This window comes from Niallia sp. FSL W8-0954, from assembly GCF_038005605.1.
GTDB lineage: Bacteria > Bacillota > Bacilli > Bacillales > Cytobacillaceae > Niallia > Niallia circulans_A.
The window spans coordinates 340,109-455,451 of the sequence record NZ_JBBOTN010000001.1; the positions used below are offsets into that span (position 1 = coordinate 340,109).

The 115,343-nt window shown below is 36.8% G+C and carries 103 protein-coding genes, 12 tRNA genes, 3 rRNA genes, 2 pseudogenes and 2 riboswitches (2 of these 122 running past the window's edge); of the genes and pseudogenes, 104 read left to right on the forward strand and 16 right to left on the reverse strand.

Annotated features, from left to right (window positions below):
- Positions 1 to 365, reverse strand: partial view of an Rrf2 family transcriptional regulator gene (locus tag NX902_RS01805; protein WP_095331131.1) — the 5' portion only. 58 nt of this gene lie to the left of the window's left edge; 365 of the gene's 423 nt are visible here — the first part of the coding sequence; the start codon lies at positions 363 to 365; the stop codon falls past the left edge of the window.
- A gap of 296 nt (positions 366 to 661) precedes the next feature.
- Between NX902_RS01805 and NX902_RS01810 the strand changes: the two genes are divergently transcribed.
- The 15 genes from NX902_RS01810 (at position 662) to murB (ending at position 17,111) form a co-directional block, all read left to right on the forward strand.
- Positions 662 to 2,050: a protoporphyrinogen oxidase gene (locus tag NX902_RS01810; protein ID WP_123258766.1), complete on the forward strand. Its 1,389-nt coding sequence runs from the start codon at positions 662 to 664 to the stop codon at positions 2,048 to 2,050.
- Between the two features lie 219 nt (positions 2,051 to 2,269).
- Entirely contained in the window at positions 2,270 to 3,850 is a 1,581-nt protein-coding gene (locus tag NX902_RS01815; RefSeq protein WP_163185706.1) for a histidine kinase N-terminal 7TM domain-containing diguanylate cyclase, read from the forward strand.
- Positions 3,851 to 4,151: 301 nt separating this feature from the next.
- Positions 4,152 to 4,475 carry a DUF3870 domain-containing protein gene (locus NX902_RS01820; RefSeq protein WP_095331125.1) on the forward strand — a complete coding sequence of 108 codons (324 nt, stop codon included), beginning with the start codon at positions 4,152 to 4,154 and terminating at the stop codon, positions 4,473 to 4,475.
- 120 nt (positions 4,476 to 4,595) lie between these two features.
- On the forward strand, positions 4,596 to 5,423 hold the full coding sequence (locus NX902_RS01825) for a M55 family metallopeptidase (protein ID WP_095331123.1): 828 nt from the start codon (positions 4,596 to 4,598) through the stop codon (positions 5,421 to 5,423).
- 12 nt (positions 5,424 to 5,435) lie between these two features.
- On the forward strand, positions 5,436 to 6,365 hold the full coding sequence (locus tag NX902_RS01830) for an ABC transporter permease (protein ID WP_095331121.1): 930 nt from the start codon (positions 5,436 to 5,438) through the stop codon (positions 6,363 to 6,365).
- Positions 6,366 to 6,367: 2 nt separating this feature from the next.
- Positions 6,368 to 7,330 carry an ABC transporter permease gene (locus NX902_RS01835; RefSeq protein WP_163185700.1) on the forward strand — a complete coding sequence of 321 codons (963 nt, stop codon included), beginning with the start codon at positions 6,368 to 6,370 and terminating at the stop codon, positions 7,328 to 7,330.
- Positions 7,330 to 8,322: an ABC transporter ATP-binding protein gene (locus tag NX902_RS01840; RefSeq protein WP_095331119.1), complete on the forward strand. Its 993-nt coding sequence runs from the start codon at positions 7,330 to 7,332 to the stop codon at positions 8,320 to 8,322. Before NX902_RS01835 ends, NX902_RS01840 begins: the two co-directional genes overlap by 1 nt.
- Before the next feature lie 100 nt (positions 8,323 to 8,422).
- Positions 8,423 to 10,036, forward strand: a complete 1,614-nt coding sequence (locus NX902_RS01845; protein ID WP_095331117.1) for a peptide ABC transporter substrate-binding protein — start codon at positions 8,423 to 8,425, stop codon at positions 10,034 to 10,036.
- Between the two features lie 84 nt (positions 10,037 to 10,120).
- Positions 10,121 to 11,041: a S66 peptidase family protein gene (locus NX902_RS01850; protein WP_095331115.1), complete on the forward strand. Its 921-nt coding sequence runs from the start codon at positions 10,121 to 10,123 to the stop codon at positions 11,039 to 11,041.
- 84 nt (positions 11,042 to 11,125) lie between these two features.
- On the forward strand, positions 11,126 to 12,226 hold the full coding sequence (locus tag NX902_RS01855) for a dipeptide epimerase (RefSeq protein ID WP_095331113.1): 1,101 nt from the start codon (positions 11,126 to 11,128) through the stop codon (positions 12,224 to 12,226).
- Complete coding sequence (locus tag NX902_RS01860; RefSeq protein WP_095331111.1) at positions 12,223 to 13,140, forward strand: C40 family peptidase; 918 nt, start codon at positions 12,223 to 12,225, stop codon at positions 13,138 to 13,140. The genes NX902_RS01855 and NX902_RS01860 overlap by 4 nt, the downstream gene beginning before the upstream one ends.
- A 12-nt stretch (positions 13,141 to 13,152) precedes the next feature.
- On the forward strand, positions 13,153 to 14,112 hold the full coding sequence (locus NX902_RS01865; protein WP_095331110.1) for an ABC transporter ATP-binding protein: 960 nt from the start codon (positions 13,153 to 13,155) through the stop codon (positions 14,110 to 14,112).
- Between the two features lie 11 nt (positions 14,113 to 14,123).
- Positions 14,124 to 14,906 (forward strand): serine hydrolase, encoded by a 783-nt coding sequence (locus tag NX902_RS01870; RefSeq protein WP_095331108.1) that lies wholly within the window; start codon positions 14,124 to 14,126, stop codon positions 14,904 to 14,906.
- Positions 14,907 to 15,185: 279 nt separating this feature from the next.
- Positions 15,186 to 16,004 carry an ABC transporter ATP-binding protein gene (locus NX902_RS01875; protein WP_095331107.1) on the forward strand — a complete coding sequence of 273 codons (819 nt, stop codon included), beginning with the start codon at positions 15,186 to 15,188 and terminating at the stop codon, positions 16,002 to 16,004.
- 195 nt (positions 16,005 to 16,199) lie between these two features.
- The gene (gene murB, locus NX902_RS01880) at positions 16,200 to 17,111 is read left to right on the forward strand and encodes a UDP-N-acetylmuramate dehydrogenase (RefSeq protein WP_095331105.1); all 912 of its coding nucleotides are present in this window, start codon (positions 16,200 to 16,202) and stop codon (positions 17,109 to 17,111) included.
- Positions 17,112 to 17,191: 80 nt separating this feature from the next.
- Here murB and NX902_RS01885 read toward each other — a convergent pair whose 3' ends face one another.
- Positions 17,192 to 17,821 (reverse strand): VanZ family protein, encoded by a 630-nt coding sequence (locus tag NX902_RS01885; RefSeq protein WP_095331103.1) that lies wholly within the window; start codon positions 17,819 to 17,821, stop codon positions 17,192 to 17,194.
- A gap of 174 nt (positions 17,822 to 17,995) precedes the next feature.
- Between NX902_RS01885 and NX902_RS01890 the strand changes: the two genes are divergently transcribed.
- Complete coding sequence (locus NX902_RS01890) at positions 17,996 to 18,895, forward strand: aldo/keto reductase (RefSeq protein WP_235973216.1); 900 nt, start codon at positions 17,996 to 17,998, stop codon at positions 18,893 to 18,895.
- 411 nt (positions 18,896 to 19,306) lie between these two features.
- The gene (gene ilvD, locus NX902_RS01895; RefSeq protein WP_095331102.1) at positions 19,307 to 20,983 is read left to right on the forward strand and encodes a dihydroxy-acid dehydratase; all 1,677 of its coding nucleotides are present in this window, start codon (positions 19,307 to 19,309) and stop codon (positions 20,981 to 20,983) included.
- A 77-nt stretch (positions 20,984 to 21,060) separates the two neighbouring features.
- On the opposite strand, the gene NX902_RS01900 is transcribed toward ilvD, so the two are convergent.
- On the reverse strand, positions 21,061 to 22,092 hold the full coding sequence (locus NX902_RS01900; RefSeq protein WP_095331100.1) for an AI-2E family transporter: 1,032 nt from the start codon (positions 22,090 to 22,092) through the stop codon (positions 21,061 to 21,063).
- A gap of 202 nt (positions 22,093 to 22,294) precedes the next feature.
- Between NX902_RS01900 and NX902_RS01905 the strand changes: the two are divergent.
- From NX902_RS01905 to ltrA, 12 genes and pseudogenes are all read left to right on the forward strand, one after another.
- Positions 22,295 to 22,447 (forward strand): annotated as a pseudogene (locus NX902_RS01905) (MerR family DNA-binding transcriptional regulator); the annotation flags it as partial.
- A gap of 402 nt (positions 22,448 to 22,849) precedes the next feature.
- A complete protein-coding gene (locus NX902_RS01910) occupies positions 22,850 to 24,154 on the forward strand; it encodes a hemolysin family protein (RefSeq protein ID WP_095331098.1) in 1,305 nt (434 codons plus the stop codon).
- Positions 24,155 to 24,397: 243 nt separating this feature from the next.
- A complete protein-coding gene (locus tag NX902_RS01915; protein ID WP_095331097.1) occupies positions 24,398 to 25,834 on the forward strand; it encodes a PTS mannitol transporter subunit IICB in 1,437 nt (478 codons plus the stop codon).
- Between the two features lie 257 nt (positions 25,835 to 26,091).
- Positions 26,092 to 28,170, forward strand: coding sequence for a BglG family transcription antiterminator (locus NX902_RS01920; protein WP_095331096.1), 2,079 nt, complete (start codon positions 26,092 to 26,094; stop codon positions 28,168 to 28,170).
- A 15-nt stretch (positions 28,171 to 28,185) separates the two neighbouring features.
- Positions 28,186 to 28,617 carry a PTS sugar transporter subunit IIA gene (locus NX902_RS01925; protein WP_047944240.1) on the forward strand — a complete coding sequence of 144 codons (432 nt, stop codon included), beginning with the start codon at positions 28,186 to 28,188 and terminating at the stop codon, positions 28,615 to 28,617.
- Between the two features lie 4 nt (positions 28,618 to 28,621).
- Entirely contained in the window at positions 28,622 to 29,773 is a 1,152-nt protein-coding gene (locus NX902_RS01930; RefSeq protein ID WP_095331094.1) for a mannitol-1-phosphate 5-dehydrogenase, read from the forward strand.
- Positions 29,774 to 30,201: 428 nt separating this feature from the next.
- Positions 30,202 to 32,301, forward strand: coding sequence for a transglycosylase domain-containing protein (locus tag NX902_RS01935; protein WP_095331093.1), 2,100 nt, complete (start codon positions 30,202 to 30,204; stop codon positions 32,299 to 32,301).
- A 614-nt stretch (positions 32,302 to 32,915) separates the two neighbouring features.
- On the forward strand, positions 32,916 to 33,845 hold the full coding sequence (qoxA, locus tag NX902_RS01940) for a cytochrome aa3 quinol oxidase subunit II (RefSeq protein WP_095331091.1): 930 nt from the start codon (positions 32,916 to 32,918) through the stop codon (positions 33,843 to 33,845).
- Positions 33,835 to 35,787: a cytochrome aa3 quinol oxidase subunit I gene (qoxB, locus tag NX902_RS01945; protein WP_095331089.1), complete on the forward strand. Its 1,953-nt coding sequence runs from the start codon at positions 33,835 to 33,837 to the stop codon at positions 35,785 to 35,787. The genes qoxA and qoxB overlap by 11 nt, the downstream gene beginning before the upstream one ends.
- On the forward strand, positions 35,787 to 36,389 hold the full coding sequence (qoxC, locus tag NX902_RS01950; protein WP_095322681.1) for a cytochrome aa3 quinol oxidase subunit III: 603 nt from the start codon (positions 35,787 to 35,789) through the stop codon (positions 36,387 to 36,389). Before qoxB ends, qoxC begins: the two co-directional genes overlap by 1 nt.
- A 6-nt stretch (positions 36,390 to 36,395) precedes the next feature.
- On the forward strand, positions 36,396 to 36,701 hold the full coding sequence (gene qoxD / locus NX902_RS01955; RefSeq protein WP_047944233.1) for a cytochrome aa3 quinol oxidase subunit IV: 306 nt from the start codon (positions 36,396 to 36,398) through the stop codon (positions 36,699 to 36,701).
- A 591-nt stretch (positions 36,702 to 37,292) separates the two neighbouring features.
- Positions 37,293 to 38,369, forward strand: coding sequence for a group II intron reverse transcriptase/maturase (gene ltrA / locus NX902_RS01960; RefSeq protein ID WP_341160519.1), 1,077 nt, complete (start codon positions 37,293 to 37,295; stop codon positions 38,367 to 38,369).
- Positions 38,370 to 38,417: 48 nt separating this feature from the next.
- On the opposite strand, the gene istB is transcribed toward ltrA, so the two are convergent.
- Together istB and istA are read right to left on the reverse strand one after the other, a co-directional pair.
- Positions 38,418 to 39,176 carry an IS21-like element helper ATPase IstB gene (istB, locus tag NX902_RS01965; protein WP_061801337.1) on the reverse strand — a complete coding sequence of 253 codons (759 nt, stop codon included), beginning with the start codon at positions 39,174 to 39,176 and terminating at the stop codon, positions 38,418 to 38,420.
- Positions 39,176 to 40,465, reverse strand: coding sequence for an IS21 family transposase (gene istA / locus NX902_RS01970; protein ID WP_061801336.1), 1,290 nt, complete (start codon positions 40,463 to 40,465; stop codon positions 39,176 to 39,178). Before istA ends, istB begins: the two co-directional genes overlap by 1 nt.
- Positions 40,466 to 40,557: 92 nt before the next feature.
- Here istA and NX902_RS25785 point away from each other — a divergent pair.
- The 10 genes and pseudogenes from NX902_RS25785 to NX902_RS02015 all read left to right on the forward strand — a co-directional run.
- Positions 40,558 to 40,755 (forward strand): annotated as a pseudogene (locus NX902_RS25785) (group II intron reverse transcriptase/maturase); the annotation flags it as partial.
- 268 nt (positions 40,756 to 41,023) lie between these two features.
- Positions 41,024 to 41,980 carry an ABC transporter permease gene (locus NX902_RS01975; protein ID WP_047944228.1) on the forward strand — a complete coding sequence of 319 codons (957 nt, stop codon included), beginning with the start codon at positions 41,024 to 41,026 and terminating at the stop codon, positions 41,978 to 41,980.
- Positions 41,970 to 42,923, forward strand: a complete 954-nt coding sequence (locus tag NX902_RS01980; RefSeq protein WP_123259195.1) for an iron chelate uptake ABC transporter family permease subunit — start codon at positions 41,970 to 41,972, stop codon at positions 42,921 to 42,923. Before NX902_RS01975 ends, NX902_RS01980 begins: the two co-directional genes overlap by 11 nt.
- Positions 42,917 to 43,675: an iron ABC transporter ATP-binding protein gene (locus NX902_RS01985; protein WP_095331086.1), complete on the forward strand. Its 759-nt coding sequence runs from the start codon at positions 42,917 to 42,919 to the stop codon at positions 43,673 to 43,675. Before NX902_RS01980 ends, NX902_RS01985 begins: the two co-directional genes overlap by 7 nt.
- Before the next feature lie 286 nt (positions 43,676 to 43,961).
- Complete coding sequence (locus NX902_RS01990; RefSeq protein ID WP_341160520.1) at positions 43,962 to 44,912, forward strand: siderophore ABC transporter substrate-binding protein; 951 nt, start codon at positions 43,962 to 43,964, stop codon at positions 44,910 to 44,912.
- Positions 44,913 to 45,080: 168 nt separating this feature from the next.
- Positions 45,081 to 46,073 (forward strand): Gfo/Idh/MocA family protein, encoded by a 993-nt coding sequence (locus NX902_RS01995; protein ID WP_095331083.1) that lies wholly within the window; start codon positions 45,081 to 45,083, stop codon positions 46,071 to 46,073.
- 33 nt (positions 46,074 to 46,106) lie between these two features.
- On the forward strand, positions 46,107 to 46,988 hold the full coding sequence (locus NX902_RS02000; RefSeq protein WP_123258773.1) for an ROK family protein: 882 nt from the start codon (positions 46,107 to 46,109) through the stop codon (positions 46,986 to 46,988).
- A 233-nt stretch (positions 46,989 to 47,221) separates the two neighbouring features.
- The gene (locus NX902_RS02005; protein ID WP_249879373.1) at positions 47,222 to 48,643 is read left to right on the forward strand and encodes a sensor histidine kinase; all 1,422 of its coding nucleotides are present in this window, start codon (positions 47,222 to 47,224) and stop codon (positions 48,641 to 48,643) included.
- A 181-nt stretch (positions 48,644 to 48,824) separates the two neighbouring features.
- Positions 48,825 to 50,234 carry a S1C family serine protease gene (locus NX902_RS02010; RefSeq protein ID WP_217279751.1) on the forward strand — a complete coding sequence of 470 codons (1,410 nt, stop codon included), beginning with the start codon at positions 48,825 to 48,827 and terminating at the stop codon, positions 50,232 to 50,234.
- A gap of 186 nt (positions 50,235 to 50,420) precedes the next feature.
- Positions 50,421 to 51,323 carry a peptidylprolyl isomerase gene (locus NX902_RS02015; RefSeq protein WP_095331078.1) on the forward strand — a complete coding sequence of 301 codons (903 nt, stop codon included), beginning with the start codon at positions 50,421 to 50,423 and terminating at the stop codon, positions 51,321 to 51,323.
- 63 nt (positions 51,324 to 51,386) lie between these two features.
- Here the strand turns inward: NX902_RS02015 and def are convergent, their stop codons facing one another.
- On the reverse strand, positions 51,387 to 51,968 hold the full coding sequence (gene def / locus NX902_RS02020; RefSeq protein WP_095331077.1) for a peptide deformylase: 582 nt from the start codon (positions 51,966 to 51,968) through the stop codon (positions 51,387 to 51,389).
- A 251-nt stretch (positions 51,969 to 52,219) separates the two neighbouring features.
- Here def and NX902_RS02025 point away from each other — a divergent pair, with 251 nt between their 5' ends.
- The 8 genes from NX902_RS02025 to NX902_RS02060 all read left to right on the forward strand — a co-directional run bounded on the left by NX902_RS02025 (position 52,220) and on the right by NX902_RS02060 (position 59,092).
- The gene (locus NX902_RS02025) at positions 52,220 to 52,909 is read left to right on the forward strand and encodes a hypothetical protein (RefSeq protein WP_341160521.1); all 690 of its coding nucleotides are present in this window, start codon (positions 52,220 to 52,222) and stop codon (positions 52,907 to 52,909) included.
- A gap of 417 nt (positions 52,910 to 53,326) precedes the next feature.
- Positions 53,327 to 53,578 (forward strand): hypothetical protein, encoded by a 252-nt coding sequence (locus tag NX902_RS02030; RefSeq protein WP_095331073.1) that lies wholly within the window; start codon positions 53,327 to 53,329, stop codon positions 53,576 to 53,578.
- A 276-nt stretch (positions 53,579 to 53,854) separates the two neighbouring features.
- Positions 53,855 to 54,397 carry a helix-turn-helix domain-containing protein gene (locus NX902_RS02035; protein WP_095331071.1) on the forward strand — a complete coding sequence of 181 codons (543 nt, stop codon included), beginning with the start codon at positions 53,855 to 53,857 and terminating at the stop codon, positions 54,395 to 54,397.
- A gap of 45 nt (positions 54,398 to 54,442) precedes the next feature.
- Positions 54,443 to 55,549 (forward strand): ABC transporter ATP-binding protein, encoded by a 1,107-nt coding sequence (locus NX902_RS02040; RefSeq protein ID WP_047944214.1) that lies wholly within the window; start codon positions 54,443 to 54,445, stop codon positions 55,547 to 55,549.
- A complete protein-coding gene (locus NX902_RS02045) occupies positions 55,539 to 56,336 on the forward strand; it encodes an ABC transporter permease (RefSeq protein ID WP_095331069.1) in 798 nt (265 codons plus the stop codon). The genes NX902_RS02040 and NX902_RS02045 overlap by 11 nt, the downstream gene beginning before the upstream one ends.
- A 1-nt stretch (position 56,337) precedes the next feature.
- Positions 56,338 to 57,141, forward strand: coding sequence for an ABC transporter permease (locus NX902_RS02050; protein WP_095331067.1), 804 nt, complete (start codon positions 56,338 to 56,340; stop codon positions 57,139 to 57,141).
- Positions 57,138 to 58,211 (forward strand): ABC transporter substrate-binding protein, encoded by a 1,074-nt coding sequence (locus tag NX902_RS02055; RefSeq protein WP_095331066.1) that lies wholly within the window; start codon positions 57,138 to 57,140, stop codon positions 58,209 to 58,211. The genes NX902_RS02050 and NX902_RS02055 overlap by 4 nt, the downstream gene beginning before the upstream one ends.
- Positions 58,212 to 58,306: 95 nt before the next feature.
- Positions 58,307 to 59,092, forward strand: a complete 786-nt coding sequence (locus NX902_RS02060; protein ID WP_095331064.1) for a divergent polysaccharide deacetylase family protein — start codon at positions 58,307 to 58,309, stop codon at positions 59,090 to 59,092.
- A gap of 199 nt (positions 59,093 to 59,291) precedes the next feature.
- On the opposite strand, the gene NX902_RS02065 is transcribed toward NX902_RS02060, so the two are convergent.
- The 5 genes from NX902_RS02065 to mgtE all read right to left on the reverse strand — a co-directional run bounded on the left by NX902_RS02065 (position 59,292) and on the right by mgtE (position 65,334).
- Entirely contained in the window at positions 59,292 to 60,797 is a 1,506-nt protein-coding gene (locus tag NX902_RS02065; protein WP_095331063.1) for a mechanosensitive ion channel, read from the reverse strand.
- Between the two features lie 295 nt (positions 60,798 to 61,092).
- Positions 61,093 to 61,752 carry a potassium channel family protein gene (locus NX902_RS02070; protein WP_095331062.1) on the reverse strand — a complete coding sequence of 220 codons (660 nt, stop codon included), beginning with the start codon at positions 61,750 to 61,752 and terminating at the stop codon, positions 61,093 to 61,095.
- 177 nt (positions 61,753 to 61,929) lie between these two features.
- Positions 61,930 to 62,382, reverse strand: a complete 453-nt coding sequence (locus NX902_RS02075) for a Dps family protein (RefSeq protein ID WP_047944207.1) — start codon at positions 62,380 to 62,382, stop codon at positions 61,930 to 61,932.
- Between the two features lie 277 nt (positions 62,383 to 62,659).
- Positions 62,660 to 63,820 carry an FtsW/RodA/SpoVE family cell cycle protein gene (locus NX902_RS02080; protein ID WP_171509240.1) on the reverse strand — a complete coding sequence of 387 codons (1,161 nt, stop codon included), beginning with the start codon at positions 63,818 to 63,820 and terminating at the stop codon, positions 62,660 to 62,662.
- Positions 63,821 to 63,975: 155 nt separating this feature from the next.
- Entirely contained in the window at positions 63,976 to 65,334 is a 1,359-nt protein-coding gene (gene mgtE / locus NX902_RS02085; RefSeq protein WP_095257993.1) for a magnesium transporter, read from the reverse strand.
- Positions 65,335 to 65,561: 227 nt separating this feature from the next.
- Positions 65,562 to 65,660: riboswitch (purine riboswitch) on the forward strand.
- Between the two features lie 63 nt (positions 65,661 to 65,723).
- Here mgtE and NX902_RS02090 point away from each other — a divergent pair.
- The 22 genes from NX902_RS02090 to NX902_RS02195 all read left to right on the forward strand — a co-directional run bounded on the left by NX902_RS02090 (position 65,724) and on the right by NX902_RS02195 (position 88,633).
- Entirely contained in the window at positions 65,724 to 67,058 is a 1,335-nt protein-coding gene (locus tag NX902_RS02090) for a 5'-deoxyadenosine deaminase (RefSeq protein WP_123258781.1), read from the forward strand.
- A 560-nt stretch (positions 67,059 to 67,618) separates the two neighbouring features.
- Positions 67,619 to 68,395 carry a hypothetical protein gene (locus NX902_RS02095; RefSeq protein ID WP_172859522.1) on the forward strand — a complete coding sequence of 259 codons (777 nt, stop codon included), beginning with the start codon at positions 67,619 to 67,621 and terminating at the stop codon, positions 68,393 to 68,395.
- A 12-nt stretch (positions 68,396 to 68,407) separates the two neighbouring features.
- On the forward strand, positions 68,408 to 69,139 hold the full coding sequence (gene sfsA, locus NX902_RS02100) for a DNA/RNA nuclease SfsA (protein ID WP_095331054.1): 732 nt from the start codon (positions 68,408 to 68,410) through the stop codon (positions 69,137 to 69,139).
- 81 nt (positions 69,140 to 69,220) lie between these two features.
- Positions 69,221 to 69,420, forward strand: a riboswitch (cobalamin riboswitch).
- A gap of 125 nt (positions 69,421 to 69,545) precedes the next feature.
- The gene (locus tag NX902_RS02105) at positions 69,546 to 70,508 is read left to right on the forward strand and encodes an ABC transporter substrate-binding protein (protein WP_172859523.1); all 963 of its coding nucleotides are present in this window, start codon (positions 69,546 to 69,548) and stop codon (positions 70,506 to 70,508) included.
- Complete coding sequence (locus NX902_RS02110) at positions 70,495 to 71,532, forward strand: FecCD family ABC transporter permease (RefSeq protein ID WP_172859525.1); 1,038 nt, start codon at positions 70,495 to 70,497, stop codon at positions 71,530 to 71,532. Before NX902_RS02105 ends, NX902_RS02110 begins: the two co-directional genes overlap by 14 nt.
- Positions 71,532 to 72,998 (forward strand): heme ABC transporter ATP-binding protein, encoded by a 1,467-nt coding sequence (locus NX902_RS02115; protein WP_123260065.1) that lies wholly within the window; start codon positions 71,532 to 71,534, stop codon positions 72,996 to 72,998. The genes NX902_RS02110 and NX902_RS02115 overlap by 1 nt, the downstream gene beginning before the upstream one ends.
- On the forward strand, positions 72,995 to 73,957 hold the full coding sequence (cbiB, locus tag NX902_RS02120; protein WP_341123595.1) for an adenosylcobinamide-phosphate synthase CbiB: 963 nt from the start codon (positions 72,995 to 72,997) through the stop codon (positions 73,955 to 73,957). Before NX902_RS02115 ends, cbiB begins: the two co-directional genes overlap by 4 nt.
- Positions 73,932 to 75,023 (forward strand): pyridoxal phosphate-dependent aminotransferase, encoded by a 1,092-nt coding sequence (locus NX902_RS02125; protein ID WP_123260063.1) that lies wholly within the window; start codon positions 73,932 to 73,934, stop codon positions 75,021 to 75,023. The genes cbiB and NX902_RS02125 overlap by 26 nt, the downstream gene beginning before the upstream one ends.
- Positions 74,993 to 75,550: a bifunctional adenosylcobinamide kinase/adenosylcobinamide-phosphate guanylyltransferase gene (locus NX902_RS02130; RefSeq protein ID WP_341123596.1), complete on the forward strand. Its 558-nt coding sequence runs from the start codon at positions 74,993 to 74,995 to the stop codon at positions 75,548 to 75,550. The genes NX902_RS02125 and NX902_RS02130 overlap by 31 nt, the downstream gene beginning before the upstream one ends.
- A complete protein-coding gene (locus tag NX902_RS02135; RefSeq protein ID WP_095331041.1) occupies positions 75,547 to 77,049 on the forward strand; it encodes a cobyric acid synthase in 1,503 nt (500 codons plus the stop codon). The genes NX902_RS02130 and NX902_RS02135 overlap by 4 nt, the downstream gene beginning before the upstream one ends.
- On the forward strand, positions 77,049 to 77,843 hold the full coding sequence (cobS, locus tag NX902_RS02140; RefSeq protein WP_095331039.1) for an adenosylcobinamide-GDP ribazoletransferase: 795 nt from the start codon (positions 77,049 to 77,051) through the stop codon (positions 77,841 to 77,843). Before NX902_RS02135 ends, cobS begins: the two co-directional genes overlap by 1 nt.
- Positions 77,813 to 78,427 (forward strand): histidine phosphatase family protein, encoded by a 615-nt coding sequence (locus tag NX902_RS02145; protein ID WP_341160522.1) that lies wholly within the window; start codon positions 77,813 to 77,815, stop codon positions 78,425 to 78,427. The genes cobS and NX902_RS02145 overlap by 31 nt, the downstream gene beginning before the upstream one ends.
- A complete protein-coding gene (locus NX902_RS02150) occupies positions 78,376 to 78,813 on the forward strand; it encodes a bifunctional adenosylcobinamide kinase/adenosylcobinamide-phosphate guanylyltransferase (RefSeq protein WP_095331035.1) in 438 nt (145 codons plus the stop codon). The genes NX902_RS02145 and NX902_RS02150 overlap by 52 nt, the downstream gene beginning before the upstream one ends.
- 75 nt (positions 78,814 to 78,888) lie before the next feature.
- The gene (locus NX902_RS02155; protein ID WP_341160523.1) at positions 78,889 to 79,488 is read left to right on the forward strand and encodes a cob(I)yrinic acid a,c-diamide adenosyltransferase; all 600 of its coding nucleotides are present in this window, start codon (positions 78,889 to 78,891) and stop codon (positions 79,486 to 79,488) included.
- A complete protein-coding gene (locus NX902_RS02160; protein ID WP_341160524.1) occupies positions 79,469 to 79,882 on the forward strand; it encodes an ECF transporter S component in 414 nt (137 codons plus the stop codon). Before NX902_RS02155 ends, NX902_RS02160 begins: the two co-directional genes overlap by 20 nt.
- Positions 79,879 to 80,592 (forward strand): ATP-binding protein, encoded by a 714-nt coding sequence (locus NX902_RS02165; protein ID WP_341160525.1) that lies wholly within the window; start codon positions 79,879 to 79,881, stop codon positions 80,590 to 80,592. Before NX902_RS02160 ends, NX902_RS02165 begins: the two co-directional genes overlap by 4 nt.
- A gap of 236 nt (positions 80,593 to 80,828) precedes the next feature.
- A complete protein-coding gene (locus tag NX902_RS02170; protein ID WP_095331027.1) occupies positions 80,829 to 81,902 on the forward strand; it encodes a D-alanine--D-alanine ligase in 1,074 nt (357 codons plus the stop codon).
- A 116-nt stretch (positions 81,903 to 82,018) separates the two neighbouring features.
- Positions 82,019 to 83,380 carry a UDP-N-acetylmuramoyl-tripeptide--D-alanyl-D-alanine ligase gene (locus NX902_RS02175; RefSeq protein ID WP_275068626.1) on the forward strand — a complete coding sequence of 454 codons (1,362 nt, stop codon included), beginning with the start codon at positions 82,019 to 82,021 and terminating at the stop codon, positions 83,378 to 83,380.
- A gap of 141 nt (positions 83,381 to 83,521) precedes the next feature.
- On the forward strand, positions 83,522 to 84,214 hold the full coding sequence (locus NX902_RS02180; protein WP_341160526.1) for an alpha/beta hydrolase: 693 nt from the start codon (positions 83,522 to 83,524) through the stop codon (positions 84,212 to 84,214).
- A gap of 899 nt (positions 84,215 to 85,113) precedes the next feature.
- Positions 85,114 to 86,580: a DEAD/DEAH box helicase gene (locus NX902_RS02185; RefSeq protein ID WP_095331023.1), complete on the forward strand. Its 1,467-nt coding sequence runs from the start codon at positions 85,114 to 85,116 to the stop codon at positions 86,578 to 86,580.
- Between the two features lie 153 nt (positions 86,581 to 86,733).
- Entirely contained in the window at positions 86,734 to 87,213 is a 480-nt protein-coding gene (locus tag NX902_RS02190) for a PH domain-containing protein (protein WP_095331021.1), read from the forward strand.
- A complete protein-coding gene (locus NX902_RS02195) occupies positions 87,206 to 88,633 on the forward strand; it encodes a PH domain-containing protein (protein WP_163185662.1) in 1,428 nt (475 codons plus the stop codon). Before NX902_RS02190 ends, NX902_RS02195 begins: the two co-directional genes overlap by 8 nt.
- A 547-nt stretch (positions 88,634 to 89,180) precedes the next feature.
- Here the strand turns inward: NX902_RS02195 and NX902_RS02200 are convergent.
- Positions 89,181 to 89,906, reverse strand: coding sequence for a rhomboid family intramembrane serine protease (locus NX902_RS02200; RefSeq protein ID WP_163185660.1), 726 nt, complete (start codon positions 89,904 to 89,906; stop codon positions 89,181 to 89,183).
- Between the two features lie 109 nt (positions 89,907 to 90,015).
- Here NX902_RS02200 and acpS point away from each other — a divergent pair, with 109 nt between their 5' ends.
- From acpS to NX902_RS02265, 13 genes are all read left to right on the forward strand, one after another.
- Entirely contained in the window at positions 90,016 to 90,366 is a 351-nt protein-coding gene (gene acpS / locus NX902_RS02205; RefSeq protein ID WP_163185659.1) for a holo-ACP synthase, read from the forward strand.
- Between the two features lie 318 nt (positions 90,367 to 90,684).
- Complete coding sequence (locus tag NX902_RS02210; RefSeq protein ID WP_095331013.1) at positions 90,685 to 91,695, forward strand: LolA family protein; 1,011 nt, start codon at positions 90,685 to 90,687, stop codon at positions 91,693 to 91,695.
- A gap of 151 nt (positions 91,696 to 91,846) precedes the next feature.
- Positions 91,847 to 93,004, forward strand: a complete 1,158-nt coding sequence (gene alr / locus NX902_RS02215) for an alanine racemase (protein WP_163185657.1) — start codon at positions 91,847 to 91,849, stop codon at positions 93,002 to 93,004.
- A 336-nt stretch (positions 93,005 to 93,340) separates the two neighbouring features.
- The gene (locus NX902_RS02220) at positions 93,341 to 93,622 is read left to right on the forward strand and encodes a CopG family ribbon-helix-helix protein (protein WP_047944180.1); all 282 of its coding nucleotides are present in this window, start codon (positions 93,341 to 93,343) and stop codon (positions 93,620 to 93,622) included.
- Positions 93,623 to 93,626: 4 nt separating this feature from the next.
- Complete coding sequence (gene ndoA / locus NX902_RS02225) at positions 93,627 to 93,977, forward strand: type II toxin-antitoxin system endoribonuclease NdoA (protein ID WP_016201246.1); 351 nt, start codon at positions 93,627 to 93,629, stop codon at positions 93,975 to 93,977.
- 531 nt (positions 93,978 to 94,508) lie between these two features.
- Positions 94,509 to 94,874, forward strand: a complete 366-nt coding sequence (locus NX902_RS02230) for an STAS domain-containing protein (RefSeq protein ID WP_047944178.1) — start codon at positions 94,509 to 94,511, stop codon at positions 94,872 to 94,874.
- A 3-nt stretch (positions 94,875 to 94,877) separates the two neighbouring features.
- Positions 94,878 to 95,279, forward strand: coding sequence for an anti-sigma regulatory factor (locus NX902_RS02235; RefSeq protein WP_047944177.1), 402 nt, complete (start codon positions 94,878 to 94,880; stop codon positions 95,277 to 95,279).
- An 11-nt stretch (positions 95,280 to 95,290) separates the two neighbouring features.
- Complete coding sequence (locus NX902_RS02240) at positions 95,291 to 96,301, forward strand: PP2C family protein-serine/threonine phosphatase (RefSeq protein WP_047944176.1); 1,011 nt, start codon at positions 95,291 to 95,293, stop codon at positions 96,299 to 96,301.
- Positions 96,302 to 96,356: 55 nt separating this feature from the next.
- Positions 96,357 to 96,689 (forward strand): anti-sigma factor antagonist, encoded by a 333-nt coding sequence (locus NX902_RS02245; protein ID WP_095331009.1) that lies wholly within the window; start codon positions 96,357 to 96,359, stop codon positions 96,687 to 96,689.
- On the forward strand, positions 96,686 to 97,156 hold the full coding sequence (gene rsbW, locus NX902_RS02250) for an anti-sigma B factor RsbW (RefSeq protein WP_047944173.1): 471 nt from the start codon (positions 96,686 to 96,688) through the stop codon (positions 97,154 to 97,156). Before NX902_RS02245 ends, rsbW begins: the two co-directional genes overlap by 4 nt.
- Positions 97,134 to 97,931, forward strand: a complete 798-nt coding sequence (gene sigB, locus NX902_RS02255) for an RNA polymerase sigma factor SigB (RefSeq protein ID WP_047944172.1) — start codon at positions 97,134 to 97,136, stop codon at positions 97,929 to 97,931. The genes rsbW and sigB overlap by 23 nt, the downstream gene beginning before the upstream one ends.
- On the forward strand, positions 97,928 to 98,524 hold the full coding sequence (locus NX902_RS02260; RefSeq protein ID WP_095331007.1) for a PP2C family serine/threonine-protein phosphatase: 597 nt from the start codon (positions 97,928 to 97,930) through the stop codon (positions 98,522 to 98,524). The genes sigB and NX902_RS02260 overlap by 4 nt, the downstream gene beginning before the upstream one ends.
- Positions 98,525 to 98,782: 258 nt before the next feature.
- On the forward strand, positions 98,783 to 100,972 hold the full coding sequence (locus NX902_RS02265; protein WP_341160527.1) for a Tex family protein: 2,190 nt from the start codon (positions 98,783 to 98,785) through the stop codon (positions 100,970 to 100,972).
- 88 nt (positions 100,973 to 101,060) lie between these two features.
- Here NX902_RS02265 and cmpA read toward each other — a convergent pair whose 3' ends face one another.
- Positions 101,061 to 101,177: a cortex morphogenetic protein CmpA gene (gene cmpA, locus NX902_RS02270; protein ID WP_095331003.1), complete on the reverse strand. Its 117-nt coding sequence runs from the start codon at positions 101,175 to 101,177 to the stop codon at positions 101,061 to 101,063.
- 220 nt (positions 101,178 to 101,397) lie between these two features.
- On the opposite strand from cmpA, the gene NX902_RS02275 reads away from it, so the two are divergent.
- From NX902_RS02275 to tsaD, 20 genes are all read left to right on the forward strand, one after another.
- Positions 101,398 to 101,874 carry a SprT family protein gene (locus NX902_RS02275; protein ID WP_341161069.1) on the forward strand — a complete coding sequence of 159 codons (477 nt, stop codon included), beginning with the start codon at positions 101,398 to 101,400 and terminating at the stop codon, positions 101,872 to 101,874.
- Between the two features lie 156 nt (positions 101,875 to 102,030).
- A tRNA-Asn gene (locus tag NX902_RS02280) sits at positions 102,031 to 102,105 on the forward strand.
- A gap of 7 nt (positions 102,106 to 102,112) precedes the next feature.
- A tRNA-Ser gene (locus NX902_RS02285) sits at positions 102,113 to 102,203 on the forward strand.
- Between the two features lie 19 nt (positions 102,204 to 102,222).
- A tRNA-Glu gene (locus NX902_RS02290) sits at positions 102,223 to 102,294 on the forward strand.
- A gap of 22 nt (positions 102,295 to 102,316) precedes the next feature.
- Positions 102,317 to 102,393: transfer RNA gene (locus tag NX902_RS02295), tRNA-Asp, on the forward strand.
- 14 nt (positions 102,394 to 102,407) lie between these two features.
- Positions 102,408 to 102,482 (forward strand) — tRNA-Gln (locus tag NX902_RS02300).
- Between the two features lies 1 nt (position 102,483).
- Positions 102,484 to 102,559, forward strand: a tRNA-Lys gene (locus tag NX902_RS02305).
- Between the two features lie 16 nt (positions 102,560 to 102,575).
- A tRNA-Leu gene (locus NX902_RS02310) sits at positions 102,576 to 102,660 on the forward strand.
- Positions 102,661 to 102,715: 55 nt separating this feature from the next.
- Positions 102,716 to 102,799: transfer RNA gene (locus NX902_RS02315), tRNA-Leu, on the forward strand.
- A 64-nt stretch (positions 102,800 to 102,863) separates the two neighbouring features.
- Positions 102,864 to 102,940, forward strand: a tRNA-Arg gene (locus NX902_RS02320).
- A gap of 4 nt (positions 102,941 to 102,944) precedes the next feature.
- Positions 102,945 to 103,021, forward strand: a tRNA-Pro gene (locus NX902_RS02325).
- A 41-nt stretch (positions 103,022 to 103,062) separates the two neighbouring features.
- Positions 103,063 to 103,136: transfer RNA gene (locus NX902_RS02330), tRNA-Gly, on the forward strand.
- A gap of 122 nt (positions 103,137 to 103,258) precedes the next feature.
- Positions 103,259 to 104,806 (forward strand): 16S ribosomal RNA (locus NX902_RS02335).
- 356 nt (positions 104,807 to 105,162) lie between these two features.
- Positions 105,163 to 108,098: ribosomal RNA gene (locus tag NX902_RS02340) — 23S ribosomal RNA — on the forward strand.
- 90 nt (positions 108,099 to 108,188) lie between these two features.
- Positions 108,189 to 108,305: ribosomal RNA gene (gene rrf / locus NX902_RS02345) — 5S ribosomal RNA — on the forward strand.
- Together the 16S, 23S and 5S rRNA genes with 12 tRNA genes alongside form the textbook arrangement of a ribosomal RNA operon.
- Before the next feature lie 19 nt (positions 108,306 to 108,324).
- Positions 108,325 to 108,398 (forward strand) — tRNA-Met (locus NX902_RS02350).
- Between the two features lie 214 nt (positions 108,399 to 108,612).
- The gene (gene tsaE, locus NX902_RS02355; protein ID WP_123260058.1) at positions 108,613 to 109,068 is read left to right on the forward strand and encodes a tRNA (adenosine(37)-N6)-threonylcarbamoyltransferase complex ATPase subunit type 1 TsaE; all 456 of its coding nucleotides are present in this window, start codon (positions 108,613 to 108,615) and stop codon (positions 109,066 to 109,068) included.
- Entirely contained in the window at positions 109,065 to 109,781 is a 717-nt protein-coding gene (gene tsaB / locus NX902_RS02360) for a tRNA (adenosine(37)-N6)-threonylcarbamoyltransferase complex dimerization subunit type 1 TsaB (RefSeq protein WP_047943322.1), read from the forward strand. Before tsaE ends, tsaB begins: the two co-directional genes overlap by 4 nt.
- Positions 109,781 to 110,227, forward strand: a complete 447-nt coding sequence (rimI, locus tag NX902_RS02365; protein WP_095332926.1) for a ribosomal protein S18-alanine N-acetyltransferase — start codon at positions 109,781 to 109,783, stop codon at positions 110,225 to 110,227. Before tsaB ends, rimI begins: the two co-directional genes overlap by 1 nt.
- Complete coding sequence (tsaD, locus tag NX902_RS02370) at positions 110,224 to 111,252, forward strand: tRNA (adenosine(37)-N6)-threonylcarbamoyltransferase complex transferase subunit TsaD (protein ID WP_341123601.1); 1,029 nt, start codon at positions 110,224 to 110,226, stop codon at positions 111,250 to 111,252. The genes rimI and tsaD overlap by 4 nt, the downstream gene beginning before the upstream one ends.
- A 206-nt stretch (positions 111,253 to 111,458) precedes the next feature.
- On the opposite strand, the gene NX902_RS02375 is transcribed toward tsaD, so the two are convergent.
- Complete coding sequence (locus NX902_RS02375) at positions 111,459 to 113,387, reverse strand: ABC-F family ATP-binding cassette domain-containing protein (RefSeq protein ID WP_341160528.1); 1,929 nt, start codon at positions 113,385 to 113,387, stop codon at positions 111,459 to 111,461.
- 139 nt (positions 113,388 to 113,526) lie between these two features.
- Between NX902_RS02375 and moaC the strand changes: the two genes are divergently transcribed.
- Positions 113,527 to 114,012 (forward strand): cyclic pyranopterin monophosphate synthase MoaC, encoded by a 486-nt coding sequence (gene moaC / locus NX902_RS02380; protein ID WP_095332932.1) that lies wholly within the window; start codon positions 113,527 to 113,529, stop codon positions 114,010 to 114,012.
- Positions 114,013 to 114,051: 39 nt separating this feature from the next.
- Positions 114,052 to 114,732: a redox-sensing transcriptional repressor Rex gene (locus NX902_RS02385; protein WP_123260057.1), complete on the forward strand. Its 681-nt coding sequence runs from the start codon at positions 114,052 to 114,054 to the stop codon at positions 114,730 to 114,732.
- A gap of 168 nt (positions 114,733 to 114,900) precedes the next feature.
- On the opposite strand, the gene NX902_RS02390 is transcribed toward NX902_RS02385, so the two are convergent.
- Positions 114,901 to 115,122, reverse strand: a complete 222-nt coding sequence (locus NX902_RS02390; protein ID WP_095332936.1) for a YdiK family protein — start codon at positions 115,120 to 115,122, stop codon at positions 114,901 to 114,903.
- Position 115,123: 1 nt separating this feature from the next.
- On the reverse strand, positions 115,124 to 115,343 hold the 3' portion of the coding sequence (locus NX902_RS02395; protein ID WP_095332938.1) for a CPBP family intramembrane glutamic endopeptidase. It continues 515 nt past the right edge of the window; 220 of the gene's 735 nt are visible here — the last part of the coding sequence; its start codon lies beyond the right edge, outside the window; its stop codon occupies positions 115,124 to 115,126.

The window sequence follows — 115,343 nt, forward strand, 5'->3', positions numbered from 1 at the left end:
AATTCCTTTTCCATTGTTAGTTGGATGGTAGAAAAAGTCCTGTTTAAGGTTGGATGAATTTTGCTTCCTATCGGGCAACGGTGATTTGGATGATCATGTATTGCGAACCATTCACTTTTTGGTTGAACGGCTAAATAAATGTCTAAAAGAGTAATATCAGCAGGAGATTTTAATAAGGATGCCCCAGAAATGCCTGCTCTGCTCGTTAGCATTCCTCCTCTTTTTAAAAGTCCGCACATTCTTCTTATCACTACAGGATTTGTATTCACACTTTCTGCAATAGAATCAGAGGTTATTTGTTCGTATGGTTTCGAGGCAATTAAAGATAGGATATGAATAGCAACAGATAGCCGGCTGTTAGCCATAATAGATAGACACCACCAATCAAATTTTTTGTCATTCATTAGGAATACGTTATAATTGTTGCGTTGATAAAATTGATAGCGAATCCGAAGAGAAGCGCTTACATTACGTGGCTACTATTATTATACAATGGAATATAAGGGCATAATCAGCTAATTTGCAATTAAATTGTGAACAAATAGACACAAAAAAAGCGATGATGATGAGAAAGAAAGTGGTCATGATGCTTTATAATAAAAAAAGCTATTAATAAGAAGGTATTTAGAAGAGGGAATTTTGCTAAAAGAGGTGGAAGAAAGTGAAAACGGTTTTAGTTGTAGGTGGTGGGATAACAGGATTATCTGCCATGTATTATTTGCAAAAGGAAAATAGAGAAAGACAATTAGGACTTCGACTAGTTTTAGTGGAGGCAAATGACTACCTAGGCGGGAAAATCCATACGGTTACAAAAGATGATCTGCTTATGGAAACAGGAGCAGATTCCATTGTTGCCCGCAATAAAAATGTTCTTCCCTTTGTTAAGGAACTTAATTTAGAAGAAGAAATTGTTTATAACGCAACAGGGACATCTTATATTCATACACAAAACAAATTATTAGAAATTCCCAAGGATTCTATTTTCGGTATTCCGATGACATTAGAAGCTCTTTTTACAAGTGAACTCCTTTCCACTCGAGGAAAGCTAGAGGCTTTAAAGGATCTTTTTCGTACTAAGTCAAGCTTTACGAGAGAATCCTCCATTGGTGAATTTTTAGAGTATTATCTGGGAAAGGAAATCGTAGAAAAGCAGATTGCACCAGTTCTTGCGGGCGTTTACTCTGGAAATATTTATTCGTTAACAATGGGTTCCACCCTACCTTATCTGCTCGAATATAAGGAGCAGTATGGAAGCATCATCCGTGGGTTAGGGAAGAATAAAGAATCGTTTCAATCTGCTGCGAATAAGAAATTTATTTCTTTTAAAGATGGGTTATCTACAATTATAGATCGACTGGAGAAGGTATTAGAAGATGTATCCATTAGAAAGGGAATAGCTGTTACACGAATAAATAAGGAAGCAGACCAATATAAAGTTCAATTATCCAATGGGGAAGAAGAAATGGCAGACATGGTTGTCTTATCTACTCCCCACAATGTAACACAGCATATTTTAAGGAAGGATGAATTAAATCCTGTCTTTAGCAAGTTGAAAAATTCGTCCAATATCACCTTATATTTGTCCTATGATATTTCCGATGATGAACTGCCTAAAGATGGAACAGGCTTTATAGTCGCAGGGGATAGTGATATTGTTTGTAATGCTTGTACGTGGACAAGTAGAAAGTGGAAGCATACATCGAAGAATAATCAGCTATTATTGCGTCTATTCTATAAAAAAACAAATCCAGCCTATGAACGGCTAAATAGCCTTACAGAAGAGGAACTAATCCAAGAGGCTAGAAAGGATATAGAGAGAAGTCTTGGAATTACTTCAAAACCTAAAAGTTATGAAGTGACAAAATGGACTAATGCGATGCCTGTTTACTCATTAGAACATAAGCAAGCAGTAGAACAACTTAGCCAAGACTTAGCTCTTTTATACCCTAATGTGCATCTAGCTGGTTGTTCCTACTATGGAGTAGGAATTGCAGCATGTATAGCGAATGGGGAAGAAACAGCTAAGAAAATTTTGCATTCCATAGAATAAGAAAAGTGCAGAGCCATAGTAGGAAGGCTCTGTTTTTTTGTGAAATGATTTGATAGATGGAGCAATCGCTTGCTATTTATTTTGTAAAATAGCCGATTTTTAATTTCTTAATCTAGTAACGGGTTTTCACAAGATTTATAATAGGTGGAAGAACATAAAGAAAAGAGGAACTAACTAAATGAACAAAAGCCAGATGATGAGGATACAGGAGCAAAAGTAATGGATCATACTGTCATGGTATTTATTGTTTTAATCACGATGTCGGGTGCATTGCATGTGATATTAGCCATTATTGCGTATATGAATAGACAGGCATTTGAGGGAATGCGGACATTTTTGTGGTTTTCCTGCTTTAATGCTATTTATGCATTTGGGTATGCATTAGGACTTGCCAGTACAACGATAGAAGGAATGAAATTTTGGACAGCTGTTCAGTATTTAGGTATGCCGTTTTCGGCACCAGCTACATTAATTCTTGTTTTGCAATATATCGGCTACGATAGGCATTTAAATAAAAAAATGTATTTTTTCTATTATTTAATCCCAGCCCTTTCCTTTTTACTCGTTGCGACAAATGATTATCATCATTTATTCTATCAATCTGTATATTTAGAATATCGAAACGCAACTCCTCTCATGCAAATTACGATGGGACAATGGTATTTGCTACACGGTGCTTACTCGTTCGGAGCGTCTGCCGTTGCCTTTGTATTACTATCGATTTATTGGTTTAAAGAGAAATCTAGGCAAACAAAACAAGTAGCCATACTATTGACAGGAATTCTTGTCCCTGTTGGCGCGTCTTTTTCTTATTTGATAGGACTTACTCCAAACGGCTTAGATCCTGTTCCAATTGCGATGCTATTTTCTAGTTCACTTTATTTATATGCTATCATATCTACGAAGTTTTTGTTGGTCCCGCCAATAGAAAAGGATTATATATTTGAAAGTATGGGAGAGGCAGTACTAGTTTTAGATCAGACATATCATCTAAAAGATTTTAATAAGGCAGCTTCTAGATTATTTATTGATGTGAAAAGAGGAAAACATATAGCAGCTGTATTAGGGCTGGATGATCCAATTCTTGGACTGTTAAAAAACATCGATACGGATTCTGTCATATCGGAAGTGGAAAGGACTAATAAATCAGCAACGGAATATTATCAAGTTAAGATTTCTCCGATTAAAAAAGGAGAGTCAGCCATTGTCGGTACTTCCATTATGTTTGCAAATATTACGGAACAAAAGAAGGAACAGCTCAGCTTAACAAAATTGGCATACACAGATAGTCTGACACAAATATATAACCGTGCTTATGTTACAGCCCTTGCTGAAGAGATGCTTGTCAAGCATAGAAAGATAGCCGTTATCCTGTTTGATATTGATCATTTCAAGAAAATAAATGATACATATGGACATTTTGGGGGAGACGAAGCATTAAAGCATATTGCATCTCTAAGTAAAGCTCTGGTGCCAGGGAATGGAGTTTTTGGCAGATACGGTGGAGAGGAATTTATTCTTTTTCTATTTGGAAAAGAAGCAGAATCAGCCATTGACCTTTCTAGGAAATTAAGAAGATTAATCGCAGAATCCCCTTTCTATTATAAGGAAATAGTAATTAATATTACTGCGAGCTTTGGCGTGGCTATAAAGGAAAACTGTCTAGCTCTTATCCCGTTGATTAGCGAGGCGGATGAAGCGCTATATGCATCCAAAAGAGAGGGAAGAAATACCGTTTGTGTCGCAGAAAATGGAGAATACATCAAATTAGAATCTTCTCCATTAGTAGGGAAATATTGATAAGAGTAAGGGAGTTTTCTCGTGTGTCTGCAAATGTTATTTTTTCTCACACTATTTGTTAAAATATTTAGAAAATACTCAAAAATGTATTGCGTAAAAAAGAGTGGTGTATTACAATTTTTTATATAATCTAAATCTATCTTTTTTCGTCAAAATCAAAATGATAGAGAGAAAAGTTTGTTAGTTTTGCTGTTATTCAAGACAGAGCCCTTTTCTTACGACATATGCATTGCTTCGAATGTTTATGATGATCTCATAAATATCTCGTGCAATATCCAGATGTTTATAGGAGGAGTATCACATGTATCATGCAAATACTATATATATTATTGGAGAAAGTAAAACATCCTCTAATAATGCCATTATGCAGCAATACAATGGTTTTTTTATTGCGTTAGTGGTGGATAGAGTCTCTCACACAATTATTGATGCAGAATGTTCTTCCACTATCAATATAACCTCTTCCTTCATTAAGTCTATTGTAGTCGGGAAATCGATGTTAGATTTAGACACCGTTTTAAAGGAAGTAGAAAATCGTTATTTTGGATCTTCTCAAAAAGCAGTTATGGTTGCTTTTAAGAATGCCCATATTAAATATAAACAACTATTAAAAGAATTGGTGTAAACTGCTTTTTCTGTTATACGCAGAGAAAATCCAGTTGATAGAGATTTTACTTCTCTGTTAGCTGGATTTTTTTATTTTGTACGAATAAGTTAGACCAAAAAATGTGGGAGGTTTTTTCTAATGGGCAAAATTTATATGTCAGTTGATATGGAAGGAATAACAGGGTTAATTGATCACACACAGGTTGATTCCGATAAGCTAAATTATGAAAGAAGCCGCATCCTGATGACAGATGAAGCAAACTACGTTGTTACAAGTCTATTTGATCAAGGCATAGAAGAAGTGGTTGTAAATGACAGCCATAGTAAAATGAATAATTTATTAATAGAAAGATTTCATCCCAAAACAAAGTTAATAACAGGGGATGTGAAACCATATTCAATGGTGCAAGGGCTTGATGCTAGTTATGACGGGGCAATCTTTGTCGGGTATCATGCGCGAGCTTCTGTTCCTGGTGTTATGACCCATAGCATGATTTTTGGAGTCCGTAATATGTACATAGATGACGTTGTTGTTGGAGAATTAGGATTTAATGCTTATGTTGCTGGATATTTTGGTGTTCCAATAATTCTTGTAGCAGGGGACGATCAAGCAGCACAAGAAGCAGAACAGCTTATTCCTAATGTAACAACAGCGATTGTGAAAAATAGTATTTCAAGATCAGCAGCGATGAGTTTAACTCCTGCCCAAGCTGGAGAATTGCTGAAAGAAAAGACAAGGGAAGCGTTAGAAAAAAAGCATTTAATAAAACCTTTAGTACCACCAGCCAGTCCATTACTCCGCATCGAATTTGCGAACTATGGACAAGCAGAATGGGCTCATTTAATGCCGGGCACTGAGATAGAGCCTGGTACTACAATTGTGCGTTTTCAAGCAAAAAACATCTTAGAAGCATATCAAGCTATGCTGGTTATGACTGAACTTGCGATGAGAACAACATTTTGTTAGGTGGTGTGACCGATGAAATCTTATTATGTTAAGCGCTTTTTCTCGATGGTCGTAACGTTATGGGTCATTATTACGATTACTTTCTTTTTAATGCATTTTACACCAGGTTCGCCATTTAATGATGAAAGAACGACGAATGATGCGATTCAGAAGAATTTAGAGGAGCAATATCATTTAGATAAACCGCTCATTGTTCAATATGGTATGTATTTAAAACAAATAGCAACCTTTGACTTTGGCATATCGATAAAAAAATCATCGCAAACAGTAAATGAAATGATTGGAAGAGGATTTCCTGTTTCCTTTGAGCTTGGTATGGTTTCCTTAATAGTTGCGGTTATTTCAGGGATAACGCTTGGCGTGATTGCTTCCCTTAAACACAATGGGGTCATTGATTATATAGCGATGACAATAGCGGTAATAGGAATTTCTATTCCTAACTTTGTTTTAGCAACCATGTTGATTCAACAGTTTGCGGTTCATTGGAAGATACTCCCGACAGCGACATGGTCGAGCTGGAAGCATATGATTCTCCCAACGATAGCACTTGCGACAGGTCCAACCGCCATTATTGCTCGGTTAACAAGAACGAGTATGCTAGAAGTATTAACACAAGATTATATAAAAACAGCTAGGGCAAAGGGACTTTCTCCATTCAAAATAATTGTCAAACACGCACTGCGCAATGCTCTTTTGCCAGTTGTAACTTTATTAGGTGCTTTGGCAGCCAGTATTTTGACTGGTACCTTCGTGATTGAAAAAATATTTGCGATTCCTGGTATGGGGAAATACTTTGTAGATAGTATTAATAATCGTGATTATCCTGTTATTATGGGGACGACTATTTTTTACAGTACCATTTTAATTATCATGCTATTCCTCGTTGATTTAGCATATGGCATATTGGATCCGCGAATAAAACTTCAGAAGAAGGAGGGCTAGCAATGGGCTTACGTCAAGAAACAATGTATGAAAAAAAGGACGATATTGCTCTTGATGAATGGTTTGTACCAATAGAGAGACAGCTTGGGGAGGCTGAAGCCGTTGTTCGTCCAAGCCTATCCTATTGGCAAGAAGCATGGAGAAATCTTTGGAAGAATAAATTAGCGATGGGAGCATTTTTTTTCTTAATTTTATTAATTATTATGTCTATCATTGGACCGATAATTTCTCCCCATTCGATTTCGGAGCAAAAGCTTATTAATCAAAATCAGCCGCCTTCTTCTGAATATTGGTTTGGGACAGATAGTCTTGGCAGAGACGTCTTTTCAAGAACCTGGTACGGGGCCAGAATATCGTTGTTTGTTGGGATTGCTGCTGCCGTCATTGATTTTTTGATAGGAGTTGCTTACGGTGGGCTATCGGGATACAAGGGTGGCAAGATGGATCACGTCATGATGAGAATAGTAGAAGTACTATATGGACTCCCATATTTATTAATCGTTATTTTAATGTCTGTTGTGATGGGGCCGGGGCTAGGATCTATTATTATTGCCTTGTCTATTACAGGATGGGTTGGAATGGCCCGCATAGTTAGAGGACAAGTTCTGCAAATAAAAAACTATGAATTTATTTTAGCATCGAAAACTTTTGGAGCTAAAACTTACAGAATAATTAGAAAAAACCTTCTTCCAAATACAATGGGCCCGATAATTGTTCAAATGACTTTAACAGTTCCCTCTGCAATATTTGCAGAAGCGTTTTTAAGCTTTTTAGGGCTTGGCATCCAAGCACCTTTAACAAGCTGGGGAGTTATGGCAGATGAAGGATTATCTGCTATTTTAACAGGTCATTGGTGGAGGCTGTTTTTTCCAACCTTATTTATATCGCTTACGATGTTTGCTTTCAATGTATTAGGGGATGGACTCCAGGATGCTCTTGATCCAAAGCTGAGGGGTGGAAAATAATGACGGCAATACTAGAAATCCGTAATCTACATGTTTCTTTTGCGTCTTATGGAGGAGAGGTAAAAGCGGTAAGAGGAGTAAATTTTTCGTTGCAAAAGGGGGAAACTTTAGCCATTGTTGGAGAATCTGGCTGTGGAAAAAGTGTTACATCGCAAACGATTATGCGATTAATTCCGAGTCCGCCAGGAAGAATTACAGATGGCTCTATTTTATATAAAGGGATGGATCTCACCAAGCTGAAAGATGAAGACATGAGAAAAATTCGCGGTGCCGATATCTCTATGATTTTCCAAGACCCAATGACAGCTTTAAATCCTACGCTGACGATTGGAGATCAGATTATGGAAGGGATTAAACAGCACAAGCAGATTTCCAAAGCAGAAGCAAAAGATAAGGCGATTGAAATGCTTACATTAGTTGGCATCCCTAATCCCGAAATGCGATTGAAACAATATCCTCACCAATTTAGCGGAGGGATGAGACAGCGAATAGTGATCGCGATGGCATTGATTTGTGAACCAGAGATTTTAATTGCAGATGAGCCTACAACAGCTTTAGATGTAACAATCCAAGCGCAGATTTTGGATTTATTCCGAGAGATTCAACAAAAAAGAGAAGTATCCATTATTCTAATCACACATGATTTAGGGGTAGTTGCTCAAGTAGCTGATCGTGTAGCGGTTATGTACGCAGGAAAAATAGTGGAGATGGGCAATAGAAGAGATATTTTCTATTCTCCCCAGCATCCATATACAAAGGGTCTGCTAAATTCTGTCCCGAGATTGGATCAGGAAGGTGAGCTGGTGCCAATAGACGGAACTCCTCCAGATTTATTTTCTCCGCCAAAAGGCTGCTCTTTTACGGCAAGGTGCCCGTATGCAATGGAGGTGTGCAAAAGAGTATACCCGTCAAAAAGTAATTTGAGTGCTCAACATCAAGTCAATTGCTGGCTGCAGGATGAGCGGGCAAGACGGGTATTGCACACGATTTAAAGATTGGAAGTCTTCGGAATATAGTTTTTAGCTATTTTTTGACTTTAAAGGAAAAGTCATTTTATAGATTACGAGATGAAAACGAAGTGGGGGGAATATGATGAAAAAGATAGCAATCAGTTTTTTGGCTATGATTATAATTTTTTCACTTGCTGCTTGTACAGCCAATAGTGATGCAGGAAAGGAAAAGGCGGCAGGGGAAACGAAAGAAAAGGTATTAAATTTAAACAATGGACAAGAGCCTAGTTCTTTCGATCCGCCAATTGGTTTTGATAGTGTTTCATGGACAGCTTTAAACAATTTAATGGAGGGCTTAACGCGATTGGATAACAATCATGAGCCTCAAGCGGCTATAGCTGAAAAATGGGATGTGTCAGAAGACGGAAAAGTATATACGTTCCATTTAAGAGAGAATGCAAATTGGTCTAATGGAGATCCAGTTACTGCAGGTGATTTTGTCTTTGCTTGGAAACGATTGTTAAATCCAGATACGAAATCGCCAGCTGCTTTCCTTGGTTATTTTATTGAGGGGGGAGAAGCATATGCAAACGGAGAAGGTTCAGCAGAGGATGTAAAACTTAAAGCAGTTGATGAAAAGACGCTTGAAGTTACCTTAACAGCCCCACAAGCTTATTTTCTAAATGTTATCACTAATCCTGCATTTTTTCCGATTAATGAAAAGGTAGCGACAGAAAATCCAAAATGGTTTTCAGAGGCAGACTCATTTGTAGGAAATGGTCCATTTAAATTAACTAAATGGGAGCATGACAGCTATTTTGAAATGGAGAAAAACGAAAAATATTGGGATGCTGATACGGTTAAGTTAGATAAAATACACTGGGCAATGGTGGATGATTCCAATACAGAATATCAAATGTTCCAAAATGGGGAATTGGATGTTTCTGATGTTCCAGCAGAATTAAGTGAGCAGTTATTTAGTGAAGGAAAGGTTAAAGTAGAAGACCAGGCAGGAACGTATTTTTATCGATTTAATGTGACAAAAGAGCCGTTCACAAATAAAAATATTCGTAAGGCTTTTGCTTTAGCTGTTGATCAACAGCAAATCGTCGATTATGTAACAAAAAATCAAGAGAAGCCTGCCTATGGCTTTGTTTCATATGGATACTTGGACAATGATGGGAATGATTTCCGTAAAACGAATGGAGATTTAATAAAGACAGATGTGGAAGCAGCAAAGAAATTGCTTGAACAAGGAATGAAGGAAGAAGGATATACAACTTTGCCAGAAGTGACGCTTACTTATAGTACAAGTGATACACATAAAGCAATAGCGGAAGCCTTACAAGCAATGTTTAAGGATAATCTTGGCATAGACGTCAAGCTTGCCAATATGGAAGCAAGCGTCTTTACGCAAGAACAAACAGCTTTAAAGCTGCAATTATCCAGAAGCTCTTTCCTTGCAGACTATGGAGATCCGATTAACTTTCTTGAAAACTTCCAATCTGGTTTGGCAATGAATAGAACAGGTTGGTCAAATGCGGAATATGATCAATTAATTAAAGAGGCTAAAAATGAATCGGATGAAGCAAAACGCTTTGAATTAATGTATAAAGCAGAAAAATTACTGTTGGATGAGGCACCAATTTTCCCAATTCATTTCTATAACTATGTGTATTTACAAAACGATAGTGTGACGGGAATTGTTCGTCATCCGGTTGGATACCTTGAATTAAAATGGGCAGATAAAAAATAAGAAGAGAGCAGAAGGGATGAACAAAAGGCATCCCTTCTTTCCTTAAAACATTAAAAAAATGAAAAAAGAAAGGGATAATAAAAAGTGATAAAGCCGGAACGTTTAAAAAAAGGAGATACCATTGCCGTTATTGCTCCAGCTAGTCCGCCATCGTCCGACACTTTACAGAAAGGTATCCATTATTTAGAAGAGGAATTAGGGTTAAAAGTAAAGGTTGGACAACATGTTTACGATCAATACGGTTATTTAGCAGGAGAAGATGAAGCTAGATTAGTAGATTTAGAAAATGCGTTTTTAGATCAAGAAGTAAAGGGGATTTTCTGTGCCTGTGGAGGATATGGAACCGCTAGATTAGCAGGTCAAATTAACTATTCCATCATTGCTCAAAATCCGAAGATATTTTGGGGCTACAGTGATATAACGTTTCTGCATACTGCAATCTTTAATAGAACAGGATTGGTTACTTTTCATGGTCCGATGCTTTCATCGGATATTGGAATGGAAGACTGTCATCCTTTATCGAAAGCTCTATTAAAACAATTATTTCAACCGCAGGAAATGATGTATACAGAAGAATACTCGAACTTGGATATTTTAGTAGAAGGAAAGGCCGCAGGACAGATAACAGGAGGAAACCTTTCTCTTATCACAAGTTCAATCGGTACTTCTTTTGAAATAGATACTAAAGCAAAAATTCTACTGATAGAAGATATAAATGAAGAGCCGCGATCAATAGACCGAATGCTTAATCAATTACAGCAAGCTGGAAAGCTGACAGATGCTGCCGGAATTATTATTGGTGATTTTCATCAATGTCTTCCCAAAAGAGACAAGTCGCTTGTGTTAGACGAAGTGATTGACCACTATATTCAAAAAGCGGGGAAACCAACCATGAAGGGATTTAAAATAGGACATTGTTCGCCACATATATCAATTCCGCTAGGGGTTAATGCGGAAATAAATACGAATGAAAAAGTACTAATGATTGATAGCGGCGTGGAATAAATTAGAAGAAGTAAAAGCTGGAGAGTAAGTTAATTGGTATAACACCACCAGAAAACAAGATTTTAAAAATAAGGATGATACATAGTGAAAATAACTAAAATCGAAACATTCCGTGTCGCAGTTCCATTAATTAAACCTTTTAAGACAGCATTACGAACCGTAACGATTGCAGAGTCTGTATATGTAAAGATTATATGCGAAAACGGAATTGTTGGTTGGGGAGAAGCACCGCCGACTTTAGTAATAACAGGAGACAGTCTAAAAAGCATCGAAGCATCCATTCATGAAGTGTTCAAACCTTATTTATTGAGCAAAAGCATTTTGCAGCTCGAATTATTGCTTCAAGGAATCCAGCAAATACTGGTTGGAAATGTGAGTGCAAAAGCAGCGATTGATATGGCTCTATATGACTGTTTTTCCCAATACTGTAAGCTGCCGCTTTATCAATTATTGGGTGGATATAATAATACATTGGAAACAGATTATACAGTTAGTGTTAATGACCCGGTAGAAATGGGAGAAGACGCAATGAGCTATGTTAAACAAGGGTTTAATGTATTAAAGATTAAAGTGGGAAAAGATGAAATACAAACAGATATTAATAGAATAATAGAGATTAGAAGAAGAGTAGGAAGTGAAATTAAATTAAGACTGGACGCTAACCAAGGCTGGAGTCCGAAAGAGGCAGTTGTAGCTATAAGAAAAATGGAGGATTTAGGACTTAACGTCGAATTAGTGGAACAGCCAGTTAAAGCGGATGATATACAAGGTTTAAAGAAGGTAACTGATTCAGTAGATACATTAATTATGGCTGATGAGGCTGTATTTACTCCCCAGCAAGCCTTTGAGGTGCTGAAAACACGCAGTGCAGATTTAATTAATATTAAATTAATGAAATCAGGGGGTATCTACCGTGCCCAGGTTATTAATCATTTAGCTGAAGTTTCAGGAATGGAATGTATGGTCGGAAGTATGATTGAAACTAAATTAGGGATAACTGCTGCGGCCCATTTTGCAGCAAGTAAAAAGAATATAACTCGTTATGATTTTGATGCACCGCTGATGCTGGCCCGAGACATAGTAGATGGCGGTGTTCAATATGACGGAAGAAACATCATTTTATCTAAGCAATTTGGTTTGGGGATAAATCATATTCTTGTACACGAAAAGGAGAATGTGGGATGACGAAATATGATGTGAGAATAGTGGATGTTCCTGTTGCTACCCTCTGGACAACTGAATATTCAGCCAGAGAAATAGACGCAGGGGCAATTGATAATCCGTGTGACATAAAGAGCTGGATTGCGAGTCTTGATTATGAAAAAGGACTAGAGCTTTGTACAGAGAACTTAGTACAATCTCAAGCATTGTATGGGCAAGAGGTATATGTATTGGATGAAAAAGGCGACTGGGCATATGTAGCATTGCCCAATCAAGCAACTCGGAAAAATCAGCTTGGCTACCCGGGATGGATACCTAAAAAACAATTGGTGAAAAAGGAAGGTTATTCTTTACAAAGTGGACCGATTGCAGTGGTTGAAGCATTTGCAGCAGAGTTATGCAATCGCAATAAAGATGTGATATTGCCATTATCCTTTCAAACGAGACTCCCGCTAAAAAAACAAGAAGGAGAATGGGTTCAAGTGTCGACACCTTCTGGGGAAGGGTGGATTAGAGCAGCGGATGTAGTCGTTTATCCCTCTTTTCAAGATGTCCGCAAAGGAACAGGGAAAGATATAGTAAACCAAGGGGAGCGATTTTTGAAACTAGACTATTTATGGGGCGGCATGAGTTCGTTCGGTTATGATTGCTCTGGTTTCAGTTACAGTATGTGCTTAGCAAATGGGTATTTGATACCGAGAGATGCCAGTGAGCAAGCAGAGGCAGGGAAAAAAATCCCTTTAGAGGAAATTGAGCCAGGAGATTTATTGTTTTTTGCTTACGAGGAAGGGCAAGGGTATATCCACCATGTAGGTATTTATTATGGAGAAAATAAATTGCTTCATTCCCCAAAAACAGGAAAGACAATCGAAATTATTCCTTTAGAAAATACAATCTATGAAAAAGAATTATGTGTAGCAAGAAGATATTGGGAATAAGGAGAGAGTGGTATGACACAGCAGGTCCTATTGAAAGTAGAAAATGTATCGAAGCATTTTGAATTAGAGAAGAATACGACATTACAAGCTGTATCCAATGTATCCTTTTCTATCAAGAAAGGAGAAACATTTGGTATTGTCGGTGAATCGGGCTGTGGAAAATCGACATTAGGCAGAACGATTATGGGATTATATAAGGCATCGAATGGGCAAGTTTTATACAATGATATCAATATGGGAAGTATGTCTGAAAAGGATAATTTTTCATTTCGACGAAAAATGCAAATGATTTTTCAGGATCCCTATGCTTCGTTAAATCCTCGTTCCACGGTTCGCGAGATTCTAGCAGAGCCTTTAGAAATTCATGGAGTCTATCGAACAAAGGAAGAAAAAAATGCTCGTATAGATGAGTTATTAGAAAGTGTAGGGCTGAATAGAGAACATGCCAATCGTTTTCCCCATGAATTTAGCGGGGGACAAAGACAAAGAATTGGCATTGCGAGAGCATTAGCCTTAGAGCCGGAATTTATCATTGCAGATGAGCCGATCTCCGCACTAGATGTTTCTGTGCAAGCACAAGTAGTAAATCTATTAAAAAGGCTGCAAAGAGAAAAACAATTAACCTATCTATTTATAGCCCATGATTTATCGATGGTAAAGCAGATCAGTGATCGAATTGGTGTCATGTACTTAGGGAATTTAGTAGAGTTAACAGACAGTAAGGCATTGTATTCCAATCCCCTACATCCATATACACAGGCGCTTCTTTCTGCTATTCCTATTCCAGATCCAGATATAGAAGACAAAAGAGAAAGAATTATCTTAAAAGGAGAATTACCAAGTCCAGTTGACCCGCCAAGTGGTTGTGTTTTTCGAACCCGCTGTCCCCATGCGATGGATATTTGTGCCAATGAAAAGCCAGCTTGGCAAGAGCGAGAAAATGGCCATTTTGTAGCCTGTCACCTTTATTAGGAAATAACACGATGAATATGGAGAAATTAAGCAAGCGCATAGATAAAATTGTGCAGGAATATGAGGGAGAAGGTCATTTAGGGATAGCGATTGAATGGAAGGAGCAGAGTTTTCTTCTAAATGAAAACGACATTTTTCCAAGTGCTAGTCTCATTAAATTACCAGTTTTGATTGAAGGCTTTATGCAGAGCTCAAGTGGAATATTAGATTTGGAGGATTTAGTAAAGGTTAATAGCCTCCAAAAAACAGGGGGAGCGGGTATTGTTCAATACATGTCTCCGCAAAGTCGTTTATCGATTCGCGATTTACTTACTTTAATGATAATTGTTTCGGATAATATGGCAACCAATTATTTGATTGAGCGACTTGGTATGGACAATGTGAATAGAAGGTGTCAACAGATTGGGATGTCATCAACCATTCTGCAGCGAAAAATGATGGATCGAGAAGCGCGAGAAAGAAAAATCGAAAACTATACCTCTCCTCAAGATATTCTCCGATGTTTAAAGTCGATTTATAACGATAAAAATCAGAGTGGGAAGACAATCTTAGATCATCAACAACTTCTTGATAAACTGCCGTATTACCACAGAGAGAATAGTGGTATTAGAATTGCTAATAAAACGGGAGAATTGGATAAGGTGGAACACGATTGTGCCATCATAGAGTACGAGGATGAAACGATCTTTATTGCGGTTTTAACAGATCAGCTTACAGCTAATCAGAAGGGGAAAGAAATAATCCAATTAATTGGAGCCAGTATTTTTGAATGTCTATATGATAAAAAAGTCTGAACGGATGGTGCAGCACCATAAGGCAGACTTTTTTTGCGTGAATCAAATCAGAAAGGTGCACGAAATAAATTCTTGTAAATATGTGAAACAGTCTTGAATGAAATCCTAGTACAAATTATAATAAATAATGAAAATCATTATCAATTATGTAATTTGTAAAGAAATAGATATATCTTTGATCTTCGAATAAAGAAGGAAATAACCGCGGAAAATAGCAAAAGAAAATGACTCTGAATTTATAATAAAACTTCTAGAAAGTAAGTGAGGGAGGGGAGAAGAATGGACATACTGTCTACAGATCAACTCAAAATTGGATATGAAGATAAAATTATTGTTGATGATTTGAATTTACGTGTAAAGGAAGGGGAAATCACAACCATTATCGGGCCCAATGGCTGTGGGAAGTCCACGATATTAAAGACTCTTGCTCGAATCCATAAAGCAAAGGCAGGGTTTATATATCTAGACGGAGAAATGATACACAAAATTCCTACCAAAAAAATTGCCCAAAGAATGGCAGTGCTTCCTCAATCACCGGACGCACCGAATGGATTAACGATTTATGATTTAGTTTCCTATGGTCGTTCCCCTCATCAAAGAGGATTTGGGCGATTAGGAGAGAAAGATAAAGAAGTGATAAATTGGGCATTAGAAGTAACGGGTTTAACAGAGCTGAAGGATCAAGAAGTTGATACATTATCAGGTGGTCAGCGTCAAAGAGCGTGGATTGCGATGGCGATTGCGCAGGAAACAAATCTTCTGTTATTAGATGAACCGACAACGTATTTGGATATGGCTCATCAATTGGAAGTACTGAAATTGTTAAAGAAATTGAATGAAGAAGAAAATCGAACAATTGTGATGGTTATTCATGATCTGAACCATGCAGCAAGATTTTCTGATCATATGATCGCAATGAGAAATGGTAAATTGATGAAAGAGGGAACAGCGGAAGAGGTAATGACAGAAGAGGTTCTAAAAGAAGTTTTCCAAATAGATGCTGTTGTCGTAAAGGACCCTAGAACGAATAAGCCTGCTTGCCTCTCTTACGACTTATTACACCAAAAGGAAAGAGAATTAGTAGCATTTGCTAAGTAATAGATAAAAGATTACTTAGCTTTTTTTATGGAAACTTGTCTTATCCTTATTTTTAGCATGAAGAGAAGTGTTTTCTCATATAATGGGATTGAGTAACATTTCACATAAATTTGCTTATTATCGTCGTACCTATTTATAATTTTGGTATACTATTAGAATAGTGTAGTCAGAAATATGTATAGAAGGTTGAGATTAATGAATAAAAATATATTATTAAAAAAATTTCTTGAAATATTGCCTAAAGAAAGTGTAAAAATGGATGAGGCGTTAAATAAATATACGTACACTAAAATTGGTGGAAAGGCTGATTTTTTACTTTTTCCGCTAACATATGAACAATTACAGTCAGCGTATAAATTAGCCCTTACTCAAAATGTGCCAATCACGATATTAGGAAATGGTTCTAATGTGTTGATTAGAGATGGCGGAATTCGTGGAGTTGTATTTAATTTAACTAAACTTGAGGGAATTTCTCTTGCAGGAAATAAAGTGATTGCCCAAAGTGGTGCGGCGATTATCGAAACCTCTAGATTTGCATTAGAGCATTCCTTAACTGGATTGGAATTTGCTTGTGGAATTCCAGGTTCTGTCGGTGGAGCGTTATATATGAATGCGGGAGCTTACGGTGGTGAGGTTGCTGATGTATTGGAATCAGCAAAAGTATTAACGAAAACAGGTGAAATTCAAACTGTAACAAAAGAGGAATTAGAACTTGGCTATCGTACTAGTAGTATTGAAAAAAATGGCTGGGTAGCGTTAGAAGGAACTTTTTCTCTGCAAACAGGAGAGTATGCAGAAATTAAGGCGAAAATGGATGAACTTACTTTCTTGCGTGAATCAAAACAACCGTTAGAATATCCATCATGCGGGAGTGTCTTTAAAAGACCACCTAACCACTTTGCAGGGAAACTAATTCAAGATAGCGGTCTTCAAGGAACGAAAATAGGTGGTGCACAAGTTTCGACGAAACACGCAGGGTTCATTGTGAACGTAGAAGATGCTACAGCTAATGACTATCTATCCTTAATAAAACATGTCCAAAAAACAGTAAAAGAAAACTTTAACGTCGAGCTTGAGACAGAAGTTAGAATTATTGGTGAGGAATAATAGTTTGTTCTGCTTTATTAATAAGACGAAAGGGACATCGGAAGAAGAGTTAATCTTTTTCTGATGCCCCTTTTTGGTGATTATTTTAAATCTATTTTCCGCAAAAATAACCACATTAATAGATAGAGAAGATATCCTATTATCGCACCAAAGACATTAAGAATGAAATCATCTATATCTGCAGTTCGATCAACAGTAAAGAAAAATTGGATTAGTTCAATGGAAAGAGAGCAGAGGATAGCAAGTCCTATTGTGATCAATGCTTGAAAATGTTTTTTATATAACATAGGCAGTATAAAACCAAAGGGAATAAACAAGATGATGTTGCCTAAAGTGTATAACATCCAAAAGAAAGGCGGCTTATATTTATATTGATACAAAATTTGAACATATGGTGTAATATTCATTTTTCCTTCCGTTATGGTTGGTGGAGTGAAGTGAAAAGGAGCTAAAGTCACATAAGCAACAGTCAGCAAATAAAAGAAAAATAGATTGGGCAGAATCTCTTTAGAAAAAATGACTGAATTTCTTTCGTTCTTTCGTTGAAGTCGGAAATAGACCCATAACGGCACGGCCAGAATAAGAATAAAAGGAAAATTTAGTCGCAATTGAACTCCACTTATCGACCATAATGTAATAAATAGAAAGAGAAAAATGATAACAAAGATTCCACTTTTTAATACATGCACAGATAATCGAAGTCCTTTCATTAATGTTTGTTCTCCTAAAAGTATATGAAGCTTGTTTGAAAATAGAATACAAAGCGAATTGCTTTACTCTTATTAAAGAAAAAAGCATACTAGGAGTGAAAGAAAACAGTTGTCTATATACTAATGAAGGAGATGAATCTTTTGAGTAGTAAAGTTCAAATCGGTCAAACGGCTATGCATGTTACGAAGCTAGGATATGGTGCAAACTCTGTCGGTGGTCATAATTTATTTCCAAATTTAAATGATGAAACAGGAAAAAATGTCGTAAGAAATGCGTTGGATGCTGGGATTGATTTTCTTGATACAGCTTATGTATACGGATTAGGGAGATCAGAGGAATTAATTGGAGAGGTGCTGAAGGAAAGAGGCAACCGCCAAGATATCGTTCTGGCAAGCAAAGCTGCTCATAAATTAGTAGATGGCAAAATTGAACTTGATAATAGCAGAGAATTTTTACGTAAAGCGGTAGAAGATAGTTTAAAGCGTCTGCAAACAGATTATATTGATTTATTTTATGTTCACTTTCCAGATGGAGTTACTCCTATGGCTGAGGTAGCAGGAACATTAAAAGAATTAAAGGATGAAGGAAAGATTCTTGCAGTTGGTGCTTCGAATTTAGATGCTGAACAAATAAAAGAATTTAACCAAGATGGTTATTTAGAGGTATTCCAAGCAGAGTATTCTTTATTTAAAAGACAAGCAGAGGAAATATATTTACCATATTGTGTAGAAAACAATATTAGCTTTATTCCGTATTTTCCATTAGCTTCTGGATTATTAACCGGGAAGTATTCGAAGGATTCGATCATCAGCGGCGGAAAAGAAAATAATCCACTTTTCCAAGGGGAAGTATTTGTTCGCAATGTAGAAAAGGTGGATCAATTAAAGCAAATGGCTGAATCTAAAGGCTTTGATGCAACACATTTTGCACTAGCGTGGCTGTTAGAGCAGCCTGCGGTTGATGTAATCATTCCAGGGGCGAAATCAACTGAACAGCTTAAGAATAATCTTCGAACATTGGACGTATCATTAACAGAAGAAGAAGTGAAGAAAATTAGTGAGATATTTGCATAAGAGATTATATCTCTAAGGTGTGGATAAACTGGAGAAAATAATGTTATCAATAAAAAAGCGATGAAGGGATATAAAACTTCATCGCTTTTTTATCGGGATTTTTACAACAGTTGAAAATAGGATAAGAAAGATGATGTTATTTTAATATAGCTTTATATTGAATTTGTATCAAGAAAAGGGAAAGAAACCTAAAGAATAGAAAGAATTTCTTGTTAATTTTTCTGACATGAAGTGTTAGATGGATGTTGATATAACGATGTTTTTCCTTTTTCTAGCAAAAACTAAACGAAGTTATTTTATCTGAATAATCGAAAGAATAAGTTATACCAATTTTGTTATCATAGTGTTACAATAAGTAAAAGTTTAAATATACAGATTTTTCGATTTAGTCGGATAATTGGAGGGGTAGAAGTGACACAATTGAGAAGTAATATGATTAAGAAAGGATTCGACCGGGCTCCACATAGAAGCTTACTACGTGCAGCTGGTGTAAAAGAGGAGGATTTTGACAAACCGTTTATTGCAGTAGTCAATTCATATATTGATATCGTTCCAGGGCATGTCCATTTACAGGAATTTGGAAAAATTGTAAAAGATGCAATAAGAGAAGCAGGTGGAGTTCCCTTTGAAATGAATACAATTGGGGTAGATGATGGAATTGCAATGGGACATATCGGCATGCGTTATTCATTGCCAAGCCGTGAAATTATTGCGGATTCTATTGAAACAGTAGTTGCAGCACACTGGTTTGACGGGATGGTTTGTATTCCTAACTGTGATAAGATCACACCTGGAATGATGATGGCTTCTTTACGATTAAATATTCCTACTATTTTTGTAAGTGGAGGACCGATGAAAGCGGGAGTCACTAGTGATGGCAGAAAGATCTCCTTATCATCCGTTTTTGAAGGTGTAGGGGCTTTTCAGTCAGGTAAAATTGATGAAGGTGGACTAAGAGAATTAGAACAATTTGGCTGTCCGACATGTGGATCTTGTTCTGGCATGTTCACAGCGAATTCCATGAACTGTTTAGCAGAAGCTCTAGGTCTTGCTTTACCTGGAAATGGGACAATTCTTGCTGTAGCACCAGAGAGAAAGGAATTTGTAAAGAAATCTGCGAAACAGTTGATGAATCTAATAAAAGAAGATATCAAACCGAGAGATATTGTTACAGAAAAGGCAATAGATAATGCGTTTGCACTAGACATGGCACTAGGTGGATCCACTAATACAGTACTTCATACATTAGCATTGGCCCATGAAGCAGGTGTAGAGTATCCTCTTGAAAGAATCAATGAGGTAGCATCTAGAGTACCTCATTTATCAAAGCTTGCGCCTTCGTCTGATGTACATATTGAAGATCTGCACGAAGCAGGCGGTGTGTCAGCAGCGCTATACGAATTATCGAAAAAGGAAGGAGCTCTCCATTTAGATACGTTAACTGTCACAGGAAAAACACTTGGAGAAAATATCGCTGGGTGTAAAGTGAAAGATTATCAAGTCATTCGACCAATTGATGATCCTCATACTCAAACAGGTGGATTGGCAGTCCTATTTGGGAATTTAGCTCCTCAAGGTGCTATTATTAAAACAGGTGGAGTCCAAAATGGCATTCAACGACATGAGGGGCCAGCTATTGTGTTTAATTCACAAGATGAAGTGCTGGAAGGATTAGTAAAAGGAAAAGTGAAGGAAGGACATGTTGTCATCATTCGCTATGAGGGACCAAAAGGAGGACCTGGTATGCCGGAAATGCTGGCACCAACTTCCCAAATTGTTGGAATGGGTCTTGGTCCAAAAGTAGCGCTGGTAACAGATGGGCGTTTTTCTGGGGCTTCTCGAGGTATTTCTATTGGTCATGCTTCTCCTGAGGCAGCCGAAGGAGGACCATTGGCATTTGTAAAAGATGGCGATCATATTGTCATTGATATTGAAAATCGTACAATGGATGTTGTTGTTCCAGAGGAAGAATGGGAACAAAGAAAAGCAGAATGGAAAGGTTTTGAGTCGAAAGTAAAAAGCGGCTACTTAGCACGTTATTCGAAGCTTGTGACATCTGCGAATACGGGAGCAGTATTAAAGTATTAATTTGAACTGTTCATTATAGAATAAAAGCAGGCTGGATTCGTGTCCAGCCTGCTTTTATGAATTGAAATGAAGCCGAGCTATTCTTTTACTAAGTCTGTTTTCCTTTTGGGATCCATGCTTTGTACTTGGAGGATATCTAAAAGAAATACAAACACAGGTATACCAATGATTAATCCCCATACTCCAAAGAAATGCTCTGAGAAGATAAGGACGATAAAAGTGAAAAATACAGGTAAATTTGTTTTCGAAGACATTAGCTTCGGGTTAAGTATATAAGCTTCGATCGCATGAATGATACAAACAAAAATAATCAAAATAATGATATAGGGGTATCCACCAATGGTATATCCAATCGTTAATAAGGGAATGAGGGAAATAATAACCCCAGCCACTGGAATAAGACCAAGAACAAATACCATAAGAGATAATCCTAGTAATTGAGGAAAACTAAGTATCCATAATCCGATTGTCGTTAAAATGCAATTTACTAAAGCGATGATAACCTGTGCTTCTAATACTTTTCCGAAAGTTAACACAAATTTTTTACCGAAAAATTCCATTTCGTTATAAAAAGGAGCTATTTTACTTGTGCGGAAGTTTTCTTTATATTTAATCAAACGGGGCTTCTCTAACAGGAAGAAGAAGCTTAAGATAATAGCTAGTATGAATTGTAAACTTAGGGAACTAATACTGGAAAAATATTTGACGATAATGCCCAGCCCTTGTTCCAAATAGCTGTTTATTTGTCTTTCTTGAATAATGGAAACAATATAATTTAAGACAGCATTATCATGTGGACGAGAGTAAAAATCCATTAGTTGTCTAACTAATGCCGTTATTTCTTCCACCAACATTGGCAAATATTTAATAAAGCTATAAGAAAGTAATCCGATCGTTATGAGATAGAGGATGCTAACTATAACGTTTCGTTTTACGTGAATTCGCTTAGAAATAATTTTTTCCATACGATCCATTAAAAATGAAAGAATAAAGGTAAAAAGCATTAAATTAATCATACTTCTAAGTGCATAGATACCCAGAATCATGAAAGCAAAGATGAAAAACCTTTTTACACTTTTACTTGTAAGAAAATTGATAATTGTTTCCACTCCATTTCCCCTTTTTGATATATTTTCTCTTTTCCGTCTATCTTCCTATATTTTAACCTAAATTGAATTTTAATCATATAAAAAAGCCGACATTTTTGAAAATTTAGCAAGATAAAAAGCGTGTGCAAAATATATTGGAAGTATTTTGCTTGAAACTTTTCTCCTTAGACTTATATAATTAATTAAGTATAACTAAAACGTTATGGTTAGGAGGAGAAGCGATGGGGCTGTGAAATTAAGAATTGGTGATTTAGCAAAAGCTACTGGTGTGGCAAAAAGAACCATTGATTATTATACAAACCTTGGCCTTCTTCAAGCAGAGCGTTCCCAAACTAATTATCGTTACTATAGTGAAGAACAAAATTGAACAAATAAAGTAAGAATACAAAAAGAGTAAGCTTACGCTGGAGGAAATGAAGGAACAATTAAATAATCAGCAAGTGCATTCCATAGGTATTAGGAACTGAGAGCAAATAGGAAGAGTCTAAGTGATAAAATTCATTAGACATTAGATGCTTCCCTATAGAGACGTACAGGCTCAACATAAAAATAGATAAGTAAGAAATACTATTATCCATGAAAGCATTTCTTTAATACAAGCACTGCTTCTTTTGCTAAATTAACTGTTTTGCATTTATTTATATATTCGGAAGAAGGAATGAATTTTAACTAGTAGCAGTGTCTTTCCTTTTGTAATGGGAGAAAGGCATGCGGCTTTTATTAATCAGGAGGTGTAAGCCCCTTTACGGGCTACTTATTGGAAATTTTTAATTTGATTTTATTTGTGATATTAATTGCATTTACTGCTTTTTTCGTGGCAACAGAGTTTGCGATCGTAAAAGTCAGGAGTTCAAGAATTGATCAGTTAGTTGCTGAAGGGAAAAAAGGAGCATTAGCAGCAAAAAAAGTTACGACACATTTAGATGAATACTTATCAGCCTGCCAATTAGGGATAACTGTGACAGCATTAGGTCTTGGTTGGATTGGAGAATCTACTTTCGCAGAAATTCTCGAGCCTCTATTTGTTCATTTATCGATCGGAACGGCGCTATCGCACTTAATTGCCTTCGTTATTTCTTTTTTACTTGTAACTTTTTTGCATGTCGTTGTTGGGGAATTAGCTCCAAAAACGGTAGCTATTCAAAAAGCAGAATTAATAACATTAGCCTTTGCAACACCAATTATTTGGTTTTATCGCCTATTATATCCGTTTATTTGGTTGTTGAATGGCTCTGCAAGACTTTTGACAAGTATCTTTGGATTAAAGCCAGCGTCAGAACATGAACTTGCTCACTCGGAAGAAGAGTTAAGAATTTTAATGTCAGAAAGCTATAAAAGCGGTGAAATCAATAAAAACGAATTAGCATATGTAAATAATATTTTTGAGTTTGATGAACGAATTGCCAAAGAAATTATGGTCCCTAGAACAGAAATGGTGACTATCAGTGTGGACAATACGTTTGATGAAATAATGGCTATCTTAGAGGAAGAAAATTATACTCGCTACCCTTTAGTAAATGGGGATAAGGATAATGTAATCGGCTTAATTAATATTCGCGAATTTCTAACGGCAACCATTCAAAACAGAGAAGAAATTCAATTAGAGGAATATATGAAACCGATTATTCGTGTAATTGAAACTGTTCCTATCCGCGAATTGCTGATTAAAATGCAAAAGGAACGTACACATATGGCTATTTTGCTTGATGAGTACGGTGGTACTTCAGGAATTGTAACAGCAGAAGACATTCTTGAGGAAATTGTTGGAGACATTAGAGATGAATTTGATGAGGATGAAATCTCTGACATTCGCAAAATAAAGGATAATCATTATATTCTTAATGGAAAAGTATTGATTAGCGAAGTAAATGATCTTTTAGGCACTCACTTATCAGAAGATGAAGTAGATACAATAGGCGGATGGTTTTTGACCAATAATTTTGAAGCGGTTGAAGGAGATATATTGGAAGAGGAAGGATATATCTTCAAAATTAAAAATATTGAAGAACATCATATACATTTCATTGAAGTAACCAAAGATACAAGTGTAGTCGAAGCTTGATGAAAGACTTTTTAGAGAAGGGGAAACCCTTCTCTTTTTTTATGTGTAGATCCGTATAAATAGGATGGTTGGTGGCATTTTAAAAAAAGGAGATTAAAACGAATGCTGATTTTATTGAATTTTACCAATTAAATTAATTTAATTGTGTCAACATTGTGTCTGTCAAAAATGTATTTACTTTGAATTGAGAATAATCTGTAACCGCTTTATAATCAAACTGAAATATTAAGGGGGTTAAACAAAATGTCAGACGAAAATAAAAATGGTTTTCGTGTCAAAATACAGCGTTTTGGTAGTCATTTAAGTGGCATGATTATGCCTAATATAGGAGCATTTATCGCATGGGGGCTAATTACAGCTTTATTCATCCCAACAGGGTGGAGACCTAATGCTGAATTAGCTCAACTTGTAGATCCGATGATTAAATACTTATTGCCATTATTAATTGGTTATACAGGCGGTAAGATGGTTTATGCAGAGCGCGGTGGCGTGGTTGGTGCAATCGCATCGATGGGTGTAATCGTTGGTGCAGATATTCCGATGTTCCTTGGAGCAATGGTAATGGGTCCGCTTGGTGGTTTCTTAATCAAAAAAGTGGATGATTTATTTAGAGGGAAAATTAAAGCCGGATTTGAAATGTTAGTAAATAACTTCTCAGCTGGTATCTTAGGTGCAATTATTGCCATTATTGGTTTTAAATATGTTGGTCCAGTTGTAGAAGGGTTAAGCACTTTCTTATCAAGCGGAGTAGAGTTAATTGTTGATGCAAAGCTCTTACCATTAGCAAGTATCTTTATTGAGCCTGCTAAAGTATTGTTCTTAAATAATGCCATCAACCAAGGTATTTTAGGTCCGATTGGGGTAGAACAAGCGAAAGAGGTAGGGAAATCTATTCTATTCTTACTAGAATCAAACCCTGGTCCTGGGTTTGGGGTATTATTAGCTTATTGTATATTTGGAAGAGGTACATCAAGACAGACAGCACCTGGGGCAGCGATTATTCACTTCTTGGGTGGTATTCATGAAATTTACTTCCCGTACATCTTGATGAAACCTATGATGTTATTAGCAGTTATTGCTGGTGGAATGGGTGGAGTATTCACCTTTACATTATTTGATGCAGGATTAGTTGCCACTCCGTCTCCTGGTAGCATCATTGCATTAATGGCGATGGCACCAAAAGGACAGCATTTAGGCGTAATTGCTGGTGTTGTGGTTGCAACGATTATTTCTTTCGTGATTGCAGCTATTATTTTGAAAACAAGTAAAGATAAAGAAGAAGATATTAATGCAGCAACAGAAAAAATGGAAGCTTTAAAAGGGAAGAAAAGCTCAGTTGCAAGTGCAATTACTGAGACTGCAGAAACTCCTGATGAAACAAGTGCTACAGAATTTGATTACAAATCAGTGAAGAAAGTAATCTTCGCTTGTGATGCTGGTATGGGATCTAGTGCGATGGGTGCGTCTATTATGCGTAATAAAGTGAAAAAGGCAGGAATAGAAGGAGTAGATGTAACAAATACTTCTATTGCAAACCTTCCAAGTGATGCAGATCTTGTTATTACCCATAAAGATTTAACAGATAGAGCAGTAGAAAAATTACCGAATGCACATCATGTTTCTGTTGAGAATTTCATGAACAGCCCTAAATATGATGAGATCATTGAAAAATTAAAATAAGTCTTAGCAGAAATACCGGCCAACTTTGTATAAATTGGCCGGTATTTTTGTGTTTAACGCGGTATATGTCCAGAATAAAACCATTTAAGCTTTTTGATGAAAAAGTAGTTAATTTTCAGTATTTATAGATAAAAATAGGGAACCATAAATTAGAATTGGCAACAATGAAATTGAAAAAAATATGTTTAATACTGTTTGAATAAGTGTATATAACAGTCTTATAATTAAATTATGTCAGGTGATTAAGGAGATAAGCTATGATTATTTCCGCTCGAGAAAGAATTATTTTACAGATACTATTAGAAAATATAGAGGAAGAAATGACGATTAAGGGAATTGCTGAACATGTAAATGTCAGTGAACGAACAATACATCGTGATTTAAAAAACGTCGAAGCTATACTAAAAGATTTTCATCTTAAAATGAATAAAAAAGCTGGAGTCGGTGTGAAAATTGAAGGACATCCTAATGATATTTATCAACTAAGAGTATCTATCTTAAAACAGGATTATATAGAATACACACCCGATGAACGGATAATTGTTGCTTTATGTACCTTACTGGATCATCAAGAACCGATTAAATTATTTTCTTTAGCAAAAGAATTAGGAGTAACAACTGCCACGGTGAGCAATGATTTGGATAAGCTGGAACCGATTATAGCAAAGTATGATTTGCAATTAATGAGAAAAAGAGGTTATGGTATTGAATTGGTTGGAACGGAGGAAGATAAGAGAAAAGCGATTCGCAGTCTTATATCCGACCGATTTGATGTTCCAGAGTTTCTTAAAATGGTGAAGGAAAATATTCAGAAAAAATCTAGCAATAAAATCGACTCGATTTCCGAACGGCTTTTAGGATTGGTTCAAAAAGAAAAATTGCTGCGTATTGAAAATATTATTGAAGATATCAACGAGCAATTACCTTATCCACTGGCGGATAGTTCTTATGTTGGATTGGTCGTTCACATTGCTCTTGCTATGGAGAGGATCCAGCGTGGAGAAAATATTTCTTTTAAAGAAGATTATCTAGGGGAGTTGTCGCAGACAAAAGAATTTGATTTTGCGCGCCAAATTGTTTCAAGACTAGAACGTACTTTTGATATTTCGATCCCTATAGAGGAAGTCGGTTATATTACGATGCATTTAAGGGGAGCAAAGGTACGTTATGACAATAAAGTCGGAATTGAAGATGAAAATGTTGAGGTAGCTATGCTAGTTAGGACGTTAATTGCCAATGTCGAAAAACTACTGCATACAACATTGGCAGATGATTCTTTATTTCAAGGCTTATTAGCTCACCTTCAGCCTACATTATATCGTTTAGATCAGAAAATGAGTATTTCTAATCCCTTATTAGAAGATATTAAAGAGGATTATGCTGAGTTGTTTGAAGTGGTTCAACAAGCTGTGGAAAAAACACTTGTGGACAGAGATGTACCAGAAGAAGAAATCGGCTATTTAGTCCTTCATTTTGGTTCTGCGTTAAATGATAGAAAAATAACAAAAAATATAAAGTTATTGATCATTTGTTCAAGCGGAATTGGGACATCTAAAATGCTTGCAGCAAAAATTGTTAATCAAATTCCAAGCCTATCAGAAGTGAAAACAGCATCTGTATTCGAATTAAAGAATATTTCCATCGAGGATTATGATGCCATTCTTTCGACTATTCCATTAGAGGACATCTCGAGAGATTATTTATTAGTAAATCCGATTTTAAATGATAAGGATTTGGAAGAAGTAAAAACTTATCTTCAAAAGAATATTGGTCATGTAATAAGGGAAGAGAAGGGAATAGAAGTTCCTAAACAAAAATGTATCGATTTCCAGTCTTTTCTCCTTTTTTCAGAGCAAGCCCAGCTTTTATCCTCCATTTTAAATGAGCTGGATATTTGGGATGAGAGAGCAAGTTTAAGTGCAAGCTTAAACAAGGGATTAAGGATATTGAAACAACAAGGTTCTATTTCAAGCGTGGAAGAAGTATTTGCTGCTTTAGAAGCACGGGCTGAAATAGGGGGACTGGCTATTCCGGAAACCAATTTAGCTCTTTATCACACAAGTAATAATCAAATTGAAAAACCGTCTTTCAATATCATAGACTTGCCCGAGATGGTGAGTTTGAGGGCAATGAATGGTGCTAATGAAATGGTGAAGCGGGTATTACTTTTGCTTGCGCCGTTAGATGCAAATCCAAATGTAATGGAAGTATTAAGTTTTTTAAGTGCCTCTATTATTGAATCGGAAAGAAGTATTCATGTATTCAGTAACGGCAAGAAAGAAGAACTATTAAATTTTATTAGCAGCAGGTTTTTAAAACATCATTTGAGAAATTAATAGGAGGAATAAACAATGAGTATTTTAAAAAAAGAGAACATTATTTTAAACAGCAGCCTAGCAAGTAAAGAGGAAGCAATCAAAAAAGCAGGTCAAATTCTAGTGGAACAAGGCTATGTTTCAGAGGATTATGTTCCAGCTATGCTGCAAAGAGAAGAAATTTCATCAACTTATATGGGTAACTTCTTAGCTATTCCCCATGGTACAGATGAAGCAAAAACAGCAGTATTAAACTCTGGGTTATCTGTTATTCAAGCACCGAACGGAGTAGATTTTGGAGATGGCAATATTGTTAAATTAATCATTGGAATTGCTGGGAAGGATGGCGAACATTTAGAGTTGTTATCACAAATTGCTATTGTATGTTCTGAAATGGAAAATGTCGAAAAATTAGTTGCTGCGAAATCAGAAGAGGAAATAATCCAAATTTTAAGCGAGGTAGAATAATACGATGAATGCTATTCATTTTGGAGCTGGAAATATAGGTAGAGGATTTATTGGTCTATTACTACATCAGTCAAATTATGCTATTACCTTTGTGGATGTAAACGAACAAATTATCGATGAAATTAATCGTGTTGGTCAATATCATGTTTTATTGGCAAATGAAGCGAAAGATCAATTCACAGTTAAAAATATTAAAGGAATTAATAGTAAAGTAAATCCAGAACAAGTGGTGGAACAATTTATCCATGCAGACATTGTGACTACAGCTATCGGACCTAATATTCTAAAGTTTATCGCGCCATTAATTGCTGACGGAATTAAAGCACGAATGAAAAGTAATCAAACACCAGTTAATGTGATTGCTTGTGAAAATATGATTGGTGGTAGTAGTGCCCTTAAACAGTTTGTGTTAGAGCATTTAAATGAAGAGGAAGCAGCATGGACAGAGGAATACGTTGGTTTCCCTGACTCAGCTGTGGATAGAATTGTGCCAAACCAGAAGAATGAAAACTTATTAGATGTTCTAGTAGAACCTTTCCATGAGTGGGTTGTAGATGAAACGGCAATTAAAGGACCAAAACCTGAAATTGCAGAGGCACATTTCGTAAGTAATTTACAGGCATATATCGAAAGAAAGTTATTTACTGTAAATACTGGCCATGCAGCAACAGCCTATTTAGGCAATAGAAAGAACTATGAAACCATTTCTGAAACAATTCAACATGAAGATGTGAAAGAAAAGGTGCTTCATGTTTTACAAGAAACAGGAAAAGTATTAGTAGCAAAATATGGTTTTAATGCAGCAGATCATCAAAAATATATCGACAAAATTTTAGGCCGCTTTGCGAATGTTTATATTGTAGACGATGTAAAACGAGTTGGTAGATCACCGCTTCGAAAATTGGGCGGGAATGATCGATTAGTTGCTCCAGCACTAGCATACTATAATGAGTTTAAAGAAATTCCGTCTTATTTAGTAGAAGTAATGGCATCGGCTCTTCACTTTTATACAGCAGAAGATCAAGAGTCTGTGGAATTAAAGAACTTCATAGATGCAAAAGGAGTTCAAGCTGCTTTTAGTGAAGTTTCTGGTTTAAGTGAAGATCATGCTTTAGTGAAAGAAGTAGTGCTTACTTATAACAAAATAAATGCATAAATAAAAAATCCAATGAGGTCTCAAAGCCCATTGGATTTTTTATTTCAAGAGTAATTAGAAACTCTTAGAGCGTGTTGCTAATGCTGAGGTTGCCTTTGACTGTTTGCGCTTGTCCCACATTTTTTTGGCGAAGGGATAAATGATAGGTCCCCACGTAATGATTCGTCTGAACATTTTTTTCATTATCTCTCACATCCTTTTAGCCTTTACTTATTCTTTTCCCAAGAAATCAAATGGATAAACAATAACCCCTCTTCTAGTTAAATTTGGTAATATTAGATAGAGATCCCTTCTTGTAATTTAGAAAGAAAGAGAATATAGTTTTCATAGATAGTTGCAACATATAAGAGAAAATAACCGTCTAATGATTAGATAGAAAAAAAGAAGAAGCATTTATTCTATGAGTAAAAGTAAAGGATAGGTAATAGATGGATCGATTAAAACCATATTGGGAAGGGTTTCGACGTTTCTGGAAAAAGAGACACCTTACCCAAATTATACTGTTGGCTTTGTTATTATTTGTTTTATTAGCGATATTATATTTTACGTACCTAGCAACACAAGCAAATGTTAGTTCATTAAAGGCTGGTTTAAGTCAGGCGACCATTATTTATGATAAAGATGGAGATGAAGCAACTCGAATAAGAACGGAAAGAACAGAAGGCATTGAATTAAAGGATGTCCCGAAATATGTTCCAGACGCAGTTGTTTCTATTGAAGATGAACGTTTCTATCAACATAATGGGTTTGATATTAAAGGGATCAGCCGTGCGTTTTTTAAGAACATTTTTGCAGGGAGAATTACTGGTGGAGGAAGTACGATTACCCAGCAATTAACAAAAAATGCTTTGTTAACTTCCGAACAGACCTATAAGCGAAAAGCAGAGGAACTATTTCTTGCTGTAGAAATAGAAAAGCATTATAAAAAAGATGAAATTCTACAAATGTATTTGAATCACGTTTATTTTGGTAGTGGTGCCTGGGGTATCAGCCAAGCATCCTTGAAATATTTTAATAAAGATATTAAGGATGTATCTATTAGTGAGGCTGCATTGCTAGCAGGAATAGTGCAAGCTCCATCTGCATTAGATCCTTATAACAATTATGATGGTGCTATAAATCGCCGCAACCTTGTTCTAAAGAAAATGGTAGAATTAAAAAAAATTACAGAAGAGCAGTACCAGCAAGCAGTAAACGAAAAAATTGTATTAGAAAATGGGGGAGGATCTTTTATTGAAAGAGATTATCCTTACTTTGTGGACGCGGTGATTGATGAAGCAATCAGCAAGTATGGACTTACACAAGAAGAAATTTTAAAAAGAGGATATAAGATTTATACAGAGATGGATCAAAATCTTCAATCTACCTTAGAAAAAACTTTTGCAAGAGATTCCCTGTTTCCTAGAAGTTCTGATGGTACATTAGTGCAAGGCGGAGCGGTTTTACTTGATCCGGAAACTGGGGGAGTGAGAGGATTAGTAGGAGGAAGAGGAGAGCAAGTTTTCAGAGGATTTAACCGAGCTACTCAAATTAAAGTACAGCCAGGATCCACGATGAAGCCACTTGCTGTTTATACACCTGCTTTAGAAAAAGGATATAAAATTGACTCTATGCTTGAAGATAAGCCTTTCAAAAAGGGTGATTATGAACCGAAAAACTTCACTAAGTCTTATAAAGGCGAAGTTCCGATGTATGAAGCATTAGAAGACTCTTTAAATGTGCCAGCAGTCTGGCTGCTAGATAAAATTGGTTTGGAAAATGGTCTTAAATCCCTTGATCGCTTCGGCATTCCATATGAAAAAGAGGATGAATATCTTGGGATAGCTTTAGGCGGGATGTACAGTGGTGTTTCACCATTGCAAATGGCGAGCGCTTATTCTACATTTCCTAATGAGGGAGTCCGAATGGAAAGTCATTTGATTACAAAAATTGTCGGACCGACAGGCAACGTTGTGGCTGAATATGAGCCAAAGTCGACAAGAGTTACTTCCAAATCGGTGACAAATGACATGACCTCCATGTTATTGGATGTTATTAAATCAGGAACAGGCCAAGGAGCAAAAATAACAGGATTTCAACTTGCCGGAAAAACAGGCTCCACTCAATTAGAGGATTCGAGTATTTCTGGCACAAAGGATCAATGGTTTGTAGGGTATACGCCTAATCTAGTTGGGTCGATGTGGCTAGGATATGATAAAACAGATAAGATGCATTATCTGCCAAGTAAAAGTTCAGGTGATGTCATACCAATTTTTAAAACAATTATGGATCAAGCCGTACAATATGTCGAGCCAGAGAATTTTCAGGTCCAATCCGTCAGTGATAGACTTGCAAATAAGGATAATAAAAATGTAAATAAAAAAGTAGAAAAAACAAAAAAGGTAATTAAAGAGAAAGCGGAGGAATTAGAAACGACTATAAAAGAAAATTCTTCCAAATGGAGCAAAGTAGTAGACGAGATTAAAGAAGATGCAAAAAAGGTAAATGAAAAGGTAAAAGGAAAATTACAAGAAATACTAGGAAATTAATCGTTTCAAAAGATAGAAGTAGGTACCGATACTAGTGGCAGCTGCTATTAGTATCAGTATAAATTTCTATCTTTTTTTTATAGCAGTAAGAAGAGAAGAGTTGTTTCTGATATTTTGTATAACTGGAGATAAATAATGGTTAGAATTAGGAAAGAGAATGAGGTTTAATTATATATAGTCTGTGATAAATATAACAGACTATATAAAAGGAGGAATGTCTATTTATAGAAGGAAAACACGAACAAAATGATGGAAAAAGCAACCAGTATAAATTATAATTGATGTAAGCGTTTTTAAAAGAGAGTATGCAGAAATAATCTAATTTGTAAAAAAGTTTGTGACATAATTATGGACGTGGATTTTAAAAATGGTATCTGCTATAATAAAAAGGTTGATAAAATCTTGAATATAGGAAAATCTAGGGATAGAAAATGTGATAATTGGTAAAATTATACTTACGTTTTTTGTCACATATAATAGGTTCAAGATATGATATCATCATACAGGTAGTAATAATTCCTATTTTACCTCTGTAATATGAATGTTCTGTGTCTAAAAATCGAACATTCTGTGAATAATTTAACATTTTAACTTATATGGAAGGAGCTGTACAAATGAAAAAGGGAGTTTTAGTTTCGCTTTTAGCAATTGTACCATTATTCATTTTAAGTGGCTGTGAATCCATGGTAGTATTTGACCCCCAAGGTCCTGTTGCTAGAAGTATTACGGACTTGATTAACTGGTCAATTGTATTAATGGCTTTTGTTTGTCTAGTAGTTTTTGCACTATTTGGCTACATAGTTTGGAAATATCGTGCAACAAAAGAAAATGCGGATTATGAGCCAGAAGAACATGGAAGCACAAAGCTTGAAATTGTTTGGACTGTAATACCGTTCTTAATAATCATTGCATTAACGGTTCCAACTGTAAAAACAATCTTTGCTTTAGAAGATGTGCCAAAAGATTATAAAGATCGTGATCCAGTAGTGATTAACGTTACTTCTGCAGATTGGAAATGGATTTTTAGTTATCCAGAAGAGGGGATTGAAACAGTTAATTATGTAAATATCCCTGCAGGTGTACCTGTTGAGTTTAAATTAACTTCTGCTGGTACGATGCAATCATTTTGGATCCCTGCTTTAGCTGGTCAAAAGTATACGATGTATGGTGCTGAAACAGATCTCTATGTGGTAGCAGATAACCCAGGTAACTATGAAGGACAAAATACAAGCTTTAACGGTAAAGGTTATGCGGAGATGAAGTTTGATGTCGAAGCAAAATCTGTAGAGGATTATGATAAATGGGTAGATGAAGTAAAAGAAACTGCCCCTAAGTTAACAGAGGAGAAATACAGAGAAATTATCAAGCCTACACATTTAGGCCGTATGACTTTCTCTAATACACATTTAGAGTGGATTGACCACGGTAAAGGTGGAGACTCAAACTATTATTTAAACCCTGAGTTATATCGAGTTCATGGATATCCAGGTAGAACTTTTGAAAAGAATCAAGAGTCTGACGGAGGTGAAAAGGATGCACATTAAGTGGGATGACATTGTTATTACTGGTGATCCCCTAATATTGTCTGCTCAAATAGGTATTATTCTAACAATGCTTGCTATAGTAGTAGGTGTTACTTATTTTAAGAAGTGGCAATATTTATGGGATGAATGGATAACAACGGTTGATCACAAAAAAATCGGTATCATGTATATTATTGTTGCCGTATTAATGTTCTTCCGTGGTGGAGTAGACGGTTTGATGATGAAATATCAAACAGCAGCTCCTGAAATGAAATTTTTAGATCCACAGCATTATAATGAAGTATTTACAACGCATGGTGTTATCATGATTCTTTTTATGGCGATGCCAGCATTGATTGGATTAATGAACGTAGTTATTCCATTGCAAATTGGTGCACGTGATGTTGCGTTCCCACAATTGAATGCATTAAGCTTCTGGTTAACATTCAGTGGAGCAATGCTATTCAATATCTCTTTCGTAATTGGTGGTTCTCCTGATGCAGGATGGACATCCTATTTCCCTCTAGCGGGGAAAGAATTCACACCAGGAGTTGGAAACAACTTCTATGCAATTGGACTGCAAATCGCAGGTATTGGTACGTTAATGACAGGTATTAACTTTATTGTGACAATCCTGAAAATGCGTGCTAAAGGGATGACTTTAATGAAAATGCCAATGTTTACTTGGACTTCATTAATTACAAACGTAATTATTGTGTTTGCATTCCCTATTTTAACTGTTGCATTAGCATTAATGACATTTGACCGTTTATTCGGAACTCATTTCTTCACGATTTCTGGTGGAGGAAATGCGATGTTATGGAATAACCTATTCTGGTTATGGGGACATCCAGAGGTATATATTGTTATCTTGCCTGCATTTGGAATGTTCTCTGAAGTTATTGCTACATTCTCGAAAAAACGCCTATATGGTTATAATTCAATGATTATTTCTATTGTCGGTATTGCGTTATTGAGTTTCCTTGTTTGGGTTCACCATTTCTATACAATGGGATCTGGACCAGTTGTAAACTCTGTATTCTCAATCACAACTATGTTAATCGCAGTTCCAACTGGGGTTAAGATTTTCAACTGGTTGTTTACTATGAGAAAAGGACGTATCCAATTTACAACGGCAATGCTATGGGCGCTTGCATTTATTCCGACTTTTACAATTGGTGGGGTAACGGGAGTTATGCTTGCAATGGCTGCAGCAGACTATCAATATCATAATACTTTATTCTTAGTAGCTCATTTCCACTATGTATTAATACCAGGTGTTGTATATGCAGTATTTGCTGGTTTCTATTACTGGTGGCCAAAAATGTTTGGTTATGCATTAAACGAACGTTTAGGAAAATGGCATTTCTGGTTGTTTAATATTGGTTTTAATGTAACCTTTATGCCTATGTTCTTCTTAGGCTTAAAAGGAGCAGTAAGACGTTCTTATACTTTCTCAGCGGAATCTGGATTTGCACCATTGTTCATGTTATCAGCAATCGGATCTCTTATTCTTGCTGCTGGATTTGCCGTGCTAGTTTATAACATCTACTATAGTACTCGTTATGCAGATAGAAAGATTTCTACAGATCCATGGGATGCAAGAACGCTAGAATGGCATACAGCTTCACCAGTTCAGCCATATAACTTTGCAATTACTCCAGAAGTAAAAGCATTAGATGCGTTCTGGTATATGAAGAAAAATAATGAAGGCTTAGTATTAAAAGAAGAAGAACTAGAAGAAATACACATGCCAAGCAACTCTGGACTTCCATTCTATATGTGTGTTGTATTTGGTATTGTCGGCTTCTTCCTAATATTTGAATGGTTTATTCCAGCTGCAATTTGTAGCTTAGGTATTTTTGTAGGCTTAATTATTCGTTCCTTTGATTATAACGAAGGTTACCATATTAAACTGGATGTTATTAAGAAAACGGAACGTGCATGGAGAGGTGAGAAATAATGGCAAAAGTCGATAAGTCCTTACCACTAGAATATCAAACAGAGCAAAGTCGTTTAAATATTCTAGGCTTCTGGATTTTCCTTGGTGCGGAGGTTGTATTATTCGCTACCTTATTTGCAGCCTATGGATCTTTAAAGGATAACTTTGCAGGCGGACCTACTCCAGCTGAATTATTTAAATTAAAAGATGTAATGATTGAAACACTTTTACTATTAACAAGTAGTTTCACTTGTGGGATCGCTATCTGGTATATGCGCCGCCAAAATTTAAAAGGATTATTAACATGGTTAATTATCACTTTAGCATTGGGTGCAGGCTTCGTCTTTGTGGAAGTAAATGAATTTATTCATTATGTACATGAAGGAGCGACAATGCAGACAAGTGCCTTCCTTTCTTCCTTCTTTGTATTGCTAGGAACACACGGATTGCACGTATCCTTAGGTATAGGTTGGGCGATATTGATTATTATTCAATTGCTTAAACATGGCTTAACACCAACAACTGCTCGTAAGACATTTATTATAAGTTTATACTGGCATTTCTTAGACGTTGTGTGGATTTTCATCTTCACATTCGTTTATCTTGCTAGAATGGGAGGGTAATAAAAGATGGCAAAAAATCATGAAAATGAAAAATTTCCAATTAGTCATATTGCAGGTTTTATTGTTTCTTTATTACTTACCTTCGCAGCTGTAGGGGCTAAGTTATATACAGATCTTCCAATGGTTACTGTAATGTGGATTATCGGAGCATTAGCTGTTATTCAAGCAATTCTTCAACTGTTTATGTTTATGCATCTTACAGAAGGAGAAGGGCAAGTACAGACTATTAATATCATTTATGCTTTCTTCTGCGCAATTGTCGTTGCCGGAGGAACAATTTGGGTAATGACATCAGGACACGTACATTACTAATAAAGTGAGAAAAAAGCCTCCATTTGGAGGCTTTTTCTTTTGGTGTGCCCGGCATGGGTGCAATCTTTAGGGTGAAAGTCCCGAACTGCGAAGGCAGAAGTAGTAGTTAGCCTAACGCAAGGGTGTCCGTGGTGACGCGGAATCTGAAGGAAGCGGGCGGCAAACTTCCGGTCTGAGGGACACGAACTTCATAGAAGGCTAGGTATCATTGGATGAGTTTGCCAAACAAAACAAAGTCCTTTCTGCCGAAGGTGATACAAAGTAAATGAAGCAGATAGATGGAAGGAAAGATTGCACTCTTACCCGGGGAGGTCTGATGGATACGGGAAGTACTCTTCCTAACCTACTTAGCGATAAGTAGCTGAACCATCAGAAGTCAGCCGATGTCATAGTACAAATCGGTCTAGAACGATTTGGAAGGACGGAACAATTAGGAGAGAATAGCCCTTGGCTTTCAGTAGGTCATGAGGAACACAGAAAACATAGTACCTCACTTGAGGAAGGAAACGGTGAATTCCGTGGGGGATCTCTTGGAGGGTGGAGTGACCACTGGCATAAGAAGATAAGCTATTCACGGAAGGAAGAATAACGATGCTTTTAAATCAAATCCTGTCACGGGAAAATATGCTTCAAGCATTAAAACGAGTAGAACAGAATAAAGGAAGTCATGGAGTAGATAGGATGCCCGTACAAATCCTACGACAGCACCTAGTCGAAAACTGGCATTCTATCAGAGAGGCTATTTTCAAGGGTACTTATGAGCCAATGCCTGTCCGAAGAGTCGAAATCCCGAAAACTGGTGGAGGTTTTCGGCTACTAGGTATTCCAACCGTGAGAGATCGTTTGATTCAACAAGCCATTGCCCAAGTATTATCGAAGATATATGACCCGATGTTCTCCGAACATAGCTATGGCTTTCGACCAAACCGAAGCGCCCATGATGCGGTAAGGGAAGCAAAGGGATATATCAAAGAAGGATATAGATGGGTTGTAGATATGGATTTAGAGAAGTTCTTTGATAAGGTCAACCATGATAGACTCATGAGTACACTTGCGAAAAGAATCAAGGACAAACCACTATTAAAGCTAATCCGCAAATATTTACAGGCGGGCGTTATGATGGATGGAGTTATTTCAAGTACAGAAGAAGGAACGCCACAAGGCGGACCATTAAGTCCATTACTCTCTAACATAGTTCTGGATGAACTAGATAAAGAGCTAGAAAGTCGAGGGCATAAATTCGTTCGTTACGCAGATGACTGTAATGTTTACGTAAAATCGAAGCGGGCAGGAGAACGAACAAGGGCAAGCATTCAACGATTTATCGAAAAGAAACTTCGATTAAAAGTGAATGAGAAGAAGTCAGCAGTAGACCGACCATGGAAACGGAAGTTTCTAGGTTTTAGCTTCACGTCTTCTAAAGAACCAAAGATTCGTATCGCAAAAGAAAGCTTAAAACGAATGAAGAAGAAAATACGAGAAATCACTTCGAGAAAGATGCCCTATTCTATGAGATATCGGATGGAGAAATTAAACCAATATCTAATGGGTTGGTGTGGATATTTTGCATTAGCGGATACTAAATCACTGTTTATAAAATTAGATGGTTGGATACGAAGAAGACTTCGCATGTGCCAATGGAAAGACTGGAAGAAACCAAAGATATAAATGTCAACACAAATATGTACATTTTCGCTCGTTTAAGGATGTACAAAATCACTCGTTTTCTTGCACTAAATGATCCTTTAAACGATAGGAATTTCCCACCATTGTCACAACCTTCGCATGGTGTAAGATGCGATCTAAGATGGCATTTGCCAGCTTAGGCTCCTGAAATACTTCATCCCATGCCTTAAAGTTTACGTTCGTTGTTAAGATCGTACTGCGCTTTTCATATCGCATGTCAATCAGTTGGAAAAATAATTTCGCATCTTCTTGATCAATTGGCAAATAACCAATCTCATCAATGATTAATAGTTTATATTTTGTATAATGTTTTAGACGAGTTTCTAAGCGGTTCTCCAATCGTGCTCGTCTTAAATTCTGAATTAAATCATGGCATTTAATGAAATAGGTACTTGTTCTTTTCTTTGCTGCCGCAATCCCTATGGCGGTGGCCAAGTGTGTTTTGCCAACACCACTTGGTCCTAAGAAAACAATATTCTCGTTCTCTTCAATAAAGCGAAAGGTTAGAAAATCTTGAATCTGTTGCTGATTGACTGAGGTTTGGAAAGTGAAATCAAAATCTTTTATTTCTTTCATATGTGGAAATGCAGCCACCTTTACCATCGACTGCGTCATATTTTGTTCTCGCACATCAATTTCATAGTTGGTTAACTTGATTAACGTATCAATAAATGACAGCTGGTTCTGGACTCCGAAATCAATTACTTCATTTAAATGTAGAGTCATTTGCTTCAGCTTTAGATACTCTAGGTTTCTTAATAATTGTTGATAATTAGTGGATAGATTCATTATTTATACACTTCTCCAATCGTTGCTAGATTTTTCTTTGCCAAATCATCGATTTCCGGATAGTTATAGTAAGGGGCTGAAACAGCCAAACCTGCTTTATAATGTGCTTCCTGATAATTTAGCTTCGCTTTGCTGATTGGATGCTGTGCAATAAGTTTCATGTTATAATAAATCCATAAGTTGTTATCATACACTTGTAAACCTACTTTCTTTCCTTGATATTCTGGTGGTACGGAATACTGGTTTGATTTGTAGGAGATCATGTTGGATGCATTGACTTTTACTTGTGTGTGCTTAATGCGATAGGAATCTCTTACTTTATCAGTTGGTAGCTGGAGTAAGTGGTTCCTTTCTTTTTTATATTCAATCATTGGTATTCTTCCTGTCCCTTGGTGAATCTGGTGATTCACTCTGTTGGCTAACTCTTGTATAAATTGATGCAGTTCCTCTAAAGAGAATTGTCCTTGATAGGCATGAATTTCGTCTAACAATTTCATTGTCGTTTCGACTTTTCCCTTTGTCCTTGGTCTGCCAGCGATACAGGCTTTCACTTTAAAGCCAAAGTCTTTTGCGAATTGCTCAAACTTTGCATTCACTTTACCCGGATAATGTTCCGTTCTTGCTTCATCCATCACTGTTTTCATATTATCCGTAAGGAGTTCCTCAGGAACACCGCCAAACGTTTCAAAAGCTTCTGTTAGAAAGGAAAACAGCGTACTTTGTGACTTGGAAATACTCAAGTGGAATACTCGCAATCTTGAAGTAGATAGAATAAGCGCAGCTACATTGATCTCGACCTGCTCGCCATCTTTTGTTTCATATTGAATATTTTCCTTCCAATCTAATTGAGCTTGTTTACCTGGCGGAGTTTCATAGCGAACCGTCCCCTTCGGAGAAGCAATACGTTTGTCCTCCACAAAGTAAGCATTAAATTCAGGTATTCGAGCGATATAGGCTCGAAAGGTCGAAGCACCACAGTCTAAACCGTGATTATCCTTTAAGTACTGCCAAAGCACCCGCCGATAATAAAACACCTGTTTAGAATCCTCAGATAAAAGAGCAGCGATCACTTCATAATATTCATCAATTTTTGAGGACTTTTTTCTTGTCCTCTTGGGGACAAAACCATTTAGATATTTCTCAACTGTTCGTCGATCTACTCCAAGTTCTTCAGCCAATTTACTCTTATTAATTTTCATTTTCATATGCTCCATTATTTGTTTGAATTTTGGTAAGTCTGAAAGACTATTAATCTCAAAATTAACATCGACATTTAATGATATATACATGACTAGTCACCTCAAGACTAGTATGTAAAATGAAAGCAAATTTGTACATATTTATCCAAGCATTATTGTACATATTTAAAATAGCATTTCTACCAAAGACAAGGATTCGCAACCTTATACATTTAGGTGTCCCAAAAGGGAAGGCTTATGAATGGGGAAATAGCCGAAAGGGCTATTGGCGCGTCTCGAACAGTCCTATATTAGATAAAACCCTCGATATTTCCTATTGGAATAATCAAGGGTTTAAAAGTCTACAAACTCGTTATAAATTCTTGCGTCATTTATCTTAATTGAACCGCCGTATACGGAACCGTACGTACGGTGGTGTGAGAGGTCGGGAGTTAATCACTCCCTCCTACTCGATTATATAAAAGACTAAATCACTAGGTAATAGGGATTATTATTTTTGAAATGTTGTGATAATTACATTTGGTCTTTTAAAAAGCATTGACGGGCTAGAAAAAGATGATAAAATAAAGAAAGAATCTAAATGATAATGAAAATCATTTGCGATGAAGTTGGGAGTGAGGGGAACGAGTAATATTACTCATTGGCACTATGAAAATTAGACACTTAACTATAATGTTAATAGTTTTATCTATCATCTCCCTATTTGTAGGAGTAATTGATATTCATCCACAAAATATTTTTCATTTAACTGCAGATCAGAGAGAAATTCTCTTGATTAGCAGATTTCCTCGCTTAGTCAGTATTATTATAGCTGGTGTTAGTCTAAGTATTTGTGGACTTATCATGCAGCAGATATCGAGGAATAAATTTGTTTCTCCTACAACTGCTGGAACAATGGACTGGGCGAGACTTGGGATATTAGTAGCTTTAATGCTTTTTACAGGCGAGAGCCCGATTATTAAAATGTTAATCGCTTTTGTATTCGCACTCGGAGGAACCTTTTTGTTTATGCGAATACTTAATATGATTAAATTTAAAGATGCTATCTTTATTCCATTAATTGGTTTAATGCTAGGGAATATTGTTAGCTCGATTACCACTTTTTTTGCAATGAAATATGATTTGATTCAAAATATGTCTTCATGGTTACAAGGTGATTTTTCTTTAATCATGGAAGGGCGTTATGAACTTCTTTACATAAGTATTCCGATGGTTATTGTTGCATACTTATATGCAAATAAATTTACAATTGCTGGATTGGGTGAGGATTTTTCTACTAATCTTGGTCTCAATCACAAAAGAGTAGTGAATATAGGGTTAATTATCGTAGCGTTAGTTTCTTCTGTTGTATTGCTGACAGTAGGAATGATTCCTTTTCTAGGTCTAATCATTCCCAATATCGTTTCGTTATACAGAGGAGATAATTTGAAAAATAGCTTGACCCATACAGCATTATTAGGAGCAGTCTTTGTATTATTCTGTGATATTCTTGGAAGAGTGATTATTTATCCGTATGAGATATCGATCGGTGTGATGGTGGGAGTCATCGGAAGTGGAGTATTCTTGTATTTACTAGTAAGGAGAAAGTCTTATGATGCAACCTAGAGTAAAACTTATAATACTAGCTATACTGGCAGTATTATTAATTTCTATATTTATGTTAATAAAGGTCAGTAGTAATAACTGGGAATATGTGATTCCACGTAGAGCCATAAAAATCATCGCGATTCTTCTAACAGGTGGCTGTATTGCCTTTACTTCGATGGTATTTCAGACGATCACTAATAATCGTATTTTAACACCAAGTATTTTAGGACTAGATTCCCTTTATTTATTCATTCAAACTGTTGTGGTTTTCGTTTTTGGTTCAAGTACAATGACTGTGATGAATAGCAATATTAATTTTTTGTTATCTGTCGCTTTAATGGTTTTTTTCTCAAGTATTCTTTATAAGCTATTCTTTAGGAGAGAAGATCAAAACATCTTATTATTGCTGCTGATTGGAATTGTATTAGGAAGCTTTTTCTCTAGTCTCTCTTCCTTTATGCAGGTGTTAATTGATCCCAATGAGTTCCTTATTATCCAGGATAAAATGTTTGCAAGTTTTAATAATGTAAACACAAATATTTTAATAATCAGTATTATTATCGTTGCTATAGTATCTATATATGTTACGAGATATAGTAAATTCTTTGATGTCATGTCATTAGGAAGAGACCAAGCCATTAATTTAGGAATTGATTATGAAAAAGTAGTGCGCAGCATGCTAATTGTGGTGTCGATCCTAGTGTCTGTTTCCACTGCCTTAGTGGGACCCATTACCTTTCTTGGATTATTGGTTGTCAATTTAGCTCGTGAATTTCTAAAAACATATAAACACCGAACTTTAATTACTGGATCTATTTTGTTGAGCATTATTTCTTTAGTTGGTGGGTTGCTGATTGTAGAACGTGTCTTTACTTTTTCAACGACAATCAGTGTGATAATTAACTTTGTAGGTGGAGTGTACTTTATCTATCTATTACTAAAGGAGAGAAAAGCATGGTAGAAGTAAAGAATATTACTAAACAATATGGGAGCAAAAAAGTGCTTGATAATGTTTCTCTTTCAGTAGAGAAAGGGAAAATTACTTCCTTTATTGGACCAAATGGAGCAGGGAAAAGTACACTGCTTTCAGTAATAAGTCGCTTAACGAAAGCAGACAGTGGAGATGTCTTTATTGATGGACAGCATATTGATAAATCGAAGAGCAATGATCTCGCCAAGAAAATTGCTATTTTAAAACAGGCGAACCATATAAACCTCCGCTTAACTGTAAGAGAACTTGTCAGCTTTGGCCGGTTTCCGTATTCACAAGGGAAATTAAATGACCTTGATGAGAAAATGGTAGACGAAGCTATTAAATATATGGAATTAGAAGATATGCAGCATAAATACATAGATCAACTAAGTGGAGGACAAAAGCAAAGAGCTTATATTGCGATGGTAATTGCTCAAGATACAGAATATATCCTCTTGGATGAGCCGTTAAATAATTTAGATATGAAGCATTCTGTGCAAATAATGAAGGTTTTAAGAAGATTAGTAGAAGAGCTGGGGAAAACAGTAGTAATCGTAATCCATGATATCAATTTTGCCTCTGTTTATTCCGATAATATCGTAGCATTAAAGAATGGAAAAATCATAAATGATGGACCAGCAAAAGAAATCATTAATCAAAAAGTATTGAAAGACATTTATGAAATGGATATGCAAATTGAAGAAATAAACAATCAAAGAATATGTGTTTATTTCGCATGAAAAATGAAAGCTAATTATGGATAAATAATTGATTCATTGTAGAAAGAAGCTAATGGTGGAAGAAAAATAGAAAGGGGGCAGTGTAATTATGGCTGACTTAAAAATAAGTCCCTTCGCCAGAAGAAAACCATAATAACACTACCATTAGATATTAGCAAAATCCTTCCTCATTCTAGGAAAATGAGGAAGGAAAACGGCTAATAATACCTTATCATAGGGTATTCTGTCTTTAAATGCAATGTATTCAATTTAATTTATATATATTAAATTTAGAGGTGTTTAGAAGATGAAGAAAAAGCTTTCCCTATTATTATTAACATGCATTCTTGCAGTGTTAGCTGCATGTGGAAATACAGAAAAATCGAATGCCGATACAAATAAAGGTAGCGAGAAATCAGCAAAAATTATAGTAACACACGAATTAGGAGAAGATACAGTTAAAGTAAACCCTAAAACAGTTGTTGCTTTTGATTTTGGTGTTTTAGATACATTAGACAAATTAGGAATAGAAGTAGCTGGGGTTCCACAGGCTAATATTCCACCATATCTTTCTAAATATGAAGATTCAAAATATACAAATGTAGGTAGTTTAAAAGAGCCAGATTTCGAAGCAATTAGCGAATTAGAACCTGATGTAATCTTTATTTCTGGAAGACAGTCAGCTGCGTATGAAGAATTGAAAAAAATTGCCCCAACTGTATATCTTGGTGTTGACACAACAGACTATATGAATTCCTTTAAGCATAATATGAATATTATTGGAGAGATTTTTGAGAAGAAACAAGAGGTTAGCAAAGAATTAGCAAAAATAGATGAAGACATTGCTGCACTTAACGAAAAGGCAAAAGCAGTAGATGGCAAATCTTTAATCTTATTGGTGAATGATGGAAGCATAAGTGCATATGGGAAAAATTCTCGTTTTGGCATTATTCATGATGTATTTGGGTTAGCACCGGCAGATGAAAATATTGAAGCTTCCACACATGGACAAAAGGTTACTTTTGAATATGTAGCAGAAAAAAATCCGGCCTATTTATTTGTTGTAGATAGAGGAGCAGTTGTTGGTGGGGAGTCTTCTGCTGAGAAGGTCCTTGATAACAAACTTGTAAAGGGAATTGCTGCAGCTAAAAATGATCATATTGTTTATTTAGACCCTAGCTACTGGTATCTATCAGGAGGCGGTCTTCTGTCAACAAGTGAAATGGTCAAAGAAATTTCAGAAGCCATTTCCAAATAATGCTTCGTATAGAATCCAATGAGTAGAAACTACTTGTTGGATTTTTTTGTGAAAAAAAATAGACACTTTTTAAAAGATAAAAATTCTAGTAGATAGTTGCTTTTTTTAGGACTTCCCTCCAAAATAAAAGGGAAGCAGGGAATATTCATCGAATGAGGAGGACTTTGGATGACGATTAAATTTGGAGTTATCGGAACCAATTGGATTACAGAATCTTTTATAAAGGCAGCTGGTGAAATAGAAGATTTTCAATTAAATGCCGTGTACTCAAGAACAGCGGACAAAGCGAAAGCGTTTGCTGATAAATTTAATGTGGAACATACTTTTACTAATTTAGAAGAAATGGCAAAGAGCGATAAAATCGATGCTGTATATATTGCAAGCCCTAATGCTTATCATGCGCAACAGGCAATCCTATTTTTGAAAAATAAAAAGCATGTTTTAACAGAAAAAGCGATGGCTTCTAATACAGCAGAAGTGAAAGAAATGATTACTGCTGCCAAGGAAAATGAAGTTCTTTTAATGGAGGCACTCAAATCAACATTTCTTCCTAATTTTAAAGTTGTTCAAGAAAATTTACATAAACTTGGAAAAATCAGACGTGCATTTGTAAGCTATTGTCAGTATTCTTCGCGGTATGATGCTTATAAGCAAGGAACGGTATTAAATGCATTCAAGCCGGAGCTGTCAAATGGAGCATTAATGGATATTGGTGTTTATTGTCTTTACCCTATGGTACTTCTTTTTGGAAAACCGGAGAAAGTTAAGGCTAATAGTTTCTTATTGGAATCAGGTGTTGACGGCGAGGGAAGCATTATTCTAGCGTATCCAGATATGGATGTCATTCTCATATATTCGAAAATAACCAACTCTCATATTCCGTCTGAAATCCAAGGAGAAGATGGCAATCTAATAATCAATCAAATGAACACTCCTACAAAAGTAGAGTTTATTCCAAGGAATGGAGAAGGGGAGAATCTTACTCTTCCTCAAAAGGAAGCCTCGATGTTTTATGAGGCGCAGGAATTTATAGAATTGATTAAGGCAGGAAAAACCGAATCCTCTATTAACTCTTTTGATATTTCTTTAGCGGTAATGGAAGTAATGGATGAGGTAAGAAGACAAACGGGAATAGTTTTTCCGGCTGACACAAAACAGTAAGTATACAAAACCATTTATAAGGAGAGAGAAACCATGTCACTATACGGCGCTATTGAAGCTGGTGGAACAAAATTTGTCTGTGCAGTAGGGGATGCAAAAGGAAATATCCAAGAAAGAATATCTATTCCAACAACAACACCGGAAGAAACGATGCCAGAGGTTATTGCTTTCTTTAAAAAGTTTTCCGTTGACGCAATTGGAATCGGCTCGTTTGGTCCTATTGATGTTGATAAAAACAATGCTACATATGGAAATATAACAACGACGCCAAAGCTTGCATGGAAGGACTATCCATTACTAAAAACAATAGAAGATGAATTTTCTGTTCCAACTGGTTTTAATACAGATGTAAATGTTGCCGCACTAGGAGAAGCAAAGCTAGGCGCTGCTAAAGGTGTGGATAATTGTTTATATATAACGATTGGTACAGGGATTGGCGCTGGGGCGTATATTAATGGGGAATTGCTGCAAGGATTAACGCACCCAGAAATGGGCCATATTTTAGTAAGAAGACATCCCAAAGATAGCTATAAAGGCAGATGCCCATACCATGCAGATTGCTTAGAAGGATTAGCGGCTGGGCCGGCAATTGAAGAACGCTGGGGCGAGAAGGCTTTTCATTTAAGTGATAAAGAGGAAGTCTGGGAGATGGAAGGCTATTATATTGCGCAAGCTCTTATGCAATACATTCTCATTCTCTCACCTAAAAAAATCATCCTTGGCGGCGGCGTTATGAATCAGGAGCATGTATTAACACATGTCCATCGCTATTTGACCGAGCTCTTAAACGGGTATGTTTCCTACCCGGAGGTGCAGGATAAAATGAATGAATATATTGTTAGACCAGGTTTAGGAGATAATGCTGGAATTACAGGTGGACTTCTCCTTGCAGAAAAAGTTTTTCACGAGAAATAAGTCAATAACGGTGGTCATTTAAAGGAGATATCTTTTAAATGGCCTTTTTATATGTTTTTAACTTTTCTGGCGGAGACTTTATTCGCGAAAATATGTGACTTATTCGCAAAAAATCATTAATAATTCGCGAAAATCCACAATATTGTCCAAAGCCAAGAAAAGTAGCTTTAATTAGTAATGGCAATAAATATGATATGATTGAGGATATAAATTTGATGAAGCGGTGGTAATACATGAGAATTAAATACATCTATCAGCAGCTAATCAGTCACTTAAGCGTTATTCTTGTAGCCCTATTAGTATTAAGTCTTGTTTTTTCACATTATATTGAGAAATTGGTTTTCTCTATGAAGGCAGAAGAACTAAAGGGATACGGATATAATATTGTCCAGGACGTTCAAGGAGCTGATTTATGGTCTGCTGCAACTTATTCTACGTTATTACGATATTCTGAAGAACTAAAAGGCACTGGGATAACGATCGGCATCTTCAATACACAAAGAAATCGTATTTGGTCTTTTGGAAAGGATTTGGATATCAATATTACTCATGCAGAGTGGGATGAAATAAAGGATGGTCGCAGTACAGTTATTAAACCTAGTACAAAAAGAGGAGACCAAGAGGTAGCTTTAGTTGCAATTCCGTATTCTGTTAATGATGTAGTGGTTGGAGGAATTATTTTAACTTCTCCTCTTGTAGAATCAAAGGAGATGATTCAGGAAATCAATCGTTATTTGCTTTATACTCTTTTTCTAGTTTTTGCGATTGCCTTATTAATGAGCTTTATTTTTTCAAGAGTACATGTCAATCGGATAAAAAAGCTTCAGGAAGCTACAAGCCATGTTGCAGAAGGAGATTATACTGTGAAAGTTTCCTCTTCAACATTTGATGAGATTGGAGAATTAGGGGAAGATTTTAATCAGATGGTAGATAATTTGAGAGAGTCGAAGGAAGCAATTGATGCACTAGAAAATCGGAGACGCCAATTTATGTCAGATGTTTCTCATGAATTAAAGACCCCCTTAACGACGATAAGCGGTGTCATAGAAGGATTAAACAATAATATGATACCAGAAAATGAGCGGGAGAAAGGTCTGAAATTAATTAGCCATGAGGCAAAAAGGCTTATCCGATTAGTAAATGAGAATCTTGATTATGATAAAATACGTTCCAACCAAATTGTCCTAATGAAGGAGTTTATTTCCCTCCAAGAAGTATTGGAAATAATTGATGACCAGCTGTCTATTTTAGCAGAGGAAAATGGTGTTAAAATTTACGTTGATGTGGATAGTGACGCAGTGATTTATGCTGATTATGATCGGCTTATCCAAATCATTATGAACATCACGAAAAACAGTATACAGTTTACCGAGAACGGAAGTATATGGTTAAAAGGACGAACGGAAGCAAGCAAAACAATCATAGAGGTAAAAGATACTGGAATTGGTATAGATGCTCATGAAATAGAAAACATTTGGAAAAGGTTTTATAAAGCGGATATCTCTAGAACTAATAACCCTTACGGCGAATTTGGACTTGGTTTATCTATTGTTAAGCAATTAGTTCAGTTCCATGAAGGGGATATTAAAGTGTCGAGCGAAAAAGGAAAAGGCACTACCTTCACTCTTTTCTTCCCTCTTCCAGAAGAAAAGTAACGAATAGGTTATCTGATGGAATAAAATGTTCTAGAATTCTTCTATGTCTTTTCAAACTTTGTTCATAATTTATTCATATATGATGGTTACTATGTATGTATAAACAAATATTAGAAATGAAAAGAAAAATAATGAACTGAAATAAATGTAATGTTGATATTGGAAATAGGAGGAACAAGCGATGAGTGATTTGGAAAAACGAAATGAATGGGAGAAAGATCGTCCTGAGGCTGAAGAGACTAACCTTGGGGGCGAAGAATTAGTAGCAGAGAAGGAAGATCAAGTCATTTCAGAAGATCCTGTAGAAAAGGATGAAATAAACAAGCCAGAAGAAGCGGAATATACTGCTGAAAAAGAGCAAGTTCATCTTGATAAAGAAGAAGAACAAGAAAATGCTCGAAAAGATACTTCGAAAACAAAAGGGTTTCTTTCCTTGTTAGCAGCAGGTGTTGTTGGTTCAGCCTTAACATTTTTCACAATTCCCCATACAGACCTTTATAATGATTCTTATGATAAGCTCGAAAAGCAGGTAGAGGAGTTATCTAATAAAGTGGAAGGTAAACAGACTGGGGCAATTACTGCGAATACAACATCGAATACAAAAACAAGTGATGGCACAATAGCTATTGCGGATATGGTGGAGTCATCTTCTAAAGCAATTGTAGGGATTGTAAACATGCAAAAGCAATCAAATCCATTTTCTCAGAATTCCAGTGATGTAGAATCTGGGTCTGGATCTGGTATTATCTTTAAGAAAGATAATCAATATGCATATATAGTGACAAATAACCACGTAATCGAAGGAGCAAATGCGTTAGAAATCTCCCTTTATAACGGGGATAAAACGGAGGCTAAGCTAATTGGGGCAGATGCTTTAACTGATTTAGCGGTAGTAAGAATTGATGCTAAATATGCTTCTGATATTATCAATTTTGGCGATTCTTCTACATTGAGACCTGGCGATCAAGTATGGGCTATTGGTAATCCACTTGGGCAAGAGCTGTCTCGAACAGTCACCCAAGGTATAGTAAGTGCTGTAGATCGAAGCATTACAGTAAATACATCTGCTGGTGATTGGGAATTTAATGTTATTCAAACCGATGCAGCTATTAATCCTGGTAACAGTGGAGGAGCTTTAATCAACTCATCAGGAGAGGTAATTGGTATAAATAGTTTGAAAATTAGTGATTCAGGTGTAGAAGGGCTAGGTTTTGCGATTCCTAGTAATGATCTTATCCCAATTGTGAATGAAATTATTGAAAAAGGGAAAGTAGAACGTCCATATCTTGGAGTAGGATTAGCAAGCTTAGAAGAAGTCCCTCGTATGTATTTGGAAGACCTTCCAAATAAAGTGTCAAAAGGAGTAATGATTACTAATATTGATGCTAATTCTGCCGCTGCTAAAGCAGGCTTAAAAGTTCAGGATGTTATTGTCGCCATTGATGGGAAAAAAGTAGCTAACTCAACAGATTTACGAAAATATCTATATTCAGAAGTGAAAATTGGTGATAAAGTAAAACTAGAAATTTATAGAGATGGCAAATCTCAAAAAGTGGAATTAACGTTAACAAGTAATAATACGATAAATTAATCGACACGTTTCATGTGAAACATACGAAATTTGTCGAAAAAATTCCATCTTATTTTGTAATAGGATGGATTTTTTTTAAATCTGTTAATAATTTCGTCATAATTATATGATAATATAGTGTAAGAGTTATAATAGGGGTATGCCTATTATATCCAAAATTTTGTGCAGAGAGGATTTTAGCTTAATATGAAAAATAAGAAGGTTCTTATTCCTATTCTAGTGGTAGTACTAGTAGCGTTAATAATAGGAGCAGTTTATCTAACACAACGAAGTAAAACAGTCGCAACAGTGGAAAAGGAAAAGATTACACAAGAGCAACTAAATAAAGAGCTAAACAAACAATATGGCGCAACTGTATTAAATATGATGATCTCTAATAAAGTAGTAGATCTTGAAGCTGATAAAGCGAAAGTGAAAGTAACGGATAAAGACGTCCAAGCAGAATTGGACAAGATGATTAAACAGTACGGTGGACAAGAAACCTTTAATATGTTGTTAGCTCAAAATGGGATGACAGAAGATTTATTTAAAGAACAAGTGGAACAAAATCTAAAAGTAACAAAAATTCTTGAGCCATCTATCGAAATTACGGATGATGAAATTAAGACATACTTTGAAGATAATAAAGCAAGTTTTGGCACTCCAGAGCAAGTGGAGGCAAGTCATATCTTAGTAAAAGATGAAAAAACGGCAAAAGAAGTGAAGAAGAAGTTAGACAACGGGGAAGACTTTGCTAAATTAGCTAAAGAATATTCTACTGACACACAAACAAAAGATAAAGGTGGAGAATTAGGATACTTTACTTCAGGAAAAATGGTTGAAGCCTTTGACAAAGCGGCGTTCTCAATGAAAGTAGATGAAATTAGCGACCCAGTTAAAACAGATTTTGGATACCATATTATTAAAGTAACTGGTAAAAAAGAAGCAAAAGAAGCAACATTAGAAGATTCAAAAGCGAAAATTAAAGAAGCCTTATTAGCACAAAAGGTTCAAGAAAAAGCTGGTACTTGGTTAAATGAAGCTACTTCAAAATATAAAATTGATAATAAGTTAGAAAAAGATCAAAAAGATCAAAAAGATAAAAAATAAATAAAAAAGCGGATAGCAAATGCTATCTGCTTTTTTTATTCAGACTGTAGAAATAAAAGTCATTTAATATAAAGGAGTAATATCCACATTGGCAGGAAGCTCAAATGGGTTTTTACTATTGATATGATCATAAAATAGTATTCCGTTTAAGTGATCTATTTCATGTTGAAAAACGATTGCTTCGTAATCCTTTAATTTAATTTTTACTTCTTCTCCATGTATATTGTATGCTCGAACCGTTATTCTACGATAGCGAGGAACATAGCCTACAATGGATCGATCAATAGAAAGACAGCCTTCACTCTCAGGAATATAGGTCATGGCAGTAGAATGACTAATGATCTTAGGGTTGATTAACATATATTCCAATGCTTCACCGTTTTCTTGCCTAATATAACTCGCAAACATTCGTTTATTTAAGCCAATTTGGTTTGCTGATAATCCTACGCCTGCTCGTAGTTGGTATTTTTTTGACAAGATTGGATCCTGACTGTTTTTCAAATATTGCAGCATGCATTGCAACTCTTTTATATCCTCTTCAGTAGGAGGAATAGATACTTCCTTTGTTTTTTCACGAAGGATAGGATCGCCTTCTCTCACAATATCCTCCATGGTTATAATATATTCCTTTGTAAATTTACTCATCTAATAAACTCATCTCCAGCAAATATGGTATATATGTAAAATAGCAGAAGGAGCTTTAGATGTCTAATGGTTAAGCATATATCTTTATTTAGATATGAAAAAAGAATATAGAAGAAATGCGAAAAAGCAAATTAAATTATTTTTAGGAAAATCTTACATATAAAATAAAGAAGAGGAAAGGCTATGAAGGTATAAAATTACTTATTTAAATGGAAAGGACGAGTTAGATGAAAAAAATAATAACGCTGTTAATGCTAACTACTATAGCATTAACCGGCTTTTGTTCTTTAGTAAGTGCAGCTCCAGCTTCAGAAAAAAGAGAGATAACCCAAGAAGATAAACAGTTTTTAATAGAAATGGCAAAAAGTTTGGGAATAAAGCCAGAAGGTAAAGACCCAGCTGCGATAAAAAAAGAAATCCATGAAGTATTAATAAAGAAGGAAGCTCAAAAATTAGGAATAAAAACAGAGGGAAAAGATTTACAACAAATAGCGATGGAAGTACATACTGCTCATCTTAAAGAAGAAGCAAAGTCGCTAGGAATTAGCACAGAGGGGAAAGATGCCAAAACATTAATGAAAGAAGTGTTTGAGGCGAAAATTTTGAAACAGGCAAAAGAGCTGGGGATAGATACAAAAGAAAAAACAATACAGCAACTAGGCAAAGAAGTGCAAGAAAAAATGATTATGACTGAGGCAAAAAAGCTTAATATCCAAACGGAAGGAAAAGATTTTAAGCAAATTGCCGATGAGATAAGAGATACACAAATTATGAAGAAAGCGAAAGAGTTAGGGATTGATACAGAAAATAAACAGCCAAAAGAATTATTAAAAGAAATGATGATTAAACATCCAAAAGAATTAAAAAAGTTAAAATTGTTTCCTTCTTATGGGGAACATTTCATGTTTAAAAAGCACCATAAACTAAACAGAGAACATTAATACTACCTAGAAAAATCACTTGAATAATTCAAGTGGTTTTTCTTTTTTTCTATTTTGTTCATTATTTTGAACAAAATGAGAGATTAGCCTCTCCGGAATAAGGGGAAAAAAGTTAAAAAAACAGCATTTACCAATAGGGGATTGATTACCAAAAAAATAGGAAAGAGGAAGAGGTGTTCAATATATTGAAATGAACCTTTTGCCCTATTAACAATTAGGATTTTGAAACGTATTATCTATTTTTGAAAAAAAAAGCATAAAAGCCTGTAATTTTTATAAAGGATTAGTATGCTTAAATTAGCAGACTTAGACAGTATATATGATATATGGAAAATTTACACGAAAAGAATAGTAATGTAAGGGAAAAGAAATCTGTTAATAGCTGCATTAAAAAGGGAGCAATAGGAGGAATAAAGATTGAAGCAATATTCCAAACTACGAATTACGGAAAAAGATCAAAATATTTATAATGCACTGTGTGATTTGTATAAGGAAAAAGGGGGAAAAGTAGGGATTGGCCCTACAGAGATTGGAATAAGAGTTGGTAGAGATTCCTATGATGCTTCTGCATATTGCAATGCATCTTTAAAAAAGCTGATTCATTTTGAAAAAATTGAAAAAATAGATAACGGAAAGTATATACCACTAGAGATAGGGAAAGAAGAGTAATAAAAGATTGTAATTGCCCCATAAAAAATGTTTTGTAGAACGGTGTTTTGTTTATAAACACTACGAGCTTTTCTAAAACATTTTGTTATGGGGCATTTTTGCTTATAGAAATAATTTATATGAATGCTATTGAAAAATAGTCCATAGACCGAAAAAAGGATTGAAAGTTAAAGAAATTAATGTATAATAACTGGGTATAAGTAAACTTTAAGTTTAGTTATACAGAACTTTTGTGCCTTCAAGTTTACTATTTCTAAACAAAAAGTAGGTTGAATCATGGAAATCGGAAAAAAAATAAAGAATTTACGGTTGAAAAAAGGATTAACACAAGAAGAGTTAGGTGAGAGAACTGATTTAAGCAAGGGATATATATCCCAGCTGGAGAGGGATTTAAGTTCTCCTTCCATTGAGACATTTTTTGATATTTTAGAAGTTTTAGGATGTACACCGAAAGAATTCTTCGATGATGAAGAGCGAAAACAGAAGGTGGTTTATACAGAGGATGATATAACGGATTTTTCTGATGAGGAAAAAGGGTATCGGATTCAATGGCTAGTTCCTGAATCAAATGAAAAAGAAATGGAACCAATACGGCTATTCTTTTCTAAGAATGGAGAATTTAAAATATTTGAACCTTCTTTATCGGAAACATTTGCATATGTAGTAGAAGGCGAAATTCTGCTGAAATTAGGCAGACAAGAGTATCGGGCAAAAAAAGGGGAATCTATTTACTATCATGCAACAGAGGAACATCAATTAATAAATCTAGCAGATGGTGTAACGGAATTAATTCTTGTAGCCACAGATTCTTACTTATAAGAAGAATTCATAAACAATAGAAAAATCAATGAAGAGGGGGATATTATGTCTGAGCAGCATATTATTCAATTTGAAAATGTAACAAAGAGTTATGATCAAGATACAACTGTTTTAGAAAATGTAAGCTTTGAAATTGAGCGAGGTAAATTTTATACACTGCTTGGTCCATCTGGCTGTGGAAAAACGACTGTTTTACGATTAATTGCTGGATTTATGGAACCGACAGAAGGAAATATTTACTTTAACGGTAAGCTGATTAATAAAATACCTGCAAATAAAAGACAGGTAAATACCGTTTTCCAAGATTATGCGCTATTCCCCCATTTAAATGTATTTGAAAATGTGGCCTTTGGTCTTCGTATAAAAAAATGGAAGAAGCAAGTAATCGAAGAAAAAGTGAAAGAGGCTCTACGTTTTGTTAACTTGGAAGGCTACGAGAATAGAGAAATCAGTGAGATGTCTGGTGGACAGAGACAGCGTGTTGCAATTGCAAGAGCCATTGTAAATGAACCGGAAATTATTCTTCTCGATGAACCATTATCTGCACTTGATTTAAAGCTTCGCACAGAAATGCAATATGAGTTAAGAGAATTACAGAGAAGATTAGGGATTACTTTTATCTTTGTGACACATGATCAGGAAGAAGCTTTGGCCATGTCAGATGAAATCTTTGTGTTAAATAAAGGACGCATTGAGCAAAGCGGAACACCAACTGATATTTATGATGAACCAATTAATCGTTTTGTAGCAGACTTTATCGGGGAATCCAATATTGTACCAGGAACAATGAAAAAAGATTTTGTTGTCCATTTTGGCAGTAAAACTTTTGATTGTGTAGATGGTGGCTTTGACGATAATGAAGCAGTAGAAGTAGTAATACGCCCAGAGGATTTAGAAATTACTTCTTTAGAAGCAGGTAAATTAAAGGTAAAGGTAGACTCTCAATTATTTAGAGGCGTTCATTACGAGATTTGTGGGTATGACGAGGATGGAAATGAATGGCTTGTTCATTCTACAAAGAAAGCAACGGTAGGAACCGAAATTGGCCTTTACTTTGAACCAGAGGCTATTCATGTTATGCGCCTTGGGGAAACAGAAGAAGAGTTTGATAAACGCCTAGAAGCGTATGAGGGGGCAGCCAATGAAAAGTAGTACTAAATGGTATACGGTCCCTTATTATCTATGGATTGTACTTTTTGTTATTGCTCCAGTTGCACTTGTTGTTTATTATTCTTTCTTTGATATTGAAGGGGTATTTACGTTTGAAAATTATCAGAAGTTCTTTACACCAGTTTATTTGAAAATGACGTTAAGTTCCTTTTGGTATGCTTTTTTAATAACGTTCTTTTCCTTGATTATTGCATATCCGACTGCGTATTTATTAACTAAAACGAAGCATAAGCAATTATGGCTGTTATTAATTATTTTACCATCATGGATTAATCTTTTATTAAAGGCATATGCATTCTTAGGGATATTTGGAACACATGGTGCAGCCAATCAGATGCTCGATTTTCTTGGAATCAGTGAACAACAAATATTATTTACAGACTTCAGCTTTCTATTTGTAAGTGTGTATATCTTTATTCCTTTTATGATTCTGCCTATTTTCAATGCATTAGAGAAGATGAATCCTAGCTTAGTAGATGCGTCTCAGGATTTAGGAGCGTCATCTTGGACGACATTTAAAAAAATTGTCTTTCCTCTAACATTAAATGGAGTAAAGTCTGGGTGCCAAGCTGTATTTATTCCAGCTCTATCCCTATTTATGATCACTCGTTTAATTGCAGGTAACCGTGTCATCACATTAGGTACTGCGATTGAACAGCATTTCCTAATTACACAAGATTGGGGAATGGGTTCGACGATAGCTGTATTTTTGATTATTAGTATGATTATCATCATGGTTCTTACAGGGAACAGAAAGAGAGGGATATAAGATGAAAAAGCTATCCAAATGGTCTGTATTGTATTTATGCATTGTTTTTATCATATTATATGCCCCTATCTTTTATCTGATTTTTTACTCGTTTAATAGCGGGGGAACCATGCATGATTTTGATTCCTTTACACTTGGCTGGTATAAGGAGTTATTTCAAGATACAAGACTGCTCGTAATTGTGTTAAATACGATTATTATTGCTCTTTTGTCTGCAGCAGTATCAACTATCATTGGAGTACTTGGGGCTATTAGTATTTCTATAATGAGAAAAAAGGGCTTGAGGAATTCTATTTTGTCTTTAAACAATGTGCTTATTGTAAGCCCTGATGTTATTATTGGTGCTTCCTTCTTAATCTTTTTTACGATCATTGGAATCAAATTAGGATTCTTTTCTGTTCTGTTGTCACATATAGCTTTTTCGATTCCTATTGTTGTGATTATGGTTTTACCTAAGCTGGAAGAAATGAGTCCGACTTTGGTCGATGCTGCCTTAGATCTTGGAGCAAGCTGGAAGGATGTATTGACAAAAGTCATTATTCCTTATATTTCACCAGGAATATTTGCTGGTTTCTTTATGGCATTAACCTATTCTTTAGATGACTTTGCTGTAACATTTTTTGTAACAGGTAATGGATTTACCACCTTATCAGTAGAGATTTATTCTTTAGCACGACGAGGGATTTCTTTAAATATTAATGCATTATCGACCTTATTATTCTTATTTACGTTGCTTCTTGTCATTGGTTACTATTTCATTACGCAACGAGTTAATAAAACTCCACAAGCGGGGGTGAGAAAATGAAGTCTCTCATTCGTGGATTAATTGTTATTTTTGCACTGGCCTTCATCCTGCTATTTATTGTTCATCAATTAAATTCAAGCAGAGGGTATACGAGTGGTAAGACATTAACGGTATATAACTGGGGAGATTACATTGATGCAGACTTAATTTCTAAGTTTGAAGAGGAGACAGGGATTAAGATAATTTATGAAACCTTTGATTCCAATGAGGCAATGATGACAAAGATTCAGCAGGGAGGAACAAGCTATGATATTGCGATTCCCTCTGAATACATGATCGATAAAATGAAGGAAGAAGATTTATTAATTCCGATTGATCATTCGAAGCTTCCTAACTTGAAAAATATAGACAGCCGATTTATGGATCTTTCCTTTGATCCAGACAATAAATACTCAATTCCTTATTTCTGGGGAACAGTAGGAATTGTTTATAATCCAGCAATGCTTGATAATAAGAAAATTACTTCTTGGAATGATTTATGGGATAAGGATTTAAGAAATAAAATTATGCTGATAGATGGTGCACGAGAAATCATGGGGATGAGCTTAAATAGCTTACATTACTCTTTAAATGATAAAGATCATGATCACTTGCGGGAAGCAAAGGAAAAATTGGATACTTTAACACCAAATGTAAAGGCAATTGTAGGCGATGAAATTCGTATGCTCATTGAAAATGAAGAAGCATCAATCGGTGTGTTATGGTCTGGAATGGCTGCTGAGATTATGTGGGAAAATGAAGATGTAGAATATGTTGTTCCAGAAGAAGGATCTAATCTATGGTTCGATAATATGGTTATTCCAAAAACAGCCAAGAATATTGATGGGGCTCATCAATTTATTAATTTTATGCTAGATGCTGAAAATGCTGCTCAAAATACAGAATATGTCGGTTATTCTACTCCTAACAAAGCGGCAATGAAATTTTTGCCAGAGGATATTACTGGGGATGAACGTTTCTATCCAGATGAAGAATTGACATCTAAATTAGAAGTATACGAAAATCTTGGTCATCGTTCTCTAGCAGAATATAATGATTTATTCTTGGAGTTTAAGATGCATCGGAAATAAAGAAACAAGACAGTTCGCTAAATTTTTAGCGGGCTGTTTTTGTATGTAACCGCCTGTTATAGAAAATACTAACGAAAAACAAGGTGGGTTATAACATGAAAAAAATAATATGCTTTTTCTGTTTTCTTACGTTTCCGCTAGGAATCTCCGCTCAGGAGGCAGCTCCATCTAAAAATCAAGTTAGAAAAGAGCTTGCCATCGTCATTGATGATTTTGGTAATAATATGAAGGGGACAGAGGAGATGCTCAATCTACCTGTTCCTATTACGGTTGCAATAATGCCTTTTCTATCTACAAGTAAGGAAGATGCCATTCGTGCCCATAAAAAAGGGCATGAAGTGATCGTTCATCTGCCGCTAGAACCAAAAAAAGGGAAAAAGAGCTGGCTTGGACCAGGTGCTATTACAACAGATTTATCAGATCAAGAAATTAGAAAACGGGTGAAGGATGCGATTGAAAGTATTCCTTATGCGGTTGGGATGAATCATCATATGGGTTCAAAGGCGACGGAAGATAAAAGAGTAATGAAGATTATTCTAGAAGAATGTCGAAACCATAGTCTTTATTATTTAGACAGTAAGACAACAAGCAATAGTGTCATAAAGGAATTAGCCGAGGAATTAAATGTCCCTTATTTAGAAAATGATCTTTTTTTTGATCATATATATACAAGTCAATATATTAATAAGCAAGCTAGTCGATTAGCGAAAAAGCTAGATACAGAACAGGAATTTATTGCGATTGGCCATGTCGGAGTTTCTGGGCCAGCTGTAGTAAGTGTTTTAAAGGAGTACATTCCACTTTATCAAAAAGATGCTGATATTGTACCGCTTTCGACTCTAGTAGAAGGCTATGAACTGTTGGATACAGACATACCATAATTTATGTAAGAGCAAAACCATCACGCTATACCGAATAATGAAATTGGTATATAACGCTGGTCTATACTCTCCTAATTAGATTAAACTATGAAACGGGTTTCATAACAATAGCCGTTTTGAAGATACTGTAAAAATACATCGTCTTACCTATATAGAAAAAGAACAGACGAGAATTTTTCGCCTGTCCTTTATACATTGATTAGCTATTTAAAGTATTATCATCATTTGGTTTTTGAATAGAAGTTTGTTCCATTTTTCTATCCAGTTTATCTAAACGTTTTTTAGCAAATTCTCTGCCGCCGAGTCCAAAGGCAAGACCAAATGCTAATGCAAGACCGCCAAGGATTAAGATAAAGGCAGCATTGACAATAGAAGAAGCTACTTTTAATTGGTCAAGTGCCATAAAGACAGACAAAGTGATAATCGCATATTTAGCGATAACCGGTAACACTTTAAAGTGACCGCCTTGTAAAACGCTGCTTAGTAGTTTCTGTACGAGATAACCTAGCCATAAGCCGACGCCAATAATGACAATAGCAGCAATCACCATTGGTAAGTAAGCAATAACAGCGGTAGAAAGTGTAACTAAAAATTCAAGTCCGACAATATTTAAAGCTTGTACAGCTAATAAGAAAACAATCAGAATTTGAACAATTGTCCCAATAATGTTGGAAATACTAGTATTAGCGTTTATACCCATTTTTCTTACATAGGTATCTAAGCTTAGTTTAACTAATAAAGTAACAACCATTTGTTTTACCCATTTGCCTATCCAAATACCAATTAAGATAAGGATAATGGCTGTCGCAATATTAGGAATCATTGTTAGAATATCATTTAACATGTTAATAGCTGGTTGAGAAATTCCTTGAATGTCTAATTTCTCAAGCGCTGAAATAACAGTTGGGATGAGAATGAAAATGAACACAATGTTCCCGATAACAGAAGATATGCTTACATTATCAAGAAGCTTGTTAATACCTAAGCGTTTAGCTAAGGCTTCTGTGCCGATTGCTTGTAGGAAGTTTGTTAGAATTGTACGTACTATTTTTGCAACAAACCAGCCTACTAAAACGATTAATGCTGCTGCTAAAAGTTTTGGTAAGAAAGCAAGCATGTTTTGAAGCATATTCGCAAATGGTTCAGAAACACCATATAAGTTAAGGGCACCTAGGATAGCAGGTAAGAATAACAATAGTATTAAATAGAATACAATGTTAGCTACTTTATCCATTATGTTTTGTGGGTTATTCTTTTCTGCAAGATTCCATTTCTGTAATCTCTCATGAACCTTTAGAGTGCTTCCTGTCTTTTTAATAAGATACTTTAATCCGGAAGCAACTACCCAGGCAATTAATAGAATTAATGCAGCCTTTAAAATATTTGGAATTGCTCCTAGAATGGTGGAAAGCAGATTTACTAACGGAGAAGTAATTACCGTTAAATTTAGTATATTAAAGAATAGGGTAAAGACAAAAACCAATAATAGATAGAATACGATCTTACTAATTATCTTTTCAGATGAATATTTTTTGGGTTTTCCGTCTGGGAAAATTTTCTCATCTACATTTGTTTTTTGCAGTCCTTTATAGAGGGCTTTTTCTATAATTTTTGCAATAATCCACCCGATAATTAAAACGACCACTGCTAGAATAAAATCAGGTAGCTTGTCCCAAAAGGAATTCCAATTCCAGTTATAGTACATACTCTTCACTCCTTGATTTAAATTAGGCATTTTTAAAGAATGTTGTTTCGTATAGGAATAAGTTGATTTTTACATCAGTAAAATTATTCGTTCCAATGAGCTCAGGAAATTTATATGTTTCCTATTAACAACAACTTTAATCAGCCTTAATGTATTCTACTTAATACCCAGTGAGAATAGGATTAAACGTTGGATAAAATGGAGTTTAAGGAATGAGGGGGGCAATAAAAAAGAGAAGACTGTATTGAAAGCCTTCTCATGCAGAGTCTATTTCTATTATATTTTTTCTAAAAGATTATCTTAATGCTTTTTCTTCGAATCTATATAAACAGTCATTACTGCCAACCATAATGAGAATATCGCCCTGATGGATTACTTCATTTGCGGATGGAGAGACAATTGTTTCTCCTGCTCGTTGGATGCCAATAATAGTACAGCCATAATTAGCACGGACATCTAAATCTAAAATCGACTTATTATGTATTTTCGGAGAAGCTACCATTTCCACAATTCCGTGTTCTTTTGAAAGCTCAATATAATCAATCATACTATCAGAAACAACATGGTGGGCAATTCTTTTTGCCATATCCTGTTCTGGATGAATGACGCGGTCAGCACCGATTTTTTCTAAAACGCGTTTATGATAGACATCGGCCGCCTTCACCCAGACTTTGCTAAGACCCATCTCTTTTAACAGCATGGTCGTAAGGGTGCTAGACTCGACGTCATCTCCAAACGAAACAAAAGCATGATCGAAATTCCGAATACCGATTTGCGTTAGTGATGCCTCTGTAAGAGTTGTCATTTGCACACAAAGGGTAGCAAAAGGTCGATATTTTTCCACTTTCTCGAGAGATTGATCAATGGCTAATACTTCCGCCCCCATTTTATGAAATTCTTCCACTAAACTACCACCAAAACTGCCTAATCCTATCACAACAAATTGTTTTTTCATGTTTATCCTCCTAGGGATGAAAATACATACTTTTGCCATCATTATACTTTTTTATCGAAAAGAAGGAAAATGATTTTTTTGCTTTTCAGGAGATAAATAGGAAGAAGAAGCTTTAATGGAAATTAAAAAACCACTTTTTCGCAAGGAAGACGAAAAAGTGGTAGATTTTTTCCAATATTATTCAGAAAGATATGCAGTTAACATCCATAAATGTTTTTCAATTTTGCCAATTAAATCAATAGCTAAATCATTAGTAATCACATCTTCTAATTCATCTGCATGTGCTGCTAGTGCTTTTAATTGTGTATTAATATGGCTATAATCCTCTACTAAAGATTTCACCATATCATTTGCAGATCGTTTTTCCGTACTTTCTTGTAAAGTGGAAGTTTCGATAAATTCTTTTAATGTAGAAACAGGTTTACCGCCAATAGCAAGCAAGCGCTCTGCAAGTTCATCTACTGCTTCACCAGCTTCGTCATATAACTCTTCAAATTTTTCATGAAGTGTGAAGAAAAATGGTCCTTTTACATACCAATGATGTTGATGTAGTTTTGTGTATAATACGCTCCAGTTAGCAATTTGTACGTTTAGTTCTTTTTGTAATTCTACTTTTGTTTGTAATCCCATGTTTAACAAACTCCCTTCGACTGATTATATATTAATTATAACAAATTCTAAATTAAAATCAATACTTATTTATAATTATTTTAATTTAGTTTTTATTACAATTAGATAAAACATAGTCATCTTATTGTTGCTAAAATTTCTTTATAGTTTTTGTTGTTCTATTAAATATATACCCTAATTACAGAGGAAAGAAAACAAAAGGGAGAAAGATTTCATCAAATGGACAAATATAAAAAAAAAGACTCAGCGATGCGCGGAGTCTAATTGTTCCTTATAATTAGAAAGAAAGAGATTTAGAAGAAAACATATAAGACTTATGGTGATAACGAATACTAAATATGAGTCCCATTGCCATTAAATTGCACATTAGAGAGCTGCCCCCATAACTTATAAATGGAAGGGGAATCCCTGTTATCGGCAATAATTGTATAGTCATTCCGATATTCTCAAAAACGTGGAATGTAATCATACTAATAACGCCGACGCTGATATAAATACTGTAGGGATTGGCTGTTTGCAATGCAGTTCGAACTAGGTGGAATATTAAAAGAAAATAAAGAATAATGACAATACTGCCGCCAATAAATCCATACTCCTCCCCAATAATCGTAAAAATAAAGTCTGTATGTCTTTCGGGAATATACACTTCCTCTTTTCCTAAGCCCTTACCACCAATAAGCCCAGAGCCTATAGCCATCAGTGATTTGACTAACTGTAAGCCATCATCGCCAGCATTATGAGGGTCGAGCCAGGAATTAACACGAGCGAATTGATAGGGATCTACTCCTAGATATTTTTCTAATAGTTCTCTTCCGAAGATAGCTAAGTATAAAACAATGGAACCAAATGCAGCAGCAGCACCATATAAAGGAATGAGCAGTTTCCATGAAATTCCTGAGACTAGCATCATTCCAATTAAAATAGCCATTAACACGAGTGTAGTCCCAAAATCCTGCAAAATGACTAATGCTATTGGAACACCAGCTACAATCGCCAGTTTACCCATCAAAATAAAATCTGTTCGCAGAGATTTATGAATGGTTTTGACATTATGATTATTTATAACTTTAGCAATCGCTAAAATATAAAAGACCTTCATATATTCAGACGGTTGAATACTGCCAATATGGGGAATGACATACCAACTTTGCGCTCCGCCTCTGCGTGGAGTAAATGCCGTTTCTGGAGCAACTAGAAGACCGATTAATAAAACGGCCCCTATTCCATACAAAATCCAAGTGATTTGTTGAATCTGTTCATTATCAAAATACATAATAAGGGCAATTACAACCGCGCCAATAACATACCACATAATTTGTGATTGTAAGTAAGCAGCGTTCGCGCTGTATATAGCAATACTGCTAACTAGACAAAATAACATAAGCAAAAGACATAATGTCCAATCAAATCTTTCAGAAAAAACATTTCTTGTTCTCATTTCTGCAAACCCCTAGTTCAAATTTCTTACCTATTTATATAGACGGAAATGGAAACAGAATTGTTTCCTTATTTTTCATAATCGATAAAAAAAAGATAGGTGGAAAAAATAGACAGGATTTAAAAAGACTGCCTTTTGACAGACAGTCTTTTTTTTCACATTAAATGGGCAAGGAAAATTTGTGCGATTCCGAAGTAAATAAATAACGAAAATATATCATTAAGAGTTGTAATCAAAGGTCCAGAGGCTACTGCTGGGTCAATATTTAACTTATAAAGAATGATTGGAATAATAGTACCAGATAGTGTTCCGATGATAAGTGTGCAAATTAAAGAAAGACCAACAACTAAGCCAAGCATGAGATCGCTTTGCCAGACATAGGCAATAATCGTAATAATAACACCGCAGGTTATCCCAATGATCAAACCAACTAATAATTCCCTGAAAATCAGTTTTGTTACAACTGCTTTATTAATTGTATTAGAAATAAGTCCACGAACGACAACGGCTAATGATTGTGTTCCCGTGTTCCCAGTCATTCCAGAAATCATCGGCATGAAAAAAGATAATGCTACAACCTTTGTAAGAACATCCTCATAATTGCTGATAATACTGCCAGATACAACCCCGATAAAAAGCAGCAAGATTAACCAAGGAAGTCTTCTGTAAGCTGCAACAGATGCTTTTGTATCAAAGTCTATTGATTTACCTGAAGCAGAAAGCTTTTCGATATCTTCATTTGCTTCTTGAAAAACGACATCAATCATATCATCAACTGTAACAATTCCCATTAAGATGTTTTCTTCATTGACAACGGGAATGGCTAAGAAATCATATTTTTGGATGGTTTGGGCTACTTCTTCTTGGTCCTGATCCACTGTGACACTAATAACCCGTTCATACATAATGTCACGAATTTTGTCCTGGGGTTCAGCAATCAAAAGATCACGATAGGAAACAACACCAACTAATTTTCTATTCTGATCAATGACGTATAAATAGCTTAAAGTTTCCGCGAAATCTGCAAACGATTTTAGTTTATCGACAGCTTCACGCGTAGTGTAGTAATCACGAATCCAAACAAAACGATTGGTCATAAGACGTCCAGCGGTTTCATCTGGGTAGTTCATTAAGTTTTGGACAATAATGGATTCTTCTTTTTTCATTCCAGAAAGGAGCTCTTTAATTCTTTCTGGTGCTAGTTCATTTAAAAGGGAAGCTAGGTCATCATTGTCCATTAAATCTAGAACCTTCCCTGTTTTGTCCATTCCTAATGTATTTAGAACTTCCAGCTGTTCCTCTTTATCCAATTCCTCCAAGAGATGGGCTAATAAGTCGACTTTTAAGAAAAGCAAAAAACGAGCCCTGTGCTTATCGGGGAGACTCTCATAAATTTGAGCTATATCATATGGTTGTAGCTCATCAACGATGGATTCAAATTCAGATTTTTTATTATCTTTTAGTGTCTGAATGATGTGAAGTGTGATCTGATTTTCTGTCATTTTGTGTATCATACTTCTCACTCTCCCTTCCGATGTTTATAGGCTATTATTCGACATATACCCTGTTTTATTATATGTAATTAAGTGAAAGAATGAAATGGATAAATCTTTGTAAAAAAGGAGATTTTGAGAAAAAACAGATCCCTTGAAAAAACATTGTTAAGTTTTCTGACAATTAACTTGAAAAGAATTGCCTCTCGATTAAAATAAGGGTATAACATGCATGACTGCAGGCAACTGCTGCTATTGCGCCTTTTTTTCGTATATCCTTAATAATTGGGTTAAGGGTCTCTACTGGAAACCGTAAATTTCTTGCTACGAAAAATATGCTTTGAACTAGCATATTTTTCGTAGTTTTTTTGTGTTTATGCGGAAATTTAAACAAGCATGGGGGAGTTTAAATGGGAAATATGTTAATCAAAAATGCACAGATAGTAACAATGAATCAAGCAGAAGAAATTATAACCGGAGATATTTATATAGAAGGGAATATCATTAAGGAAATAGGGGAGAATCTTAAAAAAAATCACGTAGATAAAATGATTGATGCGACAAATAGAACGGTAATTCCTGGGTTTGTTCAGACTCATATTCACTTATGCCAGACACTTTTTCGCGGAAAAGGGGATGATCTTGAGCTAATGGATTGGCTTAAACAAAGAATCTGGCCACTTGAGGCTGCTCATGACGAGGAATCTATTTATTATTCCGCCATGCTTGGTATTGGAGAGCTACTGGAAAGCGGGACAACAACGATTGTTGATATGGAAACCGTTCATCATACGGAACATGCTTTTCACGCACTTGCAGAAAGCGGAATCCGGGCTGTTTCTGGAAAGGTAATGATGGATAAAGGGGATGAAGTCCCCTTAGCATTGCAGGAATTAACAGCGGAGTCTATTCAACAGAGTGTAGATTTATTAGAAAAATGGGATGGCTTTGATAATGGAAGAATTCAATATGCCTTTTCGCCAAGATTTGTGGTTTCTTGTACGGAAGAGCTATTGAAAGAGGTGAAGATTCTTTCAGATAAATATGGTGTAAAAGTGCACACCCATGCCTCAGAAAATAAGGGGGAAATTCAAATCGTGCAAAAAGAAACAGGTATGAGGAATGTGGTGTACTTAGATCATCTCGGTTTAGCAAATGACCGCTTGATATTGGCGCATTGTATTTGGCTGGATGAAGAAGAAAAGCGGATTATTCAAGAGAAGGGTGTCCATGTTAGTCATTGTCCCGGCTCTAATTTAAAGCTAGCATCAGGGATAGCTGACACACATCATCTTACTTGCAATCATGTTTCCGTCAGTTTAGGGGCAGATGGGGCTCCGTGTAATAATAACTTGGATATGTTTAATGAAATGAGGTTGGCTGCACTTATTCAAAAGCCAATACATGGACCAACAGCGATGGATGCGAGAACAGTGTTCCGCATGGCAACTTTAGGTGGAGCAAAAGCAGTCGGACTCGAAAAAGAAATTGGCAGTCTGGAAATTGGCAAGCGAGCAGATTTAGCGATTTTAAACCTGCAAAATTTTCATACCTTTCCGTCCTATGATGTGGATCCTATCTCAAGAATTGTCTATTCCGCCACACGAGCAGATGTAGAAACAACCATTATAGACGGTAGAATAGTAATGGAAAATAAAATCATGAAAACAATAGATAAAAGTATTGTGCTAAAAGAAGCGGATAAAAGTATAAAAAGATTGTTAAGCAAAACAACCATAAATTGAGCTGGATTTGATTGCAACCGTTACTAGGATTTTGGAAAATTGCGTTATTCCATTTCCTAGTACGGTGTATTTTTTTTGGGGAAGGTAAGTGGTCAAGATTGGATGAAAAATTGAAAGTCTGGCTGAAACCAAGCAAATTTAGCCAATAAAATCAATTATTTAGCTAAAAACGACTATTACTGCCCCCTTTGAACAGCACAAAATTAACTAAAATAATTCTGATGGATGCCAACAATCCGCAAATATTAACGAATATTCAAGTTAGCTTTCTCCTAGACGCTCTCACATTCCAAGTATACGCTTCCTTTTTTTTCTAAATTTTAGATTATGTAAGCTATTTTTCCTTATTTTTGTTAAACTAAAATGGTTACAATAAGTACAACTAGATGTATGATGGAAAGTATGTAAAAGCAGATCAAGGATTTTAAATATAATATAAAAAATAAGGGAATATTTCTTATCATGATTTCGATAAAATGGAGTAAAGGCAATTTCGATAACAAGAATGTAAGCTGAAGCTCTTTAAGTTTACAAGCTAATAATGTTTGGAGGTTTACTTGATGAAAAAAGGTAATAATGATATTCGAGATGTGGTTTATATCCATCTAAATGAGAAAGAACGTTTTGTGCTTTCTTATGGTATAGAGTTTAGAGAGTTTTACAGAATCCTTGCTGATACTCTTGCCTCTATTTTGTTGTTAAAGCATCAGTTTGAAGATGGAGAATTTCATATACATACTCAGTTCGAATATGTTCCAAACAATAAATTAGCACAGTTATCGATGGAAGATGTTTATGGATATGGGGACTTTGTATGGGTCGATTTTGATGAGACGGAAACATTAGATATTTTAGAAGGGCAAACGATAGCGGAACTCTTGTATTTAGGACATAAACTGGAGCCTTTAAAAAAGCCATTTTTTCAACAATTGAACAACCAATATGCCTATTTAGCTCATGATGATGGCTGGTTTAATAAAATTTATTATAAAAACATGGAGTCTTTTTATCAATTATTTTGTGAGGTTATTGCAAATAAAGTGACAGAACTTAAATTAGAGAAAGCGCTGTTAGGAATTAAAAAGAAAAGGCTTTATCCACCTCTTCCGAAAGAAATTGTAACAGAGTTAAAACGTTATATGAGTGAGGGCATGGTACTATCTATTGAAAAAGCCTATCAAACACGATTGAAGCTGGAGATACCAATTTGGGTTTTAGGGGATTTTGATAATATGGATGATATGTATGAAGAATATGAGAAGAACGCTAAGCAAAAAAGTGATGCTTTACTTGTTTTTGATAAAAAATTAAGAGAATGGCAATTAGCTATCGTTTAATTGGTGACAAATATGAGTGGAAATATAATGGTAAGCTTTCCGGCAGCATTAAAGAAAATGACGTTTGTGGAGCGCCCAAATCGGTTTATTTTACATTGTTATGATCAGGAAACAGAAGAAATAGAAAAGGTCCATTTGGCAGATCCAGGGCGGCTGATAGAACTTTTAGTTGAAGGGGCTGTGATTTATGTTCTGCCGAGCATGAATCCTAATCGGAAGACAAAGTGGACGGCTGTGTATGTGGAAGCAAATGGATTGCTTGTGTCAATTAATACTACCTATCCTAATAAGTTAGTCGAATTAATGTTAAAGAAAGCCATGATAGAGGAGCTTTCTGCTTATCATTGGGTTAAGTCTGAATATACGTATGGCAGCTCACGATGGGATTTCTTATTAGAAGATAGGAAAAACAATCAGCTACTTCTCGAAGTAAAGAGTGTCACCTTAGCGAGCGATGGAATTGGCATGTTTCCAGACGCTGTTACTAAAAGGGGTTCTAAGCATGTGCAAGAATTAACTGCTATTGCAAGTGAAGGAATAATAAAAACAGCTATTTTATTTGTTGTGCAAAGAGAAGATGTGGAAATAGTGACAGGAGCAGCTGCAATTGATCCAGTTTTCGCAAAAAGCTTGGAAGAAGCTGCACATGCTGGGGTGCAATTATTAAGCTACACTTGCATATTATCAGAGCAGGGAATTGCATTGGGCCATGCGGTTCCGGTCGATCCTTTTTTTAAACTTTAGTAAAGGAATATATTTATTTACACATCTGTTAAATGTATAATCAGAAAAGACGGAAAAATAAAATAGATAGATGATGGTGAGACTTTTAGTGAGAAGGTTGAAGAGGAATCCTTAAGCCCTTTTTACAAGAAGTCTCTTAAAAGGGAAGTTAGTGAGAATCTAACACGGTCCCGCCACTGTAAATGATTGCAGCATGGAAAAGTGCCACTGTACGGATGTATGGGAAGGCTCCATGTGCGAAAATCATGAGTCAGGAGACCTGCCATTTTCTATACACCAAATAAACCTACGAGGATAGGGAGGTGTGGAGCACTTTGAAAATAATTTTGAAGATATCCCAACATCTCTATAGACAATGATAGAGATGTTTTTTATTTTTCTATATTATTTAGGAAGGTGAACATAGATGAAAAAGTTGTATTCCATACTGTTAGCGATGCTGCTCGTTGTTGGAGTGCTTGCTGGATGTGGAGAAACGAAGACGGAAAATAAGCATAATAAAGAAAAAGCTACTACAGAAGAGACTAGCTTTCCTGTCACCATTAAGGATGGATTGGATCAAGAAGTAGTAATCGAAGACAAACCAGAAAAGATAGTTTCCTTAATGCCTAGCAATACGGAAATCGTATTTGCGCTTGGGCTGGGAAAGGAGTTAGTTGGAGTTAGTGACTTTGATAACTATCCAAAAGAAGCGACGGAAAAAGAGAAGGTAGGCGGGATGGATTTTAATGTGGAGAAAATAATCTCTCTAAATCCAGATGTAGTGTTAGCACATGCATCGAGCGCCCATAATTCTACGGAAGGCTTGCAGCAAATCAGGGATGCAGGCATTGATGTTGTTGTTGTGAATGATGCCACTTCTTTTGAAGATGTTTATAAAAGCATGGTCATGATTGGACAAGCTACTGGAACAGAGAAAGAGGCAAATAAGCTTGTAGCTGATATGAAAGAAAAGTTAGGTGCTATCAAGGAGAAAGCAGCAGCCATTTCCGATAGTGATAAAAAGGCAGTTTACATAGAAGTAAACGTGGAACCAAATTTATTTACAACTGGTAAAAAGACATTTATGCAAGAGATGCTAGACACTATTCGTGCAAATAACATCATTTCTGAGGAAGGTTGGATTCAAGTGGATCAAGAGGCAGTAATTGGAGCTAATCCGGATGTTATTATTACTACTTATGGTGCCTACTCAGAAAAAAGTCCACTCGAGCAAATTAGCTCGAGAAAAGGCTGGGAAAAGATAAATGCAGTGAAAGAAAAGCAAATAATAGATGTAGATTCTGACATGGTAACTCGTTCTGGTCCTCGCCTAGTTGAAGGAGTAGAGGCAGTTGCCAAAGCGGTGTATCCGGATGTTTTTAAATAAAAGCAAAGCGGCTTATGTTTATGCCGCTTTTTTTCTCCTATTTGCGATTGTGATGGGAATAGCCATTGGAACGATCTCTGTCCCTATTTTATCTGTAGTGAAAATATTAGCAAGCTACATTGGACCAGAAAGCATATTAACGAATGTCGATCCCATGCATGTTAATATCGTTCAAAATATTCGCCTCCCTAGAGTGCTTTTGGCAGGACTGGTCGGTGCCAGTCTTTCCATAGCGGGAGCTGCATTTCAGGGATTATTAAGAAATCCATTGGCAGACCCATATACACTTGGGGTTTCATCTGGAGCATCGGTTGGAGCCGTTATTACGTTATTTTTCCACTTTACCATTCCGTTTCTTGGCGGATTGACTTTGCCATTTATGAGTGTATTATTCTCCTTTCTGACGATATTATTTGTCGTTTTTTTTGCAAAAAAAATGGATCCCGCCATGCGGGTTGAGACAATTATTTTAACGGGTATCATTATTGGTTCTTTTCTAAGTGCATTTATTTCTCTTATGATTGCATTAACAGGGAACGAACTACGCCAAATTATAGGCTGGTTACTTGGCAGTGTCTCTATGAGAGGGTGGGAATACATTAAAATTATCCTGCCTTTCTTTGTAGTTGGTTCCGGTCTTCTTCTTTCGCAAGGAAAGGAATTAAATGCTTTAGCATTTGGCGAAGAAAGAGCCCAGCATTTAGGGATCCATGTACAGAGAAGAAAAATGGTTATTTTGCTGGCTGGCTCCATGTTAACAGGTGCGGCTGTTGCTGTATCTGGTACGATCGGATTTGTGGGCCTTGTGATTCCACACTTTGTCCGGATTATCGTAGGTCCTGATCACAGACATTTAATGGGAGTCTCTCTTTTTGCTGGCAGTGGTTTTATGATTTTGGCTGACTTATTGGCTAGGACGATTATCTCTCCGACAGAACTGCCGATAGGGGTCATAACAGCTATAGTAGGTGCTCCAGTGTTTGCAGGGTTATTACTGAGAAGAAGGAAGAGGAGTTTAAAATAATGCTGAATGTACGAAATCTCTTTTTTCAATATGAAACAAAACAAATTTTGGAGGATATTTCTTTTTCTGTGAATAAAGGGGAAATGATTGGTATCCTTGGGCCAAATGGCAGTGGGAAAACGACTTTAATGAAAATTATCAGCGGTATTTTAACACCGCGAGTGGGACAGGTGGAGATAAAGGGCACATCCATTGACCAGTATAAAACGAAGGAATTAGCAAAGGTAGTCGCCGTGCTTTCTCAGCATGTGAATGAATCATTTTCCTATACTGTTCGAGAAATTGTATCGCTCGGGAGGTATGCACATCAATCGGGGCTGTTTCAATCCTGGACTTCTAAAGATGAAGAAGTGATCACCCGAGTAATGAAACAAACGGGGGTCTTTGTTTATCAAGACAAGTCTATTCATGCATTGTCTGGCGGGGAAAAGCAGCGCGTTTATTTGGCTCAGGCCCTGGCACAAGAGCCAGAAATCCTTCTGTTAGATGAACCTACTAACCATTTGGATCTATCCTACCAGAAGGAGTTATTGGATAGCTTAAGAGAATGGAGCAGGGAAGAAGGCCTGACAATTGTTTGTATTTTTCATGATTTAAACTTGGCAGGATTATATTGCGATCGACTCCTTTTATTACATGATGGAAAAGTAGAAGTAGATGCCCCTCCTTCTGATGTATTGCAAGAAAAAAGAGTGAAAAGAATCTATAAGACAAATGTGAAAAGTACTTTTCATCCAAGCAGACCAGCTTCTCAAATAGCGCTTGTGCCAAGAGAGCTAGAGAGAAAGAAAGTTCAAATAGATACAACGGCAATTACTATTACTTCAGAAAGAGTAGAAATGAAGGCTCCTTTCCCATTATACACGCTTTCATCTGGCGTAACGGGTGCCGGGATGGGCTGGTATAAAAACTTTGTAAACCGCCATGTAGATAAGACATACTGCTGCGAGGATTACCAGAAAGACATGGACAATTATTTGCTTCAAAATGGCTTTAGCCCACAAGAGACAGTCGGGATGATGACAGCTGTTCATACAGAAGATGCAACCTATCAGTTATTGGAGCGAGCGGATTTCTCTGTCATGATTGTGGTAACAGGTGGAGTAGGAAATGCTGTCGATGCAGCTAAGACGAACGAGCATTCATCCTCTTTAAATCCAGGGACGATTAATATTTGGATTTTTGTTAACGGGAAATTATCAGAGCAAGCCTTTTTGCAAAGTGCCATTACTGCTACCGAAGCAAAAGCAGCCGTCTTGCGTGATCGGAAAACAAAGGATATGGAAACAGGAACTATTGCAACAGGTACATCAACAGATAGTATATCGGTCGCTGCCACTCAAGTAGGAACATATCTTGAATTTGCCGGTACGATTACGGCGCTTGGAAAGTGTATAGCAGAAGGGGTCTATCACTGTTTAACAACGTCATTAGATAAAAGGGATAGGAGGCTGGCAGCTAAATGATCGGCCATTTAATCAGCATTACCATTGCGATTATTTTAGATAAGTTGATTGGGGATCCTCCAGGCTGGCCACATCCTGTGAAAGGGATGGGAAAGTTGATTTCCTATTTAGATCAAAGATTAAATGAGGGGAGCAATCGGCAGTTAAAAGGATTATGGATGCTCATGAGTGTTTTAGTGCTTACCTTTTTGCTTAGCTGTTTCCTTGTTTATATTAGCTATCAGCTTCATTGGTGGATCGGCGTAATAATAGAAGCTCTACTTATCGCCACAACCATTGCCCAAAAGAGTCTGAAGGATGCTGCGATAGAGGTCTATGAACCATTGCAGGCTAATGATCTAGTGCTGGCAAGAAGAAAGCTTTCTTATATTGTGGGAAGAGATACAGGGCAGTTAGAGGAAAAAGAAATTGTCCGGGCAACGGTAGAGACTGTGGCAGAAAACACTAGTGATGGCATTACAGCTCCACTGTTTTGGGCATTTATTGGTGGTGCTCCTTTCAGTCTTGTATATAGGGCCATTAATACATGTGACAGTATGGTTGGTTATAAGAATGATAAATATAGAGAATTCGGGTATTATGCAGCGAAATGTGATGATATTGTTAACTACTTGCCGAGTCGAATAACAGCAATGCTTTTGCTTTTGGTTAGTCGTAGTCCTTTCCATCCGAAAAAGGAAGCCTGGAAGCTGCTATTCCAAGATGCGAAGAAACATCCGTCTCCAAACAGCGGCTGGGGGGAAGCAGTGACTGCTATTCTCCTGGGTATACAGCTCGGTGGGATTAATTATTATCGAGGACAGAAATCAGATCGGGCTAGAATGGGAACAGCACTCCAGCCATTAGGAACGAAACATATTATCGAGTCCACTAAAATTGCTAATAAAGCAGTTGTTTGCTTTTATCTTTTTTTATTTATAGGAGGAATTGGATTTGAACTGGCCAATGCATGGAGCTAATCCCCAGTATATATATGAAAAGACAAATTTAGAAATGCCTGTGGGTGCGATTGATTTTAGCGCAAATATTAATCCATTAGGACCTCCGCCGGTTTTATTAAGGAAATGGTTTGACCTCTTTCAGACCGTTCATCTTTATCCAGATCCTTTTGCAAGTCGCCTAAAAGAGAAAATTTCAAACCAGTATGGAATTCCTTCCAAGCAGCTTTTGATTGGAAATGGAGCTGCGGAAATCATTTCCTTATTAGGGAGAATTCTGGCGGGGAAAAAGGTATTACTTCTTCAGCCGGCTTTTTCTGAATATGAAGAAGTGTGCCGAATTAATAATTGCGACATCTATCATCATTATTTATCCGAAGAAACAGGCTGGGAGCTGTCTCTCGCTAAATTGGAAAAGGATATTCGTCAAGTCGATGCTGTATTTTTATGTAATCCTAATAATCCAACAGGGATATTTTATCCGAAGAACTTAGTAGAAGAGTTATTGGATATTTGTATGCAAAACGATTGTTCCGTCATTCTAGATGAAGCTTTCTATGATTTTGTAGTTGGATATGAGGATATGCTTCCGCTCTTGAAAAATTACCCAAATCTCATTATTTTACGTTCTTTAACCAAAATGTACAGTATACCAGGAATACGGCTAGGCTACGTATTCGCATCAGAAGAACTAATTGCACAACTGCAGCACTTGCAATCACAATGGAGTATAAATGGAATTGCTTTAAAGGCTGGCGAATTATTAATAGAGCAGGAGGAGTTTCTAAATAATACGCAAAGCTATATAGAAGGAGAGAAAAAAAAGCTATTTTCCTTCTTTAAGAATAAACATTTTGTGTACTCCAACTCTGCTGCTAATTATTACTTGTTAAAAGATCCAAGGTTAACGGATCAAAAGGAATTCCTTACTTTTCTGCTAAACAATGGCATCATTGCAAGACATACATATAATTACCCGAGTCTAGAAGGAAGATGGCTGCGATTTGCGGTTAAAAGCAAAGAACAGAATCAGCAATTGCGAGGAGTGTTAACTAAATGGAAACAAAATCATCCCTCATCTTTGTAACAGGTGGCGTGAGAAGTGGCAAATCTTCGTTTGCTGAGGGATTGGCCATTAGATATGCGCAAGAAGAAAGAGCAACATTGCATTATATCGCTACTGCTGTCATTACGGATGCTGAAATGGAAGAGAGAATTATCAGACACCAACAAAACAGAGAGGCACAAAAGGTGAAATGGAATACCTATGAAAAGCCAGTTGATATTGGGGAATTAGCGGCTGTCTTTACAAAAAAGGATGTCATTTTGCTCGATTGTTTAACCGTTTTGGTCAATAATGAACTTTTTTTCCAAGATAAACAACAGGAAGGGATAGAGGGAAAACTGAAAAAGGATCTAATAGAGCTAAGCCAAAGTTGTCGCTATCTTATCCTTGTTAGTAATGAGGTTACATATGAACCGTCTCTCGATCCAGCTGTACAGATATATTGCAGGATTTTAGTTCGGCTGCATTATTTTCTCGTGCAGCATGCATATGAGGCATATTTAGTAGAGAACGGAATCGCACAACGAAAGAAGGGAGGACAAGAATGAAGGGTGTGATGATACAGGGAACTTCATCCGATGTTGGGAAAAGTCTGATTGTTACTGCTCTATGCAGAATGTTAGCAAATGAGGGCATAAAAGTAGCACCATTTAAATCACAAAATATGTCGAATAATTCTTATGTCACCGTAGACGGAAAAGAGATTGGTAGAGCACAAGGGATTCAGGCAGAAGCAGCAAAGATAGAGGCGACGGTTTGGATGAATCCAATTCTCTTAAAGCCAAGATCTGACTTGCAATCAGAGGTTGTTCTGCTAGGAGAAGCGAGTACTACTCTTTCAGGCAGAGGGTATCGTGAACGATTTTATGAAGAAGGAATTCGTGTTATCCAAAAAAGCCTTCACTATCTGCAAAGGAACTATGAGATGGTAATCATGGAAGGGGCGGGAAGCCCAGTAGAAATCAATTTAAAAGATAGAGAGCTTGTAAATATGAAGGTCGCAGAAATGGCTGATATCCCGGTTATTCTTGTTGCTGATATTGATCGTGGCGGTGTGTTTGCGAGCATTGTTGGTACTCTCTCCTTATTTTCAGAAGAGGAACGGAGCAGGGTAAAGGGGATTGTTATTAATAAGTTTCGCGGTGATGTCACTCTTTTTGAAGATGGTGTGCAATGGCTGAAGGAAAAGACAGGCATCCCTGTTCTCGGAGTCCTTCCTTTTATTCATAACCATATGATTGAAGGGGAGGACTCCTTATCTATACGGGAGAAAAGAATAGCAACTTCAAAAGAAGTGCTTGATTTAGCAGTAGTAAACAATCGTTATATGTCTAACTTTACGGATATAGAACCATTTTTCCTAGAGGAAGATGTTACTATCCGTCTGATTGATAAAGGGGAAGATTTAGGGAACCCAGATGCAGTCATTATTCCAGGTACCAAGAGTACGATAGAGGATTTAAGAGAAATGAAAAGGAATGGATTAGATGCCCAGCTTAAGCGCTATTATAAAGAAGGCGGCAGAATAATAGGCTTATGTGGAGGCTATCAAATGTTATGTTCTGTCTTGATGGATCCATATGGAGCTGATACTGGAATCGCAGGCGAAGAAATAGAAGGCCTAGGGCTTATCCCTGCAAGGACAATCTTTGAACAGAAAAAAGCGACGATTCGCGTGGAAGGTAGTTATCATCCCTTTACAAAGTTATCTTCAGAAAGAATAGAAGGGTATGAGATTCATTTAGGCAAAACAGAGTATGAGGATTCTGCCGAAAGATGTCCATTTCTATTCCTTAATAATAGGGATGAGGGGTATTATCGTGAAGACGGAAAATTGATAGGAACCTATATGCATCATCTTTTCTACAATGATATGTTTCGTAATACATGGTTAAATCAGATACGACTGCAAAAGGGCATGGCAGAAAGAAAAACACTGATTATGCGAGAGCAAAAGGATAAACGTTTTGATGCGCTTGCTGATGAGATGAAGAGACATCTTGATTGGGATAAACTATTGGATATCCTTCAAGCTGGTGATAACTAATGAAAAAATGGTGTATTGGTTTTCTAGTAAATATTCAGTTCTTTACGGCGATTCCAGTGAGGAAGGAGCTGCCGATGGAAGGGGAGTTTTTGCAGAAAAGTATAAAAACATTCCCTTTGCTAGGTCTTTTCCAAGGCTTTATTTATATGGGGATTTTCTTTTTGCTAAATGAATATACTCCATTTACAGCTCTCGCCATTGCTTTTATTGTCTGGATCAGTACGATTTTATTAACCGGTGGACTTCATTTAGATGGCTGGATGGATGCAAGTGATGCTTATTTTTCTTATCAAGATGCAAAAAAAAGATTAGAAATTATGAAAGATCCTCATGTCGGTGCCTTTGGTGTTTTGTCTGTCATTCTTTTATTGAGTACGAAGTTTCTTTTTATCTATGAAATTGTGACACATATGCAAGACTTTACCTATCTTTTTGTGATGCTTCTGCCATTCTTTTCTAAAGCAGTAATGGGCTGGAGCCTACTATTTGTTCCAGAGGCAAAAAGGGACGGACTTGGAGCATACTTTAAAAAGTCTGTCCAAGGGCAGCGCCTGTTTTTTTATAGTGGATATATTGCAGCTGCTTTGTTAGTTTTCTTGTTACTGTTTCCCAAATGGCTGCCTTTATTCTTTTTGTTTCTTTCCGTAAGCATCGGCTGCTACCTATTATTTAGCCGATTTATGAAACAGGCTTTTGGTGGATTAACAGGTGACTTATTAGGTGCAAGTGTAGAAGGGACGGAAATAGCACTATGGGCGACACTATGGTTATTGCATTATTTCGTCATGGGCTAACGGCTGCAAATGAACGAAAGGCATATATTGGCTGGACGGATGCTCCGTTAAGTGAAAAGGGGAGAAATATGCTTTATGAAAAAGGAAGGCCAGTGTCTAAATATGACTGGATAAGTACAAGTGATTTATTGCGGACGAAAGAGACAGCAGCATATTGGTTTCCTGAACAGATTCTGTACAGTGTTTCTGGTTTCCGGGAAATAAATTTTGGGGATTGGGAAGGAAAAACATACGAACAATTAAAAGAGTTACCTGAGTATTGCAAATGGTTAAACGCTCCATTTACTAATGCTCCAACAAATGGGGAATCTTTTGCAGAGTTGGTAGAGCGAGTGGATAGGGGCTGGAATCACTTAATTAAACAGAGTACTCGAAATAATAGAATGGCAGTAGTTACACATGGCGGTGTCATTCGATACTTGCTTAGTAAATATGGTGTAACAAAAAGGGATTTTTGGGATTGTGCAATTTCCCCTGGTGAAGGAATCGAGTTAATTTGGTCTAACAAAGAAAGCTTTAGGAGGAAGGAAAGATGCACTTTATTACAGGAGGTAGCTTTCACGGAAAAAAAAGCTGGACAGTAACATTTGCAAGAGAGCAGGGATTTACAGAAGGAAAGGTTCTCCGTCTATTTGATGAAAAGGAAATAAGCATGGCAAATAATGAGAAGGGTTCTTTCTATAGAATAGAAGGACTGGAGTGGATGATCAAAAATCGTCTGCAGGAAGAAACATTGGAGCAAACAATCGATTATATGGAAAAACTAGTGGAAGCTTTGCTTCAATGGGAAAGAGAAGAGAATAATCGCTGCGTGTTTATAATTGGCAGTGATATTACAAAAGGCATTGTTCCGATTGATAGAAGAGATCGCTTGTGGCGTGATGCCACAGGGCTGATTTTTCAGCGAATAGCAGCCGCTGCAGACAGAGTAGATGTTATTTGGTATGGGTTAAATGAGCGATTAAAGTAGTGAGCGATCGAATGATAGGAAGCAGCAAAATGCCTAGGCAAAAAAATAAGGACAAAACAGAAAGAGGGGTAGAAAATGCGTATCTATACAAAAACAGGTGATACCGGGGAAACGAGTATTATAGGAGGGAGAGTATCAAAGGATGATATTCGAGTAGAAGCCTATGGAACGGTCGATGAGTTGAATTCTGTTGTCGGGCTAATTGTTGCGCAATTAACAGGGGAACAATTTGCTGATATTAAGGAAGATTTAGAGAAAATCCAGCATGAGTTATTTGATTGTGGAGGGGATTTAGCCAGTATTTCGACGCGAAGACAACTAAAGTTAACAGAATCTGCTATCACTTATTTAGAGGAAAGAATTGATAAGTTTATGGAGGAGACACCCGATTTGGAGCGCTTTATTTTGCCTGGAGGAACAGAAGCGGCAGCTATTGTTCATATTGCACGAACGGTGACAAGAAGAGCGGAACGCTTAGTCGTGACATTGGTGAGGACAACGGAGGACATTCCAGAATTGCCCTTAAAATACTTAAATAGACTTTCCGATTACTTTTTTGCACTGGCGAGGGTAATAAATTTCCGAAGCAATGTGGCAGATATCGAGTATATTCGAAGCGCAAAAGTATTTCGGACAAGTAAAAAGGGTGAGCGAAATGAACGCGAAGAAAATTAATGTCCTTGCTATTTTTATTGCTATATCAGTTATTGGGGCTTTTATAAAAATACCAAGTTTAATTGGAAGTGTTGCCCTTGATAGTTTTCCAAGTCTTATTACTGGAGCACTTTTAGGCATGCTCCATCTGTTTATCGCAGTAGAAATGTTTCTGCTTGTTTTTACTTTTTCAAAAATCTATCAAACTGGAAATAGCATAATCTCCATATTGTTCTTTGTGTTAGGAAATGGTGTAATACTTCCACTTCCTTTTTTATATCTAATGGGAAAGGGCTTTTACATTTCGATGGTTCCAGTACTGCTGATAGGAGCTGTATTGAACGGCATTATTGCCCAGTTGTTAATGCCAAGGCTTACAGCTTTTCTTAAAGAGTGGAGAGTGGTTAAGCAGTGAGAGATGTACAAGTCGTATCGTGGAATCAGAAAGAAGAGCTCGTTATTAGTGCAGATAATAGTGGAGGAATTGGGCAGAAAGAAGATGATCAAGTTTCCGTCCCTTATGATATTGTTTCCTATTTTTCCTTTCGTGTAGCGGTTATGGAATGTATGGCAGCGGGAGGAGTGCCGTTCTCGGTAATCCTGCAGAATTTTTGTGGAGACGATGCTTTGGATATTCTTTTGGCAGGCATATATAAGGGAATAGAGGAGCTTGAATTAGAGAGGGAAATTGGAATAACGGGAAGCACAGAAAGTAATTTTTCCTTCCGTCAATCAGCAATAGGACTCACAGTTCTTGGAAAAAGACCAGCAGATTTAAAAGATACCACTATTATAAATGGAAAAATGGCTATAATAGGCAGTCCTCTTGTTGGAGAAGAAGTGATTCTACAACAAGAAAAAGTGGTTCCCTTAGCAGTATTTTCCCGATTGACAAAAGTGGATAAATGTCGAATCCAGCCTGTTGGATCAAAGGGGATTCTTTATGAATTGGGGCAGTTAAAGGGAGATTTGGTTCAAGAGGAAGAAGTCCAATGCTCTGTGGATCTATTAAAATCCGCCGGTCCAGCTACATGCTTTATTGTTGAATATGAAAAGGAAGTAGAGGCAGAAATAAAAAGACTAACGAGTGGTTTTTTTCTGGAAGTGCAAGTTTCTTCGAGATAAGAGAAAAGTACAAAGTGGCTTTTTCTTTCTTTAGGAGAAATTTAAATAAATAAGCTTCCATTTTGCCCTTTTTTCATATCGTATTAAGAGTTAAAATGGAAAAGGATTAATAGGTGCTATTACAGGAATATGTGTTTTCGATTAAATTATTATTTGACTTACATGTTTTATTTTTAAAGGTATGGTTCTAGTGGTAGAATAAACAAGTGCATTGATTAAATGGAGGTATACTCATAATGAAAAAGAAACTGGGATTATTATATGGCGGTAAATCAGCTGAACATAAAGTTAGCATGCAAACAGCAATGGCTGTAATTAAAGCATTAGATACAGATAAATATGATATTCACCCAATTTACATATCAGAGAGCGGTGAATGGGTTCGTGGTCCTCAATTAATGGGACCAGTTGAAAATGTAAAAGAGCTTGCGTTTAACACACAGGAACAAATCGGCTCGAATGCCCTTTCTACTACTCTCTTTCAAGCAAATGACGAAGCTTCCTTAGATGTTATTTTTCCACTGCTTCATGGGCCAAATGGAGAAGATGGAACAGTACAAGGATTGTTAGAACTCCTTAACCTTCCTTATGTTGGGAATGGAGTTCTAGCTTCTTCAGCTGGAATGGATAAAGTAATTATGAAAAACATCTTCGAAGTAGCTGGATTAAATCAAGTAAAATACAATTCTTTTATCCGCAGTGACTGGCAAAGTGATAAGGATGCAGCCTATGAACGTGTAGAAAAAGAATTGGGTTTTCCTTGTTTTGTTAAGCCTGCTAATCTTGGTTCAAGTGTAGGGATTAGTAAATGTACAACAAGAGAAGAACTAGAAACAGCCTTCATCGAAGCATTTCAATTTGACCGCAAGATTATTGTAGAAGAGGGCTTAACAGCAAGAGAAATTGAAGTAGGTGTGCTAGGAAACGACCATCCTGAAGTTTCTGTAGCTGGTGAGATTGTTCCGAAAAAAGATTTCTATGATTATAAAGCAAAGTATGAAGATGGAAATACAGCTTTAATTATTCCTGCAGACGTGACAGAAATAGAGTATGCAGCGATTAAAGAAGATGCTATTAAAGCATTTAAAGCACTTGATTGTTCTGGCCTAGTCCGTGCAGATTTCTTCCTGACAAAAGAAGGAAAAGTTTATATTAACGAAGTGAATACAATGCCTGGATTTACACCATTCAGTATGTTCCCGTTATTATGGAAACACACAGGTTTAGAATATGATGCACTGATCAATAAATTAGTGGATCTAGCTGTGGAAAGACACACTGAAAAGCAAAATATTAAATATACGATTTAAAAAGAAGAACATAAAAGGAGAGGTGAGAAAAATGCCTCTTCTTTTGTTCCATCCAATGAAAGTTTTTTAGTAGAGAAGGGCAGTAGTCTCCGCTCATTTTTAAAGGAGGTTTTATTTTGATTAAGCGTACATATGCAGAAATTGCTTCAATGTCAAGCAGTACTCATTTCTTTGAGCAATATAATGAGGTGCTTATTAGCGGGGTAACCATTGATTCGAGAAAAATAGAAGCAGGACAATTATTCATTCCTTTTAAAGGAGAAAGAACGGATGGACATCAATATGTTGCAGATGCAATTAAACAAGGTGCTGCTGCGGCTTTTTGGCAAAAGGATGTCCCTAATCCGCCAGAGAATCTCCCTCTTATCTTTGTGGACAATTCGCTGACAGCGATTCAAATGCTTGCTAAAAGCTATCTACAACAATTAAAGGTTAAAGTTGTGGGGATAACAGGAAGTAACGGAAAAACATCTACAAAGGATATGACAACAAGTCTTCTTTCTTTAAAATATAAAGTGCAAAAAACAGAAGGCAATTATAATAATCATCTTGGTCTTCCTTTAACTGTACTTGGTTTAGAGGAGGATACAGATATTGCTGTGCTCGAAATGGGCATGAGCAGTCGTGGGGAAATCGACTTTTTGAGCCGATTAGCAGAACCAGATATTGCTGTAATTACGAATATCGGGGAGTCTCATATGCAAGATCTAGGATCAAGAGAAGGGATTGCAGAGGCGAAGTTAGAAATCTTAAATGGATTGAAGGAGAAAGGACGATTTGTTTACTTTGGAGATGAACCCCTTCTTTCAACCCGTGTAAAAGATAGGAAGCTGGATATGAAAACTTTTGGTATGGATCCTGCTAATGATTTATATCCCCATGAAATAAAGGCACTTGAAAATGGCAGTGTTTTTCATATTAATAAAGCTACTGAACCATTTGAATTGCCGGTTTTAGGAAATCACAATATTTTAAATGCGTTGGCAGCAATGCTAGTGGCAGAGTTTTTTGAAATTCCTTATGAAGAGATGAATAAAGGTCTTCAATCGCTGAAACTTACAAATATGCGCATGGAGTTAGTCGAAGGGAAGTTAGGTGTGAAAGTTATTAATGATGCATACAATGCCAGTCCTACTTCTATGCTTGCAGCTATTGATGTCTTAAAGAAACTGCCAGGATATAAGCAAAAAATTGCCGTTCTTGGCGATATGTTAGAGTTGGGAGATCAAGAAGAAGCTTTTCATTATGAGATGGGAGAGCATTTAGAAGGAGTCGATTACGTTTTAACATATGGAAAGCTGGGTAATTTCATTGCAGAAGGAGCAAAAACAGTTCTTCCTGAAGATCATGTTTTTTCTTTCCAAGAAAAAGAGCCATTAATAGAAACTTTACTGCCTTTTCTAAATAAAGAAACAGTAATTTTAGTCAAAGCTTCTAGAGGAATGAAGCTAGAGGAAATCGTTAAGGCAATACAATAATAGAAGGAGGCCAGCCTATTTGAAAAACGAAAAACGTTTTCCTTGTAGGTTCGGCTTTTTTTAGAGTGGATAGTTAAGAACTGTATATAAAAAATGAATTACTCTTATAGTGTAAAATATCTCTAAAAGGAGGGGGAGTAAATGACAGCGTGTTTATGTATACATGGATTTACAGGTTCTCCAATGGAGGTAGAACCACTAGCTGAATATATCCACAACCATACCAATTGGGAGTGTGTGGTTCCAACTCTTCCAGGGCATGGCGATCAATTAAGCTTAAAAGGGATTATATATAATGAGTGGATCCAATACGCGGAAGAAGCGTTAAAGGATTTATTAAAAAGACACGACACAGTATATGTTGTCGGTTTTTCCATGGGTGGATTAATAGCAAGCTATTTAGCAGCAAAGTATCCGATTAAGAAATTAATTCTCTTAAGTGCAGCTGCTTATTATGTAAACTTGGTTCAGCTTCAAAAGGATATAAGAATAATTTGTGCTGATTTTTTTCGAGGGCGAATTAAAGATAATGAGCAATTTATCCGCTATATGAACAAAATTAAAAGTACTCCGTTAGCCGCTGCCATTCAGTTCAGGAAGCTTGTGCAATATGTAAAACCATTGTTAGCCAACATTCAAGTGCCAACATTGATTGCCCAAGGGGAGAAGGATGGAATTGTCCCGTTGAAGAGTGCAGCCTATTTGTATAATACAATTCGGGCAGAAAATAAGAAGATATTATATGTGGAGGAATCCAAGCACTTAATTTGTCATTGTGAAAAAAGAGAATCATTATTTCAAGAAATAATAACATTCCTCAAGGCGCCCTCATAAGTTAAAAGTATCCATGTTCAATCGTATAGAAGGAAGGTCGATTGGAGACAGTAAAGAAAGGAAGGTTTGTCTATTTTCGGCCTTTAGCTTTAGACTAAAAGAAGAGTGGAATTAAAAGATAATCTTATATCAACTGCTATAAAATGACGTAATAGGCCGCCTTTTTAGCATAAAGCGTTTACATTGTAAAAATGGTAAAAACACGCATAAAACCTAGATTTTCAGCTGCCCAATTTATTGCAAAGCGTATATCTTAATGATAATATTATTTTAAAAAGTAGGGTGACAAACTTAACATTTGGGGCATAATGTTAGAGAAGAAAAATCCTCTTTTTAAAAGATAAATTAGTCAAATAGAGAGAAATGAATGGAAGAAGAATTCCGAGAAAATGAATTTTTTGTCTAGGAAGGGAATAACCATTGTTCTTTGTATTTGGCTAACTTTTCTAAATTAGCTGATTTGGTTTTAAGCTCCGTGAAAAGATCATGTTTTTTCGAGCGTGAATTTTGAAGATTCTCATTTAGGAGAAACAGACTAATCATTAATTGGTAACAGAGCTATTATAAAAATAAATAGAAGTCATTTGAAATTTCCTCCTATTTATAACTAAGTTAAATAGTATCTCATAACTAATAAGACTTAAATATTTTGCATATACCCTCATCATTCTCCTGATAAAGGTTGTAAGGCTATTGAAACCAACAATAACTTTCATCATTTATATATAACGAGCATCATTTCTATTTAATTGTATGGGGAAGGCATAATGTGATGAATACGATATGCCATTTTAATATGTTTCATTTAGATAAATGAGGTACATACGAATGGTTGGCATGATGGATTTATTCCATCTGTTTATGGATATTTTTTAATGACTAGAAGGAGATTGGATATATTGGTAAAGTTTCAAGATTTAGGTATTAGTCCTGCTACAATGAAAGCATTAAAAAGAATGGGGTTTGAGGAAGCGACGCCTATTCAGGCAGAAACGATTCCATTGAGCCTTCAAAATAAAGACTTAATTGGTCAAGCACAAACAGGAACAGGGAAAACAGCTGCTTTTGGAGTGCCTTTAGTTGATAAAATTGATGTAGCGAATGAAGTAATTCAAGGAATTATTATTGCTCCGACAAGAGAGCTAGCTATTCAGGTTTCAGAAGAATTATACAAAATTGGATATGGAAAGCGCACAAGAGTATTATCTATTTTTGGCGGACAGGATATAAATCGCCAAATCCGTGCATTGAAGAAAAACCCGCATATTATTGTTGGGACACCTGGACGTATATTAGATCATATTAATCGTAAAACACTTCGATTAGATAATGTTCAAACAGTTATTTTAGACGAAGCAGATGAAATGCTAAATATGGGATTCATTGATGATATTGAAGCAATCCTTTCAAAAATTCCAACAGAAAGACAAACATTATTATTCTCTGCTACAATGCCAGGACCGATTAGAAAAATGGCAGAGCGCTTTATGAAAGATCCAGAAGTAGTTAAAGTGAAAGCAAAAGAAATGACTGTGCCGTTGATTGAACAGTATTATATCGAAACACAAGAGAAAACGAAATTTGATATATTAACAAGATTATTGGATATTCAATCTCCAGAACTAGCTATTATATTCGGTCGCACGAAACGTCGTGTTGATGAGCTGTCTGAAGCATTAAATCTACGTGGCTATACAGCAGAAGGGATTCATGGAGATTTAAGCCAAGCGAAGCGTATGTCTGTTCTTCGTAAGTTTAAAGAAGGAACGATTGATGTACTAGTGGCAACAGATGTAGCTGCACGTGGACTTGATATTTCCGGTGTAACACATGTTTATAACTTTGATATCCCTCAAGATCCAGAAAGCTATGTACACCGTATCGGACGTACTGGCCGTGCAGGAAAAGAAGGGGTAGCTATTACGTTTATTACGTATCGTGAAAGATCTTATCTGCAAGTTGTGGAAAAAACAACGAAGCGAAAAATGGAAAAGATGATTCCTCCAACAGTCGACCAAGCAATAGAAGGACAGCAAAAAGCTGTTATGGAAAAAATATCACAAATTATTGAGGAAAATAACTTAGAATCTTATCGAAATACTGCGGATGAATTATTGGAACAAAAAGATGCTTCTACCGTTGTAGCTGCAGTTCTAAAAATGCTTACAAAAGAACCAGATACAACTCCTGTTAAATTAACAGAAGAAAAGCCATTGCCAATGAAACGTGACCGCAGACCGTATGATAAAAATAATGACCGTGGTGGACGTAAAAACTACAACCCACGTCAACGTCAAGGCTATGGCGGCAACAAACGTCAAGGTCAATCAGGCAATAGCTACAATAAATCAAAGTCTTACCGTTAAGCTTTGTATCAGAAACCTCCATGAAGAAAACTTCGTGGAGGTTTTTTATTTGGGGATAAGCGTAGCGAGATAGAAAAATATGAAACCACATTATCATATTTTCGTATATAGTTAAGAGATACAGACAAAATTCAGAAAATAGGAGGAATGTAATTGATAACAATACCTCAAAATAGATTATCGAAAAAGGGGATCACTGTTTGGCGCTTAACAGGAATTATATCTTCGCTCATTATGATGGTTATTGGTGGTGGGTTAATTACGTTTGCTATTCTTTTTGATTGGCACATACTTATAAGTATAGGAACAGTTATTTATCTTCTTTTTCATATAGCTCTTACAATTGGCATTATGCCGCCTTTAAAGTGGAAAAGATGGAGATATGAAGTAAGAGGAGATGAAATTGAAATACAGCAAGGAGTTATTGTAATAAAGCGAACGCTTATTCCAATGATTAGAGTACAGCATGTTGACATGAAGCAAGGACCTTTATTAAGAAAGTATGAGCTTGCCACAGTGTCGATTTCTACAGCAGCAACCGTACACGAAATCCCTGTGCTTCAAGTGGATGAAGCAGAAGAAATTAGACAGTATATTTCTAGTAAAGCAAAGGTGGCGGAAGAAGATGTTTAAGCAAAACAGACTTCATCCGGTTTCCATTATTTACGTTATTTTGAAGCGGTTAAGAGAGTTTATCTTTCCGTTTATTGGAATTATTGTGCTTGGAGGTAAGCCCACTGACTGGAGTTTATATACGATTCTAGGAGCGTCCCTCTTACTTTTGATTATTCTCATTAGCGGATTTTTGTCATGGTACTTTTTCACCTTTTATGTGGTAGGAAATGAATTGCGAATGGAGTATGGTGTATTTATAAAAAAGAAACGGTACATTCCCTTTGAACGTATTCAAAGTATCGATTTTACAGAGGGAATCTTTCACCGTCCATTTAGTTTAGTAAAAGTGAAAATTGAAACAGCAGGTGGTGCTGAAGCTGAAGGAGAGCTTACTGCTATTTCTAAAAAGGTTGCTCAAGAATTAAAAAGATATATTATTCAAAAAAAGAATGAGCAGATTGAAACGGACGAAATGATAGAAGAAGTAGAACCTGCTCAACAAGAAATCTACCGGATTACATCAAAAAAATTAGTGATTTTGGCGTCAACTTCGGGTGGCGTAGGTGTGATTATCTCCGCAATTTTTGCTTTCATTTCACAATTTGATGATTTAATTCCGTATAAGGAAATCTACAAACATGTTCAACAAGTCATTACAAGCGGTGTAGCGTTAGTTTCTATCGTTGTCTTTGTTTTATTTGTATTGTTATGGATTTTATCTTGGTTCATTACCATATTAAAATATGCGAATTTTACATTATCGAAGACGAAAGATGATTTGATTATTACACGTGGTCTAATCGAGAAAAAGCAGATTACTATTCCGCTGAAAAGGATTCAAGCAATTAAAATAACAGAAGCAATGCTTAGACAGCCGTTTCAATTAGTAGGTGTATCTGTTATTAGCGCTGGTGGATCTTTTGATGATATAGAAGCTTCTGATGTAGTTGCTGTTCCGTTATTAAAGAAGAAGGAATTACCACTTTTATTAAAAGAAATGGTACCTGAGTATGAATGGAATGAGGAGTTGCATTCGCCGCCAAAACGATCAATTTGGAGGTATATTATTAAAAATAGTTGGATAGCATTACCAGTTATTATCGCTTTGATTTACTTTTTTCATCAATGGGGAGCGTTATCGTTGTTGCTATTACTTGTTTTACCATTATGGGGCTACTGGAATTATCGTTCAGCTGGATACCGTATTTCAGGTAAGCAGTTAACACTATCCTTCCGCCAATTTAATAAAACGACTTTCCTGATGAGACGAAATCGAATTCAAGCCCTTTACTATACAGAGGGATGGTGGCAGCGAAAAGGGGAGCTTGCTTCTGTACAGGGGGTTGTTCTTTCTGGTGCTGGAGGAGCCACTGGGGTAGTTACAGACCTGACCAAAGAAGACGTAGAAAAGGTATATGAATGGTATTCGCTAAGTTAAGTGAGTGTCGGATAAAGCTAAATAGCCCAACAAGTTCTAATTTATTCGGTATGAAAATTATATCACTCTTCCATTTTAAAGTTATTAATTCAAAAGAATAAACTTGTATATAGATTTAACACAATCACTTCCTTGAGATAGCTTAAAAAAGGTTGGGGAAAAAGTATTCTAACCAAATATAACCGATTAAGAATGCGTATAACCTAAAAAATTCGGATTATTGTTTTGGGGTTTTTATTTCATTTAAGAAAGAATGTGTGGTCATTACCCGCAGACTGAATACACTTCACTTTCCATGGGTGGGGCGAGAGCCGAGCCGCTTCGTCGTTTCGCTCCTGCAAGGTCTCGGACTTTCTTGCAGCTCCCATAGGAATCTACGTGTATTCAGTCTGCTCCGTTTTATTTTCTTATGAAATTAATGATGGAACGAATTGGTTTGGATATTAAATTAGATATTGTTTGCCTTTATCCTTTATCTAGTTTATTTTTTCACAACCTCACCCTGTTTTTGCGAGAGATTTGGACAAAGTAAAATATATAATAGTTATTATTGACTAACAAATCCTATAATAGCAAGACCGAAGATGATAATCCAAATGATAATTGATTTTGCTTCAGGCTTTTTTGTGCGGCGGAGCTGTTGTCGTAAATAGTACCATTCTTCTTTATAACTGGAAAAAATCTTCTTTCCCTTTGATTCCGATAAACTTCCGACGATGACCCCTGTTAGAAATCCGAAAATATGGGCAACAATATTTATATTTGGCTGTAAAAAGGTCATAATTAAGCTAAGAACAGCAATGGTCGTAATAATTTGGGCATTGCTTTGAGAAATAATGTCTTTTCGAAATACAACTAGACTAATATAATAGCCGAATAGACCAAATATTGCGCCGCTAGAACCTAAGTGAACATAGGTAAGTGGTTCGATAAGAAGAGTGATAATATTTGCTGCGATACCAGTGACTACGTAAATAAGAAGAAACTTGAATTTACCAAGTATTCTTTCGAGAGCAGGTCCGAATAAGAAAATGCTAAAGCTGTTAAATAGAAGATGGGCAAACCCTCCATGGATGAAAATGGGAGTGATTAAGCGCCACCATTCTCCTTCTACTATATAAAGGTTAACACCCATCATGGTTTCTAATAAATATTTATTTGGAAAGATAGGGAGATTGGTTAATAAATATAGAATTAGATGAATAAGTAAGATCATGGAAACGACAGGATAATACGTAATATACTCTTTAAAGCTTTCTCTTCTGGTAAACAACAGTATTTAATACCTCCTAAATAAAGCTTCTTTCTACAATAATAGCCAAAGAATAGGAAAAGATACAATATATTATGCTCACTAGCAATAGAATAGAAGGAGTTGTCTTATGATTAGCGGAACGGGAATTGATATAACAGAAATAGAAAGAATCGAATCTTTACTCCAAAATAAGCCGAAGTTTGCAAAGCGCATTCTAACGGATAAAGAAATGGAAAAGTTTCAGCAGCTATCTGGCCATCGTAAATGTGAGTTTTTAGCAGGACGATTTGCAGCAAAAGAAGCATTTTCAAAAGCGCTAGGCACAGGGATTGGAGCGAACTTAAGCTTTTTGGATATTGAAATAGGATATGAGGAAAAGGGGAAGCCATGTATTTTAAAGCCATTTTCAAAAGGAGTCCATTTATCTATAACTCATAGCAAACACTATGCCTTTGCACAAGTTATTATTGAGGAATAAGGAAAGCGAGAGGGATTTCATCGTTTTCCTTATTCTTTTGTTTGGGAGGGGTAAATGACTACTTCAATGAAGCGGGTCCGATTCTGTTTAGGCAAAGAGAAATAAACAGAAGAAATATCAACCAAAAGACTTATGATTTCAAGTAGCATATTCCCGAAGGTTGTCTCATATATTCATAGAGAAATAGGAGAGACAAGTATGGTTTCGCGGTTTCTAATAGGTAATTCCAAGAGAGAAGGAAGAGGAGTTTCTATTAGAAATACTGTTTGCTTATTTTTCTCTCTTTCGACGTGAAATGAGAATAGGGGAGTTGAAAAAATGAACAAGAAGATTTGGTTGCTATTTGTAGGGCTAACGGTCATGCTTTTGTTAACTGCCTGCGGAACAAAATCGAAAGAAGATGTTCTGACTGATTTAAAAGAAAAGGTCGAGACAAAGGGGTATAAAGCAGACGCCGAAATGACTCTCAAAATGGGAACAGAACCACAGACTTATGAAGTGGAAGTGTGGCATAAAGACCCAAGCTTTTATCGAGTGAATTTAAAGAATTCAGCAAAAAATCAAAGCCAGATGATTTTGAAAAATGAAGAAGGCGTCTATGTATTAACGCCAGCTTTAAACAAATCCTTTAAGTTTCAAAGTGAGTGGCCGGAAAATAGTAGTCAAGCTTATCTCTATGAGTCTTTAGTGAAAGATATTGAAGAAGATAAAGAAGTGAAATTTTCTGCTACAGATAAGCACTACGTTTTTGAAACAAAAACTCGCTATCAGAATAATAAAATGCTTCCAACTCAAGAGATTGCCTTCAGCAAGAAGGATCTTTCTCCTGTCAGTGTAAAAGTAAAGGATGTAGAGGGCGTAGCGTTGGTCACGGTGAAGTTTTCTAATGTGAAGTTTGATGTTTCCTTTGATAAAAAAGATTTTGATTTACAAAAGAGTATGACTGCGGCTAAGATGGTTATTCCAGTTATGGGAGAAATCGAAGACAAAGACTTTGCCGTGAAATATCCGGAAGAACCATTAGAAGGAGTCAGCTTGGTAGAAGAGAAAAAAATGGCTTCTGAAAACGGTAATCGTGTAATCCTCACTTATGATGGAGAAAAATCTTATACGATTATTCAAGAAAAAGCAGTAGTAGCACCAGCTACAGCAGGACCAATCGTTAGTAAGGGAGATCCAGTGGATTTAGGATTTACCATTGGTGAAGTTACAGATTCTAAAGTATCATGGACGTTTGAAGGCGTCGATTATACGATTGCATCAAGTGACTTAACTCGTGATGAATTAGTTACTGTTGCACGCTCCGTACAAGGAGAGGCAATAAAATAAGTAATACTCAGGCAGCCTTCAACAGGGGGCTGTTTTTTTATGTGGAATAATTACTTGTTACGCTAAACTTATAAGGATAGAATTGACAAGCGGATCAATCAGTAGAATAATTTAAGGAATAAGTTTGTTATTAAAAAGGACGTGTGAGGATTTGAATCAAGAAGATAACTTTTATCGTGATACATGGGTGGAGATTGATCTTGATGCTATTGCATATAATGTTGGTGAATTAAGAAAAAAATTACATCCTGAAAATAAGTTAATAGCAGTAGTAAAGGCAAATGGATATGGGCATGGGGCTCTGCAAGTTGCCAGAACTGCTTTACGGTCTGGTGCGAATTACTTGGCCGTAGCCTTTTTAGATGAAGCAATCAGTTTAAGAAAGCAAGGAATAACAGCACCGATTCTTGTGCTTGGCGCAAGTAGACCGAAGGATGTTATGACAGCAATAAAATATAAAGTAACTTTAACTGTTTATTATAAAGATTGGTTAGAAGAAGCGGTTCAATTTTTAAATAAGGAGGCTTCATTAACGATTCATTTAAAGTTAGATACAGGTATGGGGAGAATTGGGGTTAGAAATGAGCAGGAGATTCAATCGATAGAAGAATTGCTGGTAAAACACCCCAATATTGTAGTGGAGGGGATTTTTACTCATTTTGCAACAGCGGATGAAAAAAATTCTTCTTACTTTGAAAGCCAAATTCAACGCTTTAAGGAACTACTATCTTATTTTACAAAGCTGCCCGCAATTATTCACTGCAGTAATAGTGCGGCAAGTCTTTTGCATCCTGATTTGCAATATAATGCTGTGCGTTTGGGGATTTCTATGTATGGATTAACACCTTCTCTTGAAATTGAACCTGATTTACCTTATCCATTACAAGAAGCTTTTTCCTTAAGGACAAAATTAGTCCAAGTGAAAAAGTTAAACAAGGGCGATAAAGTGAGCTATGGAGCTACTTATGAGGCAAAAGAAGAGGAATGGATAGGGACTTTACCAATTGGTTATGCAGACGGATGGTTACGTAAACTGCAAGGACAAGAGGTTCTGGTCGAAGGAATAAGAGCGCCGATTGTAGGGAGAATTTGTATGGATCAATGTATGATAAGGCTGCCGTTTTATTTAGAGCCAGGAACAGAAATAACGCTAATTGGGAAGCAAAGGGATGCAGAAATCTCTGTGAATGAAATTGCTGCTAAACTAGAAACGATTAATTATGAAATCACATGTATGATTTCTACAAGAGTTCCGCGGGTTTTTAAACAATATGGAAATGTCACAGAAACAGTAAATTTCTTAATCTAGAGGAAGAATAAAGCAATGGTGGTTTCGACTGCTTGCTGCCAGATGAATATTTTAAACTCAAGATCAAATAAAAGTAATGGATAAGGAAATGACTGAATACATTAATTATGGTCACAGATACCATTTGAAGATCTATTTATATGAAAAATATGGAAGAATAGCTATTATTTTTGTGAATAATTTTCGTTTTTCTATTCTTTCATGCATAAAAGGGATAATTTTTGGCGGATAATACAGTAGAATTGCTGAATGGACTTTGCAGAAACACTTATTAGTGGTATGATTAAAAAAAGCAGAGCTAAAAATGGTGTGTAGTGATGGTGGAGGTGTATGTTTGTGTCTGAATCTAGCACAACGACAGAGATCATGATAAAATTACCAAAGCATTTGTTAACTGAATTGGACGGCTTCGTTAAGCAAGAAAATGTTAATCGTAGTGAATTTATTTATCAAGCAACGAAAATGTATCTTCGCGAACGGAAAAAGAGACATATCCGCGAATCGATGAGACGAGGATATATGGAAATGGCTAAATTAAATTTATCCATTGCATCAGAAAGCTTTCTCGCAGAATACGAGGCAGAGCATACAGTAGAACGTCTTGTAAGCGGAGGGTAATCCTTTGATTGTCAAACGTGGTGACGTTTATTTTGCAGACCTATCCCCAGTTGTTGGTTCAGAGCAAGGCGGCGTCCGTCCTGTACTTGTCATTCAAAACGACATCGGGAATCGGTTCAGTCCCACAGTCATTATTGCAGCAATTACAGCTCAGATTCAAAAGGCTAAATTGCCGACTCATGTGGAAATTGATGCGAAGCGATATGGTTTTGAAAGAGATTCGGTAATTCTTTTAGAACAAATTCGTACGATAGATAAACAGAGGCTAACGGACAAAATTACTCATCTTGATGAGGAAATGATGGAAAAAGTCGATGAAGCTCTACAAATTAGTTTAGGTCTCATTGAATTTTAAGTATAATGCGCTCATTGCAGCGCTTTTTTTTTATAACCCTAACTACAACCTTTCTGTATGTAAAAAAAACTCGTATGTTAAACTAGAAAGAACCTCCTTATTTATTTTGGAGGTTTTTTCTAGTTTGAAAGGAAATAGTGGAGCAATTTTTTTACTGTATAACAAAAAATTTTTATAATAGGTTTGAAGGATAAGGAAAATGGGAATATAGAAAAGTCATCACCTATCTTTAGTAGAAGGATGAATAAATTTTCAAGTGGAGAATATGCCCAAAAATACCGCTTGTTTTTCAATATACCCATTTTTGAAAATAGAAAGTCTCTGTTAATATGATAAAATGAAGGAAGTAACTCAGGAAATATGGAGCAATTAAATTGGTGATTACGGATGGATAAATTTTTTATAATCTTTATGTTTACCAAGGGAAGCTCTTGCTTTATTTTAGTTTTTCTTCCATCTAAATAGAGGATCCCTAACGCGGGATGGATAAGTGTGTAAAAAATATATTAAAAGAAAGTTGGTTGGTTTTGGGTGAATAGAGTAAGAATACCAATATTAAAACTTTATGACTACTTACTAGTATCCATTCAATGGGAATTAGATGACCAAACAGCCCTTCAGTTTCAGGAGGATTTATTAAATAAAATCCATGAGACCAGTGCGAACGGGGTAGTCATTGATTTAACTTCTATTGATTTTATAGACTCATTTATTGCAAAAGTATTAGGTGATGTTATCGGTATGTCGAAGCTAATGGGGGCTAAGGTGGTACTGACAGGGATTCAACCTGCTGTTGCCATCACCTTAGTAGAGCTAGGTATCAGTTTAAACGATGTTTTAACTGCCTTAGATCTAGAAAAAGGTTTGGAGAAATTACAACAGGAATTGGAGGACTGACCTATGGGAGACCAATCCTGTGTAAAAATTATAAATGAATGGGATATTGTTGCCGCTCGACAATTAGGCAGAAACCTCGCCAAAGAGCTCGGCTTCGGTACCGTTGATCAAGCCCGGATAACCACAGCAATTAGTGAATTAGCAAGAAATATATATTTATATGCTGGTCAAGGACAGATTTGTATAGAAAAGCTTTTTGATAATGGGAAAGCTGGTTTAAAACTAATTGCGATGGATAGTGGTCCTGGAATTAAGGATATTAGACAAGTGATGCAAGATGGTTTTTCTACTTCTGGCGGGTTAGGAGCCGGATTGCCAGGTGTGAAACGTTTGATGGATGAGTTTGATATTAAAACCTCTATTGGCGATGGAACAGAAATCCAGGCGGTGAAGTGGCTAAGATAGGGGGGGAGATAATGGATTTCCGTGAAATGATGGAATCTAAATATCGAGATCTTCTTGTGAACTATATTAAAGATGAATCTGAACAAGCTCTTTATCAAGGGCAAAAGTTTAGTAGGAAATCAATTGAACAAAAAATATCACCAGAAGATATAATCAGTTTACATAAATCTATTCTGATGGATTTATATCCAGATATACCTGGATATGTAACAAAATCCTTTGATATCCTTTTAGAGGTTATGATAGGCTATGGATTTGCTTATAGAGAACATCAAAGCTTGCGTCATGTTCAGCAAGAGTTAAGAAGCGAAATGGAAATAGCAGCAAATGTACAGCAAACTTTATTAAGCACAGATATTCCAAAGGTCGATGGATTAGATATTGGGGCAATAAGTGTGCCGGCTAAAATGATGAATGGCGATTATTATCACTTTGTTCATGATGATGATCAGATTATTAACATTGCCATTGCAGATGTGATAGGGAAGGGTATTCCTGCTGCTATGTGTATGTCGATGATTAAGTATGCGATGGACAGTCTTCCGGAAAATAGGAATAAACCAAGCAATGTTTTAGAAAATTTAAATAGGGTCGTAGAACAAAATGTAGATCCTAGTATGTTTATTACCATGTTTTACGGAGCATATGATGTGCTTTCACATGTATTTCATTATGCCTCAGCTGGTCATGAGCCTGGCTTATATTATCAAGCGGAAACGAAACAGTTTAGTGAGCTGAAGACTAAGGGATTATTGCTGGGTGTTGATAAAAGGACGAAATATCAGCAGTTTGAAAAGCAAATTTATCCAGGAGACATGATTGTTTTAATGTCAGATGGAGTAACCGAGTGTAGAACAAAGGAAGGCTTTATTGAAAAAGAAACGCTTCTTGGATACATAAGGAAACATATGCATTTAGATGCACAGAATATTGTAGAAAATGTCTTTAAGGAATTAGAAAAAATTCAAGATTTTCAATTACGTGATGATTTTACTTTAATTATTTTTAAAAGAGAAGTTTAATGGTACCTCTAATGGGGTATATGACAATATCGTAATAATGTGAAGGTGGGTCGGGATGAATATCATAATAGATGTAAAAGAAAAAGAATTGGATGTAGAAGTTAAGGTTTCTGGTGAAATTGATGCGTATACTGCTCCGAAATTAAGGGAGCGGATTTATTCCTTTTCTGAAAAAGAAGGAATGAAAATGATAATTGATTTATCAGATGTAAATTATATGGATAGTACTGGTTTAGGTGTATTTGTAGGCATATTTAAGAATGTTCGAGCAAATAATGGTGAATTTAAGTTAGTAGGTCTATCAAGCCGCTTAATCAGACTGTTTGAAATAACTGGATTAGCAGACATTATAGACATAAATAGCAAGATAGAAGGTGGAATACAATGAGTCATTTTGAGTACATCGAAATGAAAATTCCTTCTAAACCGGAGTATGTTGGGATTATTCGCTTAACATTGTCTGGAATTGCAAGCAGAATGGGCTTTAGCTACGATGAAATTGAAGACTTAAAGATAGCTACAAGTGAAGCCTGTACAAACGCTGTGCAACATGCGTATAAAAATAAAGACGCAGGAGAAGTTTTAGTTGGATTTCGATTATATAATGATCGCTTGGAAGTCATTGTAGCCGATAATGGGAAAAGTTTTGACTTTCATTCCACTACAAAGGATTTGGGTCCGTATGAGCAGGATGAGTCGGTGGAATTTCTTCGTGAAGGAGGACTTGGCCTATACTTGATCGAAACATTAATGGATGAAGTCAAGATTCACCATAATAACGGGGTAACTGTTTTCATGACAAAATACCTCGAAGGAGAGCAGGTGGAGAGGGATGCAGAAACAATCTCAACCTAATCGCCATTTATCAAAAGAAGAAGTAAATGCTTTAATTAAAGATTTTCAAAGTACCCAAAATGAGAAGGCGCAAGAAGCGCTTGTTATAAATTATCGTGATTTAGTAGAAATGCTGGCACGAAAATATTCTAAAGGTAAAATGTTTCATGAGGATATTACACAGGTTGGAATCATTGGATTAATAGGTGCTATTCATCGCTATGATGAAAGCTTTGGAAAAAGTTTTGAAGCCTTTGCGGTTCCAACCATAATTGGAGAAATTAAACGGTTTTTAAGAGATAAAACTTGGAGTGTTCATGTACCCAGAAGAATAAAAGAGCTTGGTCCTAAAATAAAGAAGACGGTTGAGCAGCTTACTACCGATTTACAGCGTTCTCCAAAGGTGGATGAAATCGCCGATTATTTAGATGTCTCCGAAGAAGAAGTATTAGAAGCAATGGAAATGGGAAGAAGTTATCAAGCATTGTCTGTTGATCATTCGATTGAAGCAGATTCGGAAGGTGGAACTGTTACACTTCTAGATATTGTCGGAGATGTAGATCAAGGCTTTGAAAAAGTAAATCAAAAGTTAGTTCTTGAAAAAGTACTGCATGTACTAACAGAGAGAGAAAAGAGTATTATTCAATATACATACTTGGATAATCTTAGTCAGAAGGAAGCTGGAGAGAAGCTTGGCATTTCTCAGATGCATGTTTCTAGGCTTCAGAGAAGAGCCATCAAAAAGCTACAAGAAGCAATTCAGGCGGAGACCAGTAATTCGGAGTTTATCTTATGAATGAGTTGAAAGACAATAATGTTCATGTGCTTTCCTACCAGACTAGCAAGAAAGGGAAAACCCTTTGTGGAGATAGTTTTTTTTATACATCAACGGATGAATACTTTATTTGTGTATTAGCGGATGGACTTGGTAGTGGTGAATATGCAAACGAGGCATCCGTTGCAGTTACGGAGATAATTAAAGAAAACCATGCCAAATCTGTAGATGAATTAATGGAACTATCCAATAATGTTCTTGTAAAGAAAAGAGGGGCTGCTGTTTGTGTTTTTAAAATAAACTATGCTTCTAAGACAATTGTATACAGTTGTGTAGGCAACATACGATTCTTTCTTTATTCTCCTTCAGGTGAACTGACGTATCCACTCCCGGTAACGGGGTATTTGTCAGGAAGACCACAACATTATCATACACAACGTTTTACTTTTGAAAACCATGCTAAATTTCTTGTTTTTTCCGATGGATTTAATATTCAAGGAATTAAAAATTTGCTAAAAGGCTATTTACCTATTAGGTCCATAGCAAATGATATTATTGGGAAATATAATAACTCTAACGATGATTCTACTTTTATACTAGGAAGCTTACTTTGAAAAGTAAGCTTTTTTTTGTTCGAAATGGAAGTTCGCTCATTTAATCGTATCCTTTGCTTCGATATTGAACACCTATAAGCTAGTAAAATAAAAAGAGAAAGGAAGGGATGTAATTTCCTTTATGTTGATAATATGTTTTCCAAGAACCTTTTGCTAAAATAGAGATAGATCAAAATAAAAGGTATTACTTTCGTATAGAAAGATAATAGGAATAATAATTTACGTGATGTTCGACGAATCTAGAAAGGATATGGTGTTATGGAGAAGGTTTTGGAACAGGAAAAAGGACAGAACTATTTAGCGATTATAGCAAAAGAACAGAGTGTATCAATTAAACAAGTGAAAAGTGTTATTACATTAATAGAAGATGGAAATACCGTTCCTTTTATTGCTAGATATAGAAAAGAACAAACAGGGGCACTAGATGAGGTGCAAATAAAAGATATCATTGATCGGTATACATATATTCAAAACTTGGCACAACGAAAAGAGGAAGTTATTCGTTTAATTGAGGAACAGGGGAAGCTCACAGAAGAGCTGCATAACAATATTATAAAGGCAATTAAGCTGCAAGAAGTAGAGGATTTATATCGTCCGTATAAACAAAAGCGTCGAACAAAAGCAACGATTGCTAAAGAAAAAGGGTTGGAGCCTTTTGCAGAATGGTTAGTTAGTAAAGAAAAGAAAAATTCTTTAGAAGAAGAAGCAAATAAATATATCTCGGAGGAAAAAGAAGTTTTATCCATTGAGGATGCAATAAATGGAGCGAAAGATATACTGGCAGAACAGATATCAGATGATGCAGAGAGCAGAAAATGGATAAGAAGTAAGACAATGCTTACTGGGAAAATTCAGTCAACCGCTAAAAAGGTAGAGAAGGACGAAAAAAATATTTATGAAATGTACTATGAATATGAAGAACCAATAAATAAAATTGTCCCTCATCGAACTTTAGCATTAAATAGAGGAGAAAAAGAAGATGTTTTAAAAGTAGCCATCGTTGCTCCGATAGAAGTAATTACGGAATACTTAGAGAAAAAGTGGTTAACAAATGCCCAATCCCCTGAAGGCTTAATCATAAAAGAAGCTATTGAGGATGGCTATAAACGTCTTATTCAACCATCCATCGAAAGGGAAATAAGAAATGAGTTAACCGAGAAAGCGGAAGAACAGGCGATACACATTTTCTCAGAAAATCTTCGGAATCTATTATTACAGCCACCTCTAAAAGGGAAAATGGTTCTTGGAGTAGATCCAGCATATCGGACAGGCTGTAAATTAGCGGTAGTAGATGAAACAGGGAAAGTATTAGAAATAGGGGTTATCTATCCTCATCCGCCTGTATCTAAAACAGTAGAAGCGAAAGCAAAGTTCCAAGAAATCTTAGATCGATATGATATTGAAATGGTTGCAGTTGGTAATGGTACTGCTTCAAGAGAAACGGAACAATTTGTAGCAGATATGCTAAAAAAGCAAAATAAAGAAATCTATTATTTAATAGTAAATGAAGCGGGAGCGAGTGTATACTCTGCTTCAGAAATTGCTAGAGAAGAGTTTCCGGATTTCCAAGTAGAAGAAAGAAGTGCTGTATCGATAGCGAGAAGACTGCAAGATCCGCTTGCTGAATTGGTTAAAATTGACCCGAAATCCGTTGGAGTTGGTCAATATCAACATGATGTATCTCAAAAAAAATTAGCAGAATCATTGCACTTTGTAGTAGAAACAGCAGTTAACCAAGTTGGTGTTAATGTAAATACAGCATCTTCTTCTCTGTTACAATATGTTGCGGGTCTTTCCAAAGCGGTTGCTAATAATATCGTAAAGAAACGAGAAGAAGAAGGGAAATTCATAAGTCGCAAACAATTAAAGAAGATACCGCGCCTAGGTGCAAAAACATATGAACAGGCAATTGGTTTCCTACGTGTATTGGATGGAGAGGAGCCTTTAGATAGAACGGGCATACATCCAGAGCATTACGATGAAGTAAAAAAACTCTTATCTACATTAGGATTTAAAACAAAAGATATTGGTACTACAGCTTTAAGGGAAGCATTAACAAAGGTTAATCTGAAGGAAAGTGCACAGGAACTTAATATAGGGGAATTAACGCTAAAGGATATTATTGAGGCATTAGTTCGTCCATCCCGAGATCCACGTGACGATTTAGCTGCACCATTATTAAGAAAAGATGTATTGAAACTAGAGGATCTGCAAACGGGCATGGAGCTACAAGGAACTGTTCGAAATGTAGTTGATTTTGGGGCATTTATAGATATTGGTGTAAAGCAAGATGGCTTGGTTCATATTTCGAAGCTGAGCAATAAGTTTGTAAAGCATCCCCTTGATATAGTAGGTGTGGGAGATGTTGTTACTGTTTGGGTAGACAGCGTCGACCATAATAAAGGAAGAGTAGCACTAACAATGCTAAAACCAAAAGAAGAAAAATAATAATAAAAAGAAGCCTGCGTTGATGGAAGAGATAACGCAGGTATTCTTAGTTTATGAAAAGAAAATGAGTTCATTTTATAATGAAAAGTTAATTAGCAGCATTTTTACGGCGATAGTAATACCAACATTGATTCAACAGCTTTACTTGATAGCTATTTTTTTCATAGAAAGCTTTTTTGATTTGGTTTTGTAACCAATTAGGCATTATATCCACTCCTTATTTTTTTGATTTGGCTAGGCTGAAATAGAAAATTCACTTTAGCTTTTCATGCCGATAACTAAAAAAGGTAGAAAATTGCCTAGTTTAAGGTGGGAATATAGAATTTTTTATTTAACTTGATTACATGATTGTGTACGTTTTAGTAAGTTATAAAACTATTGTATGCTATAATAGTTTGTCTTGTTGAGGAGGAATGAGCGGTACGATGACAAATGAGGAATTACAAAAGTTAGTGGAGGATATATCGTGGGATTACTTTAAAAGAAACTTTGAGCATAAAGCAATCTTTAATCCACGATTAAGAACCACTGGTGGAAGATATTTGTTAAGCACTCATAATATTGAAATCAATAAAATATATTATGATCTGATGGGTTTAAATGAATTAGTAGGGATTATAAAACATGAATTATGTCATTATCATCTTCATTTATTAAACAAAGGATATCAGCACAAGGATGCTGATTTTAAGTCTCTTCTAAAAATGGTAGGTGGCCCAAGATATTGTTCACCTTTACCAGTTGGAAATAAGAAAGGTAACTCAAAGCGAATACTTATTTATTCTTGTGTTTCTTGTAAACAGCAATATACGAGAAGAAAAAGAATGGATATAAAAAAGTATGTTTGTGGGAAATGTAAGGGAAGATTAAAATTAGAAGAAGTGATTCAGATAGATAAGTAATTATAGATGGATGGATTTTGTTTTAAAAAAAGTTTCAAAAGGTGCTTGACTTATTATTTATATGTCCTTATAATGTAAAGAGTCGACAAGAGAGCAGTCATTATAATGCTGCTAGTAATTGTTTCGTTTGATAACAAATACGTCGATAGAAATTATTCCGCAGTAGCTCAGTGGTAGAGCATTCGGCTGTTAACCGAACGGTCGTAGGTTCGAGTCCTACCTGCGGAGCCATTTTTTTGGGGAAGTACTCAAGAGGCTGAAGAGGCGCCCCTGCTAAGGGTGTAGGTCGCGTAAGCGGCGCGAGGGTTCAAATCCCTCCTTCTCCGCCAGAAAGCGATTTGGTATTATGGCCCGTTGGTCAAGCGGTTAAGACACCGCCCTTTCACGGCGGTAACACGGGTTCGAATCCCGTACGGGTCATTTGTTATTTTATAAAAAGTTTGGTCCGGTAGTTCAGTTGGTTAGAATGCCTGCCTGTCACGCAGGAGGTCGCGGGTTCGAGTCCCGTCCGGACCGCCATTTATATTTAATATTGGGCTATAGCCAAGCGGTAAGGCAACGGACTTTGACTCCGTCATTCGTTGGTTCGAATCCAGCTAGCCCAGCCAAGAGCCATTAGCTCAGTCGGTAGAGCATCTGACTTTTAATCAGAGGGTCGGAGGTTCGAATCCTCCATGGCTCACCATTATATATTAGAACAAGCGGGTGTGGCGGAATTGGCAGACGCACTAGACTTAGGATCTAGCGCCGCAAGGCGTGGGGGTTCGACTCCCTTCACCCGCACCATCTAATTAATGAACGAAACAGATTTATGAATGTACAATGGATCATCTCTTATAGTGCGGTCGTGGCGGAATGGCAGACGCGCTAGGTTGAGGGCCTAGTGGGGGTTAACCCCGTGGAGGTTCAAGTCCTCTCGGCCGCATCAAAAAAAGTGTTGACAGCCGATAAAAAATATTGTATGATTATAAAGTCGCTTTCGGAAATATGCGCCCGTAGCTCAATTGGATAGAGCGTCTGACTACGGATCAGAAGGTTATGGGTTCGACTCCTTTCGGGCGCGCCATATTCGGGAAGTAGCTCAGCTTGGTAGAGCACTTGGTTTGGGACCAAGGGGTCGCAGGTTCGAATCCTGTCTTCCCGACCATGAATGTTCGTCAAGTAAAAAAAGAATATCACTCTTATTATGCGGGTGTAGTTTAATGGTAAAACCTCAGCCTTCCAAGCTGATGTCGTGGGTTCGATTCCCATCACCCGCTCCATTTTATTTTATTGCTCTTTGAAAACTGAACAAACAAACGTCAACAATAATCGTTTTATAACTAGCGTTATAAAACAAAAAAGTAACAAAAAGCTAGAGTTTAGCAATGAGCTAATCAACTCTTTATTGGAGAGTTTGATCCTGGCTCAGGACGAACGCTGGCGGCGTGCCTAATACATGCAAGTCGAGCGGACTTTAAAAGCTTGCTTTTAAAGTTAGCGGCGGACGGGTGAGTAACACGTGGGCAACCTGCCTGTAAGACTGGGATAACTTCGGGAAACCGGAGCTAATACCGGATAATCCTTTTCCTCTCATGAGGAAAAGCTGAAAGACGGTTTACGCTGTCACTTACAGATGGGCCCGCGGCGCATTAGCTAGTTGGTGAGGTAACGGCTCACCAAGGCGACGATGCGTAGCCGACCTGAGAGGGTGATCGGCCACACTGGGACTGAGACACGGCCCAGACTCCTACGGGAGGCAGCAGTAGGGAATCTTCCGCAATGGACGAAAGTCTGACGGAGCAACGCCGCGTGAGTGATGAAGGTTTTCGGATCGTAAAACTCTGTTGTTAGGGAAGAACAAGTACAAGAGTAACTGCTTGTACCTTGACGGTACCTAACCAGAAAGCCACGGCTAACTACGTGCCAGCAGCCGCGGTAATACGTAGGTGGCAAGCGTTGTCCGGAATTATTGGGCGTAAAGCGCGCGCAGGCGGTCCTTTAAGTCTGATGTGAAAGCCCACGGCTCAACCGTGGAGGGTCATTGGAAACTGGGGGACTTGAGTGCAGAAGAGAAGAGTGGAATTCCACGTGTAGCGGTGAAATGCGTAGAGATGTGGAGGAACACCAGTGGCGAAGGCGACTCTTTGGTCTGTAACTGACGCTGAGGCGCGAAAGCGTGGGGAGCAAACAGGATTAGATACCCTGGTAGTCCACGCCGTAAACGATGAGTGCTAAGTGTTAGAGGGTTTCCGCCCTTTAGTGCTGCAGCAAACGCATTAAGCACTCCGCCTGGGGAGTACGGCCGCAAGGCTGAAACTCAAAGGAATTGACGGGGGCCCGCACAAGCGGTGGAGCATGTGGTTTAATTCGAAGCAACGCGAAGAACCTTACCAGGTCTTGACATCCTCTGACACTCCTAGAGATAGGACGTTCCCCTTCGGGGGACAGAGTGACAGGTGGTGCATGGTTGTCGTCAGCTCGTGTCGTGAGATGTTGGGTTAAGTCCCGCAACGAGCGCAACCCTTGATCTTAGTTGCCAGCATTCAGTTGGGCACTCTAAGGTGACTGCCGGTGACAAACCGGAGGAAGGTGGGGATGACGTCAAATCATCATGCCCCTTATGACCTGGGCTACACACGTGCTACAATGGATGGTACAAAGGGCAGCAAAACCGCGAGGTCGAGCAAATCCCATAAAACCATTCTCAGTTCGGATTGTAGGCTGCAACTCGCCTACATGAAGCTGGAATCGCTAGTAATCGCGGATCAGCATGCCGCGGTGAATACGTTCCCGGGCCTTGTACACACCGCCCGTCACACCACGAGAGTTTGTAACACCCGAAGTCGGTGGGGTAACCTTTTGGAGCCAGCCGCCTAAGGTGGGATAGATGATTGGGGTGAAGTCGTAACAAGGTAGCCGTATCGGAAGGTGCGGCTGGATCACCTCCTTTCTAAGGAAAATGGAATTTACATTCCATCAAAGATTGTTGACGATTTGTTGTTCAGTTTTGAGGGAGCAATTCCTCAAAATGAAAGGCTTAATAAGCCTGATTGTTCCTTGAAAACTAGATTATGTAAGAACCAAGAAAGAAACCGAGTAATCGCCATCTTAGATTCTCTATTTTAGAGAATTACTTCTTTGGAAAGTAGTCGTATTAAACGAATACTCCTTCAAAGATTGGAGAGCAAAGAGAAGCAAGTAGATCAAGGAAGCGACCGAACGAGCACCGGAGCGTACGACAGTACGTGAGGAGCAGAGTGAAGAAGCTTGACGAAGAGATACGCCGCTTATCTTTGGTCGAAACTAAGTTAAGTTAGAAAGGGCGCACGGTGGATGCCTTGGCACTAGGAGCCGATGAAGGACGGGATTAACACCGATATGCTTTGGGGAGCTGTAAGTAAGCTTTGATCCAGAGATTTCCGAATGGGGAAACCCTCTATCCGTAATGGGATAGAATCTTTACCTGAATACATAGGGTACTGAAGGCAGACCCGGGGAACTGAAACATCTAAGTACCCGGAGGAAGAGAAAGCAAACGCGATTCCCTGAGTAGCGGCGAGCGAAACGGGATTAGCCCAAACCAAGAGGCTTGCCTCTTGGGGTTGTAGGACACTCTATATGGAGTTACAAAGGAACGGGGTAGACGAATCGATCTGGAAAGGTCAGTCGTAGAAGGTAAAAACCCTGTAGTCGAAACTTCGTTCCCTCTTGAGTGTATCCTGAGTACGGCGGGACACGAGAAATCCCGTCGGAAGCAGGGAGGACCATCTCCCAAGGCTAAATACTCCCTAGTGACCGATAGTGAACCAGTACCGTGAGGGAAAGGTGAAAAGCACCCCGGAAGGGGAGTGAAATAGATCCTGAAACCGTGTGCCTACAAGTAGTTAGAGCCCTTTTATGGGTGATAGCGTGCCTTTTGTAGAATGAACCGGCGAGTTACGATTACATGCGAGGTTAAGTTGAAGAGACGGAGCCGCAGCGAAAGCGAGTCTGAATAGGGCGAAATAGTATGTGGTTGTAGACCCGAAACCAGGTGATCTACCCATGTCCAGGGTGAAGTCCAGGTAACACTGGATGGAGGCCCGAACCCACGCACGTTGAAAAGTGCGGGGATGAGGTGTGGGTAGCGGAGAAATTCCAATCGAACTTGGAGATAGCTGGTTCTCTCCGAAATAGCTTTAGGGCTAGCCTCAAGATTTAGAGTATTGGAGGTAGAGCACTGTTTGGACTAGGGGCCCCCATCGGGTTACCGAATTCAGACAAACTCCGAATGCCAAATACTTATTCTTGGGAGTCAGACTACGAGTGATAAGATCCGTGGTCAAGAGGGAAACAGCCCAGACCACCAGCTAAGGTCCCAAAGTATACGTTAAGTGGAAAAGGATGTGGAGTTGCTTAGACAACCAGGATGTTGGCTTAGAAGCAGCCACCATTTAAAGAGTGCGTAATAGCTCACTGGTCGAGTGACTCTGCGCCGAAAATGTACCGGGGCTAAACGTATCACCGAAGCTGTGGATTGACATCTTTGATGTCAGTGGTAGGAGAGCGTTCTAAGGGCGTTGAAGCTAGACCGTAAGGACTGGTGGAGCGCTTAGAAGTGAGAATGCCGGTATGAGTAGCGAAAGATGAGTGAGAATCTCATCCACCGAATGCCTAAGGTTTCCTGAGGAAGGCTCGTCCGCTCAGGGTTAGTCGGGACCTAAGCCGAGGCTGAAAAGCGTAGGCGATGGACAACAGGTTGATATTCCTGTACCACCTTTAAATCGTTTGAGCAATGGGGGGACGCAGGAGGATAGGGTAAGCGTGCTGTTGGATTAGCACGTCCAAGCAGTTAGGCTGGTAATGAGGCAAATCCCATTACCACATAAGCGGAGCTGTGACGGCGAGGGAAATATAGTACCGAAGTTCCTGATTCCACACTGCCAAGAAAAGCCTCTAGCGAGATTTAGGGTGCCCGTACCGCAAACCGACACAGGTAGGCGAGGAGAGAATCCTAAGGTGAGCGAGAGAACTCTCGTTAAGGAACTCGGCAAAATGACCCCGTAACTTCGGGAGAAGGGGTGCTCTTGCGGGTGCAAGCCTGCGAGAGCCGCAGTGAATAGGCCCAGGCGACTGTTTAGCAAAAACACAGGTCTCTGCGAAGCCGCAAGGCGAAGTATAGGGGCTGACACCTGCCCGGTGCTGGAAGGTTAAGAGGAGGGGTTAGCACGTTAGTGCGAAGCTCTGAATTGAAGCCCCAGTAAACGGCGGCCGTAACTATAACGGTCCTAAGGTAGCGAAATTCCTTGTCGGGTAAGTTCCGACCCGCACGAAAGGTGTAACGATCTGGGCACTGTCTCAACGAGAGACTCGGTGAAATTATAGTACCTGTGAAGATGCAGGTTACCCGCGACAGGACGGAAAGACCCCGTGGAGCTTTACTGCAGCCTGATATTGAATTTTGGTACAGCTTGTACAGGATAGGTAGGAGCCTTGGAAGCCGGAGCGCTAGCTTCGGTGGAGGCATTGGTGGGATACTACCCTGGCTGTATTGACATTCTAACCCGCACCCCTGATCGGGGTGGGAGACAGTGTCAGGTGGGCAGTTTGACTGGGGCGGTCGCCTCCTAAAAAGTAACGGAGGCGCCCAAAGGTTCCCTCAGAATGGTTGGAAATCATTCGTAGAGTGTAAAGGCACAAGGGAGCTTGACTGCGAGACCTACAAGTCGAGCAGGGACGAAAGTCGGGCTTAGTGATCCGGTGGTTCCGCATGGAAGGGCCATCGCTCAACGGATAAAAGCTACCCCGGGGATAACAGGCTTATCTCCCCCAAGAGTCCACATCGACGGGGAGGTTTGGCACCTCGATGTCGGCTCATCGCATCCTGGGGCTGTAGTCGGTCCCAAGGGTTGGGCTGTTCGCCCATTAAAGCGGTACGCGAGCTGGGTTCAGAACGTCGTGAGACAGTTCGGTCCCTATCCGTCGTGGGCGTAGGAAATTTGAGAGGAGCTGTCCTTAGTACGAGAGGACCGGGATGGACGCACCGCTGGTGTACCAGTTGTCTTGCCAAAGGCATCGCTGGGTAGCTATGTGCGGAAGGGATAAGTGCTGAAAGCATCTAAGCATGAAGCCCCCCTCAAGATGAGATTTCCCATAGCGCAAGCTAGTAAGATCCCTGAAAGATGATCAGGTTGATAGGTCAGAGGTGGAAGCGTGGCGACATGTGGAGCTGACTGATACTAATAGATCGAGGACTTAACTAAAATAATCTTAGCGTAAGCTAAGAAAGATTACTTGTTCTTTCTTTTACTTCATAATCTAGTTTTGAGGGAATAACCTCAAAAATTAAATAGTCTGGTGGCGATAGCGAGAAGGTCACACCCGTTCCCATACCGAACACGGAAGTTAAGCTTCTCAGCGCCGATGGTAGTTGGGGGTTCTCCCCCTGTGAGAGTAGGACGTCGCTAGGCTTTTATTATTTTATATCGTCGCGGGGTGGAGCAGTCTGGTAGCTCGTCGGGCTCATAACCCGAAGGTCGCAGGTTCAAATCCTGTCCCCGCAATCAAACAATGAAAAATCCTTAGGAATAAAACCTAAGGATTTTTTTGTTCGTCTAGGATTTTTTTTAATGGAGAGACTGTGGATAACTAAATTAAAAATAAAGAAGCAAGATCAGAAGGTTTCCCTCAAAAAACAAAAGACTAGCTTTAGACTCAGTGGGTAATTGAGTATAATAAAAGATAATACCATTATTAAATTTGTATTAGGAGTAATTTATGAATAACTTTGAATGGAAGGCAGATAATGCGGAAGAAACAATTGGTTTTGCGGAGCGGATTGCATGGCTTTTACAAGCAGGAGATGTAATCACTTTAGAAGGTGATTTAGGAGCTGGCAAAACAACTTTTACAAAGGGAATAGCGAAAGGATTAGGGATAACTAAAACAGTTAATAGTCCCACCTTTACAATAATTAAAGAGTATCAAGGGAAATTACCATTGTATCATATGGATGTTTATCGTTTAAAGGATAGCGATGAGGATTTAGGATTTGATGAGTACTTTGAAGGAGAAGGCGTTACAGTAGTGGAATGGGCCCATTTGATTGAGGAGCAGCTACCAGTGGATTATCTGCAGATTAACTTATATTATGATAATACATCGGGAAGAAAAATTGTCTTATCACCTAAGGGCTCCCGTTATATGCAATTATGTAAGGAGTTATTTTCATGAAGATATTAGCAATAGATACATCAAATTTTGTTTTAGGGGTTGCCTTATATGAGAATGGGAAGGTAATCGGGGAGTATATTACAAACCTAAAAAAGAATCATTCGATTAGAGCAATGCCAGCAATTGAACAGTTAATGAAGGACTGTGATATTAAACCAAAGGATCTTTCTAAAATCGTGGTAGCAAAAGGTCCAGGATCTTATACAGGAGTGCGTATTGGTGTTACCATTGCGAAAACACTGGCTTGGACATTGAACATCCCACTTGTGGGTGTTTCTAGTTTAGAAGTGCTTGCTGCATCTGTGGGAAGATACTTTGATGGATATGTTTCTCCCTTATTTGATGCAAGAAGAGGACAGATTTACACAGGACTTTATCAATTTAGCAGAAATGATATTGAGATCGTAAAAAATGATCAGTTAATCCTTTCAACTGATTGGATAGAGGAACTTGTCCCATTAAAACAGCGAATATTGTTTGTAGGAAATGACTTACCTATACACCAAGATATCTTAACAGAAGGATTAGGAGAGTTTGCTCAGTTAACCGATGCTGTGGACTTTAATCCTAGACCGTCTATCCTTGCAATGTTAGGAGAAGCTAGAGAGGGAGAAGCGATACATACGTTTACCCCTAATTATATTCGCTTAGCAGAAGCAGAGGCCAATTGGTTGAAGGCAAATAAAATAGAGAAAAAGGAAGACAGGGGATAATGTCAACATTTGAATTTCGCAATATGACAGTCGCGGATATCGATAATGTTTTTAAAATCGAAACGATTTCTTTTAGTACTCCATGGAGCAAAGAGGCTTTTTATAATGAGCTGACCCAAAATCGGTTTGCAAAATATATTGTCATCCAATATGAAGACGGGCTTGTTGGATATTGTGGTGTATGGATTGTTGTAGATGAAGCACATATTACAAATATCGCTATTCTGCCTGATTTCAGAGGGAAAAAACTTGGTGAAATGCTGCTTACAAAGATTATGGAAGAAGCAAGAAAGCTTGGTGCAACTACTATGACACTAGAAGTTCGTGTAACTAATGAAGTAGCACAAAATTTATATAGAAAACTTGGATTTCAAAATGGAGCAATCAGAAAGAAGTATTATACAGATAATCAAGAAGATGCTTTAGTAATGTGGGTGAAATTATGAAGAATAATAATGTAATAATAATGGGCATGGAAACAAGCTGTGATGAAACGGCTGTTTCTATTGTAAAAAACGGGACAGAAATCCTTTCTAATATTGTTTCTTCTCAAATAGAAAGTCATAAACGATTTGGCGGAGTAGTTCCCGAAATTGCTTCGAGACATCATGTGGAGCAAATTACGATTGTGATTGAAGAGGCCCTCTCAAAAGCAGAGATAAGCTATGAGGATATTGATGCTATTGCTGTAACAGAAGGTCCTGGTTTAGTAGGTGCTCTTTTAATAGGGGTAAATGCAGCTAAAGCAATAAGTTTTGCACATGATATCCCCTTAGTTGGTGTACATCATATTGCAGGACATATATATGCTAATCGACTTGTGGATAACTTAGAATTTCCTTTATTAGCTCTTGTGGTTTCTGGTGGACATACCGAATTAGTGTTAATGAAAGAGCATGGCCATTTTGAGGTTATTGGAGAAACAAGGGATGATGCGGCTGGCGAAGCATATGATAAAGTTGCAAGGACGCTCCAGCTTCCTTATCCAGGTGGACCTCATATTGATCGATTAGCAGGAGAAGGAAACCCAAAAGCTGTTAAGCTTCCAAGAGCATGGATAGAAGGTACGTATGATTTTAGTTTCAGTGGATTAAAATCAGCAGTTATCAACACTGTGCATAACGCTGAACAACGTGGTGAAGTTATTAGACCAGAGGACTTGGCTGCTAGTTTTCAGGAAAGTGTAGTGGATGTATTAGTTTCAAAGACTTTGGAAGCAGCAAAGGAATACAAGGTAAAACAAGTTGTATTAGCGGGCGGTGTTGCTGCTAACAAGGGTTTAAGAACAGTACTTGCAGAGAAATTTAAACAGTTAGATTCAGTTAAGTTAACCATTCCTCCATTATCTTTATGTACAGATAATGCAGCAATGATAGCAGCAGCTGGCACAGTTTTCTTCGAAAAAGGACAGCGAGCACACCTGGATTTAAACGGAAATCCAGGATTAGATATAACTATCCACAATGTGTAGGAATAAGTCTTTTTACTTATATGCATAGAAAAGTGTAATTGTGAATAAATATGATGTTATATACATATTATGTGGATATTGTGTATAACTTATTATCGTTTTGTGGATAATGTGGGTAAATATGTGGAAAGCTTATATAATAACTCTTTAATATGTGGATAATAATGTGGAAAAAAAGTACTGGGTATTGGTATACCCAGTACTTTTTACTTATCTGACAATTCGGTCCATTCATCCATTAAACGATCAATTTGACCTTTTAACTGTTCAAGGCTGTTATTTAACTCTAAAACCTTAGCATGATTCTGAAAGATTTCAGGTTCACATAGGAGAGTTTCCTGTTCTGATACTTTTAATTCTAGTTCTTCGATCGTTGTTTCAATTTCTTCAATTCTTCTTATTCTTTGTCTTTCTAGCTTTTTGGCTTCCTTATCCATCTGGTAAGATGTCTTTTCTTCTGTACCATTGTCACGTTCAACCTGAATAGAAGCCGTTGCTTCCAATGCTTTAATCTCTGCTTGTTCTAATTTTTTTTCCACATAATAGTCGTAGTCACCTAGAAATTCTGTAGATCCTTCTGCACTTAATTCAATCACTTTTGTTGCAATCCTATTTATAAAATAACGATCATGTGAAACAAATAAAATGGTGCCCGGATAATCAATTAGAGCATTCTCCAGTACTTCTTTACTATCTAAGTCTAAATGGTTAGTTGGCTCGTCCAAAATTAATACATTGGGTTTTTCCATCATTAATTTAGATAATGCTAAACGCGCTTTTTCCCCGCCGCTTAATGAGTTAACTGTTTTTAAAACATCATCACCAGAGAATAAGAAGTTACCAAGCACTGTTCGGATATCTTTTTCAGGAGTTAGTGGGAAGTCATCCCATAATTCATTTAATACGCGTTTGTTTGATGTCAATTCTGCTTGTTCTTGATCATAGTAGCCGAGCATGACATTTGATCCAAGTGAAATGGAGCCAGCATGCTTTGGCAGCTTTTCAATAATTGTCTTTAATAAAGTAGATTTACCAACACCATTTGGTCCGACTAATGCCACGCTATCTCCTCGTTTTATTTGGAAGGATATGTGTTTGGATACAGTATTATCTATATAACCAATAGAAAGATCATCCATTTTTAAAACATCATTTCCTGTTTGTTTTGTAATTTCAAACCCAAAAGAAGCTGATTTTTCATTTCCGTCTGGACGATCCATCCGTTCCATTTTATCCAATGTCTTTCTACGGCTTTGTGCTCTTTTGGTAGTAGATGCACGTGCTAAGTTTTTTTGAATAAATGTTTCTAGTTTGGCAATTTCATCTTGCTGCTTTTCATAAAGTTTCATTTCACGCTCATAATTTTCTGCTTTTTGCTCAAGATAACCGCTATAGTTACCGAGAAACTTTTGAATATGATGTCTGGATATTTCATAGACTTGTGTTACTACTTTGTCAAGGAAGTAACGGTCATGGGAAACGATTAAGACGGCTCCTTTATAGCCTTGCAAGTATTGCTCTAACCAGGAAAGTGTTTCAATATCTAAATGGTTAGTCGGCTCATCTAGAATTAAAATATCTGGTGTCGTAAGCAGTAGTTTAGCTAATGCCAGTCTTGTTTTCTGCCCACCACTTAAAGAGGAAATTTTAGTGCTGTAATCGAATGTATTAAAGTTAAGTCCGTGTAAAACGGAACGAATATCTGCTTCGTATTGATAGCCGCCACTTTCCTTAAATTCGTATTGCAGATTGTCATATTCTTTTAAAATTTTCTCAAAAGCATCTGGGTTCTCGATAGTGCCAGGATCCGACATCTGTTGTTCCAGTTTTCTTAAATGCTTCTCTTTAATTTGAAGTTCGTGGAATACAGTTAACATCTCATCCCAAATGGAAAGATTTGATTCAAGCCCTGTATTTTGGGCGAGATAGCCTATTTCGACATTTTTCGGTTTTATGATTTCACCAGAGTCATAAGACAGTTGTCCTGCAATTATTTTTAATAAGGTAGACTTCCCGGCACCATTTCTTCCCACGAGAGCGATTCTATCTCTTGCTTGTACTTCTAATTTTATATTTGATAAGATAAGTTCAGCTCCAAAGTGTTTGGTTAGCTGATTTACTTGTAATAGTATCATTTCTTCACCTCAGGGGATTATGTACCATAAGTGTAACCTAAAAATACGTTATACTGCAATAAAGGTGAAATGGGAAAAAAGTGATAATAAATACACATTCTCTTTAAAATAGTGTATCATTTTGCTTAGAGGTGTTATTATGGGGGAGTTTACACATTTTAATCATGAGGGCCGTGCAAAAATGGTTGATATCTCAGAAAAAAGTGAAACCGTTCGCATAGCTACTGCTCAATCTAGCATTAAAGTAAGGGAAGAAATCTATCAGAAAATCACAAATTTAGAAATCAAAAAAGGGGATGTCTTAGCTGTTGGGCAAGTGGCAGGAATAATGGCTGCTAAGAAAACGGCTGATATTATCCCTATGTGTCACCCAATTATGTTGAAGGGTGTCGATATATCGTTTCGATGGGAAGAAGAGGCAGGATTTTTCCACCTAATTATTTCAGCAACGGTAAAGACAGTTGGGAGTACGGGTGTGGAAATGGAAGCCTTAACTGCTGCTTCTGTTACAGCGTTAACTATTTATGATATGTGTAAAAGCATGGATAAAGGGATGGTAATTGGGCACACCTATTTAGTTGAGAAATCAGGTGGAAAAAGCGGCAATTACAAAAGAGAGCAGTAGAAATAACTGCTAATTTTTAAATATAGGTAGGGGATAAGTATGCATAATGAGGTAATGAAGATACCGCAGGCAACAGCGAAGCGGTTACCATTATATTATCGTTTTTTAAAAAACTTACATTCATCGGGAAAGCAGAGAGTGTCTTCCGCTGAATTAAGTGAAGCAGTAAAGGTTGATTCTGCTACAATAAGACGGGATTTTTCTTATTTTGGTGCTCTTGGAAAAAAGGGATATGGTTATAATGTAAACTATTTATTGTCATTTTTCCGTAAAACATTAGATCAAGATGAACTAACAAAGGTTGCTTTAATTGGTGTTGGTAATCTTGGGGTTGCCTTTTTAAAATATAACTTCTTAAAAAATAATAACACAAAAATAGAAGTGGGATTCGATGTGATAGAAGAAAAGATTGGCACTTTAGTGAACGATGTGCCGATTCATCATATGGATGATCTAGAGAAAGTTCTACAAGAAAATGGAGTAGAAGTGGCGATATTAACGGTTCCTGCAAGTGCTGCTCAGGTAATTACTGATCGTTTAGTGGAAAGTAATATTAAAGGAATATTGAACTTTACTCCTGCTCGTCTAAATGTGCCATCAAATGTACGAGTTCATCATATTGACTTAGCAGTAGAGCTGCAATCTCTTGTTTATTTCTTAAAACATTATCCTACTCCGGATGCGGAAGTAGAAGTAGAGGTTGAGGAAACGGAAGAATAAAAAGGAAATGCGTGTATAAGAGTGTAGAGGGAACTACATTCTTATACACGCATTTTTTTAAAGAAAATTGTACTCGTTGATTTCCAATAGAAGTCAACGGACTTCTACTCTAATCAGCTCTATTAAGGGTAATCTTCGTTTGCTCATCTCCTGTAAATTGCCTTTCGATTATTGTTTTGGTTTTTTAGTATCGCGTTGGTTTTTTTTCAGGAAAAAGTGAAAATTGATTAGCTTAATTCCTGAACCGATATCAAAGGTTGCGAGGATGACTAGTAAATATGTATAGAATCCCCATTCTTGGTTTCGTTGTAAATCATGTACTGCAAAGTATATAAAGAAAGCTCCAAATATAATATATATAATTCCTGAAAATAGCGGTGATCTTCTCATTTTATAAAAATCCTCCAATAAAGTGTGTGACGCCTGAGTACTTTTCCTGCCATTCGATAATTCTATCATAGTTTAATTGCATGATAACTACGAACGAATTCATTGCGACATGAGCGAAGATCGGCACAAGGATTCTTTTGGTCCTCACATATAGGAAAGCAAATGTAAATCCCATGCTTGCATATAGTAGAATATGGGTGAAATCTCTATGAGCAACCGCA

Bases quoted from the DNA above. Each gene is read 5' to 3' on its own strand.
- NX902_RS01985 (WP_095331086.1), top strand. From the start codon at position 42,917: ATGGTAGAAGTAAAGAATATTACTAAACAATATGGGAGCAAAAAAGTG.
- NX902_RS02180 (WP_341160526.1), top strand. From the start codon at position 83,522: ATGACAGCGTGTTTATGTATACATGGATTTACAGGTTCTCCAATGGAG.
- NX902_RS02170 (WP_095331027.1), top strand. From the start codon at position 80,829: ATGAAAAAGAAACTGGGATTATTATATGGCGGTAAATCAGCTGAACAT.
- acpS (WP_163185659.1), top strand. From the start codon at position 90,016: ATGATTAGCGGAACGGGAATTGATATAACAGAAATAGAAAGAATCGAA.
- NX902_RS02040 (WP_047944214.1), top strand. From the start codon at position 54,443: ATGTCTGAGCAGCATATTATTCAATTTGAAAATGTAACAAAGAGTTAT.
- NX902_RS01825 (WP_095331123.1), top strand. From the start codon at position 4,596: ATGGGCAAAATTTATATGTCAGTTGATATGGAAGGAATAACAGGGTTA.
- NX902_RS01820 (WP_095331125.1), top strand. From the start codon at position 4,152: ATGTATCATGCAAATACTATATATATTATTGGAGAAAGTAAAACATCC.
- def (WP_095331077.1), bottom strand. From the start codon at position 51,968: ATGAGTAAATTTACAAAGGAATATATTATAACCATGGAGGATATTGTG.
- NX902_RS02390 (WP_095332936.1), bottom strand. From the start codon at position 115,122: ATGAGAAGATCACCGCTATTTTCAGGAATTATATATATTATATTTGGA.
- cbiB (WP_341123595.1), top strand. From the start codon at position 72,995: ATGATCGGCCATTTAATCAGCATTACCATTGCGATTATTTTAGATAAG.
- NX902_RS01930 (WP_095331094.1), top strand. From the start codon at position 28,622: ATGAATGCTATTCATTTTGGAGCTGGAAATATAGGTAGAGGATTTATT.
- moaC (WP_095332932.1), top strand. From the start codon at position 113,527: ATGGGGGAGTTTACACATTTTAATCATGAGGGCCGTGCAAAAATGGTT.
- NX902_RS02130 (WP_341123596.1), top strand. From the start codon at position 74,993: ATGGAAACAAAATCATCCCTCATCTTTGTAACAGGTGGCGTGAGAAGT.
- murB (WP_095331105.1), top strand. From the start codon at position 16,200: ATGAATAAAAATATATTATTAAAAAAATTTCTTGAAATATTGCCTAAA.
- NX902_RS02070 (WP_095331062.1), bottom strand. From the start codon at position 61,752: ATGAAAAAACAATTTGTTGTGATAGGATTAGGCAGTTTTGGTGGTAGT.
- NX902_RS01865 (WP_095331110.1), top strand. From the start codon at position 13,153: ATGACACAGCAGGTCCTATTGAAAGTAGAAAATGTATCGAAGCATTTT.
- NX902_RS01925 (WP_047944240.1), top strand. From the start codon at position 28,186: ATGAGTATTTTAAAAAAAGAGAACATTATTTTAAACAGCAGCCTAGCA.
- NX902_RS02150 (WP_095331035.1), top strand. From the start codon at position 78,376: ATGCACTTTATTACAGGAGGTAGCTTTCACGGAAAAAAAAGCTGGACA.
- NX902_RS02385 (WP_123260057.1), top strand. From the start codon at position 114,052: ATGCATAATGAGGTAATGAAGATACCGCAGGCAACAGCGAAGCGGTTA.
- NX902_RS02000 (WP_123258773.1), top strand. From the start codon at position 46,107: ATGTCACTATACGGCGCTATTGAAGCTGGTGGAACAAAATTTGTCTGT.
- NX902_RS02010 (WP_217279751.1), top strand. From the start codon at position 48,825: ATGAGTGATTTGGAAAAACGAAATGAATGGGAGAAAGATCGTCCTGAG.
- NX902_RS02135 (WP_095331041.1), top strand. From the start codon at position 75,547: ATGAAGGGTGTGATGATACAGGGAACTTCATCCGATGTTGGGAAAAGT.
- NX902_RS02195 (WP_163185662.1), top strand. From the start codon at position 87,206: ATGTTTAAGCAAAACAGACTTCATCCGGTTTCCATTATTTACGTTATT.
- NX902_RS02110 (WP_172859525.1), top strand. From the start codon at position 70,495: ATGTTTTTAAATAAAAGCAAAGCGGCTTATGTTTATGCCGCTTTTTTT.
- NX902_RS02080 (WP_171509240.1), bottom strand. From the start codon at position 63,820: ATGAGAACAAGAAATGTTTTTTCTGAAAGATTTGATTGGACATTATGT.
- rimI (WP_095332926.1), top strand. From the start codon at position 109,781: ATGTCAACATTTGAATTTCGCAATATGACAGTCGCGGATATCGATAAT.
- ltrA (WP_341160519.1), top strand. From the start codon at position 37,293: ATGCTTTTAAATCAAATCCTGTCACGGGAAAATATGCTTCAAGCATTA.
- NX902_RS02055 (WP_095331066.1), top strand. From the start codon at position 57,138: ATGAAGTCTCTCATTCGTGGATTAATTGTTATTTTTGCACTGGCCTTC.
- NX902_RS01870 (WP_095331108.1), top strand. From the start codon at position 14,124: ATGAATATGGAGAAATTAAGCAAGCGCATAGATAAAATTGTGCAGGAA.
- NX902_RS02075 (WP_047944207.1), bottom strand. From the start codon at position 62,382: ATGGGATTACAAACAAAAGTAGAATTACAAAAAGAACTAAACGTACAA.
- NX902_RS02060 (WP_095331064.1), top strand. From the start codon at position 58,307: ATGAAAAAAATAATATGCTTTTTCTGTTTTCTTACGTTTCCGCTAGGA.
- NX902_RS01935 (WP_095331093.1), top strand. From the start codon at position 30,202: ATGGATCGATTAAAACCATATTGGGAAGGGTTTCGACGTTTCTGGAAA.
- NX902_RS02015 (WP_095331078.1), top strand. From the start codon at position 50,421: ATGAAAAATAAGAAGGTTCTTATTCCTATTCTAGTGGTAGTACTAGTA.
- NX902_RS02265 (WP_341160527.1), top strand. From the start codon at position 98,783: ATGGAGAAGGTTTTGGAACAGGAAAAAGGACAGAACTATTTAGCGATT.
- NX902_RS02045 (WP_095331069.1), top strand. From the start codon at position 55,539: ATGAAAAGTAGTACTAAATGGTATACGGTCCCTTATTATCTATGGATT.
- NX902_RS01875 (WP_095331107.1), top strand. From the start codon at position 15,186: ATGGACATACTGTCTACAGATCAACTCAAAATTGGATATGAAGATAAA.
- NX902_RS02095 (WP_172859522.1), top strand. From the start codon at position 67,619: ATGAAAAAAGGTAATAATGATATTCGAGATGTGGTTTATATCCATCTA.
- NX902_RS01815 (WP_163185706.1), top strand. From the start codon at position 2,270: ATGGATCATACTGTCATGGTATTTATTGTTTTAATCACGATGTCGGGT.
- NX902_RS02375 (WP_341160528.1), bottom strand. From the start codon at position 113,387: ATGATACTATTACAAGTAAATCAGCTAACCAAACACTTTGGAGCTGAA.
- NX902_RS01995 (WP_095331083.1), top strand. From the start codon at position 45,081: ATGACGATTAAATTTGGAGTTATCGGAACCAATTGGATTACAGAATCT.
- NX902_RS02210 (WP_095331013.1), top strand. From the start codon at position 90,685: ATGAACAAGAAGATTTGGTTGCTATTTGTAGGGCTAACGGTCATGCTT.
- NX902_RS02240 (WP_047944176.1), top strand. From the start codon at position 95,291: ATGGATTTCCGTGAAATGATGGAATCTAAATATCGAGATCTTCTTGTG.
- qoxB (WP_095331089.1), top strand. From the start codon at position 33,835: ATGCACATTAAGTGGGATGACATTGTTATTACTGGTGATCCCCTAATA.
- NX902_RS02155 (WP_341160523.1), top strand. From the start codon at position 78,889: ATGCGTATCTATACAAAAACAGGTGATACCGGGGAAACGAGTATTATA.
- NX902_RS02160 (WP_341160524.1), top strand. From the start codon at position 79,469: ATGAACGCGAAGAAAATTAATGTCCTTGCTATTTTTATTGCTATATCA.
- NX902_RS02105 (WP_172859523.1), top strand. From the start codon at position 69,546: ATGAAAAAGTTGTATTCCATACTGTTAGCGATGCTGCTCGTTGTTGGA.
- qoxC (WP_095322681.1), top strand. From the start codon at position 35,787: ATGGCAAAAGTCGATAAGTCCTTACCACTAGAATATCAAACAGAGCAA.
- NX902_RS02005 (WP_249879373.1), top strand. From the start codon at position 47,222: ATGAGAATTAAATACATCTATCAGCAGCTAATCAGTCACTTAAGCGTT.
- tsaB (WP_047943322.1), top strand. From the start codon at position 109,065: ATGAAGATATTAGCAATAGATACATCAAATTTTGTTTTAGGGGTTGCC.
- rsbW (WP_047944173.1), top strand. From the start codon at position 96,686: ATGAGTCATTTTGAGTACATCGAAATGAAAATTCCTTCTAAACCGGAG.
- NX902_RS02025 (WP_341160521.1), top strand. From the start codon at position 52,220: ATGCTAACTACTATAGCATTAACCGGCTTTTGTTCTTTAGTAAGTGCA.
- NX902_RS01885 (WP_095331103.1), bottom strand. From the start codon at position 17,821: ATGAAAGGACTTCGATTATCTGTGCATGTATTAAAAAGTGGAATCTTT.
- NX902_RS01845 (WP_095331117.1), top strand. From the start codon at position 8,423: ATGAAAAAGATAGCAATCAGTTTTTTGGCTATGATTATAATTTTTTCA.
- NX902_RS01975 (WP_047944228.1), top strand. From the start codon at position 41,024: ATGAAAATTAGACACTTAACTATAATGTTAATAGTTTTATCTATCATC.
- NX902_RS02260 (WP_095331007.1), top strand. From the start codon at position 97,928: ATGAATGAGTTGAAAGACAATAATGTTCATGTGCTTTCCTACCAGACT.
- NX902_RS02235 (WP_047944177.1), top strand. From the start codon at position 94,878: ATGGGAGACCAATCCTGTGTAAAAATTATAAATGAATGGGATATTGTT.
- NX902_RS01980 (WP_123259195.1), top strand. From the start codon at position 41,970: ATGCAACCTAGAGTAAAACTTATAATACTAGCTATACTGGCAGTATTA.
- qoxA (WP_095331091.1), top strand. From the start codon at position 32,916: ATGAAAAAGGGAGTTTTAGTTTCGCTTTTAGCAATTGTACCATTATTC.
- NX902_RS01890 (WP_235973216.1), top strand. From the start codon at position 17,996: ATGCATGTTACGAAGCTAGGATATGGTGCAAACTCTGTCGGTGGTCAT.
- NX902_RS02145 (WP_341160522.1), top strand. From the start codon at position 77,813: ATGGTTATTGCATTATTTCGTCATGGGCTAACGGCTGCAAATGAACGA.
- mgtE (WP_095257993.1), bottom strand. From the start codon at position 65,334: ATGATACACAAAATGACAGAAAATCAGATCACACTTCACATCATTCAG.
- tsaD (WP_341123601.1), top strand. From the start codon at position 110,224: ATGAAGAATAATAATGTAATAATAATGGGCATGGAAACAAGCTGTGAT.
- NX902_RS02245 (WP_095331009.1), top strand. From the start codon at position 96,357: ATGAATATCATAATAGATGTAAAAGAAAAAGAATTGGATGTAGAAGTT.
- cobS (WP_095331039.1), top strand. From the start codon at position 77,049: ATGAAAAAATGGTGTATTGGTTTTCTAGTAAATATTCAGTTCTTTACG.
- NX902_RS02050 (WP_095331067.1), top strand. From the start codon at position 56,338: ATGAAAAAGCTATCCAAATGGTCTGTATTGTATTTATGCATTGTTTTT.
- tsaE (WP_123260058.1), top strand. From the start codon at position 108,613: ATGAATAACTTTGAATGGAAGGCAGATAATGCGGAAGAAACAATTGGT.
- NX902_RS01840 (WP_095331119.1), top strand. From the start codon at position 7,330: ATGACGGCAATACTAGAAATCCGTAATCTACATGTTTCTTTTGCGTCT.
- NX902_RS01860 (WP_095331111.1), top strand. From the start codon at position 12,223: ATGACGAAATATGATGTGAGAATAGTGGATGTTCCTGTTGCTACCCTC.
- istB (WP_061801337.1), bottom strand. From the start codon at position 39,176: ATGAATCTATCCACTAATTATCAACAATTATTAAGAAACCTAGAGTAT.
- sigB (WP_047944172.1), top strand. From the start codon at position 97,134: ATGCAGAAACAATCTCAACCTAATCGCCATTTATCAAAAGAAGAAGTA.
- NX902_RS02065 (WP_095331063.1), bottom strand. From the start codon at position 60,797: ATGTACTATAACTGGAATTGGAATTCCTTTTGGGACAAGCTACCTGAT.
- qoxD (WP_047944233.1), top strand. From the start codon at position 36,396: ATGGCAAAAAATCATGAAAATGAAAAATTTCCAATTAGTCATATTGCA.
- sfsA (WP_095331054.1), top strand. From the start codon at position 68,408: ATGAGTGGAAATATAATGGTAAGCTTTCCGGCAGCATTAAAGAAAATG.
- NX902_RS02115 (WP_123260065.1), top strand. From the start codon at position 71,532: ATGCTGAATGTACGAAATCTCTTTTTTCAATATGAAACAAAACAAATT.
- NX902_RS01830 (WP_095331121.1), top strand. From the start codon at position 5,436: ATGAAATCTTATTATGTTAAGCGCTTTTTCTCGATGGTCGTAACGTTA.
- NX902_RS02090 (WP_123258781.1), top strand. From the start codon at position 65,724: ATGGGAAATATGTTAATCAAAAATGCACAGATAGTAACAATGAATCAA.
- NX902_RS01920 (WP_095331096.1), top strand. From the start codon at position 26,092: ATGATTATTTCCGCTCGAGAAAGAATTATTTTACAGATACTATTAGAA.
- NX902_RS01835 (WP_163185700.1), top strand. From the start codon at position 6,368: ATGGGCTTACGTCAAGAAACAATGTATGAAAAAAAGGACGATATTGCT.
- NX902_RS02035 (WP_095331071.1), top strand. From the start codon at position 53,855: ATGGAAATCGGAAAAAAAATAAAGAATTTACGGTTGAAAAAAGGATTA.
- NX902_RS01990 (WP_341160520.1), top strand. From the start codon at position 43,962: ATGAAGAAAAAGCTTTCCCTATTATTATTAACATGCATTCTTGCAGTG.
- NX902_RS01915 (WP_095331097.1), top strand. From the start codon at position 24,398: ATGTCAGACGAAAATAAAAATGGTTTTCGTGTCAAAATACAGCGTTTT.
- NX902_RS02275 (WP_341161069.1), top strand. From the start codon at position 101,398: ATGACAAATGAGGAATTACAAAAGTTAGTGGAGGATATATCGTGGGAT.
- istA (WP_061801336.1), bottom strand. From the start codon at position 40,465: ATGTATATATCATTAAATGTCGATGTTAATTTTGAGATTAATAGTCTT.
- cmpA (WP_095331003.1), bottom strand. From the start codon at position 101,177: ATGCCTAATTGGTTACAAAACCAAATCAAAAAAGCTTTCTATGAAAAA.